Genomic DNA, 108,994 nt, shown 5'->3' on the forward strand with positions numbered 1-108,994 from the left:
CAGCCAAATGCATCACCGTCGGCTATTCCAAGGGCGCATCGAATGGCTACTGCATTTACACGGACAAGGACGGAGATAAGTTTGTCGAATCCATCGTCAAGCCGGGCCCTAGAGCGGCCGGCAAAGGAACCCTCGCGTCGGGCACCGGGAAGTACAAGGGACTAGAAGGACAGTTGGATTGGGAACTGGTCGCGTTCCTGCCCGCCGACAAAGGCAGCTATAACTACATCGGCAAGAAAACTGGCCACTATCGCATTCCGTGAATCTCGCCCTCGCAATTTATCAACTTCCGGATCGCGTGTATTCGCACGCCCGGCTCGCGAGAAGTTTGTCTCAGTCAGCATGCCTGTGACCGGCTTCTTTGGGCCCCAGAGAAAGCTCGAGCATGCGAAAGTTGCGCTAGGCTTCATGCAATTTGCACACATCGGAGCTGGGTTAAGCTGGAGGTGCGTCTGTCTGGGGTCACGCGTTGTATCAGGCATTTTTCCCCGTCAGCCAGATCGGGTTGAGTTCGCGGGGCATTATCGACGCTGCAAACATCTGCGGGTGGTCCAGTCGTTGTAGGACATACCGAGCTTGAAAGATTCATCATCTCCCCACGAGTCTCGCGGTGCGTTGAAGGCTGCACCGGCGATCATCGGTTCCGATCGGACAATCGGCCGACGAACTTCCATCCCTGATCGGCCAGCCAGACGTACGTGAAGCCCGTTGGACCATCGATGAAAACGGTTAAGGGCCGTTCGGATCCTGACACCTCCTGTTTTCCCTGCGTCGATGCGGAAGCGATTCGCGCTTCGCCCTGCTTCAATGGCGCGGCTTGATCTTCAAGCGACCAACCGTCCTCGCTAACGTACGTGAGCCGCGACGTACCGCCCGACGGGCTTCGTAGCGTGAGCGTAAGTGGCCGTCCGTCGACGTCCATTGGTCGGGTGCCACGGAAGTCCAGGTTCGCCGTCACCGATTCATCCGCAGCTGCGGCGACACGCTCCGTAGACGACGCAGCCACGCCTACGCGGCATGCCGCTTCAAGCGCGATGAACACCACGAAGGCAAACGCTCCGGGTTTGATCTGAGGCATTTTCATGTCGAGCACCTCCGCGCTGCCGAGCTGAAGGGGGCGCCGGCTCCGTTAGCGGAGCCGTTTCAGTGGCTGCTATTCGTTAAATCAGCATAGGGGCGGGGGAATCGGGTCGCACGAAGGTACGCCGAATAAACGCCGAAATTATGCCGAAATGAATGACCATGGCGACGGTACATGGCAGCAGGTCCCTGCATGACCAAGGCCGGGGCGAGTTTCGTCGCCGGTTGGAATACAAGAAGACGTGGCGCGGCGGCTTCTTCGTCGCCGTTTACCTAAGGAATACAAGTCTGACGTGTCCGTGTGGCGGCCACCAGTCGGCCGAGAGTCGCAAGACTCAAGCGTTGTTTGCCTGCGTTGAGTGCGGCCTCGCAGCGAACGCCAATCACGTCGGTGCGCTCAATGTTTGTAGCGGCGTGACACGCCGTAATTACCTGTGGAGGGATCCCGCAGTCGGGCCACCCGCCGAAGCATGAACTCACCGAAGGTGCTCGCGCACCCGTAAGAATCCTCATCCTCCAGGGCGCGAGAAGTATGTCAAACAGCAGCCGTTCGCGCCGTTCCCTTTCTTCATCGACGGAAAGCGCCTGGGCGCTTCACTGTCATCGCTGAAGAGCTGATACGCCCGCTCAATCTCTTCCCGAGCCCGTTCTTCGCGATTGAGATGCAACGCTTCCATTCGCGGCGTCCATTGTCGTAAAGGACGTCGACGACCTCGAAGCGCGCCGTATTGCGCTCACCGAAAACATCCAGCGCGACAAACTGTCTCCTGCCGAAGAAGCCGTCGATACAGCCGAGTTGCTGCTCGAACTGCACGGCGGCGACCGCGACGTGACTGCCAAGCTCCTCGGATGGTCACGCTCGACACTGGACAGCTGCGTTGCGCTGCTGAACTGTTCGAAGGCGGTGCTCGACGCGCTGAGCGAGCGGAAAATCAACATCGCTCGACGCTAAATTGCTGGCGGCACTCTCGAAAGAGAATCAGGACGAGGTCCTGCCAGTCGTTGTTTCGGAGAAGCGCTCGGTCGCCGACGTGATGAAACTGGTCGAACAGGCATCCTGCGCGCGTGGTTCTGCCATTTTCCCGCCGGGCTTGAACAGACGAAGGCCCGTCACGCTTGTGCACGCAACGGGAGAGCCGCCGAACCACAACGGCCACGATTGCACCGAAGGCGGAAAAGGCGCAAAAGGTAGAGATATCGGCATGCATCCGCGACGCCAGCAGCTATTCTTCAGACACAGCGACTAGCGCGGCTCCGGTCGGCCCCGCGGGTCGTTGGTGGCCCATTCCGCCCCCACGCGGAGAGGGGAAATGTATGTCACGTCCCAACTTGCCTCGGCCCGTGCGACCCGCACCGCATCGTTGGCCGTTGAGCAGGCGCATCTGGCTAGCTGTCGGTATCACGCTCACCGGACCGCCGTTTACCCATGCTGCGCTTGCCGCGGGTGTTCTTCCGCAAGGCGGCCAGTACGTCGCCGGGGCCGGCGCCATCTCAAGTCAGGGTAACGCGCTGCTGGTCACGCAGCCGGGTTCGACGCGCGGCGTGATCGACTGGGGCAGCTTCTCTGTCGGAGCCCAGAACCGCGTGAGCTTCGACAATGGCTCGGGCGCGACCTTGAACCGGGTCACGGGCGGCTCGCCGTCGACGATCCTCGGTAGACTCAGCGCAACGGGCAGCGTATATCTGGTCAATCCGCAGGGCATCGTCGTTGGCCCGTCGGGCGTCGTCACAACGGGTGGACGGTTCGTCGCGTCCACGCTCGATGTCTGCAACTGTGCTTTCATGAAAGGCGACCCACTCACGCTGTCGGGCGATTCAAATGCGCGCGTGATCAACCTCGGCAAAATCAGTTCCAGCGGCGCCGATGTCTTCCTGATCGCGCGAGGCGCGGTCATCAATATGGGCACGATCAAAGCGCCGAACGGCACGGTCGAACTGGCCGCCGGCGAACAGGTGCTGTTGCAGGACTCGACCAGCAGCAAACAGGTGTTCGTGCAGACGGGCAGCCAGGGGACGGTCGTCAACAGAGGGCGCGTCGTCGCCGCGCAGATCAGCCTGCAGGCCGCCGACGGCAATGTATATGCGCTCGCCGGCGCTGGCACGCGGGTCCGCGCGACGGGCACAGCGAATCGCGACGGCCATGTTTGGCTCGTCGCTGACAGCGGCCGTGTGGAGCAGTCGGGCGTGATCGCGGCCACCAACGCGGACGCCAGCGGCGGCACGGTCGACACTGACGCGGCGCAACTGGCGTTCGGCGCCAGGGCCTCCGTCCAGGCGGGCGAATGGAATCTCTCGACGCCCGCGTTCACGATCGACAAATCCGCTGCACGCGCACTGCGCCGCAGCCTGAATGCGGGCACCTCTGTCGGTGTGACCACGACAGGCGCGATGAACGCGACGGGCGACATCGACATCGCATCGAACCTGAACTGGCGCGGCCCCGCTTCGCTGACGCTCGACGCTTACCGCAACGTGTCGGTCGGGAGCAACGCGACGATCGCGAACAATGGCGCGGGCAATCTGAGCTTGCGCGCCGACGCAACCGGCATCAACAACGGCGGCGGCGTCGTCAACAACGGCACGCTCGACTGGTCGAAGAGTACCGGTGCGCTGAGCGCTTTCTACGACATGAACGGCACCTACGTTGCCGGTACCCAACTGAGCAACCCGGCATGGACGCCCGTCGCATTCAGCGGCCTTGTTACGCAGCTCACCGCGTACAGGCTGGTGAACTCGCTGACCGATCTGGCGAACGTCGCCAACGATCTCACCGGTAACTACGCGCTCGGCAGGAACATCGATGCGAGCGCGACGAGCAACAGCCCCTTCTTCTCAATTGGCAACGCCAATACGCCTTTCACTGGTCAATTTGACGGACAAGGCGATTCGATCAGCTCGCTTACGCTTGCGCCGTTGGGCGGCATGTTCGGAGAAATCGGCGCCCAGGGTGTCGTGCGCAACGTAAATATTTCTGGCACGGAGAGCGTTGCTATCGGATTCGTCGGGCCCATTGGCATCCTGGCAGGCATGAACAACGGCAGCGTAGTCGGAGTGAACACGTCCGGCACGGTGATCAGCAGCGGACCCGAGGCGGCTTCTTCGCCCGACTATTCGACAGCGGGTGGGCTTGTGGGCATCAACACGGGATCGATCCTGCGTTCTTCGAGCAGCGCCGCTGTGACCGCGGGTAATGTGCTCGGCGGTCTGGTGGGCGCGAATACGGGCCTGATCAATCAGTCGTTTGCTACGGGGCCCATCGTATCGCTGAGCTATATCAATCAAGGCGGCGGCGGCCTTGTCGGTGATAACAGCGGCACGATCAACCAGTCTTATGCAACCGGCTCGACAACGCTTCAGGGCTATTGCCGAGGCGCATCCGGTACGCCGTGCGGCGGCGCCGGACTCGTCGTCACGAACGAAGGAACGATCACCCAGTCATTCGCAACCGGCCTCGTGACGCAGCCGCTCTACGAACCCATCGGCATCGCGCGGACTAATACAGGCACGATCTCGAACGATGTGTATTGGGACGTCCACACCACGGCTGCTACGATCGGCGTCAAGTACGGCGAACAGATCCCCGCAGCAAACGGGTTGACCACGGCTCAGATGAGCACGGCCGCCTCGTTCGTGGGGTATGACTTCAGTGCGCCCGGCGTGTGGGCGATGCCTGCCGGCGCGACGCATCCGGTGCTGCGCTGGCAACTGGCGCAATGACATACGCGCAGCCAGTCAGTAGGGCTGTCAGCGAGCTTTCGACGCGGGACGATCTTGCCCACGAAGTTGCCAAGGCACGCGTCCAAAAAAGCTCGAACACGCCAACGTTTTCGCCTCACGAATGTCCGCTGTGCTTGGAAACGAGCCGCCCAGGTCGCACCCGGACCACTGGCTGAATTGGGTCGGGAAGACCGCTTCAATTTTCCAAAGGCCGACGTTGATCCGGCACCTGTTTGTGAATGTCGCCGACCAACGTTCACGGGATCGAAGTCAGATGAGAATGGGCGAAACCGCCGGGCGAGAATCGGCCTTAAGACCAGCCACCCGTCACCATGACATCCTCCGCCGTGATCATGCGGCTGTCGTCGGCCGCGAGGAAGAGCGCCATGCGCGCGAGATCGCCGGGCTCCATTTCCTCGTCGATACACTGGCCGCGCCGTATCTCTTCGCGGCCTTCGTCGGTGAGCCACAGGTTGCGTTGTTTCTCGGTCAACACCCAGCCCGGCACGAGCGTGTTCACGCGGATCCCATACGCGCCGAGGTCCTTGGCGAGCCCGCGCGTCAGGCCCTGTACGGCCGCCTTGCTCATTGCGTAAACCGGGAACTGGCTGCTCTTGAGCATCCAGCAATGCGAGCCGAGATTAATGATCGACCCCGCGCGTGCGGCCTTCATATCCTCGACCACGGCCTGCGCTGCGAACAACTGATGCCGCACATTGACTGCAACGCCTGCATCGAACGACTCGGGCGTAACGTCGGCGAGCGCGTGGCGGCGATCGTTCGCCGCGTTGTTCACGAGCACCTCGATCGGTCCGAATGCGGCCCGCACCTCGTCGATGGCCGCGTGCAACGCGGGAATGTCGGTGACGTCGCAAGCGACGAAGAGCGGTTTATGGCGCGCGTCACCGAGCGATTTGGCAAGAGCTGTTCCCGCGTTCATGTCGATGTCGAGAAAGCCCACACGTGCGCCTTGCGCAACGAAGTGCTCAACGAACGAAGCGCCAATGCCACTCGCGCCGCCCGTGATGAGCACAACCCGGTCGACCAGGCTGGGATAGCTCGCGTAACGTGCTTGTCCAGAAGATTTTTCGATAGAAGTTGCCATTCACTTTCCGTATTGATGAATCGCGTACACCGCGATTTTTTTAATCGATCGAGCAGCACCGCGAGCAGGATCACGCCGTGCACGAGGTACTGACAGAACGCCTCGATGTTAAGCAGATCAATCACGTGGTCTTCGATGCACCGCCGTGCGACGTCGCGCTCGATGGCACGGCGGCGTTCTTTTCTGCTGCCGATGATCTGGGCGACACTTCGGAGGCGCTGCCGAACGGGAAGTGGGCCACGCTTGACCAGTTCCGGGACGTGGCCGCAATGGCCTGGTGACGCTGGACTTGGTCGTCGAGGTCGCACATCCAGGGTTCTTGAGCTTCACGTTGGCATACCCATCGCCTGCCTTGCACCAATGCGTTGGGCTGAGGCGACTGCTTTTCGGCGTATTCGTCGCGCTCCATTAGCCAGTAGAACTTCTGGTTCCAGGCACCGGGTCGGCACCAGGCGGCGGCTTGGATTTTACGCCCAAATCAGGAAACGGGAAGATCGCGGTTTGGGGGAAGTACAACTCGACGGACGAATCACATGCGAACATGCTGTGCGACGACGAAACCGGCGGTGCGCCATGCAAGGTTTCTTATGGCAGCCCGGCCTACAGCTGCCTTTCGGACAGGCGCAAGTTCAATGACTGCTTCCCGGGTGCAACTGCCCGCCGTACCGTCAGGTTTGCGCGTGCATCATCACCGGTGGCCGACAGTTGAACGACTTCCCGATCAACCCAGCCGTGGGCATCGCATACGTGACCACATATCGCGAAACACGATCCGCTCTCCCGGGCCTGGAGCACGACGGTAATCGCGACGGCAGAACGGTGCTCGCGGGATAGCCTTTCACACCGGCAATTGCGGGTCCTTCAGCGAGCGCCTTGGGGCGTGCGCCGAGTGACTATGGATGCATCGCCGACATCACGGCCGATGGTGGAACTTCCGGACCGCCCGACAGCGTATTTCGTACCGCAAAGCAGCTGACGGGCCGAGTTGCTAAGGCTCGTGTAGGGTGGCAGCGGCGTCCGACTGGTTTTCATGAGAGCTGTTGCGAGACACTCGCGCACCACCGCGCCAGTCTCTCCATTGCCGCCTATTACCAAAGTGATACAGCGGCAGCGAGGCTCGGAAATCATACTGGCCCCGACCTGTCCGGTTTTTCGTCCGTAACGCCGCGCCGGGGCTTGTCCTCGTGGCACAGGTTGTTAAATTTTTTGGCATCGTCTGTCGTCTATCGCGTAGGGGCACCCGGATTGCCGCAGTGCCGGATAGACCACTATGAGGAGGTCATCATGAATTCGCCTAACCACGCAGTTGCGAAAACTGTCGCTTACCTTTTGGTCGCATGCTCAGCATCGCTGACCGCGCCTGCTTTCGCAGGGGCGTACGTACCTTGCCGCTCCGGCAGCGGAGCGACAGACGCGCAAAGCGGCCAATCGATGCCGTTGCACCACGCCAGCGTGGTTCACAAGAAGAATGGCGGCGTCAACGGCGGCGTGCCAACCCCGTCGCAGTCCGGCAAACGCGTTCCCGGCGGCGACTCCATCGATCCCATGTATCGAGGAGGTTGATGCGCCCGAGGCAGCACTCGAAGAAGGCTGGCACGCCGATCCGGTCTTTCCGAAGCACCCTGCGGCTGAGAGCGGTGATCGTGCTTTCGTGAGGAGGTCGTATGCGCAAGTTCAAACCTGTCGGTGCGGTCACATTCGTCGCGGTGATGCTGGGCGTCGGTCTGGCGAATTACATCGGTCCGGCACACGCCTGGCCGCCAGAGCCGATGTTCGTCATTAACGCCGAGCCGGGGCCTTTCGTGACAACGGACGTTCTTGATTTTCTGGACATCGTCTATGTGCACCCGTATCGCCGCGGTGCCCGATAGACAACTATGAGGAGGTGCATCATGAAGTCGCTTATCCAGGCAGTTGCACTTGCGGCCGCGATCGCTGCGCCGGGCATGTCTTTCGCACAATCGGAGCAGCCGGTCACGCGCGCGCAGGTCAAGGCGGAGATTCTGCAGCTTGAGCAGAATGGCTATAACCCGGCCAACGCGCTCGATGCCCAGTATCCCGCGGACATTCAGGCCGCCGAAGCGAAGATCGCTGCACAGGACAGCCAGCAGCCGGCCAACAGTGACATTGGCGTCGCAACGACCAACGCCGCTGCACAGGCAAGCCAGCAGGAGGGCAGCAATGACGTTGGCGGAACGACCGTTGGCACCTCAGCTTCCGGTAGCGTCCCGCAGGTGTCGAAGCCCTCGCCATCTTCGTGCGTTGGTCCCGCAAGTTATTGCAACCTTTTCTTCGGTAATTGACCGCTGACGGGCCGCCCGACACCGCGCCGACGATCCGGGTAACGTGCCTGGATCGTCGGCGCGTCATGGCTTCACGGAGTCCGACAGCGACCAGCTCGATTCGACCCTGAACGGTCCGCAAAAAGTGGACAGCCTCCGACGCGCAGATCGCCATTCAAGCGTCGGCTTCGCACTCGGCACCAGACCGTCGCGGTTGGGATCATCCCGACAACATGTCGGCATTCATGCGGATTTTTTCTCGTGTTGCTGACCCCACCGTCGACGCTATGAGCGACGCACGCCATGCCACCATCCAGCACGAGCGTCGCAAGGTGGTTACTGCCGCGCCGCTATCCGCACGCGCTCGCCCGCTTTGGTTCGCGCCGACGCGATGGACATGCCCAGGCCAAGCAACGCCAGGCAGACGACGGGCACGAGCATCGGAGCGCTTGCGTTGCCCGCGACCTTTCCTATGTAAGGCATCAGGTTCTGCGCGAAGAAGCCTCCGAGATTGCCAATCGAATTGATCGCCGCGATGCTGGCTGCAGCGCGGGCGCCCGTGAAGTATCGCGGGGGCAGCGACCAGAAGCATGGATAAAGCAGGGGAATGCATGCGCCGCCCAGCACGAGCGCGGCAAATTGCAGCGGCAGGCCCGGCAGCACGAGACTTAGCGCGAAGCCGATCACGCCGACGCCCGCAACCAACGCCATCGAGCGGAGCACCACACCCTCGCGTTTCAGCTTCGCGGGCAGCCACAGAAGAAGCAGCGCGGAGAGCATCCACGGAATCATGTTGAGCAGACCATTGAGCGACGAATGGGAGACGCCGCCGCTTTTCAGCAGCGTGGGCAACCAGTACGTCACGCCGTAGAGCGAGGTGGACATCAGCATGTAGCCGCACGCGAACATCAGCACGCGTTTGTCGACGAGCGCCCGCCACGGATGCCCGGCGGTCGCTTGCGCCGGCGCCTCGCGCCGCAGCGCCGCGATCATCAGGGCTTTTTCTTCGTTCGACAGGAACGGGGCGCGTTCGACGGACTCAGGCAGAAAGCGCAACGCAACGAGTGCGACGAGGACAGCAGGTATCCCGGTTGCCACGAACACCCACTGCCAGCCGGCGAGACCCAGGTTGCCGTCCAGCGACAACAGCAAGCCGCCCGCGAGTGAGCCGAGCATGTTGGCGAGCGCGCTGCCGAGCGTGAAGAAGCCGAGCATGCGTGTGCGATGACTCTGCGGAAACCAGAGCGTCAAATAGAAGATGACGCCCGGATAGAAGCCCGCTTCGGCGACACCCAGTGCGAACCGGAACACATAGAAGAGTCCCGTTGAATGTGTGAATGCCATCGCCACGGTAATGGCGCCCCAGGTTGCCATGATGCGTGCGAGCCAAAGGCGAGCGCCGAAACGATGCAGCGCAAGCGTGCTCGGCACCTCGAACAGCAGGTAGCCGATAAAGAAGAGCGACGCGCCCAGACCATATGACGCCTCCGACATTCCCAGTGCATGCACCATCTGCAGCTTGGCAAAGCCGACGTTCTGCCGGTCGATAAAGGCGATCAGGAACATCACGATCAACAGCGGCATGAGCCGCCAGGCGACCTTTTTCACGACAGCCTGCTCGGCAATCATGGTTTGGCTCACAATCAATCTCCGTTCAAATGATTCATATATATGTTTAGGCGAATCCGTTTTCTCGACAATGGGTAGAAACCCGTTCTGGCTAGATTTCATGGCACATTTAGGGTTATCACTGATCTGCGGTTAGCCTTGATCGTGAAATCATATAGATGAATTGAACGGAGACTACGATGCCTGCCGATGACCGGTTGCCCCGTTACCAGCGTTTGCGCGACGAAATGGTCGCTCTGATCGCGGCTCGCCATTGGCGGCCGGGTGAAGCGATCCCTACCGAGCAGGCGCTCGCCAAAAGCTACGACGTGGCGGTCGGGACGGTCCGTAAGGCTGTCGATCTGCTCGTCGCGGAAGGCCTGCTGGAACGCTTTCAGGGCAGAGGGACGTTCGTGCGCCGCGCGAGCTTCGACAGCTCCCTGTTTCGTTTCTTCCGTTTCCAGACACGGCAAGGCGAACGACGCATTCCGGAGAGCCGCATCTTGCGACGCGAGGTCGTCGATGCGCCGTCGGCTGTCGCCGCGATCTTGCAGATTTCGAGTACCGCGCGTGTGATCCAGATGACTCGCCTGCGGCTGATCGACGGCGTGCCGATGCTCGCTGAAGAAATCTGGCTGCCCTATGTCCGGTTTGCGGCGTTTGCGCAGATGGACCTGAATGAAGTCGGTGACTTGCTGTACCCCGTGTACGAGGCGCAATGCAATCAGGTCGTGGCGTCTGCCACGGAAACTCTGACAGTCGAAGCCATTGGCCCGTTGCATGCACGGCTGTTACGCATCGAGCCGGGCACGCCCGCCGTCGTCATCGAGCGTCTTGCATACGGCTACGACAGACAGCCGCTCGAATGGCGCCGCTCACGCGGGCCTGCCAGCGAATTCATCTATCAGGCCGAGATCCGCTAGCGATCGCGCGCCGTCACAAACAAGTTGTTCCCACCCAGGAACGACGACCTGGGAGACAGCAATGTTCAAGTGGTTCAGCCAGATTTCAGGCAATGAGCGTCGGACGTTCTGGGCGTGCTTCGGCGGATGGGCGCTTGATTCGCTCGATGTGCAGATGTTCAGCCTCGTGATTCCGGCGATCATCGCCGAGTGGTCGATCAGCCGCACGCAAGCGGGGCTCGTCAGCGGCGTCACGCTGGTGGCGTCGGCGCTGGGTGGCTGGATCGCGGGCATGATGTCGGACCGGCTGGGGCGCGTAAAGACGCTGCAATGGACCGTCGCGTGTTTTTCCGTGTTCACGTTCCTGTGCGCGTTCGCGCAGAACTATCCACAGTTCCTCGTGCTGAAGACACTGCAGGGGTTCGGCTTCGGCGGAGAATGGGCGGCGGGCGCCGTGCTGATGGCCGAGACCATCCGCAGTGAGCATCGCGGCAAGGCGATGGGCAGCGTGCAGAGCGCATGGGCGGTCGGCTGGGGTGCAGCGGTGCTGCTGTATGCACTGATGTTCTCGCTGCTGCCTGCGGATACCGCGTGGCGCGTGATGTTCGGGGTTGGCATCGTTCCGGCGCTTCTGATTCTGTACGTCCGACGCGGCGTGCAGGAGCCTGCCGCGCCGGCCCGCGCAACGCGCGATGCGCGCGCGCGTCAGCAGCCGACGCCTGGCCTTGTCGTCGGCATCTTTTCTCCGCAAGTGCTCCGCATGACGCTCATCGGCGCACTGCTCGGCGTTGGTGCGCATGGCGGCTACTACGCGCTGATGACCTGGCTGCCGACGTTTCTGAAAAGCGAGCGCCATCTGTCGGTCTTGAGTACGGGCGGCTACCTCGCCGTCGTGATCGTCGCGTTCTTTTGCGGGTGCCTCGTGAGTGCGCAGCTGCTGGATCGCATCGGACGCCGCAAGACCATACTCACGTTTGCGATCTGCTGCGTGATAACGGTGATCGCCTATCTGTTCCTACCGCTCGGCAATACCGCGATGCTGTTCTTCGGTTTTCCGCTAGGCTTTTTTGCAGCGGGCATTCCGGCAAGCATGGGCGCGCTGTTCAACGAGCTGTATCCGCGCGGGATGCGTGGCACTGGCGTCGGGTTTTGCTACAACTTCGGCCGCGTCGTGTCGGCGGGATTTCCGGTGCTCGTCGGGCACATGTCCGCGACCATGTCGCTTGGAACGGCGATCGGCATCGATGCGGGACTCGCATACGCACTGGTCGTTCTGTCCGTGCTGATGTTGCCCGAGACACGCGGCCGCATGCTGGACGAAGCCACGCTCGAGCCCGAACACACAGGCGCGCTTTCTCACGCGCAAAGGCATTGACGCGCGAGACACTCGCCGCAATCCAGCAAGAATGGTGATGAAGGAACGTCCATGATCGAGAAGTCGGGGATACAGGGGAGCCACCGGCAGACTGTGTATCGTCCAGCCCACATTGCATCTGTCGATACTCATGCTCACGTATTCGAGCGCGGCCTGCCGCTCGCCGAAAAGCGTCGCTACGTGCCCGACTACGACGCCACGCTCGACGCATACCTTGCCCAACTGGACACGCACGGCGTATCGCACGGCGTGCTTGTGCAGCCCAGCTTTCTCGGCACAGATTGCAGCTATATGCTCGATGCGTTGCGCCGCGCGCCGCAGCGGCTACGCGGTGTCGCCGTGATCGAGCGTGATTGTCGGATCGACACGCTGACGGAGATGGCGAATGCGGGCATTGCAGGGATTCGGCTGAACCTGATCGGACATGCCGATCAGCCGCTCGACAGATGGGTGAGCGCGCAAACGCTCGCCCATGTCCGCGATCTGAAATGGCATGTCGAAGTGCATGCGGAAGCTGCGCGGCTGCAGGGCATCGTCGAGCCGCTTCTGGACGCTGGCATGAATGTCGTTGTCGATCACTTCGGCAGGCCCGATCCGGATATCGGTGTAAGAGACGTAGGCTTTCGCCGTCTTCTTGAACTGGCTGACACGCAGCGTGTGTGGGTGAAGATCTCGGCCGCGTACCGGAATCGACGGCAGTTTCGACCGGATGACCATGATGCGCAGGAAGCATTTCATTTTCTGAAAGCGGCTTTTGGCGTGCATCGCCTTATGTGGGGCAGCGACTGGCCGCATACGCAGTTTGAAGCAGACGAGGATTTTACTCACGCGCTCGAACTTCTACGCGCGCTGCTCCCTGTTGAAGAAGAGCGCAGGGTTGTTCTGGCAGACACGCCTGCAAGACTTTACATGTTCGACATTGCGTGATTCACATGGCGCATTGCAAGGGCAGGACTGGCTAGACGGGTTGACGTCTCACCCGACAGGTTGAAACATTTTTGGCGCAAAGCACTGCGCAGACAACGCTCACTTCATACCTCGCTCGAGAGCAACCTATACCCCCCGCCCCTATATGAGGTAAGATAGCCCCCTACACTATTTTGGGGCTTGCCGTGAGCCATACGATTCGTGAAAAGCAGAAGCTGCTCAACCGGGTGCGCCGCATCAAGGGCCAGGTCGAGGCCATTGAGCGGGCACTTGAAGAAGAGCGCGGATGCATGGATGTGCTCCAACTCATTACCAGTGGCCGTGGCGCGATGAACGGGCTGCTCGCCGTCGTGCTTGAGGACCACATTCGCACCCATCTGGTCGATGCAGAACCGGCTGACGAACATGGCAGCGGGACCGAGCAATTGATCGAAGTAGTCCACAGCTACTTCAAGTGAGAGAAGCATGAGCAAGTTCGAAGACGCCGCCTTCGGGGCGGGACATGACCACATCTTCCTGGGCGCTGCCCACCAGGAAAACGAGCGCAGGACGTGGATGGTGATTGCGCTGTGCAGCGCGATGATGGTGGCTGAAATAGTCGGTGGGAGTCTGTTTGGCTCGCTGGCGCTCGTCGCCGACGGTCTGCACATGTCGACACACGCTGGCGCGATGCTCATCGCCGCTTTGGCTTATACCTACGCCCGCAAGCACGCTGGCGATAACCGCTTCGTATTTGGCACCGGCAAACTGGGAGATCTCGCGGGTTTTACCAGTGCGATTGTACTCGCGATGATCGCGCTGCTGATCGCGTACGAAGCTACTTCGCGCTTTCTCTCGCCCGTGCCGATCCAGTTTGGTCAGGCGATCCCCATCGCCGTGCTCGGACTGCTGGTCAATCTTGCGAGCGTCTGGCTGCTGAGCGGCGATCACCACGGCCACAGCCATGGGCATAGCCACGGACACCGTCATGGCCACGGTCACGAGGACGAACACAGTCACGAGGGAGAGGTGCATCGCATCTTCGGTAGCGCTGGCGTATTCGCCCTATCGGTCTTCGAAGACGGTGTTCCGCCCGTCTTCCGCATTACGCCCGAAGCGGCTTCCTCAAAACTGAACGCCAATGCTGTTTCGGTAACGACGATCCGCCCCGACGGCACGCACCAGACCTTCGCGTTTGCCGACCGCGGTGGCTATCTGGAGTCCAAGGAGGACATTCCCGAGCCGCATGCATTCAGGGCCGTTGTCCAGCTGCCCGATGGTGAACATCATGTCGAGTTCGAGGAACACGAGCACGATCATGAAGCTCAGTCAGCCGCGAACCGTGACCACAACATCCGCTCGGCCTACATTCACGTCATTGCCGACGCAGCGGTTTCCGTGCTGGCGATCATCGGCCTGCTGCTCGCGCGTGCGTTCGGCTGGGTCTGGATGGACCCGCTTGCAGGTGTAATCGGCGCACTGGTGATTGCGAACTGGTCGTGGGGCTTGATGCGCGACACGGGCGGTATCCTGCTCGACATGAATGTGGACAAGCGGATGACCGACAACGTCCGTCATGTCATCGAAGACAACGGCGACACCGTGCTTGACCTCCACGTCTGGCGCGTCGGTCCGGGGCATATGAGCGCGATCGTTTCGGTGGCCACCGATGAAGTGCGGCGCAACCCGGGCTTCTACCGCACAGCACTCAAGCGTTTCAAGGGACTGTCGCATGTGACCATCGAAGTGAACCCGACCGGCGTCGTAGTCTGAGCGATGGCAGTCAAATCGCCATGCATCGATGTCTGTGCGTTCGATGGCAAGACCGGTCTTTGCATCGGCTGCTTTCGGACGCTCGATGAAACCCGGGGCTGGAAGAAGATGACGGACCACCGGCGTCATCAGATACTCAATGAGAAGACCCGGCGACAGGAGAAGGTCGCACGCGAGGTGCAGGTCGCTAAGGTGACAAGCTGAAGGAATAGACCTGTTGCCCGGCACTGCCTGGGATGTCCGAAGTACACCGGCGGATTCAACCGGTCGATGCAATAGTTTGGTTAAACCGCTCGGCTGGCGTTTCGTAATTCAGTGTCTTCCTCGGACGTTCATTGAGCCGTCTCGCCACAGCATTGAGCCTAGTCTGTGAATACACCGACAGGTCGGTACCTTTCGGGAAGTATTGCCTCAACAGTCCATTCGTGTTCTCGTTCGACCCACGCTGCCAGGGATGTTGTGGGTCGCAGAAGTAGACGGCAATGTCCGTGGCAACAGTAAAGCGTTTGTGGCTGGCCATCTCAGTGCCGCGATCCCAGGTTAGCGATTTGTAGAGTTCCTGGGGCAATTTGCAGGCATGTTTGATGAGCGCATCGGCAACCACCTCGCTGTCCTTGCTGGCAATCTTCACCAGCATCACATAGCGTGTCTGGCGCTCGACGAGCGTCGCAATCTGGCTGCTCCCGCTGCCGCAAAGCAGATCACCCTCCCAATGTCCCGGCACTGCGCGGTCCTCGATCGTGGCTGGACGTTCGCTGATCGACACCGTGTCGCGGATCCTGCCGTGGTCGCCCGTCTTCTGCGTGTAATGGCGGGAACGCCGCATGACCCGGGTACGCCGCAAATGTTCGAGCAATTCCTTCTTCAAGACACCACGGGCCTGGATGAAGAGACTGCGGTAGATGGTCTCGTGTGACACGTGGTAATCCTCGTTGTCCGGGTACGCGCGCCTGAGCCATCCCGCGATCTGCTCGGGCGACCACTCCAGTTGAAGTTTGTCTGCCACGATGCGTGCCAACATCCGGTGTTCGACCAGCTTACAGACTTTGGGCCGCTGCGCCCGATCCCAGGCAAGCTGATCGGCGTGACTTGCCCGATAGCCATCCTGCCCACTGTTGCGTTTGATCTCGCGGCAGATGGTAGAGGGAGCCCGCGCAAGCCGACTGGCGATTGACTGGATCGAATCGCCAGCAACAAGCGCGCTCGATATCTCTTCCCGCTCGGCTAATGTTAGCGCCAGCCGCGAACGATGTCGCTTTGCCGGCGGGATTCCACCGGCTTCGCCGATGATCCGCTGCACGGACGAGTGGTGGCGATCGAAGAGCTGGGCGATATGCTCGAGAGACTCACCCTTTCGCCAGCGCTCCCACATCAGCGCTTTCTGCTTCTCGCTGTAGTAAATCCGGTGTCGCTGTTTCATTTGCAACACTCCCGCCGCTCATGCAGCGTTCATTGTGTTGCATCGACCGGTTGAATCCGCCACCAAATTCCGGCCGTTCGAGCGGGGAGTAAGTATAAAGGAAAAGAATCGCCGCCTGTATCGTGGTCCATAAGCGAACGCCTTTAGGCACATTGAGCCACGTTTCGACTCGTCTTTAGCTCGATAAGAAATACCGCAAGAACATACAAACTTCCATCCACCGGATCTCCTTAGGCGGCCAGCAAAATGTAAGCTATTGCCGATCGAGCGAACACGTGGGCGTCCTGCTCGCCACTTTCGTCAACCTCGGCATCCAGAGCTACCTCTCGAGCGCGGACGCGGCGGCCTATGGCTGGCGGATCGCGTTCCTGTTCGGCGGATTCTGTGGGCTCTTGTCCTACTGGATGCGCCGCAATCTGGACGAGTCCCCCGAGTTCAAGGAGATGCATGGCGCCGTCGCCAGGCAACCATTTCGCGAGACGCTGCGACATCATGGAAAAGCTGTCGCCGCGGGAGCGCTCACTATCGCTGTGATGGCCGGCGTCAACGGCATCCTCTACGGTCACATGCCGGCCTTTCTGGTTCAACAATTGCACTATGCGCCCCAGAAGGCGGCGATCGCCCAGAATGCCTATCTGGTCGTCAGCTCGTTCGGTCTGCTCGCTGCGGGCTGGCTGGGAGACAAGATTGCGCGCCGATACCTGCTGCGAACGTCAGCGGCGCTGCTGATTGTGCTGAGCTACCCGTTCTATTGGGCGCTTGTGAATCACACTGTCGATCCGGTCGTTTTATTCGTTCTCGCCGCGGTGGTCTTTTCACTGGCAAGCGGTACGTGGCCCTCTGTCCTCGCCGATCAGTTCCCCGTCCAGGTACGATTCAGCGGGATCGCCCTTGCGTACAACATTTCGGTGGTCGTATTCAGCGGCTTTGCACCGCTGCTCGCCACCATGCTGGTTCGCGCGACAGGATCATTGACAGCACCAGCCTACTACGTCGTAGGAACATGTGCGGTCGCTCTGCTGGCGAGCTTTGCATTGCCCCGGCACAGTCTGCGGCCCATTTCAGCGCGACATTGGCTGAGGGCGCGCGCAGCCGCCCCGGCTGTCTCGCGGGAGGACTCGCACGCGCGCACCGATTGACGTGCAACTTGTGAAGACTACTCGTGCGGCACCGTGCCGATCTGACATGGATCAATGCCTTCGTTCGTCTGGTCAACGATGAGCCGTCAACTGGACGCGCACGGCGCGCGATACCGGCACAAGGCAGTGGCTCATTCAAAGTTCCGTGAGTACGATCCGGCCGTCGACCTTGCCTTCGCGCAATGCGGTGAACACTTCGTTAATGTTCTCTAGCCGCTCATGGTGGATATGTGCGCGCACTTTTCCCTCGGCCGCGAAATCGAGCGATTCCTGCAGGTCGCGACGCGTGCCCACGATGGAACCGCGAACCGTGATGCCATTCAGTACCGTTGAAAAGATCGGCAGAGGAAAGTCGCCGGGCGGCAGGCCGTTGAGCGCGACGGTACCGCCGCGGCGCACCATGCCGAGCGCTTGCGCGAACGCGCCGCGCGAGACAGCGGTCACGAGAACGCCATGTGCGCCACCGATCTGTTTCTGGACCTCGCTCGCAGGATCGGACGTCGAGGCGTCGATGGTGATTTGCGCGCCGAGTTTGCGCGCAAGTTCCAGCTTGTCGGGCGCGACATCCACGGCAACGACATGCAGGCCCATCGCGACGGCGTACTGGACCGCGACATGACCGAGGCCGCCGATGCCCGAGATGGCGATCCACTGACCGGGCCGGGTGTCCGTGACCCGAATGCCTTTATATACGGTGACTCCGGCGCAGAGGATCGGCGCGATTTCGTCGAACGCGACCCCGTTCGGTAGATGACCTACGTAGTCCGGATCGGCGACCACGTATTCGGCGTAGCTGCCGTTCACGGAATAGCCGGTATTCTGCTGCTCGTGGCAAAGCGTCTCCCAGCCCGTCTGACAGTATTCGCAGCGACCGCATGCGGTATAGAGCCACGGCACCCCAACGCGGTCGCCTTCCTTCACGTGCGTGACTCCCGCGCCAATCGCCGCGACATGTCCGACACCCTCGTGACCAGGGATGAAAGGCAGGCGAGGCTTGACCGGCCAGTCACCATCGGCGGCATGAAGGTCGGTGTGGCAGACCCCGGAAGCCTTCACGTTGACGAGAATCTGACCCGCAGCGGGCGCAGGAACCGCCACTTCTTCTATCCGCAGCGGCTCGCCAAAGGCATGGACTACCGCAGCTTTCATGAATTGAGCCATCAGTCGCTCCTCAGTGAGTTTGTGATTCTCACGAGTATCCTCGCCAGGCCCGCTAGTGTTTTGCGATAGATCAACGTAAACGACCGTCCTAACGTATTGATCTAAGAGCGTAAGTGGAAGCGGACCGTTGCACCGACATCATCCAGCGACTCAAGTTTCTCCAGTACCGGACCTGACGAAGTGCAGGAAAACAAGGCCGCCAAAATGGCTCGAATCGAATCGTCCGTCATTCCTTCCGGATTGCACAGCCGGAAGAAACGCATGCCGTCGCAGAGGCTGAGGAGGGCCGCCGCGAGCGCTTCAGGTTGAGCAGGCCGGCCGCCGTCGCCTGGACGCACGCCTGCGCACAGACACGCGGCCAGCTTCGCCAGCTTCCTTTGCCGCAACCCGGTGACCCGCTCCCGAACCGTGCTATCGCGCGACGAGAGAAGGCCCGCTTCGACCCACAGCGGGAAGCAATCATTGTCGAATTCAGCGCAACTCAGACGCGCGAGTGCGCGACCCTTTTCCTGGTCCGGCGCGCCAGGCGATTTGATGATCGCCTGCCAGTCCGCGCACGTCTTTTCTACATCGCGTTGCAGCAATTCGAGTAGCAGTTCCTGCTGACTGCTGAAGTTTGAATAGAAGGCGCCGCGTGTGTAGCCGGCCGCCTCGGCGATGTGTTCCACACTCGTCGCGGCCAGGCCCCGCTCGATGAACGAACGGCGCGCTGCGTCGAGCAGGCGCTCTCGCGTCTGCTCTTTTTTGCATGCGCGTGTCAGGCGTACCGGCTTCATGGATGAATACAGACCGCCGGCATCAGTCCACCTCAACCGCGTTCGTCGACTGCACGAGGCCGATCTCGCCGACATACACGCTCTCGCCCAATACGCATTCGCGCAACGCATTGCCCAAGCCATGACGAATCTCGATCCGATAATGGCCGCTATCTTTGATGAGCCGCGAGAACCGGAAATCGCCGAACGCGTCGGTGACGGTTTCGGCCACCTTCCGATTGCACCAGTACAACGCAACGGCCGCATCAGCGACACACTCGACGACCTGCCCCACCTGCGCGCTGACGCTACCGCCGATAAAGCACGTCTCCCAACGATCGAGGCCGCTGTACCAGACGCGGGGACTGGTTTTTAACCTCGGTTCCAGAACTTTGAGTCCTTCCCGTCTGGCCTTCTCTGCCATCGCGGCGTCATCGAGCCTGACGGTTTCGAAAACGCCCGTTGGGCACGCCTGTTCGCATCGCGGGTGCGGCCAACCCTGATCCAGCAGATGGGCATCGAAGATCCATGTCTGCGGCAGTTGCAATGCCTCGTTCCATACGATCGCCTTGTATGGACAGGCCTTGACAAGGTCCTTTCTGCCCCGCGCCTTGTCCGGATCAATGATGACGATGCCGTCGGCGCGCTTGCGGATGGCATCGCCGCCTACACGCATGCAAGGTGCGTCGTCGCAGTGGTTGCACATCACCGGCAGGTACGTCGTCTCGACCATGTGCGAATCGCCTTGCACGCGGCGCATGATGCGAATGGCGCTTTCGGCATCCGCCGAAGCCGGTGCCGAGTAACCAGGAAACTCGTTGCCAACGTGCTCGTCGCGCGCGGCGATCACGCAGTTCTGGCAGTTCTCGCAGCGCCCGACCTTGATAACCAGATTCCACTTGCTCATGGCGTTTCTCCTCACGCTGCGCGACCGAGCAGGAACGCATCGGCGCCTTTCCATTTTTCGACCTGTACGAGGCATGAGTTCGGACTCATGCTGCTGGTGCCTGCCGTTTGCGACCGGTCGGGCGTGAGCATGTTCATGCAGCCGCCGATCTCGACACGTTCGCCGTCCACTTCGATCAACTGGAATTCCGCGCTTGCCTCATACGACTTGACGACGCCCGGGGTCAACAGAGCAGACACATCAGCCGCACAGATCACGGCGCCGCGGTCGTTGTAGACCTTGACGAGGTCGCGATGAGCAATGCCCCGCGCGGCCGCGTCTGCGAACCCAAGCCTCAGCAGCCAGAAGCGATGCCCGCCGATCAGCGCACGATGATCCTCGACGCTGTTGACTGACGAATTCTTGCCGTCGCAATGGGTATGAAAACTATAGCGGCTGTGAGTTGCTATCAGTTGCAGCGGATAGCGCCGGGCCAATTCACTGCGCAATCCCTCCCAGGACGGGATATACCGGTTCAGCGGGGGTCGCTCGGGGTTATCGGCGGTGTGCCGCTTAAGCAACTCCGGCACGAACTCGAGCTTGCCGCTCGGCGTCTGCAGGCCCATCCCGAACTTTTCGGCATACTGCGACGGCATCGGATGCGGTTCCTGCAAATCCTTACGCCGACCTTCGGCGAACCACCGCATGTCGACGGGATGGCGCAATTCGGGCTTTTCTGGCGGTACGACGAAATAGCCTTTGCGGCAGAATTCGCGCCACGTGACGTGATCCGGCAGATCCGACGACTCGAATACCCGCTTGACCCAGTCGAGTTCGCCGCAACCCTCGGTAAAGACACCGCCAAGACCAAGACGCGTCAGAATAGCGGCGAAGATATCGTAGTCCGAGCGGGATTCGCCTAGAGGCTCGATGCACTTGTGCTGCATCGTCACCATGCGATGATTGACGGTGTTGAAGCCATGATGCGCGTAGCCGCCCGAATTCGACCACTCGCCGATATCCCATCTCTCGAGCGACGTGCAAGCCGGCAGAATGATGTCGGCGAACTGCGCCTCCCCTTCCATCCAGATCGACTGGTTCACCACGAACTCGATGCTGGAATGTCGATAAGCATCCGCCCAGCATCCGGACTTCGTGACGGTGCTGAAAGCCGACCCGCCATAGCGATAGATCATGTGGATCGGTGAATAGCCCGGCATCGGGTAGCTGAACGGCGCGAACTGCGCTTCCTGAGACATACCGTCCCACAGGTATCCCGTCGCATGGCCGTTGATGATGGCATCGGGTAGCTGCTGCCGCGGGACCATCTGTTTGACGGGATTCATGGTCAGGATGTGCGGCATGCGCTGATAGTTGTTGACGGCATTGGCGGTCCACGCTAGGTCGCCGGACATCCCGCCGTCCGCGTAGCCCGGGAAATAGAAGTGGAGGTCGTGCGGAGCACCCAACTGCAGACACCCAAAATTGACGCCCGGCTTGCCCCACCCCTGCATCGCCATCATCATGATCACGCAGCGCGCCCATTGCGCCCCGGTCGCGCCGCGTCCTGCCCCGCCGAATCCCGCGCCTGTCATGCCGACAGAGAGATAGGCCTTCTTTTTCCCCCACAGGCGAGCGAGCGCCCGCACGTCCTTGGCGGGCACGCCGGTCTCGGACTGTTGCCATTCGGGCGTCTTCGGCACGCCGTCCGTATCGCCCAGCAGATAGGCGCGCCACTCGTCGAAGCCGGTCGTGCGGTTGGCAACGTAGTCCTCGTCGTATAAACCCTCCACGGCCCAAACGTACATGATCGCGGTCGCGAGAGCGGCATCGGTTTGCGGTCGCACGGGAATCCAACGCCCGCCCAGCAACTGCGCGGTCGGATTGCAGTGTGGGTCGATGTGAACGAACTCGATGCCCAGTTCTTTGGCCCACAGGCGCCGCGGCGTACCCTCGAATCCCGCATACGCGCCGTTAGTGCTTTCCGGATCGGAAGACCAGAAGACGATCATCTCGGCCTCCTTCAGGCAGTCTTCAATGCCGCCATAGCCTGACGGCACACCGACGCGCATCGAATTGCCGAAGTGATGCATCGCACCCCAGTACCAGCCTTCCCAACTGTCCGGATTCGCGGCAACCCGAGTGAAGCCAATCAGATTGGCAAAGCGGGTGAGCGCGCTGAGGTAGTAGCCGATGTTCCCCCACTGATGATGCGACGACATGGGGAACGTAATTGAGCCGGGACCGTGAACACGCTTCTGCCGGTTGATTTCTTTCGCGACGATGTCCAGCGCCTCGTCCCAGCTGATCCGCACGTAGCCCGACTTGCCGCGGTTCTGCGGATTGCGCTCGCCGTCTGCGTCGAAATCAACGCGCTTTAACGGATGAAGAATCCGTTTGTCGGAATAGACAAGCGACTTGATCGCCAATGCGTGCGGTGCAACGAGGCCTCGCCGTGGTGGGCTGAAACGTCGCCCGCGCGCCTCGATTTCCCAGCTGGCAGCGTCCTTGCCGTCCAGATCGATGGGCGTCACCCGAACGATGCGACCATCCTTCACGTACACGAACAATGGGCCACCGTTCGTGCAGGTCGTGTACCGGCGTGTGCCGTCCCGCATTGGCGTGCCCATCGGCAGTCCAATGGTTTGCATCATACTGAGCGTTTGCATGAACCACACCAGCAGTTCATCGTCGCCTTCCGTCACCACCTTGAAGTTCTTTGCCGCATGAATAATTTCAGCATGGTCCTGCCGTGGGGAAAGAAATTTCAGGGCCGTGGCGACATCCTTGAACAGGATGCTCACGTCGGCTTGCCCACGCGTGCAAGGGCGCGACCGGATGCGACCGTTCCTGATTTCGAGGACGCGGCCGACGCTCCGATCCATCAGCCCGATCCTGGCGGCAATGTCCCGCTCCTTGAGGCGCTGACGATAGGCGGGAAAACGGCGTGCCGTCAGGTCGAGTACTTTGGGCAGCGCGAACAGAATCGATTTGAGCACTTGTCGCTTCATGGTTTCACCCGAGATGAAACATTGAAGCAGGAGATAGCCAAACCGCTTGCACAACCATTACTCCCACGCGCGCGACGGAAAGCGTACGCCGTAGCGTTACGCCCATCGGGGCGTCATCAGCGTGTATCGAATGGTCGCATTTCCTCATTTTGTTGTGCATTTGAACCTCTAAACTGGTTGAACGTATTCCGCCGTGTCCGGCGCATGAAACGCTGTCCTTGTGGGCTAGAAGGTATAAGCGACATTCAGGAAGACATTTACGGGATTTATACGGATCGTCGATCTCGAAACGATTTGCGTCCCATTAGCCGTTGTCCCGTCTAGCGTAAGGTGAGTCTTTACAGGAACGTAACCGACACTCGCCCCCACGGACCAGTGATTCGTTATCGCGTAATAAGCCCCGATCTCGAATACCGGGTTCCAGGATGAACTGAGGGATCCGTGCGCCGACCCACCTGGACCGAGACTGTCAGTGACAAACTGACTGTTCGTCGTGCGCACCTGGGTGAACCAGGTATAGTTCACGCCTAGCCCAATGAAAGGACGGAACTTCGACTGGGCGGAAAGCAGGTGGTATCGAAAGACAAGCGCGGGCGGAATCGGCCGTGTCGAGCCCAGAGTGCCATACTTCGCGAGCGAGCCATCCCCGACCAGATCCACCGTGAGCGGGAGTCCGATGAGCGTCGCGATGCCGATGTGTTCGGTGACGTAATACTCGGTCGTGATCCCCATTGTGTCCGTGGACGTCGCATGCGCCCCAGTACCGGGCAGTTGCTGATTCACTGTCATCCCACCCACGCTTTCCACGGTCAGCGGCGTTGCACTGCTCTGTGGCGCGACGTGGAGCCACCCGGTCGCCACGGTGAAGCTCCCGGCCGTCTGCGCGAGCGCGTTACCAGCAAACGCGACCGCGCAGAAGCACACCGCGAAACCAGCGGCACGAACCGTTCTCCTGTCATTCATCACGTGTCTTCTCCTGTCTCATTGGCTGAATAGTTTTTTGTCGCCCTGCCGGTCACGGCGCTTCATGGGGCGCCCTTGACCGCGTGGTGTCGGCCTGACTTCGTTCGATTGCATCGAACGAAGTCAGGCGCGCTTCTTATGGAGTCGTACTAAATGAAATGACGCGCTTTCGCGCGTCTCTGATGACGCTTTTCACCGCTCTTCTTCTTCGCGCCCGCAGTAAAGGCGCCTGGCTACAGATCTATGCCTGGCGTGAGATTACGACGCGCTCTCGAGAACGGGATATGTCAGTGAGCCCGCATTGACGGGCGCGCAGCTTCCGGCGGGATCACGCGCCACGAACCATCGGAGTGCCGGAAGAAAAACAGGCCAACGCTTTCCCCTGGCAGAACCAGTTCGATGTGTACGTAGACTCCCTGATTCGACTGCGCGCGACCCCGTCGGGTAATCCGCAGCGGCGTTGCCGAAACGGAGCCGAGCCATTTTTCAACAAGCGATCGCAACGTCGCTTCCGGTGCAATACCCATCTTCGTCTCCATCCAAAAGCCACTGCTCTTGCTCGACAACCAATGCCACTGACGTTCAGGCGTGACCCGCGTTACCCCTCGAGATCGCCGGGACGGAAAGCGAAAAACCGAATGGAAAGCGCGCGAGCGTCGCGCGCGCCAGTTCTTCGAGCTCGACGCTGTTGAGCTCGACATGAGCCATCAGCCCGCGACCGGCGTCTTCGACGATGCTCACCGCTGCATCGCTGATGCCCGCCTCAACGAGCGCGGATCGCAACGCGTCCGCCATTTCTCGCCATTTCAGCGCCGGCTTGTAGATCTTGCCGACGCCTGTCAGCGGCATCGTATCGATGACGCGGATTGCCTTAGGAAGCGCAGCCCGCTCGCTAATGCAGGCGCGCAGGAATACGGCCAGTTCCGCTTCGGTTGTCGTGACGTCTGGTTTGAGCTGGACATAGGCGACCGGCAACTCCCCCGCATGCGCGTCGGGCCGGCCCACGGCGGCGGCAATCTGAACCGCGGGATGACGATGCAGGGCTTCTTCGATAGCCGCTGGGTCGATATTGTGACCGCCCCGAATGATCAGCTCCTTTTTCCGGCCCGTGAGCCAGAAGTATCCGTCGGCATCACGGCGCCCGAGATCGCCGGTATTGAGCCAACGTTCGCCGTCGCCGAGGTCCATCCAGATCCCACTGTTCTGCTCTGGCCTGGAATATCCAACGAACACATTCGGTCCGGAGATCACCAGTTGGCCGACTTCATCTGCCGCGCAATCTCGTGTATACCGGCCGGCCTCATCGGCCACTACGACCTTCATTGCCTGACCGGGAAGGCAAAGGCCAATCGAGCCCGCCCTGCGTTCACCAAGCGGCGGATTAACGCTGCTCACGCACGCTCCTTCAGTGAGTCCGTAGCCCTCGAGGATTCGAATCCCCGTGCGATGCTCGAAATTGCGAAGCAATTCGACTGGCATCGGCGCGGCGCCGCATAACCCATACTCGAGCGAACCAATATCGTGCTCGCCAATAGGAACCTCGAGCAGTGACCCATAGAGCGTTGGCACCCCGCTGAAGAAATTGATGCGGTAATGTTCAACAATTTCCCAGAAGCGCTTTACAACACCGTCGCCGCGATATCCTTGCGGTGTGCCGAGAACGACATGAGCGCCCCGCGAGAAGGCCAGCAGACCTGTCACCATCACGGCATTCACATGAAATAGCGGCAGTCCGCAAAATATCGTTTTGCCCGGACCGATGCTTTTGCCGAGAAACCGCCCCGTGTTCCACGCATTGGTAACCTCGTTGCGGTGCCGGCGCATCGCGATCTTCGGCAATCCCGTGGTGCCGCCCGTGCAAAAGCAGGACGAAATATCGTCGATCCTCGCCGAGGGCGAGTTGTCGAGCGAGATTCCGGACTCGTTCGCCATCGCGGTGCCAAAATCATGGATCCGGATCTGCGCAGGAACTGCGCTGCGCACGCCGCCTTTGCCATGCAGACTCGCGGTTTCGCCACGTTGTAGTATCCGGGCCGTCAATCCTTTTTCCCCCGGTATCCGGTCGGCCAGATTAACGAGCACGAGATCTTTTATGGCGGGGACATGATGCAACACCGCTTGCGTTTTTTGCCATAGTTCAGTGCCGGGGAACGGCGCGAGCGTTACGAGCACGCTGGCACCTGATGCCTTCAGCAATTCGCCGATGGCTTCGCTTTCAAGCAGTGGATTGATCGCGCAGACAATTCCGACCGCTTCGCCTCCCCAGATCACGAAGTGTGTCTCTGGAAGATTGGGCAGCATATAGGCGATGACAGTGTTCCTTTCCACGCCCAGCCGCGAAAACATGTTTGCGGTGCGCGTGATATCACGCAACAGGTCGCTGTATGTCCAGCACTCCGGGCTCGCATAGTCATCGGCTGTTCGAAAGAAGGAAAGCGCGGGCGCCGATGGATTGATGGCAGCGCCCCTGCAGATCATTTCGTAGGTGCTCGACGGAAGCTCCGGCACTTGTCCCAATGCTTCGATAGCGAGAACATCCTGTCCTTTTGCGGCGTCTTTCATACTGCCTCTTCAACGACGACGTTTTGCTGCACGCCCAGGTTGATTGAGCGGTCGAGGCTGACAATCCATGCCTCGACAACGTCTCCCACCTGAAGATACTGAGGCCTGTCCTCCTGCATCTTCAGGAAAAGCCGCCATTTATCCTCTTCGGACAACTGCGCCGCAGCGCGCAGCTTCTCTGGTGAAGGAATGCTCAGCGCACACCCAGATGGTGTACCGGTTGCAAGGAGGTCACCCGTGCGCAGGTCGTGCACACGGGAAAGCTCAGTCAGAGTCTCTGCCGGGCCATAGACAAGGCCAGCAGTAGTGTCGTTCTGGCGGACGGTTCCGTTGACCGTCAGCGTCAGCACGAGCTCTTTCAGCTTCGGAATGTCATGCTTCTCGAGCAGGCAAAGATAAGGGCCGACAGGGCCAAATGTCCGAAAGCTCTTGCCCTTGTAAAACTGCATCTGCGGAATCTGGATATCACGCGCTGAATAATCGTTGACGATCACAACGCCCGCGATGTACTCGTGCAGGTTTTCCTCGGTGACAGTCTCAGCCGAGGTGATATCGCGTTTGAGCACGAGACCGAGTTCGATCTCATAGTCAAGGAACCGCACCGCGCGTGGTTTCACGATGGCTGAGTCCGCCGCAACGATACAGCTCGGTGGCTTCGTGAAAATCATGTTGAACTTCTTGACGTCCGGGTCCATGCCGGACTCGATCATATGCTGGCGGTAATTCGCGCCCTGGCAGATGAACTGCTGGTCGGCGGTTATGGGCGACAGCCACTGCACCTCCGATTCGGGAATCGATGGACCGCTGAGTATCACGAGCCGCTCCACCGGATTGGCCTCGATGAACGCAGCGGTCGACTCGTACTCGCCTGGAATCGGCGTGATGGCGCCCTCCGCGACCACGCCCCACTGGGCACGGCCATGATGAAGATAATGCAGGACGTGAAGTGCCATTGTTCAATTCTCCGGATCAATAGGGATGCCTGGGTTCAGGCGAAAATCTTCGCCAGCGTTCGCAGCTTGCTCAAAGTCAGGTCAGGGCTGTAACGCAGGTTTCTGAAAAGCACCACAACGCTCGTCGGCGTGAATTTGGGCTTCGTGAAGCTGCGCGGCATGGTCGGCCCCCACTGAGCCATTGCCTCGCGACTCACGGCATGGATTCCCGTTGGCTCATCGGACGTGAACAGGTCGCCGTCGCAGTAGTGTTCGTGCTTGTCGCCCCACGGGTCTTGCCAGTAGTCGAAAATCTGGCTGCCCAGGATATGTCGGCCGATCCCCCACGCGTGCGACCAGCCACTGTCGCGCAAAACGCGCTGGCCCATACCGACCGCGTCCGCGTCGATGAGCTCGTAAGCGCTATGGCTGTAGGTCGCGGCGAATCCCTGAGCAAGCGCTAGCGTGTGATGATCGGCCGGCTTGCTGCCAAGATCGAGACGCATGAATGCGACCGCCGGCGAGCCGTCGGGAAGCACCTGTACGTCGCTCGGGATGAACCCGAAGTGCCGCGTGTACCAGGCACAGGTTTCCTGAAAGTCGGCGAGTTCGAGTACGACATGCCCTAGCCGGATGACCTCTGGAGCGCGCTCGGGCGGTCGCTGCGTATCGTTGACGCGAACGATGGCATCGACGGAATTGAATGGCAACGGCAGGCGGTGCGGCAACGCTGACGCGGGTGCCTGGCCCCATATCGCATCGATAGCGAAACCGGAAGGGTCTGTCAGCCGCACCACGTAGCCGCCGGCCGGTAGCGCGGAGTTTTCTACATCGGACGCGCCCGGCAGCTTCGCCAGCGCATCAAGCTCCTCGCGGCTGTCGACTTGCAGGCCGAACCCCACAAACCGCGCTTTCGGCGCCCTACGCACCACATGACAGAAATGCGAAGCCTCCGTGCCGCGCAGAAGAAGCAGCGCCTCGTCCCGCGATACCGTTTGAAGCCCAAAGTCGTTGAGAAAATGCTCCGCTTGTTCGAGGTCCGGTCGCTCGAATACCAGATAGGCCAATGCGGTCGCTTTTGCCGTCGGATGGGGATGACGAGCGGGCTGTGCAGTAGTCAGTTTCATGTCGGAACCTCACTCGGTCGCAACGGCCGATTCGACTTTGAAACCTGCCGCATTGGCGGCAGGATCGAACGGCAATAGATGCTTCGCCGACGCGCTATCGAAAGCGGGTACGGATGCCCGCATCGGCGCGCGGGCGGCGCAATGCCAACGCCGGGGGGCGGCACCGCTTCTGGCTGCTGTCTCCATGATCACTCCATCGGTTCTGGTCGAATCGGCTCGTCGAGGCCTTTGATGACATTAAACTCATCGCTGATGATTTTGTCAATATAGAGATTCGAATCTATACTGCGCGGTATGTGCAGATCAGGGATCACGATGACCAACACGACAAATCGCCGGGCAGGCAAGCGTTCCACCGTTGCCACGTCCGTCGCCCCCGTACCCGTTGCCGAAGAACGGGAGCCGCGCGGTGCACGTCGCAAGCGTGAGACGCGAACCCGTCTGCTCGACGCTGCTCTCAGGCTGATGGCCGAAAAAGGCATGGAGGGCGTGGCGATCAACGAAATCACGGAGGCCGCTGACGTCGGCTTCGGCTCGTTTTACAACCACTTTGAATCGAAGGAAGCGATCTATGCGACGCTTGTCGACAACGTGTTTGAAGAATTCGCGAACATGCTCGATCGCCTTACAGGCGGCGTTTCCGACCCTGCAGAAGTAGTCGCCGTCTCTGTGCGCCATACGGTCCTTCGGGCGCGGCATGATCCCGTGTGGGGACGTTTTCTGATACGTGAAGGGTTTTCTGCGCGCGCAATGAGCCGCGGACTCGGTCAGCGACTGCTGCGCGACATCGGCAACGGGATTGCGGCGAAGCGGTTCGTCGTGGCGGACCCCTTTATCGGATTTCTCGCAGTGGGCGGCACGGTGCTGTGTGCCATCGCCGCCGAGTTGAACTTCGTCGTGCCGGGCGCCAGCGCGGCGGGCGTGCTGACAGAATTGGGCTTTAGCGGCGAGCATTTTCCCGAGCGCACGGCAGCAATGTTGCTGCAAACGCTCGGACTGAAGCGCGCGGAGGCGGAAAAGATCGCTACCCGTCCATTGCCCACCGTCGAGGAAGCCGTCGATCAGGGCTGAGTTGATAGTGTCCCGGCCGTGGTTGTCGAGCGTCTCGCAGCGATACCTCGCTATTTCGCGAAGCGCTGAGCATATGAGCCGGATCGCATTCTGCGTCGACGGAAAAATCAGCGAGGCATCCTGCAGATAACGCAAAGGGATGGTTTCCCCGCCGTTCGCACCCACTCATTCCTCAAAGCACGTAACCGCCCTTTTCGCGCAGTGTGCAATTGCGGACAGGACAGTGCTGTCCTCCCCGCTCCGCGCAAGGCTTCCTCATATTTGAACCGATTGCTCGGCGCCGGTCCGGCCCGACTGTCCTCGCCACTGTCACGAACACCCGGTCATCGCGCCGCGGCTGCGCTCTGCGGGGTGGCGGGCAACTCGCCCATCGACTGAAACAGCGCCGCCGTATCGCTCATGCGCTGACCGGCTGCGCGCACGGCGGCAATCTGCGCGTTCAGGTAACGCGACTCGCTCGCCTGTCGTGCCGTCGAAGGCAGCGAGCCCATGCGGTGTCGCGACGCCGTGTCCTCGAATGCCGCGCGAGCGGCGTCCGCGGCTTCGTCCGACGAAGCGAGCATCTGCGCGTCGTTATCCAGCGCGGCCAGCGAATTCGCCACATCCTGGAAAGCGGACAGCACCGTCGCCTTATAGTGCAGCACGGCAGCGTCGTAGGCGTCGACCGACGCGCGACGCTGAGCGAACAGCGCGCCGCCATGGAAGATTGGCTGCGACAGGCCGGCGCCGATCGCCCACAGTGCGCCCGCGCCCGAGGTCACCGCCGGCCAGCTGAAGCCGCCTCGTCCCATCGAGCCCGTCAGTGACAGGCTCGGGAACATTTGCGCGGTCGCGGCGCCGACATCCGCGGCGGCGGCCTTCACGGCGGCGTCGGCTGCCTCGATGTCCGGGCGCGAGCGCAGCAGATCCGACGGCACGGCCACGGGCACGTGCTCCGGCAGCGACAGGCTATCGAGTTCCGGCACGCTCGGCGCGTTATCCGGCGTGCGCCCCATCAGCACGGCCAGCGCGTGGATAGAGGACGCGCGTTGCTGACGTAGCGACGGCAACGTCGCCGCGATGTCAGCAGCGCCCTGTTTCGACTCAAGCGCCTGTGCGCGTGAGACAGAGCCGAGCGTGTAGCGCTGCTGATCCTCATTTGCAGCATCGTTCGACACCGCAACGAGCCGTTCGGTAAGCGCGATCTGCCGATCGAGCGCCGCCAAATTGATCGCAGTACCGACGATGTTCGCGGCGAGCGCCCGACGCGACGCCTCCAGTTCGAACGCCTGCACGTTCACACGCGCCGCGCTCGCCGAATTCATGTAGCGCGTCTGGCCGAACAGGTCGAACGTGTAATGGGTGAAGATCTGCCCAGCAAAAAAGTTGTATTGCACCTGCTCGGGTCCAAGCCCCGGAACGATAGGCGTACGCGCGCGCTCGACCTGCGCGGCGCCGTCGATCGACGGCAGCGTCGATGCGCCGATCTGTGCGCGCAGTTGCTCGCGCGCTGACGCGAGCGTGCGCTGTGTCGCGGCGAGTGTCGGACTGTTGCGCAAGCCTTCGTCCACGAAGGCGTCGAGCGCATCTGAGCGGTAAAGCCGCCACCATTGCGGCATGGGAGCCGCGCCGACATCGAATGTCTGCGCAACGCCACCCGCAGCCACCGTTTTCGATGACTGCGCCTCAGCGCCATAGTGCGCGGGCGACGGCATGGCTGGCGGCTCGCCGCTCGGCCCGAACGAGCACGCGGACAGGGCGAGTGCCGCTGCCGCGGCCGCCACGGATGTCTTGCAGGTAAAGCTCATGATCAAACCTCCGTATGCTCGACGACGACTGGTTGCGCGTCGCGCTCGTCACGCCGGACCCTGAAGCAGGTCGCGTAGAGCGCCGGCAGGAAGAACACCGTCAGAACTGTGGCGATGGTGATGCCGCCCATCAGCGCGGTTGCCATCGGGCCAAAGAAGCCCGAGCGAAGCAGTGGAATCAGCGCGAGCACGGCAGCGGCGGCCGTCAGCATGATGGGCCGGAACCGCCGCACGGTCGCGCCGATGATCGCGTCGAAGCGCGGCTGCCCCGCTGCGATGTCCTGGTCGATCTGGTCCACCAGAATCACGGAGTTGCGCATGATGATGCCGAACATCGCGATCACGCCCAGCAACGCGACGAAGCCGAACGGCTTGCCGAACAGCAGCAGCGCGGCCACCACGCCGATCAAGCCAAGCGGCGCGGTCAGCACGACGATGAAGGTTCTTGCGAAGTTTTTCAGCTGGATCATCAGCAACGTCAGCACCGCGATGATCATCAACGGCATTTCCGCGTTGATCGATGTCTGGCCCTTGACGCTCTCTTCCACCGCGCCGCCTACCTCGATCCGGTAACCGACGGGTAATCTGGCGCGCGCAACGGTGAGTGCATGCTCGATGTCGCGCGTCACGTCGATGCCCTGCGCGTCGCCGCGCACGTCGGCCTGCACGGTAATGGTCGGCTGACGGTCGCGCTCCCAGATGACCCCGTATTCCAGCGTGTCGCGGACGTGTCCCAGCGAGCCGAGCGGCACTGGGCCGTTGGGCGTGGGGATCGCCAGGCTCGTGAGCTTTGCGGGATCGACCCGCTCGTTCTTCGGCGCGCGCAGGTCGACGTTGATCAGCTTGTCGCGTTCGCGGTACTGCGTGACCGTGTAGCCGGAAAGCGTCATCGCGAGGAAGCTGGAGACGTCCTGCGAGGTGACGCCAAGCTGGCGTGCCCGATTCTGATCGATCTCGAATGACATTGAACGCTCTGCTGGCTCGTCCCAGTCGAACTGGACGTTACGCGTGCGCGGGTCGGCACGGACCTGCTCCGCCACCGTATCCGCGATCGAGCGCACCGTCGCAATGTCGTCGCCGCTGACGCGGAACTTGATCGGGAAGCCCACGGGCGGACCGTTTTCGAGTCGCGCGACACGCGTACGTACGCCAGAGAAGTCTTTCTCGAGTTTCGCGTCGAGCCAGTGCATCAACTCCTCGCGCGTCTCGACGTCCTTCGCGGTGATGACGAACTGCGCGAAGTTGGGCTGTTGCAGCTGTTGATCGAGCGGCAGATAGAAGCGCGGCGCCCCCGTCCCCACGAAGTCGACGTAATGTTCGATCTCTGACTTGCTGTCCAGCACCTTTTCGAGCCGCTTCGCTTCACGCAGCGTCGCCTCGAACGAAGCGCCTTCCGGCAGCCTCAGGTCGACCAGCAGTTCGGGGCGCTCCGAGTTCGGAAAGAACTGCTGCGGCACGCGGGTGAACACCGCCATTGCGATCGCGAACAGCACGGCGGTGACGCCTAGCACCACCCAGCGCCGGTCGATACACCACGTGACCCAGCCCGACAGGCGCCGGTAGAAACCCGTGTTGTAGACATCGTGCTCGTGCGCGTGAGCCGCTCCCTCGTGACCTTTGCGTTCTGGCAGCATATGAAAGCCGAGCAGCGGCACCAGCACGACCGCCGCGAACCACGAGACGATCAGTGCGATCGCCGACACCTCGAAGATCGAGCGCGTGTACTCGCCCGTGCTCGATTTGGCGAGCGCGATTGGCAGAAAGCCAGCGACCGTCACTAGCGTTCCCGTCAACATCGGAAAGGCCGTGCTCGTATAGGCGAAGGCAGCAGCACGCATGCGGCTCCAGCCCTGTTCGAGCTTCACCGCCATCATTTCGACGGCGATGATCGCGTCGTCGACGAGCAGACCGAGCGCCAGCACGAGCGTGCCGAGCGACACCTTGTCCAGGCCAATGCCGAACAGATGCATGCACAGCGCGGTCATCGCCAGCACGATCGGAATCGTGATCACGACGACCATGCCGGTTCTCAGCCCCAGCGAAACGAGGCTGACGACAAGCACGATCGCCACCGCTTCACCGACCGAGCGCACGAACTCGTTGACCGAGTGCTTGACCGCATGGGGCATGCTCGAGACCGGCGCGAGCCTGAGACCCGCGGGAAGCGTCGCCTGCAGTTCGGCGGTCTTTGCGTCGAGCGCCTTGCCGAGGTCGATGACGTCACCGCCCTTTTGCATCGTCACGCCGATGCCGAGCACCGCCTGGCCGCCGGCACGCATTTGCGTGACAGGCGGATCATCGTAGCCACGTTTGATGGCCGCGATGTCGCCGAGGCGGAATGTGCGCTTGTTGACCGTTAGCAGCATGTCCGCGAGCGCCTGCTCGTCCTTGAACGCGCCGCTCGGGCGCACGAACACGCGGTCATCCGCCGTCGTGATGGTACCGACGGGGGCAACGGCATTCTGCGCGTCGATGGCCTGAGCCAATTGCTGCGGCGAAATCGACAGCCGCGTCAGTTGCGCGTTCGAGATCTCGACAAAGATGTGCTGATCGGGGTCGCCAAAGTAGTCGACCTTCGCGACGCCGGGTACGCGCAGCAGCACCGTGCGAAGTTTGTCCGCGTAGTCGTGCAGTTGCGCGGGAGAAAAGCCATCGCCTTCGAGCGCGTAGATGTTCGTGTAGACGTCGCCGAACTCGTCGTTGAAGAACGGGCCAATTGTTCCTTTCGGAAGCGTCGCCGCGATGTCGCCGATTTTTTTACGGACCTGATACCACGTCTCGGGCACATCCTTGACGGGCGCAGAATCTTTCATTGCGAAGAAGATCATCGACTCGCCGGGCCGCGAGTAGCTCTTGATGTTGTCGACATAGGGCGCAGCCTGCAATTGACGGCCGATGCGGTCAGTGATCTGCTCCTGCACTTCGCGCGCAGTCGCGCCCGGCCAGTAAGACTTGATGACCATGGTGCGGAACGTGAATGGCGGATCTTCCGACTGCGCGAGATGCGTATAGCCGATCACACCAAATAGCGTGGCGAGGCCGATCAGAAAGATCACGAGCTGCTGGTGCCGCAACGCCCAGGCTGAAAGATTGAAACCGGTTCCGCTCGCGCCTGTCTCGTTCGAGGCACTTACGGGCGCGCTGTCGCGCGCATTTTGCTGGTCACGCGCGTTCATGACGGAAAGTCCTCCGGATGTAGCGGAGGCACCATCTGCACGTGTTGGCCCGAACTCACCGCATGCACGCCTTGCAGTACGACGCGGTCGCCATCGTGCAGACCGGCAGCGATCGACACCGTGCGTTCGCCGTATTGCGCGATCGTTACCGGGCGCAGTTCGAGCGCGTCGCTACCGTTACGGACTACCCACACGGCAGGCTTTTCACCTTGGTGAAAAAGCGCTGTCACCGGCAGCGTAAAGGCCCTACCAGTGCCGCTCTCGCGTGCGTCCTGGAACGCAACGTTGGCCGTCATGCCCAGACGCACTTCGGCAGTGGGTGCGGTCAATGTCAGCTTGACCCGCCATGTGCGGCTTTCCGGATCTGCGGCGGCGGACACCTCGCGCACGGACGCATCGAATGACTTGCCGGGCAGCGCCGACAACGAGACGCTCGCCTTACTGCCGACTCTCAGCGCGTTCACCGTGTTTTCCGACGCGTCGCAGACGATGTCGACGTCGCCCGTCCAGGCGAGGTGGTACACGGCTTGGGTGGCCTGCACGTTCTGGCCAGTATCGGCATCTTCCGACGTGACGACCCCGTCGTGCTCGGCAGTGAGCGTTGCATAGCGGAGATGATCCGTCGCAAGTGCCATCTGTGCGAGAGCGGAATTGCGCTGTGCGAGCGCGGAAGCGTAGGCGTCCTGGGTCTGCTCCAGCTGCGCGGTTGCGATCAGGTTCGCACGGGCCTGCGCCTCGTCACGATCGAGCTGCTGCTTCGCGAACACGAGACGATGCTCGGCAGCGTCGAGTTGCGCGCGCGCGTTGACGAGATTGTTTTGCAGATCGGTCGGATCGAGGAGCGCAACGATTTGTCCCGCCTTCACGGTGTCGCCGATACGCACGCGCCGTTCAATCACTTTGCCGCCGACCCGAAACGACAGAGGCGTGGAATAGCGCGCCTGCACCTGCGCCGGCAACGATGCGTCCGCCGTTCGTCCATCGGGATGAACCACGCGCGCCACCACGGGCTTTGGCTGCGGCACGAGCGCTTCGCGCTGATGGCATGCGCTAAGGAAAAATGCGCTGCACACCATGATGACAACGGGTATCCGGTGCGTTGGCCGGAACAGGGAAGGAAACGAGGAGCGCGCCCGTTTCAGCGCGACAGGACCGGAATGTTTCACGATGTTTACAAGGCAGGTGATGAATCCAGGAAGAAAAGTGACTCGCGCCGACGGGAGCCGTGGTGTGCGTGAGAAGCACGCCTTGTCACCAGCGCAAAAGTCGGAATGCCATCCGATGCGTTACTGATCCGCTTACAACGCTACTGAACGTTGTTCCGAAGCGTTGCGGCGCGTCATCGCGACCGCCAGGCTGCACCTGGCAGCGGGACAGCAGCACCGGATAGTCGCGTCGGCTCATGCCCCCGCGCCCTATGTGCACGGGACCCTACGAATCGCGATCCCAGTGCCTGAAGCGCATCAAAGACGATTGCGCTGCGTCCCGCTGCTGCGACGCTAACCGCATGAGGTGACATTAAACCCATGTTTGATACTATTGTCAATCATGACACATAAATCTAAAATCTGATGCAACAGAGAATCGGGAGGCAACGTGCCAGATGTCCATAACAAGCGTGCAAGCGGTCGGTCGGCGGCGGTCGATGCGCAGATCGCAAGCCGTGAGCCGGTGCTTGGGCAATCGCCCCGTTTAGCCCGACGCAAGCACGAGACTCGAGTCCGGTTGCTGAACGCCACCTTCCGACTAGTGACGGAAAAAGGAATGGACAGCGTCACGATCGGCGAGATCACGAATGCCGCCGACGTGGGTTTCGGGTCTTTCTACAACTACTTCGAATCAAAGGAAGTCATCCTCGCAGCGCTCGTGGACTGGCTCTTCGAAGACTTCGCGAACAGGCTTGACGGAGTCACCACCGGATTGGCCGACCCGGCGGAAGTGATCGCCGTGTCAGTGCGCCATACGCTCCTGCGTGCCTGCCGCGAGCCGGTCTGGGGACAATTCTTGATACGCGAGGGGCTATCTACGCGTGCGTTAAGCACGGGTCTCGGTCAGCGGTTGCTGCGAGATGCGGCGATAGGAATTTCACGAAAGCGCTTCATGATCGCGGATGAGTTGATTTGCGTCGTTTCCGCAATTGGCACTGTGATCGCAGGAGTCGCTGCTGAGCTTGATATGTCAGCATCATCGATGCGGACGGTTCGCCCGCGGAAGGTGTTACGGTCCAGAGTTGACAGGTTTGCCGAACGTACAGCGGCCATCGTCCTGCAGGGGTTTGGCCTCAAACGGCTGGAGGCAGAAAAGATCGCCCGGCGTCCGCTGCCCGCGGCGCCAGAGGATGTAGCCGGCTGAAGTGGAATAGTGCTGCGCCCGGCCGCGAGCGGACAGATTGAGTACGGGCGTCGACCGCTAGGCGTTCCGTCTGCCTGCAGTGCGTATTAGATATCTCGATTCTGTCGGGAGGCGTCCATAGGGAGGCCGCTCGCGCACCCACACTCCGGTTGCCTTGCCGAAACGTGCCGTCCAAGGGCGCGTGGCCGCTACGTGGTCACGCCTGGTAAAACGCACTTGTCAGATAACGGCGACGCAGTTCCCGCAAAGCCGAAGCAAAGACGGCGCTCGCAGGTAGCGCAAGCAGAACACCGAAGAAACCGAAAAGCTTCCCAAAAGCCAATAACGAGAAAATGACCGCCAGCGGATGCAAACCGATACGCTCGCCGACGAGCCGCGGCGTAAGAATAGCGCTTTCGAGAATCTGCCCGACTCCATACACGATAATCACCGCACCGAGGCCATACAAGTCGTGAAATTGCAGCAATGCAGCCAGCAGCGCCATCGTCAGCGCCGTCGCGAATCCGACGTAGGGGATAAAAACGGCAAACGCCGTCAAAAGACCGATCGGCAGCGCGATGGCCAGTCCGGCGAGCGCCAGTGCAACGGGGTAAAACGCTGCGAGTATCGCGACGACAAGCAGTTGCCCCCGCAGATATTGCGACATCATGTGATCGATCTCTGCGACGAAGACGCGCGTCCTTCCTAGCCAGCGCCGCGGCACGAAGCTTTCCAGGCGGGCGAAAGCCTCATGCCTGTCGTAGAGCAAATAAAAGAGCACGAGTGGCACCAGCACTGCATTCCCCACGACAGTGATCATTACATTGCCGCTTGTACCAAGGTACCGCCAAAGGGTGAGAGCAGCGCCCTGCTCGCTTGCGATCAGATGTGCCGCAACCCAATCACGGACACTCGCCAGATCGAGCGAGTAGGTGATTCCCAACCATGCGAGCCGCGGTTTGAGAATGACCTCCAGCTTCGCCGCAAGCGATGGAACCTGTCTTGCGAATTCAGGCACTTCCTCCTGGATGACCAGGAATGCAAGCAAAGCGACCGACGTGATCACCAACGCGAATAGAGAAATCATCAGAAGCGCAGCAAGTCCTCTTGGCGTGCGATGACGTGCAAGCCATTCGACGCCTGGCTGCAGGATGTACGCGATCATTGCTCCGAGAAGAAACGGCGTCAGCACGGCGCGCAGGCTCCAGAGAAGAATGCCGGCCGATAAGGCGACGGCTCCCCAAATGAGCGATTGGCGATGGTAGTTGGTCATGGGTGCACCTTCGGCTGTTCATCACATGGTTGTTCCGATCGCAAGCAGCGGCCTCGGGGATGATGTCCGCGCATCATGGTGCACGGTACACGGCGGTGTGAACGATGCGCTCAATTGTCGGGAACAGTGAGACGGCAAGACGACAGGATGCCTGATCGAACCTAATTGATTCACGCTCGGGACGTCGCGTGATTCGCTTCGAACGACCACTTAACCGATGGTGCGGGCGTTGGACACCCGTAGTTGCGCAGCAACAGCGGCGATCCCCGCTGTTGCGAACGCGATCGTCGCTTCGATTGCGCCATCGATAACTTACCGTTTGCCGTTGTATCGGGCACATGGAGTGCCGGCTGGGCACTTCCAACGCAAAACAACCCGCATAGTTGATATTATGATCATTTATGGTAACTAAGTCAACTTCGAATCGCTTGCTGGCCGGTGACCCTATTAAGTCTGCGCTCCCAATCCGCAACTGTCATCCTGGCAGCAATTGTTTTTGGCTGGCGCGCCGGAACGACGAAGCTCAAGGAATATCGCCGACCGCGGCGCTGCTGATCCCTCGCATCATGGTCGACGAATGAACCGGCCCGGTCGGGCCGTGGCGACACGCTGACCATACTTGCGGAGCGATCGTCGCGTCGAACCTGCAATGCGCGAACGTGCGAGTCACCTTCAATGTCCTCAGAAAATGTTTCGCCGATGAGGGACCACCTGCCGCCCGGCACCACACGCGTCGGCCCGACGACATGGACGTCGAAATTTCCACGTCAGTCACCAGTTCGCGGTAAAGGAGGGGGGCGGCCGGGTCGCAATCGCGGGCGATGCCGCCCATATCCATTCGCCCGTCCGCGCGGGGGATGAACCTCGGCATCGAGGACACCAGGGGCTTCGCGCACTGCGCAGCCGACTTTCTGGCGAACCAGCCGGGGCGCCTCGAGGACCACGGGCGGCTTCGCCACGCCGTACATGAAAAGGTCGTGAGCCACATCAGGCTCCTGATGGAACTCGCGCGCGACCGGCCGAAGCTCGTCGGCCTCCTGCGCGACAACCTGATACCGGGGCTCACGAAGTTTGGTCCGTCGGCGCACGCCGTGGTGGCGTTGCTGACCGGGCTCGATCCCGACGTGCGCCTGCACTGAGCGGCGTGGAAATGGGAGAACTGGATGGCGAACCATAAGCGGACGCCTCTGTTCTCTCTCGAACAAGTCGCAGCCATGATCGAACGAGCCTTGCACGTGGCTGAGTTTGAATCACGGCAAACGAGGTATGACGGTGTCGGAAAACTCGCCCTGGTCACACAGGATTGCTGCCCGCGCTGAACGCAGCCCGAACTTCGTTCACCGTCTGTTCAGGCGCTTGCAGATGCGGAAAGTGGCCGAGTTCAGGGAGGACCGAAAGCTTCAGACCGCTACGGTCGGCGTACTCAACGCCCATTTCCTTCTTGATGTAGATATCCTGCTCGCCCCACACCACCTTAACGCGGACCTTCAGCTTGGCCATATTGGCTTCGAAGTAGTCCTGGTCGCGGGTGAAGCAGGAGTAGTAATGGAAGAAGGCGTCTGCCGACGTGACATCACCGTCCCACCCTTTCGCCATATCGTCCCTGAACTCCTCGGGCAACGCGTAGCGCTCCTCCGCTGACATGCCGCGGAAGAATGTGTTTGCCAGGATTTCGTCACGGTTCCTGTTCATCGCGGCACGCACGGCGTCGGACGAAGGCTTTGACTTCAGGCCCTGCAGGCTTTCGTACATGTACTGGGGGCGGTTGAACGGGGCAAAGTCGCCCACAATGATCTCCCTGGCGATATCGGGTTGCTCCAATGCCGCCAGCAGCGCAGGCAGGGCCCCGATATCGGTTGCATAGATCACCAGCTTCGAACTGTCGATGCCGGACGCCCGGATATAGTCAGCCAGCACACGCGCATAATCCTTCGGCGCGTAGCCGAAGCGATCAGCGCCGGGACGCGAAGACTGCCCGTAGCCAGGCCAGTCGAACGCATGCACCTCGTAGTCGCTGGACAGGGATTCGGCAATCGGTTTCCACGCATACATCGTCTCCGGGAAGCCGTGCAGGAACAGCACCGTACCTTTTGGATGCGCAGGCCGATAGACCATATGACGCAGCCTGATGTCGGGATTGATCTGCAACTCGCCGACTTCAACTTTCGGCGCCGACGAGGGTGATGCCGGCACAACCTGGCATGCGGAAACGCCGACAGCTACTGCGGGGAAGACCGTCGCCTTCGTTACTAGTTTGAACATGATCGTCACTCTCGTTTAGTGCGAAATTGCGCCAGCCAAAGGCGCTTCGTTGCTTCGGAATTCCTCGGGGCGCCCCAAGGCGGCGGCGCAGCAGCCCTGTACGCTCCAGCGCTTTCTACTGGGGCGAAGGCGGATTCAAAAGCTTGCCCAATGGCTTTAATGGGCCTATTGGGAACAGCGAGAATGTCATCAAGTGCGCTTTCCCCAATGGAAGTGCCTCGAGCATTTCATCCGCTTGACTCACGTCGGTAACGTTCAAAATGAACGCCACCCCAGCCCGGTCTTGCAGTGAATACCACTGATCAATCCTGCCCTCCAGGTAGAGTTGCGCCGTCTCGCGAGCTTCGGACGGAAGAATGTGTTGGACAAGCTGCATGTCCGTGCCCGGCGGAAAGGTGCCAATCGCCAGTATCTTCGTGGTCGGCGTGGATGGCATCGGAGTGGTGTGCGCCATGGAAACTCCAGCGGAAGCGATCAGCACAGTGGCTGTCGTCGAATTAAGAAGAAGCCGTTTCATCGCACGGCAGCGAACACCGTCTATGAATGCGGTTTTCAGCCGCTCGATCAGACCGGTCGTGCGATAGCGTTCGCGTACGTCATCATGAGCATCTGTCATCGAGAAGTGGCTCCAGTGCAACCGTCCTCGTGTGAGGCCGGGCTCGATACCGTATTCAGTGCCGCCGCTTCAGGTCCGCTCAGATAGCGATCCCGGAAGCGCTCGTCGACCCGCTCCCACATCAGTTTCGAAAACAGCAGCACCGCATTGAGCGGGCGATGACTAATGACCACGGACTCCGTCTCGCCTTGCTCGTTCATGTGGGCGACGACCACCGTCTCGATCGGCACGCCCTGGATCTGCGAGCGATAGGACTCCATATACAAACCATCGCCAATCGCGCCCTTGTAGCTGTGTTGCTGGAATTCGTAGAGCGAGACCGCGTGTTTGATCACGGAGAGAATATCGGCCCGTCCTTCGATCGGACGCTTCAGCACGGAGGCCTCAAGCGTCGCGTTTTCAGCGAGGTTCGTCAGCCAGAGCGGCGGACCGCCTGCGGGTGCCATAACGGGGGCTGTGTCGTTGAATTTCATGCTGGGCGCTCCAGGGATGATTTGCTCGCGATGCCTGCGCTGGCGGCATCGAGCGCGGCTTCGAGCGTGATGCGCGCTTTTTCGAGGCGGCGTCGCGCAAGCCGTGCAACGCCTGCGCCGCGCTCCGACTCGCCCGCCAGCAGCGCATGAATATCGGGCAGCATCCAGATCGCACCGCGCGTGCCCCAGGCGCCATCGGGTATCTCGGTTGGGAAGACCCAGACGCGCGGCGCGACGTCGTCGAACGGCCGGTTCTCCGCGCGCGCCACCGCTTCCGTGACCTGCCTGACGAGGAAGCGCCGCGATTCGTCGGTGTATTGCCCCTCGGGTGCGGACGGGATGATCCGGTAGCGGATCGTGTTCGTGCGTTCACCTCCGACGTAGATCGCAGCAGGCCGATGAAGATGGAATACAGTGACACGCTGTGCGATCTCACTGGCGGGATCGTACCCTTCGGCCCTGATGAGGATATCGGTCAGTTCCTTGACGAGGCGGGCTTCGGCCTCGGGCGTCAAGGCGTCCTCGGGCCACAGTGCGTCGATCATCGGCATGGTGCTGCTCCTGCGTTCAGTTAATTGGATGTGGCCATGATCAGGGTTTACTCGCGTGGCCAGAAGTGGCAGGATCGCCATTATTCGTGGAGTTTCGGACACGTTTATGGCTATCATCCGCATCTGGGTCTATGACGGAATCCTCGCGTCCGGCGTCGCGGGGCCTGTTGACGTCTTCAGCGCCGCTAATCAGTTCCATGCACGCGGGGCTGCAGCGGGCACAACGTCCACACCCATGTTCGTGTGGCGCGTGGAATCGCTCGACGGGCGTCCCGTTACGGCTGCATCGGGTCAAACCATTCAGGTCGACGGAAAGATCGACCCGCGCAAACGGGCAGACGCCGTCTTGCTGACGGCACCGTTTTTCTCGAACATCGACGAGTTCATCGGGCGCCGCGAGCAGTTGAACGAACTGTCTGCCGCGCTGCGGCGCCAACGCAAGGCAGGCGCTGTTCTGGCGGCTTATTGCACGGCGAATTACCTGCTCGCCGAGGCCGGCCTGCTGGATGGCCGCGCCGCAACGACGCACTGGGCGAGAGCGTCGGACTTCGCGCGCCACTATCCGCGCGTCGAAGTTCGCGCAAACGAACTGCTGATCGCGCAAGACGGCATCATCTCGGGGGGCTCCGTGACCTCGTATCTGAATCTCGCTGTGCGCCTCGTCGAAACATTCGCCGGCGAAGAACTCGCTTCGATGACCGCGAAGGCGCTATTGATCGACATGAACCGGACGTCGCAGGCTTCCTTCGCAACGCTTCTCGACGAACATGGACATACCGACACGCTCGTCGCGCGCGCCCAGCAGCAGATGGAAGCTACACTGCAGCAAGGATTCCGGTTGAGCGATCTGGCGGCATCGCTTGCTGTCAGCGAACGCACGCTCAATCGCCGTTTCAAGGAAGCCGTCGGGCTGGCTCCGTTGACGTATTTGCAAAACCTGCGTATCGAGGTCGCGAAACGCCTACTGGAAACGCGCCCAATTGGACTCGAGGCGGTAAGCCAACGTGTCGGCTATGGCGATATCAGCACATTTCGACAACTGTTCAAGCGCAAGACCGGATTGTCTCCAGGCGAATATCGAATGCGGTCTTCGCGTGGCGCGAAGAATAGGGAAGCCGATCCGGATAGCAAAGGCGGCTGACCCGTCATCACGTCACGCCACCCAGGTGGTCACTCCCCCTCTCGCCCCCATCCCGTTTGGTATCCGAATGTATCTGCAAACAGACTGGATACGCGCCCTTACACGCATCTAACTTTCAGACACAAACGGGATACCTTCATCCGGTCAAATACGCGATCGCGAACCGGACGCCGGGTCGCAAGCCTACGAGCACGCATCACTTCGTGAAGCTGCACGTCGAACACTTCACGCGCAGCGCGACACTCAATTCAAGGCAGGAGATCGATTCCATGTCACAAGACACCCCCCAATCCTCATCGCGTCGACAGTTCGTGGGCATGGCCGCCGCGGCGCTCGCCGCGGGCTCGCTGAGCCGCCTCGCCTTCGCAGATAGGAACCCGGAAGTCGGCAAAATCGTGGAACCCGCGAACGGCGACAAGACCGCGATTCGCCCGTTCCATGTTCATGTCCCCGACTCGCAGCTCGCCGACATGCGGCGTCGCATCAAGGCCACGCGCTGGCCGGATCGTGAGACGGTATCCGACGAATCGCAGGGTATTCAGCTCGCCACCATTCAGGGGCTCGCGCAATACTGGGCGACCGGGTATGACTGGCGCAAATGCGAAGCGCGCCTGAATTCGTATCCGCAGTTTGTCACCGAGATCGACGGACTCGATATCCATTTCATCCATGTGCGCTCGAAGCACGACAACGCGATGCCGTTGATCGTGACGCACGGCTGGCCCGGCTCGGTGATCGAACAGTTCAAGATCATCGATCCGCTCGTCAATCCGACTGCGTATGGCGCGCCGGCTTCGGATGCGTTTCATCTCGTGATTCCATCATTGCCCGGTTATGGTTTTTCAGCGAGACCTACCACAACGGGCTGGGGTCCGGAGCGCACCGCCCGTGCGTGGGTCACGTTGATGAAGCGGCTGGGCTATCAGCGTTTTGCATCGCAGGGAGGCGATCTCGGCGGCATCGTGACGAACATCATGGCCAAACAGGCGCCGCCTGAATTGATGGGCATTCACGTGAACTTCCCTGCTTCGGTTCCCGCAGAGGTTCTGAAGTCGCTTGCCGCGGGCGACGCCATGCCTGCCGGCTTATCGGACGAAGAGCAGCACGCGTATGAACAGTTGAGCGCGAACTTCAAGAAGAAGCGCGGCTACGCGTTCGAAATGGGCACACGCCCGCAGACGCTGTACGGCCTCGCCGACTCGCCGGTCGCGCTGGCGTCCTGGCTGCTCGATCACGGCGATGGTTACGGCCAGCCTGCCGCGGCGTTGAGCGCTGCCGTGCTCGGTCATCCCGTCAACGGTCATTCCGCAGGCGCGCTCACTCGCGATGACGTGCTCGACGACATCACACTCTATTGGCTCACCAATACCGGGGTTTCGGCGGCGCGCTTCTATTGGGAATCGCACGCGAACTTCTTTCTCGCGGCCGACGTCAGTGTGCCTGCCGCTGTGAGCGCGTTTCCCGGAGAAAATTACCAGGCGCCGAAGAGCTGGACAGAAAAGGCGTATCACAACCTGATTTACTTCAACAAGCCCGAAACGGGCGGGCACTTCGCGGCGTGGGAAGAACCGATGATCTTCGCGCATGAAGTGCGCGCCGGGTTAAGGCCTTTGCGCGCGTAAAGTGCGAAACGCTCTGACGCATGCGCCGGAGGCACAGCGGTCGCCAGCAGCATCGCTGCCAATAGCCGGCTGGCCCTGCGGATGAAACCGTCGCGCCGGCAGTGCGCGGCGATTCCAGATTGTGGTACCCAGCGTACCGCAAGCAGAACACCGTCAGAAAGGCCACCATCCGATACCGCCGCTGCGATCGTCATCGCTGTCCGGCCTGCCATGCTCATGAGCGTGATCGCGGGATTCCCGCTTGAAGTCGAACAGATCGAACAGGTCACCGATCGCAGGCGCGTTCACCGGCACGTATGGGTTATTGCTGCGTTGGATCGGATTTGGCAGGTTGTCACGACTACGACCGGTGATCGGCGGCAACCCCCAGTTGCGCTCAATGAATTTGACCACTGATGCGTGATCGGAGTAGCTGTGGGAAATGCGTCCTCCGGTCGAGTACTTCGATACTGCGATCATCGGGATGCGCGAACCATCGCCAAAATAGTCAATGGGTTGAACATAGCCTGAATCGTAGTAGCCGCCGCCCTCGTCCGTGGTGATCAGGATCGCCGTCGTGGCCCATAGCTTCGGGTCACTCTTCACCGCATCGACCAGTTTCCTCACGAACGCCTCGTAAAGTCCAAACTTCGACGATGTCGGATGTCCATCAAGCAAGCCGCCCGGCTTTACAAACGATACAGCTGGCAGATTGCCCGCGCCGATGTCCGCATACAGGTCCGGCAAATCTGCAAGATGCGTGTCCCGCACCTGCTGGTTCGTCATGATCGACGTCTCGTACAGGAACGGATTGCAGATATTGCAGTAAACGCTTTTGGTCGGATCCTTGATGAAGCTCTGCCAGCCTTCCCCGTAATACTTCCAGGGGATGTTGCGATCGAGCAACGTGTCCCCGATGGTGCGCACCGGTGACGGCGGGATCGTGAAAGGCGACTTTGCCCTGTCGAGTACCGTGCCGTCGCCGTTATAACCAGGGTTGTAGTTGTTCAGCAGGTAATAGTGCTTTGGCGCGCAGTTCGCCTTGGGGTCATAGGGCAACGATTCGAGGTATTGAAGGATCGGCCCGACACCCGGCTGGCTCGGGTCCGAACAGTTGCTATAGCTGCCGCCCGAGTAGCCATCCTGGGTGTACCAGTTGTTGGTGCCGGCCAACGGATCGGGATTTTCAATCTGATCCGAAGGTGGCGTTGCCGCGTTGCCGTTGCCGTCGGTGTAGTAGTACGCATCAGCGGCGCCGATCATGATGCTGTTGGCGCCCGTACCGCCCATCACCGGTTGGTGATAGTTGTCGCTCATCGCGTATTGCCGCGCCAGTTGCGTGAAGTACGGCATGTCGCCATTGTTCACGTTGTAAAAGCCGAGCGCATTCGAGCCTTCACCGGTGGTCTGATCGCTAAAAGGCGTCGGTTGCGGCTTACCGTTGCTGCCCGCGCCGATGGTGGTCTCGACCCACGCAAACAGGTCGCCCAGACAGCCACTTGGATTCTCGCGGCTCGCATGCTCGACGGCACAGTCCGCCTGCTGCCAGGCCTGATAGAAGCGGTGCACCGGACCGCCCATGTACGCATCATAGAGCGGAGGCTGCAACAGATACGGACCGCTCAGCAACGCATTGTAGTTGGCCACCCGAGAATCCTCTGCATCCGCCGGCAGCCCTGTCGCGCCGGTCAATAGTTGATCGATGTCGGACGCTTCGAGCGCCGCCCCTTCGGCCTGCGCGGCCGCATCGTGAGTCGCGAATGGTGGCGGGCTCGCATCGCTCGCGGCAGTCGGTGCCCCGCCTGTGTTGGGCGCCGGCAGCGACCCGTACGGCGTTTTATTCGACGGGGCCAGCGCGAATTTGGCCGGTCCAATCAGTTGCGCCTGATATTGCTGCGCCTTGACGAAGTTTGGCCCAGGGGAGCCATCCGCATTGACGATGCCGCGCGACAGCAGGTTCCACACTGATTGGCCTTGCGCGGGTTGATAGGTGCCGAAAACGTGGTCAAACGTTCGGTTTTCGCCGACAACAATGATCACATGCTTGATCGGCGTCAGTGTTCGGGTCGTTCGATCGTTGCCTGCCGCAGACACGCCGGCGGGCAACGTAGCGAACGCTAAAGCGGCCACTCCCGCGAAAGCTGCGATCGAAAGTCGTACGCATGCGTTGTTGCATCGTTGTGACAGTTGGGACCTCACCATTTGCCGTCTCCTTACCGTTGACTACAACGGTAAGACCTTAGAGCCGTTCCATGAAGCTGGAGAGTCGCTGGCATTACAGAGGGCTGTCGTCGGGTGCGCCAACCCGTTGGACAAAGGTTCAGACGCCGGCTCCGTATTGCAACCGTTCCTTGGCTTTTCGACACGGACGCCGCTATCGTCTATCTCAATCAGCTGTCCACGATATGTGTCGAGGGGGACGGGGACAACCCAGTCGCGTCCCGTAGCAGTTTCACGATGCCCAGATTCGCCGGCTACCCGTGTCAGACCAGCAAAAGCATGTCGTAGGCCTCAGCCTGATCGCGCTCGGGGACCTTGCAACATCCGCGGAGGGCGGAGTCTCTTCGACGCTTTCCGCCGTTTCCACGCCTTCGACGCGCGCCCCCTGACGCGTCACTGAAAGACGGCGAGCAATCCGGCGATGATCGACATCGCCGCAATCATTTGACCTTCCTCTCCTGCAATACTCGCGACTTCGAATTGCTACTCGCTAGCCTGGAACATTCCCGCTCGCGATCCTGGCTAACCCTTTCATGCCGGAGCTCAGTTTCGCCCTCCCTGGACTTCCAATGCGCGACATCCGTGCGCATCCACGGAAGACGACACGGCGTCGCGCGTGCCGGGGCATCGCAGACTGAGCAATGATCCTCTTACTGCCTTCTGCGGGCGGCTCGTGCTCTCAGTTGATGCAACTACTCTTCAGGTTCCGACCAAGCTATGAAACAACATCGCCTTTACGGCCAAGGCCGTGAGAATGTTGGGACGAGCGCGTCGATCAAAGCGCGATGAGACACGCAAATTCCGGGGCGACTGCGCCCCTGAAGAAGTCGCTCATTCGCTGGAATGGACAAGCGTTGTTAGTCTGTTCTCATTGACTCGAGCTCGCCCTGCCAGCGGAGCTTGCCGAGAAACTGAACGATCTCTCTCTGGCACTTGAGTTGGAGAATGATCTTCACCAGTTCCACCGCTTCACGCCTGGTTTTCAAGCCAGTTGCAGCGAGCGGGTCGGCCATGAGGCGATCGTCAATACCGTTCCTGACGATTGACCGGCCGGCGCGGCAGGCGGCGTACCGCTTTACGGCTGCAACTGCCCCGCATGTACACGAGCGCGAGCTTTGCCCGCTTGCGTTCGTCGTCCCTGCAGCACGCTGATCGAAACGGACACGACCTGGGTTCTGCTCGATGCAGGGCTGGTGAACCTATCCGAGCGTTTTCCGGCTGGAAGTCTCGATGCGATCGTACTCACGCACTTCCATCCTGATCATGTGCAGGGATTGTTCCATCTGCGCTGGGGCGTCGGGAAATCCATCCCGACCTGGGCCCCGCCAGACAGCAACGGTTGCGCCGATCTGTATCGCAACCCGGGCCTGCTCGCATTTAATCAGGCCGAGAAATCCGGCACGTTCTATGTCGGTGACCTGCGTTTCACGGCGCTGCCGCTGATCTATTCCAAACCAACGTTCGGCTATGCGATCGAAGGGCCTGGCGGAGAACGCTTCGCCTATCTGACCGACACGATCGGCTTGCCGCCTTCCACGCCGGAGTGGCTGCAGGGATGGGGGGCGTTTTCGCTGGCTCTCGACTGTTCGTTCCCGCCAAAGGCCCAGCCGGCCCACAACGACTGGAATACCGCTTGTGCGCTGGTCAAGCAGCTTCGGCCAGTGCGTGCATGGATGACTCATGCATCCCATACGCTCGACGCGTGGTTATTGGAGCAATCAGAGAACGTCATGCCAGAAGGCGTTTTGATCGCGCAGGACTGGCCCAGCACGACGGGCACACCTTCCGCACCGTTGCTCGTGCTGCTGGCGCTCGCACTGCCCGGTCCGGTTGCCGCCGCGCTCTGGTGGGTCAAGGGACGCGAAACGCGGAATATTTCGCTGGAGGAAGGTAGCGATGATGCGTTGACGGAAGCCACACCGCAGCAAAATTTCCGAACGCGCGAAGCGTAGACGCCTGAAAGTCAAAGGGCTGCAGAGAAATCTCTGCAGTCTTTTTTTCATTTTGGTTTCGGAGTGGCCGCTGTCGCTTCGCGCAACAACGTTGTGGTTCTGGTGTACGGATTGATACGTCCACGGAACGCTGCATTGCAAAGGCCCCGCAATCGTGCACTGTGAGATCGGAGGCTCAATTCGACTCCACGGTCGCCGGTCGCGCGGTCGTATCCTCTAATCCACGTTTTCGCGGAGACAGCAGTTCGGCCAAAGCCGACGCTCGCCAGTCACACGCTGTGTGGCTGCTGCATGTCCCTTTGCTGTCGTTGACGATCAGGTGCAGGTGCATGTCGGCCTCGGCGAAATGCAAATGGGTCTTCACGACCCCGGAGCCGCCGTTGGGCGTACTCAAAGTCACATGACCGCTTGGGAGCGCCCAGCCGCCATCGAGCGCGCGCGGTGTGGCCTGTGTTCACCCATGGCCGCCATGGATGATGTTGCACCGAGCTCTAAAACGCCAGGCGTAACGAGTCTTAGGAAGCCATCAGGCGCAACGGGTCTAAATGCGTTGCCACATCCGGTCCATTCTGCGCCGCTGAAACTGGAACTGAAGGCTCTGTGCGTATTTCATCAATAAGGGCAAACGGTGTGCCGCTCCGGTGACGGATGCGCTGCGGACATTTGCTGCTCCACCAGCGATGCGGTTCGCTGCTTCGGGACCGTAACGCGCTAGCGTAGATCGGTAGTCATGCTTTCCCACTATCCCCGGCTCCGGAGCCATGCTTCGCAGGCATGCGGGTAAGCCTGGAAAGTCTTTTTCCGTTGCGAGCTGAAACGTTACTCTGCATGCACGAGTTAGAGCATTTCACACACGCCGCACGACGTCACCGTCGCGTAACTCACGTCCAGTGACGGGAGCTGCATATTAAGCAATAGGTATTGCGCGCTCCCCTGGAATCGAAGCTCTCTCTGCGTTGCGTTTGACATCAACTTACCTAACTGGAGCCGCAAAATGAACCAACCCGTCGTTCTGATCACCGGCGCCCTCACGGGCATCGGCCGCGCAACCGCTTTTGCATTCGCCCGCGTGGGCGCACGCCTCGTCGTGTCGGGCCGCCGCGCCACGGAAGGTTCGGCGCTTGAAGCCGAATTGCGCGAAGCAGGCGCACAAGCTTTCTTCGTGCAGGCTGACGTACGCCGCGACGAAGACGTCCGTCACCTCGTCGACGAAACCGTTGCTCGCTTCGGCCGGCTCGACGTTGCAGTCAACAATGCGGGCACGGAAGGCAAACCGGGACCTGTGGTCGATCAGACTGCCGAGAGCTACGCTGATACCTTCGACACCAACGTGCTCGGCACGTTGCTGAGTCTCAAGCACGAACTGCGCGTGATGACCGCACAGCAAGCTGGCAGCATCATCAACATATCCTCGACTTATGGTCATGAGGGTGCGGCCTTCGCTTCGGTGTATGCGGGCAGCAAGCAAGCGGTTTCATTGTGCAATTTTGGCTGAAGTCAGCCAAAGCCCCGTTCCACAAGGCTTTGTGCGATCTGGCGCGATGCCATTCTAGTCCATCCGGCAGCTAGTGACGTCAAAACGCGCTCTTTCGGTCGCTCACCGTCGACCTTCCAAGCTTACAACCCAATCACCGCTGCGCGCCGTCGCGCGCCTACACTCTCAACAGCGCACAGCCCGATCTCGTCGGGAACCCGTCGTGCTCGACCACTGTGCGAACCCTGGTGGGAGGACGCCATGTGCTATCAGAAACCCGTTGAACTGCTGGACAATCTCCTCGAAGCGGTGCCGCTGGCGCCGAACGATCGCGGCTTTACTGCGATGGACGACTCTCTCGTACTGCGTGCGGAACGCGTCTGGCCAATGCCTCATGCCGACCCGTTTCTGCTGTTCGAATCGCTAGGGGGCAGCGGCTGGTATCAGAAGTTGAACAGTCGCTCGGCACGGCTACTCACGGGTAACAACTCAGCCACTGTCGCCATTCGGTCCTCGACGCTCTATAGTGTTGTCCACAACCAAGCAAAGGCGAGCACGGGGATCAAAATGAGAAAGCTAGTTGTATGCTGCGCGGCAGTGCTGGCCTTGCAGGGGTGTGCCACCTACGACCTATCGTTGATGCCGCGCGGAGCGGGGCCGATGGCACATGGCACGGCCAAGCAGATAGACAAGTCTGTTTCAGTCACCTTGGACGGCGAAACCTACTTCGGCCACTATGTTTATGTGCAGGGCGGCGCTTTCTCCCTCGGGACGGCCTTTGGAAGCGGGCAGGTGGCGACCGGTAGTGCCATCGGCGTGAGCGTTGTTGGTAACGGCAACGTCCTCGCACAGTCCGCTGACGGCCAGCACAACCTGCGATGCGTATTTAATTTCAGCGGGTGGACGCAACAGGGCACAGGCGCGTGCCTAACCGATAACGGCAGTACGTACGATTTGCAAATAACGCGGTAGGCGACGTCTTCGGGGGCGGCCATGCGGTTCATGGAAATCGTTTCGCGCATCACCGGGTTCAGCGTGCCGGTGTTTGGCATCCAGTGGAATCCCAGCGAGGCCGAGCGAGCGGTAGCTCGCCGCGTCCTGACATTCCTGGAAGATCGGCGCGTGTTGTACTCGCCATCGCAAATGGAAGTGCCATCGCACTGTGTGGAATCGGTGCTGCGTATTCGAGAGTCTCTGACTTCCGAACTGGGTAAGCTCGACGCCGCCTCGGACATTGCCGCTAGTCTCCGGGCGATGCGCGCCGCGTGCCGGAAGTTCCTAACGACAGTTGATGCCGACGATCGCGCACCTATCATCTATGGCGCGCAACGCGGACACTACGCCAGTTGGATATTTAATGGCGCGGTGGGCGAGCTACGCGGGGTTTTCGGCGTCCACATTGCGCTGCTTGCCACCAAGCACGGTCTGGACGTTGAGGACGAACTGGCGACGATCATTCCTTCCGCCGCAGAGGATGACTGACGGGCGAGCGACCAGGACGACCATATTGGGCGAAAGCATGCGCAAGGCGACTCCGGTTGGCCGAGTCCTGTCCAATGCGTTTGTCACAAGTCGACCCTCAAGGGACAGTCGAGTCGCTCGAAAGCGGACGCTCAGTGAAATTTCTTCTTCGGTTCTCCGCCATAGCTAGCTGTAGCTGCTTGCATTTGAATCAAGCCGTGCTTGCAATCGACGCGGGGCGTGCGCCAAACGTAAAAGCCCCGCAATCAGTGGGCCGGCCCGGTTCATTCTGCAACGGCAATCGGCGGCCGAACGATTTCAACCGCTTGTCCCCCAAGTAATCAAAGAGAATCTGAACCGATGCTTCGAGCGGCAACTTATCTCCCTTGTGTTCAACGGCCGGATCAATGGCACGCAGCCGCTTCATGACGTCCGCTCGCTGCTTCGGAGAAAGGACGATCCCATCGACACGGTCAGAACTATCGTAGTGCGGTGAGGCTTGGCTCGATGACACCACGCCAACCATTAGCATCTGCCACGCATTGTCGACTTGCACATTGATATCCGACAACGCCTGAGCTTGCTCGCCTTCCTTCATCTGCTGACCATTCAGGGACGCCTCTAGCATTTTTGCCATTCGATCTTGCTCTCCCTGCAATACCGAAACGCTGTTTATTACTCCGGTCGCCGAGAGTGTTATGGCCTTGTTGGACGACTTATCGTAGCCATTGAGGTACAGACGAGCGCATTCATAGTCGCCCTCTGCATACTTCATCCCTGTCAGCAGCTCGGTCGCATTGAAATGCTGTTGAACCTTCAAGCCCGCGGCCTTTGCTTCGTCGCGCGCGGATTTCACCGACTGCAGCGCGTTCGCGAGCGCGACGTAGTACCCGTATACATCGTCCACGTCTGCCGGCGTCGTTGCCAAACACATTGCTGAAGCGTGGGCAGTCGCTGCCGCGAACACACCCATCACCATCACTTTTGCGAGCATTTCAACCCCCGAGGTCGTCGATTTTTGGAGGACACTACCACGTTTCCCTCGCACATGGGCCATCAATGCTGATGGACGACTCAGCCAGAGGACAACATCGGACTCATTGCGACGCGCCGCTCGTGTGCCTCTCGCGCGTCGTCAGTGCGCTTGATTATGTCGTTCAATTCCTGATCACGATGCCATTCGCCAGGCTTCGGTTCTGCGACCGGCGGTAGCTTCGCGTACGCACGCAGGCGTTTCGCAAGGGCTGTCACATGGAGCGAAAGTTCGGCATAGTCGCGTTGCCGGACCCAGAAGAATTCGGTATGGAAGGGGAAGTCCTCGTTGTACTCATCGATGCCCCACAGCCTGCTCTCGATCTGCGCCTGCTCGTCTGGCAATCGCAATATCGCATACATGAGATCTTGCGGGAGCACCCTCCGGACCGGTTACGCCTGTTGCATCGCGCCCGCGCCCGACACGATCGTCGCGCCCGGTCGTCGGGCGCTGGTCGGCCAGAAGCGGTCGCTAGATCCCGGTGCGCAGTCTCTGAGAAGAATTCCCTTCGCAGATATTGAAATCATGTTAGCGCGACAATTTTGTCAGTTACGTAACCAGTCGGAGATTGTCGACGATGCACGGTGCCGTGTCGACTGGCCGTTCCTGGCCGGGTCCGGAAGTTGAGGTTTGCGGTGTCCCTTCGCGCAGTCGCCATTGAAAGGCAACACCGCAGAAGGTGCCTATTTAAGTATGATGGCTACCGGTGCCTGGTGAAAAAGAGCGGCGAGACGGTCGAACTCGTCAGCCGCAACGGAAAGGCACTGAACGACTCGTTCCCGGACGTCGCGGATGCAGTACGGCAGGTGCCCGGCGACTTCGTTTGGGATTCCGAGTTGACCGTCGACGATCGCGCAGGGCATTCCGACTTCGAACGATTGCAACAGCGCGCCCGCACCCGTATCCCTTTGAGAGTGCACGCCGCGGCGCGCGAGAGTCCTGCCCGCCTGTACGTGTTCGACATGCTCGCGCGCGCTGAGCGCGATATGCGGGCGCCTCCCCTCGAAGTCCGCAAACAGCGGCTGCGCGACTCTTTCGAAAATTCCGCCGTGCTCGTGTACGCCAGTGGCATCGTCGGCGCGGGCGAGTGGGTCTGGGAGCAGGTTATCTCGCACGCGTTCGAGGGAATGGTGGCCAAGCGCCTCGCTTCACCATATGAAGGACGTCGCTCCCCTGACTGGCTGAAGATCAAGAACCCGGATTACGGACGCCCTGCGGCCCTGAGCTGGGCTCGTCGATATGCACGCCTCGATCGATCTCCTGCATGCCAGCAATGCTCCCTTGGGAGCATTCCATACCCCGTACAGATCGTTACACACTCTTTATTGCGTTGAACGCGTGACCGTGCGCAGTCGTTTTGCGCCTCCAGATTGTGGGAAAGAGGCGGCATTTTCTATGCGCTACGAATTGGGTGTTAAACGTTTGCCGTGCTTGGTGTAAACACCTATTAATTCCCGTAAACCCCTGATCAATAGGCTTTTTAAGACTCACTTAATATCGACAAAGTACATTCCGGCGCGAAATGAACCTTGCGTTATGGCTCCGCAAAACTTACCTTACCTTTCGCGCGACACAAAAGAAGATCTGATGCTCTTACAAGAGTATAGAAGGCACCGAAAAGAGCACGGAACGCGACAAGGTTGAAGGACCGGGGGTCTTATGAACGTAATGGAGCAACACAGATGCCCTATGGACTTGATTACACCGACGTGCGGTACGAGACAGACCACGACGGCAACCGTCTGAAGGCGACCATCCCCTACACGATGTTTTCGGCTCTCACTGAGTTCTGGATCGCAGCGCGACGCGCACAGACTGCGAAGATCGAAGCGGGAGCGCGCCCCGGTCAGTACAAGGGTTCATTGCAGGCGGCGCAGTTGCCCGACGAACAGCCTGCGGAGACGGCCGAAACCAAATCTGCTGCAAGCCGCCACTTCCCGCATGACCAGCACTGGCAGAACCTTGTCGCGCGTCTGCCTGTCGACGTCGAGCCCGCTGCGCCATCCACACCGGAAGCAGTGGCCGCGCCGATACCTGAACCGGCAGACGAGCCCGCACCCCAGCGGCCAGTCGTCGAGCCATCCAAAAAGCAGAAAGTCGGCCGCGTGTTCTATCGCGAGTTCATGGCGAAGCCGCCCGCTGAGGTCATTGCACTCATCAACAAGGGCACGTACTTCATTCGCGCATGGCGCATGTATCGCGGGCTGACTCTCGCGGATGCCGCCGAACTCTGCGGCGTCGACCTGACCACCATCATCTGGCACGAGAACGGACGCGGCGCGCCGAAAATCAGGACGCTGGAAAAGTTCGCCCAGGCGTACGACGTGCCCATTCTCCAGATCACCCCGAAGCCCGGCGCTGACGATTCGCCATTCGAGAGCAAACAGAAACAGAAACGCGCCGGCGCGACGACCGCGCACACACGGGCAAAGTCTGATGATCGGCCTGCGGACCCCGCGCCGAAGAAACACGCGATCGCTGCGCCGCTGGCTCCTGCGGGCACGACTTACCCCGATGGCGTACTCGACAGCCTGCTGGCGGGCAAATCACCGCTTCTGGCGTGGCGTCTGTATCGCGGTCTCTCACTCAATCAGCTTGCCGAGCAGTACGGCGGTCGACCGGGCAACCTGAAGGCGATGGAAGAAAAAAACTCCCTGCGCGCAGCGACGATCGAGAAGCTGTGCAAGGTCTTTCACTGCAAGCCCGAACAGTTGCTGCGACCAGTTGACCTGGAGGCCCGTCGCGAAGGCGCCAGCGCATCCAGTACCGCATCCGTAGCTTCCACTGCGCCGGCAGTCGTCCCTGCGGCACCATCTGGCGCCTCGTCGACGCGGCGAGCCGCCCCCGTCGCTCAGCCGCAATCGGTCATCGCCGCGGCGTTCGAGCACGCACAAACGATCGATCCACAAGCCCGCGAAGCCCGGCAGCATGGCCGGGGCAAGGTCGACCGGCTCGCGAGAATGCAGAGGGAACTCTCTCGCCTCTGATCCCTTTTTCAACTAGAAACAAGTACCGTAAAGGCGGCTTTTATTTCTCTATAGCGCCTGAAATGCGTACGACATCCCCACAATGGAGTATTCCATGACGCTTATGATTCAAAGCGACCCGGGACATTGGTATAGTTCCGAGTCGTCAACAGATCGAGGTTTAGATGACCACAAAGAAAGCTGCCGACGAGTCGAAGGCGCGGGAGAACGGCAATCCGCACATCGAGGAGGAGGAAGGTCCACGCGTGAAGATCAGCATCACGGTACCAGCGGACTTTCTGGAACGTCTCGACGCGTATCGCAAACGGCGCGGTGGTCTCAACCGGTCCGCGTTGCTCGCGCTCGCGACGGACTGGTTTATGGACGAGCATCCGCTGAAGAATCACTGAGCGTTACGCTATGCGCGACGCATCGCGAGGCGTCCCTGCCGCCAGGCACGGGGGTACGCCATGGCTAAGGCCACACCACCCGACGTCGAACTGATCGTTCACATCGACGCGGGACTGAACGCGCGCCTGCTGAAGTACGCGCACGAGCACGGTGTAACACCCGAATCGGTCATGATTGAAGGCGTCTGCGCTTTCATGAGCACTTTTCCGCTGCGCGAAAACCGCGTGCCTCGCAAACGGCGCGGCGGCAGCGAGCAGTAAGCGCGCGGCCATGAAAGCCATCAGGATGCCCGATCCGCACGCCGCCAGGATCGGGACGGCTATCGAGTATTCCCCGCCTGCCGTAGGCGATCTCCGCGACTTCTTTCCGCACGGCAAAACCTGAAATAAGGGGCAACCGATGAAAGCAAAAAAGACTGCTGCGAAAAAGGCGGCGGCCACGCGCTCGCCTGCGCTCGCACCATCGGCACGCAAAACGGCAAGTAACACGAGGACAACGTATATGAAGCTGCTGAACGAACTGAAGGCGCAACTCGCTGAGCTGAACGCGGAGATCGAAACCGCGCGCGCCGCCGAAGTCGAGCAGGCCATTGCGGATTGTCGCGCGCTGATCGACCTGTACCAACTGACCGCATCCGACCTCGGATTCGTGAAAACGCAGACCGTGCCTGTGAATCGTGGTACGCGTACGTTCCGCGCGAAGGCTCCTCGCGCTGCGATTCCCCCTAAATACCGCGACCCGAAAACCGGCGCAACGTGGAGTGGACGCGGGCGCGTTCCGCGCTGGATGGACGGACAGGACCGCGCAGATTTCCTCATCAACGGATAGCACACCGAGGAGGTCGCATGAACGACGAATTCGGGAAAAACGGGCTCGAAGCAATCGCCCTGAATTCCGAAACGCTGCTGCGCATCATGCAGATCGTGCGCGAGCGCGGAGAACTCGAAGGCAGGCGCGAGGCGTACCTCGATATTTGCGCGGAGATCGACAAGTCGCTCGCTGAAGCCCAAGAGAAGCTTACGCGCCCGTCCGAGCAGCAGATCGTTAGGGGGCTACGTGGCAAACGCAAAATAAATAGTGCGCGAACGTGCGGAATCCCGGGAATTTTCCCGATGGCAGACTCGAGGGCGGGCAGTGGTAAGGGTTGATGCGACCCGCATCAGCGCGTCAGAGTGCGGCGCGGTTACACTGTTGCCTTTCGCCGGACAAGCCTTTGTATCCCGTTAACGAGGGAGAGAACGATACCATGCGCTCTGTTTACAAAGTCAAGTGGAGGATGGTGCGCTCGGGCAGTGTGCCCGTGCGCTTCGTGTGCGTGACGGATCTCAATCTCGGCCGGAGTGTCACGAACAACATCGAAGGCGTGATCGACGACCTGATCCGGGCCGGCTGGCTCGACTATGGCGACCGGATGATCTATTCCGATGCACATGGCATTTGGGACGAGGTAGTGCTGGGCGAGGACTGCCGCTTCCTCGGCTTCCGGTCGCTGAACATGCGTACGTGCGACGAGGCGATCACGCTCGGGCTCCTGTCGTCGCGCTACCCGGAGGGCATCTAGTATGCTGTTGCCATTAGAAATACTCCGGCGATTCCTCACGCCCGCCTTCAAGGGCGAGCCCGATGATGCCGCGCTCGCGCGCATGGGCTACTCGCGGCCCTTACGCTATCTGCCCGATGGCCGCGTGGTCGCGCTGATGGAGATCAACACGTGGGAGTGGGCACTCGTGACGGGCGTTCGTCCGTGCGGGCGCACCGACACGTTCTACTTTCACTCATTAGAGGCGGCGCGCACCGCGCTCGATGCGTGGGACGGCTCGAGCGAGCCGCAGGGCTGGCTCCGGCATCCGCAGTCCGGGTCGCCCTCGACCTGATGGCGACGCATCGCGCGAGTACGTCCAGCCATGACCAGGACCGCCTACCTGATCGATCCCTGGACGCGCACCGTGGAAGCGGTAGAGCGCACGGCAGTCGACGCCCCCACTGTCCTGCGGGAAATCCGTTCCTTCATGCACTGCGACTATATCCAGGCTGTGCGTCTGCATGATGCGGGCCCGGACGTCATGTATCTGGACGAGGACGGCTACCAGAAGGACCCGCAGGCGTTCTTTCACTGTCGACTGTGGCCGAATCAAACGGTCGCGGGTCGTGCGCTGTGGGTCGGAAAGACAGTGGACGGCGACGACGCCAGTCCCACGATGCCGCTCGATTATGTGCGAGGACATATCGCGTGGGCTTATTGATGAGTTGCGGAGGTTTGCGAAAAATGAAAGCCCGATGCCGCATTGCACTCGTGCTGTCGTCGCTGCTCGTGACAGCGTGCCAGACGATGCCGGACAGCTACACCGCGCAGTTCCAGAGGGAAGGCGAGCCGCCCGCCTACATCGACGGGCACGCTGATGGATGCCGTAGTGGACTGAGCGCAGCAGGCAACCCGTACGTCCAGGCGACCAAAGACCCGACCCGCTTCGCGCGAGACTCGATGTACGCGCAGGGCTGGAATGACGGATTCTCGACATGCAAGGAATGGTACAAGCCCTTCTGACTACATCGCTGATGTGAGGACATACAGATCGCACGGGCGTGCGTCCGCCGATCAGCACGCCGCTGGAGAGCAGCTATGCAAATCGATGCGTTTATGCGAGGCGCAGCATCGAGATTCACCGAACCGTCGACCTTTCGTGGCGCCATCTCGAAGATAACATTTGATCATGGAGCGGCCCTTCGAGCGGCAGAGTGGTAGTGACCTCTTTTAACGTTGTGGGCTTGATCCGGCAGACGAAGTCTGGCTGGCTCAGTTCGGCCATGAGCAGGCCCCTCGATTCCACCGCCCGGTTGGGGCGCAGCAGCCCCGTCCCAAGTTGGAAGGAGCCAAAACGTGCAAGTCAAACGGGTAGTTGCCAACTTCAAGGCGCTCGATCTTGATCGGGCTCGGGCGTTCTATCGAGATATCCTCGGCCTCGAGCTTTTAATGGACCACGGGTGGGTCCAGACCTATGGTTCTCAGACCGAGATGACCATTCAGGTGAGCTTCGCCGCAGAGGGAGGTTCCGGCACGCCAGTACCGGACCTATCGATTGAAGTAGACGATGTGGACGCAGCACTTGAGCGCATGAAGGCTGCGGGCTTTGCCATCGAATATGGTCCGGTCGACGAACCTTGGGGCGTCCGTCGGTTCTTCGTTCGCGACCCATTCGAGAAACTGGTCAATATCCTTGCGCACACCTGAGCGCCGTCCACGGGTTGTGCGGAATCGAAGAGGAATTGAACGTCCGCTTCGGAGCGCCGCGAATTTCCGCTTCGGGTCGCTCTATGCCGCTTGCATGAAAAGCCGCGCCCGCGGCGATCGCCAGGCTTGGTCGTCGGGCGCTAGCCGGCCAGAAGCCGCCGGCAGTTCCATCTTCGAAGCTGACGCTCAAACGACTGCTCCCCTCAGAAATCTGACGGCAGGTCTCTTTTCGGACCTCGGCCTTAGCAGTCAATGGCCCATTAAAAAGAAATGGCCGGTTCTGCATCCAGACCGGCCATTTGCTATTTGACTCTGAGAACGCCTGGCAGGGGGCACGTCAGCACGACCATACCGTCGTGATGCTCATGGACCTGCGACGGGCAGGTGTTGGCGCTGTGGCGAATTGTCCTATAGCCCGCCGGTCTACATTTGTGATCACAACATCAATATTTTTCGCCGTTATGATGCCTCAATTCCTATTTTTGTGATCATATCGAAAGTGATTATGAATGACGCTTTGAGCAACTTCCTGACCCAGCACCGCATCCGTGAGGTGGAGTGTGTCATCCCCGACATGACGGGCATCGCGCGCGGCAAGATCCTTCCGCGCGATCTGTTCACGGCGTCGGGCGAGATGCGCATCCCCAAGAGCGTGCTGCTCAACACCGTGAACGGGCAACAGCCCGACAACGGCCCCTTCGTGGGCGATACCGACCCCGACATGGTCTGCAAGCCCGACGCCGCCACCGTGCGCATCGTGCCCTGGGCAGCCGAACCGGTGGCCGTGGTCATCCACGACTGCCTGGAGTGGGACGACCAGCCGGTGCAAATCTCGCCCCGCGCGGTACTACGCCGCGTGCTGGCGCTGTACGAAGCACGCGGCTGGCAGCCCATCGTGGCGCCCGAAATGGAGTTCTATCTGGTGGCGCGCAATCAGAACCCGCACGAGCCTCTGCAGCCGCCGCTGGGGCGCACTGGAAAGCCCGAAGTGGGGCGGCAGAGCTACTCCATCGACGCGGTGAACGACTTCGATCCCTTCTTCATGGAACTCTCCGCCTTCTGCGACCAGCACCAGCTAGGCGTGGAAACGCTGATCCACGAGGCTGGCCCGGGGCAGATGGAGATCAATTTCAGCCACGGCGAACCGCTTGACCTGGCTGACCGCGTTTTCCTGTTCAAGCGCACTGTGCGCGAGACGGCGCTGCGCCACGGCGTATTTGCCACTTTCATGGCCAAACCCATGGAGGGCGAACCCGGCAGCGCCATGCACATCCATCAGAGCATCAACGACGGCGAAGGCCGCAACATCTTCAGCCACACCGACGGCACAGCCAGCGAACACTTCCACCACTTCATCGGCGGACTGCAAACCTATATCCCGCAGGTGATGCCCATGCTGGCGCCCTACGTCAATTCATACCGGCGGCTGGCGCCATACATGTCGGCACCCATCAATGTGCGCTGGGGCCAGGACAACCGCACCTGCGGTATCCGCGTCCCCAAGTCCGGCCCCGGCGCCCGCCGGGTTGAAAACCGGGTGCCCGGCGTTGACGCCAATCCCTATCTGGCAATGGCCGCCACGCTGGCCTGCGGCTACATCGGCATGCGCGACCGACTGCATCCCAGCGAGCCCACCGACGGCAGCGCCTGGAACGTCGCTCACGAACTGCCGCGCCATCTCGAAATCGCTATCGAGGCCATGCGCGCCTGCGATGCCATGAAGGAGGTACTGGGCGAAACCTTCGTCGACGCCTTCTGCGCCGTGAAGGAACTGGAATTTTCCACCTACAACCGGGTAATCAGCTCGTGGGAACGAGAGCACCTGTTACTGCTGGTATGAGAAGCCCGCAATGAACCACACCATTCAACATACCGGCATTGAGCGCGACCGCGTACAGGCCTTGCTCGCACGCGAACGCGCCGAGTACGCGCAACGCAACCCGAAGTCGCAAGTGATGTCCACACGCGCCGCGCCGCAGCTGATGTTCGGCGTGCCGCTGCACTGGATGAACGACTGGTCCACGCCTTTCGCGCTGCACGTGGCCCAGGCCCAAGGGGCACAGCTCACCGACGTGGACGGCCACACGCTGGCCGATTTCTGCCTGGGTGACACCGGCGCCATGTTCGGCCATTCGCCCGCCGTCGTTGCCGAGGCATTGGCGACCCAGGCACGTCACGGCCTGACCACCATGCTGCCCAACGAAGACGCATCCGTCGTGGGTGAATTGCTGGCTGAGCATTTCGGACTGCCGAAATGGCAGTTCGCCATGACCGCCAGTGACGCCAACCGTTTCTTGCTGCGCTGGGTACGGGCCGCCACTGGGCGGCGTACCTTGCTGGTGTTCAACGGCTGCTACCACGGCACGGTCGATGACGTCTTCGTCGATCTGGTGGACGGCCAACCCACGCAACGCGCCAGCCTGCTGGGCCAGGTGCACGATCTCACCGCCACCACGCGCGTAGTGGAATTCAACGACCTGGCCGCGCTGGAAGCCGCGCTGGCCCTGGGTGACGTGGCCTGCGTTCTGGCCGAGCCGGTGATGACCAACATCGGCATGGTACTGCCCGAACCGGGCTACTGGGCACAGGCGCAAGACATCATCCGCCGCCACGGCAGCCTGCTGGTACTGGACGAGACCCATACGCTCAGCAGCGGCCCCGGCGGCTATGCGCGCGCTCACGGCCTGCAGCCCGATGCCGTGGTAGTGGGCAAGGCACTGGGCGGCGGCATGCCGTGCGCGGCCTATGGCTTCAGCGCCGCGCTGGCCGAGCGCGCCGAGGCCGCCAAGCGCGCGGCACCGTCGGGCCACTCGGGCATCGGCACCACGCTTACCGCCAACTCGCTGGCCACGGTGGCGATGCGCGCCACCCTCACCCACCTGATGACGCCTCAGGTCTTCGCCCCCATGCACGCCCTCGCCGAGCAACTGGCCGCCGGGCTGCGCACGATCATCGCCCGCCACAGCCTGCCCTGGTGCGTCACCCAGGTGGGCGCCCGGGTGGAGTTCCAGTTCTGTCCGCAGCCGCCGCGCAACGGCAGCCAGGCCGAGGCGGTCATGGATGCCGAGCTGGAGCACGCCCTGCATCTGGCCTTGCTGAACCGCGGCGTGCTGATCACTCCTTTTCACAATATGATGCTCGTTTGCCCTGACACTACCCAGATGCACGTGCAGCGCCTGCTCACAGCATTCGACGCTGTGCTGACTGCGCTCACCGCCACTACCGATTCATGAGTAACGACATCGAATCCACCACCACTCAGCAAGACACTACCTACGCCGCGTTGCGGCAATGGGTGACCGTAGGCCGCTTCCTTCCCGGCGAGCGATTGAAGATCCGCAACGTGGCAGCCGAGATGGGGGTAGGTCAGATGCCGGTGCGCGCCGCGCTGCAGCGTCTGGCTGCTGAAGGTGGGCTGGTGAACGTGCCCAACGCCGGAATGATCGTCCCCAAGCTTACGCTGCCCGAGTTCGACGATCTGTTGCAAATGCGCATGCTGCTCGAAGGCGAGGCCGCCGAGCGCGGCTGCCTGAGGTTGGAGCCGGCCGAACTCGCCACGCTGCGCAAGCTTTGCCAGCGCATGGCGAAGGCGTTGAAAACCCCAACGGATCACCCGCCTCGCGCCAGGACGCCCGAGGGAGGCAAACAAACGCTGAAGCAGCCCGCCGTTTCTTTGAAGGCCGACCAAGCCACCGATTACCTGGCCGCCAACGAAGACTTCCATGTCCTGCTCTACAAGGCGGCCGGCTCGCCCTTGCTGTTCGACCTGATCGATACGCTGTGGCTGAAGGCCGGCCCAATCTCGAACCGCCTCTTCGACACGTCCGAAGCATCGGCCGTGTTGAACGACGCCCACGAAGACCTGATGGATGCGCTGGACAGGCGGGATGCCGCCGCGGCGCGGCGAGCAGTGGAGCGCGACATCTTCGTGGCGGGACAGTTTCTGAGGGCAACCCTAAAACGCGATTGACCGCGGACGCGACGGCCGGCATGGTCGGCGCAAATGTCGTCTTACGGGGGAGACCGCTATACGCTGCTCAGCGGTCGTTCGCGGGTATGCGGTTCACCGACGCGTTGTCTGTGGACCATCGCTTCGAGGGACAGCTCAACTCTGGAAGCTGCCATTGGAATTCCTGATCCCCCTCCGGCTGCATTGGGTCGAGGGACTGATATGACTTTCCGTGTCAATCGCGATCGGTTCTCGGTCTGGGTACATCTGAATTTCCTGAGGGCGACGTAGCAGTACGTCTCGACGGTGGGTCACACTGATATCCGCGGGTTGGTTACCGCATTACTGTGGTCCGCCCTATGAGCCTGCCGCTACCTAAAGTCGCAAGTCGCATAAGATGTGTTGCATAGTCCAATCGCGGGTTGCTCGGGTGCCGGGCTACGCCGCCTTCAGGAAACTCTCCGTGTCCTCGTTAAGATGAGATAGTGTCAGACCGGCCTGGCATCTTTCGGTATGGCGAGAGACATCGCCAGTCTGCCGATGTCCCAGATAAACCCTGAGAGCTCTCGCGCAACGGCAACCACGCCGGTGTTCACATTCTTGCCGCGCGCTGCGAGCTTGCGATATCGCCGGCATAGCCGCAGCTGGGCATCCCATGCGCGGTCAATGATCGGTTTCGGAATTCCTTCATGGCGGCGTTGGATGTCGGGGCTCACCCGAGCGGGGTATCTGTAACTCCACGCAGCCTCCACGAGCAGCTTTCTTGCATAACTGTTCCCGTTTTTTGTAATGCTGCCTTGACGGCGCCGCTCGCCTGACGAGTGTTCGGAGGGCGTCACCCCGAGCCAGGCCATCAGCTGTCGCGGATGCTCGAATCGCGACAGGTCACCCAGTTCGGCGAGCATGCCAACGGCCGTGGTGAACTGGATACCGCGCATGGTCTGCAGTCCCAGTACGGCCGGATAGAAGCGCCAGTTGACGACAGCCTCGCGTAGTGCCGCCTCGAGGCGGTCGCATTGGGCGAGTCTGTCTTCAATGGTGCGGCGGCACTCGTCAAAGGCCAGTTGTTGCCAGTGGTTGGGGAATACGAAGGTGCTGATCCACCGTCGATGTGCCGGCCCCCAGTTCGCGCTGCCGGTGTAACGAATACCATGAGAGAGCAGAAACGACTTGAGGCGCTGACGCGCGTGCTTGAGATCCGCTTTGGCGGCGGCCCACGCGCGGGCCAGGTCCCGGAATGCCTCATCTTCGACGCCTGGCACGTAGACTGACGAGAGATCACCTGCACGCAACGAGCGCACGAGTTTGAGTGCGTCGCGGCGGTCAGTCTTGACCCGCTCGCCTGGTTTCTTCGGAATCAGCGACGGGGCACATACCACGCAGTCGAATCCCTTCTGCACCAGTTGCCGGTAGAGGCCATAGCCGCATGGCCCTGCTTCGTAGACGATGCGAACGTGCGTCGCCTTGGACTGCATGCGCTGGCACAGGCGATCGATGTCTGTCTTCGAAGTGCCGATCTTGCCCAGCAATTCCACCTCGCCTATCCCGACGGCGTAGGCTGCCGTGATGGATTCCTTGTGGACATCCAGACCGACGTACACAGTGCTATCGTGTCCCATGCTGGCCTCCGTGCTGGAAATCGCCGGGTGTCGCCCTCGTGCACACCATGCGGCTCTGGCAGCAATGCTAACCCGCGTCTGGTTTCTCACGGCGGGCCAGCCACCACATCACGGAAAGTCATACTGCCTAAACCGCTCGCGCGGTAAGGGGCTGCGGCCGGCGGTAGTAGCAATGGAGAGGAAACCGACTCTGTTCTCATGTTGATGGGCGAGGTAATTCGCCTCGCCGTTCAACGGGAGCAGAGTCATGACTGATACCCTCCAGACTGTCAGCCCACTGCGCCAGCGCATGATCGACGACATGCGTATGCGCCATCTGGCGCCGAAGACGCAGGCCGGTTATCTGCGCATCGTACGCGAGTTCACCCGGTTTCTGGGGCGCCCGCCCGACACCGCCACCGTCGAGGATCTACGGCGTTACCAGCTGCATCTGGTCGACCACGGCACGTCGCCCGTGTCGCTCAATGCGGCGATCACCGGACTGAAGTTCTTCTTCGAGATCACGCTTCACGAACCCGAACGGATGGCCCGGATGCAGCCGGTGCGCGTGCCCCGCACGCTCCCGGTCGTGCTCAGTCCGGACGAAGTGGGACGCCTGATCGCTGCGACCGGCAACCTGAAGCACCAGACCGCACTGTCAGTCGCCTACGGCGCCGGCCTGCGTGCCAGTGAAGTGGTGGCGCTGAAGGTCGGCGACGTGGACGGCCAGCGCATGACGCTGCGCATCGAGCAGGGCAAGGGCCGCAAGGACCGTTACGCCATGCTCTCGCCGGTACTGCTTGAACGCCTGCGTGTCTGGTGGCGCGTGGCGCACGCGCAGGGCCGGATGCTGGAGGGCGGCTGGCTGTTTCCAGGCCTCGACCCGGTCGATCCGCTCAGCACACGGCAGCTCAACCGCGCCATCCACGCCGCCGCCGTCGCTGCAGACATCAACAAACGTGTCTCGATGCACACATTGCGACACAGCTTTGCGACCCACCTGCTGGAGCAGAAGGTTGATATCCGTGTCATCCAGGTCCTGCTGGGCCACAAGAAGCTGGAGACGACCGCGCTCTATGCCCAGGTCGCGACGGACCTGCTGCGCGAAGTGATCAGTCCGCTGGAGAAGCTGCACAACAACAGCTGAAACACGGCGCACTGCCGTGCCCGAAGTCGCGGACGTCTTCCGCGCGCATGGGCCCGCGTGGCGACAGACCGTACAGCTGAGCCTGGGACAGCTGAAGGTCATGTCGGCGATCGAACAGTGCCGCAGCGCGGCGCTGGGTGGGCACGTGTTGCGCTGTTGTGGCTGCGAACAGATCGAGGTGGCCTACAACTCCTGCCGTAACCGCCATTGTCCGAAGTGCCAAGGGAGCGCCGCGCACCGGTGGCTCGAGGCACGTCAGGCCGATCTGCTACCGGTCGGGTATTACCACGTGGTCTTCACGCTGCCTGCGGCGATCAGCGCGATCGCCTGGTACAACAAGTCGATCATCTACGGGCTGCTGTTCGACGTTGCCGCCGAAACCCTGCGTACCATCGCCGCCGATCCGAAGCATCTGGGCGCGCGGATTGGCGCCACGCTGGTGCTGCATACGTGGGGTTCGGCGCTGACGCACCATCCTCACGTACATGGCATCGTTCCCGGAGGAGGCCTCGCGCCTGACGGTGAACGGTGGGTCGCATGCCGGCCCGGCTTCTTCCTGCCAGTACGTGTGCTCTCGAGGCTGTTCCGGCGGCGCTTCCTGGAAGAACTCACCCATGCCTGTCGCCGGGGCCAGCTACGCTTCTTTGGCGAGTACGCTGCACTTGCCGATCCCGCGGTCTTTACCCGGTGGCTTGCGCCACTGCGCGCCTGCGAATGGGTGGTGTATGCGAAGCGCCCGTTCGCTGGTCCTGAGGCAGTACTCGCGTATCTGTCGCGCTATACGCATCGCGTGGCCATCTCCAACCAGCGCCTCGTCACGTTCGACGAGCGCGGCGTGACCTTCCGCTGGAAGGACTATCGGGCCAGCGGCCGCACACGCCACAAGACGATGACGCTTGCGCCCCAGGAATTCATGCGACGCTTCCTGCTGCATGTGCTGCCCGGGGGCTTCCACCGCATCCGCCATTACGGTCTGCTCGCCAACCCGGTGCGCCGGCAGAACCTGGCGACGATACGCGCGCTGTTGCACGCTCCGGCAACCATTGCCGCCAGTAAAGACGCGTCAGCCCAGACAACGGCACCGACATTTGTCTGCCGGCATTGCGGCGCACCGATGGTCATCGTCGATATCCTGCCGCGTAGCCACCCGATTCGCGCGCCACCTGGTTGCAGAGGTGATGCGTGAACCAGAATGACCAGGTATCTTCAGTCCGACTGTCGGCTCCTCGGCAACGAGCGCCAGCAGGAGACGTTTGTGTGCATCTCGCCAGGCAGAAGTTGCCGCCTGTCGGCAGTCGCGACCAATGCGCTGTGCGACGGCATCGCAACTTCATCGGCATCAGGCCAGCCTCGGCTTCGTCCGATCAACGCGTGATCAGCCGGGCCACGCGATCACTTCAATCCCCATAACCGCCTCGGTACACCCCGCGGTTTCCTCCCTCGAGCGTTGTCCAACGCCTGCCCGCATACGCCGTCGCTTACTCACGCGGCAGCAGACATGGGCAGGCGTCGAACAACGCTTAACGATATGAGGCGTCGGCTCGACGTCCCGAGCATAAGGTCCGATGCTTCGATCGGACGAATCATGCTCACCCTACCGAGGCGGTCGTTTTTGCATCGATATCGGCGAGCTTGACGATGCGAATGGCTGTGGCCCGAGCATTCCTCAGAGCAGCCCGTATAGGCGCAGAAGTGGCCGAAGTCGACCATCGCAGCAAAGCCACGATCATTCGGTACGAGCGGCGTGGCTTCGAGCAGGTTCTGCAAAAGCTGGACGGGTTTCTGATAGCACATGATGACCTCCGGGCGAAGAATCTGCCAGAGCAAGGCAGATTCCCGATCGCACTTGTCGTCGGCTTCCGTCTCCATCCGTAACCGCCAAACTCTAGCGTCTGGCTGGCGCAGTGTCCCTGGTCAGCCATAGAATTGATTTGTCCGCATCCACGAGTGGACAGTTAGATCGGCCCGTCGTTCGCGGCGGGCTTTTTTTCGCGCTGAGCTTCTACGGTCTTGCCGATAGCGGCTCCGCGTAGTCCCGCAGTAACGGGCGTGCCTCTCGTGGCTGCGGGACCATGCTGGTGTCGCCGCCGATGTCGGTCAGCGTGTTGCCGTTGCCCGCGATGCGCACGCACGTACAGCCGAGCGCGCAGACGATCGCCACGACGCCGGCGAACACGATCACGCACAGCAGCGCGGAGCGCAGCGCGCGCACGAGATCGGGTTTCATGACTGAGGCAACTGCGGCCAGTCGATGTCGAGCGGGAACCCGGCCTGCTGCGGTATGTCGCGCAATGCCTGACGATACGCGAGGATGGCTTGATATTCCGTCTCAGGGATCGGTGGCGGCTTTACTTCGCTCTGACGCGTCGTGATCCAGTCCGTCTCGTGCAGCAGCACGTCACGTTGCGCCCGCACGGATATCGCGAGTTGTTCATCAGTCGGCCGAAGCTGATCGAGCAGTACTGCGCCGCCGCTTTCGTCGACGCTCATACGCTTGCCGTTGCTCTGTCCATCGAGCAACATCGTGTACGTGTCGTCGGTGATCGCGACGGCATCACCGGGAACGTTCTCGCCGTGAATGTCCTCGTCGTAGAAGCCGATTACGATGCGGTCGGCGTCGAGGTGCGCGTGCTTTTGGCCCATGTTCAATTCCCCATTGCGATATAGTTGGTGCCGGTGCCGGCGATGCTTGTCCCGGAAAGGTTGAACAGCGCAAACGGAAAGCTGGAGGTGTTCTGATTTGTGGTGGGAATGACGGGAATAATTGCTGCACCGATTGTCGGCGCGGCAAGCGCGACCATAAATAGACTGTGCGGAAACGTCGTGGGAAAAGTCACATTGCTGCCGCCCACTACTGACGCGCCGGTATATCCCCATTGCACCATCAAGCCGCTTGCCAATGTTTGATACCCACTGGAAACCAGAGATTTCTTTCCGACGCCTTCAATCGCAACGAACCATTGGGTCGAGCTGATCGCGACGAGACGGAATGAGATGCCCGGCGGCGGCGTATAGGTCGACGCGTTTGGAGTGCTGTCATTGAAATAAAAGTTGTCACTCCCGGAACAGTTGAAAACTGCCGTGCCCGTACCGACCGAGAAAGATAGGGCAGAGCCCAGCGGGACGGAATTAGCGGGTGGCACGGTTACGGTCGCATTCGAATAGATATCCCAGAATCCGCCCACCTGTGCGGAAGTGATATTGATCGTTCCGCCTGCCGTCACCACGCCTGACTGATAGTTCCCGAGCGCGCGTTGCACGAATTGCGTGGTGGCCGTTTTCGTCGTGTTATCGAATTGCGGTGGCGTCACTCCCGGATTTTTCGCGATGGTCTGCATCGCGGTCCAGAGCTGATTGAACGCGGCCTTATTCAAGGTCTGCCCCGAGCCCGTCACCGCGTTGACGAGTTCCATCATCACGGAGTTCAGCCACTCGGCGGGGACAATAGTCGCCGCGAGATTCGAGGCTGGATTGCCATCGGTAAAGAACCCCGCCGCGCCTGCCGGTGTCGAAGGTGGCTGCGCACTGACAGCAGTCGAATTGTCGATCTGGAACATACGCCAGTCCCCTATGAATAATGGACTTGCAGAATCGTGTGTGCAGGCTTGAGCGCGTTCATCTCGCACTCAAGGACCGCGTTACCCCACGTCGCGAGCGGATCGCCCGCTGCTGATTGACCCGCCGCGAAGTGAGTAACTGAGTTCTGCGGCGCGTTGATCGACCACGTAAAGAACCAGTCCTGAGTGCCTAGCTGCTGCCCACAGCGGCTCTGTCCCGCACGAAACGGTGCGTAGTTGCTCGTCGTGATCTGATAGCCGAGCGCCGCGGCGTACTCGATGTAGAAAGCGGCGTTCTGTCCGCCCTCATTGGTGAGGCGCGCGACGACCTGCGCGCGGCGCTGCTGCGTCGAAGGGTTCGCGCCCGTGCATGGGTCCGGTAGTCCTAACGTCGCTTCCCATTCGGGCAGGAAGTCCGTTACGGTCCCCGCGAATGCGGCGGCTATCAGCGTTAGCGCTGCGCCGTCCAGTGCCTCTGCGGTAAAGCCGAGCGCGTCGAGTACTGCGGCCTGCGTGCCATCGCCCTCACGAGTCCATACGCGCCCGCGAGGCTGGAGCTTGCGCAGCACGTCGCCATAGTCGGCGGCGCTATTACGCGGAGCGGTCATCTCGTCCTAGCTCCACGTGATCGCGCCGAGCGTCGGCAGAGCGCCAGTTGACAGTTGAATGTCCTGCGTCGGCGAGAGAATCACGAAGTCGTTCACGCCCGGGACGGACGAGACCGCGCTCCAGAGATGCGAGACGAGCACCTTGCCGCCTGGCTGACCGTCTGCGAGTAGCTGAGCCTGTAGCGCGGCAATAACCGCAGCCTGATACTGCACGGCGACGCCCTTGATGCTCATGGGAATAGCCTGCGCAGTCGGCGCGACGCCATACACGAGCGCCGTTACCGGTTGCTGCGGATAGATCGCATTCGCGACCGTCAACTGATCGCCGGTCGCAGTCGTCCCGCGTGTCTCCGCCGTCGCACAGCCATTGGTGCCTTGCGGAAAGCCGCCTTCTGCGGCATTCGCGTTATCGAGCATGACGTACACGACGACCGTGCCGGCGCCGTAGCCGTTCGGCGTGCACCAGGCGCGCGTGACACCTGGAACGGCGAGCGCCCATTCGATGTAGTCGGATGCCGAACCACCCTGCGGCGGGTTCTGATACTGGTAAAGGACGCGCTCGCGGTAGTCGTCATCGCTCTCGATATCCGCGCCGCCCGTGAAAGCCGTTGCCGCTGTCCCGGTCGAGTCGATGCCTGCGATCGCATTGGCGAGCGTGAACTGCGTACCGTCTGCGCAGTCGCCATTCGCACCTGTCAATCCCTGCGGGTCCGGGTTCGCGCTCGCGGTGACTGTCACCGAGCCGTTAGTGACCTGAGCAGCAGAGGTCGTCGTGTACGGGACGTTATCGCTGCGCGTGACGATCGAGCCAATCGGCAACATCACGCCATTCGTGCCCGTGAACGTCAGTTGGCCGAACGCCTGTGCGCATGGCTTGCGCGTCACGCCTTTAAGTGCGCCCCACGCTTCGAGGTATTCGTCCGTCGCCGTGAATGGCGTGGCCTGTAGTGCAATCCAGTCGAGATAGCCGTAGAGCATGCAGGCGAGGCCTGCATCGATATCGGCAATCACGCGCAGATTCGAGAAGCGCAGCAGCGCGTCTGCCCCTGGCAGTTCCGCATTCAGTTGCTGCGCGCTCGCGTTGCGCAACTGCGTAAGCGTTGGGCGCGAGAAAGGCATGATGGGGAGGACCGCTTTAGCGCGTCCAGACCTGCGGGAAGTTCATCGCGACGGTCCTGCCGTCTGCGCGATTCGCGATAACGGTGAGGTCAAGACGATTGGGGCTGATCCACTGCGCCGAGATATCGAAGGTGGCGACCACGCCGTCATCGATCATCCATTGCAGGGCTTCCTGCGCGTAGTCCTGCGCACGCTGCGGTACGTCGAGCGGGCCCTTAACGCGATCGAGCAGCCAGAGGCGCGAGCCGATCGGATAGAGCGGATCGTCGCCCCACCAGCCGCGCCGGTCGCCGTCCGGTGTCTCGTCGGACGGCAGCGCGAGGCGATCGGAAAAAAGCGAGATCAGCACCGCCGTCTTGAGGTCGTCGCCCGATTGCAGGGACGCGCCAGCCATCACCCAATCGCCGCGCATGTCGGGAATGACCCAGACTGTCGAGACGTCGGCCATGTATTTGCTCAGGCGTCCGGATCGTTGATGTTCGGGTCGTTCGCCGCATCGAGTTGCGGCTGGTTCGGAGGATTGCTTGTAACGGTGCTGCCACCGCTCTGTACGTTTGCGACCGGGTGCGTATGGCTGTTGTAGGTCGAGCGCATACCCGACATGGACTTGTTGCCGTGATCGGATATCTCTTTCTGGCCGGTGATATTCCCATCCACATTCAGATTGCCGGTGCAATGCACGGTCGGCGAGTCGAGCGTGATCGTTGGCGTATCGGTGACGAGTACCGGATTGCCGCCACCGTTGACCACGATGCCCGACGCCGTGAGATAGACCGACTGCCCGATGTTGTCGCTGAGCGCGACTTCGCCCGACTTCAGGCCGCGCATACGGTATTGCTGGCTACCGCACGCGATGACAATTCCGTTGGAGCGCTTACCCGCGAGAAAGACCGCGACCGCATCGCTACCTGCGGGCGGATTCGACTGGAAACCGTATTCAGCGAGGCGCGGTGTTGAGTCCCGTGTCTCGTTCTCCGATAGCTGCATCTGCACGAGCTGCACCACGCCGCTATCGTCGATGCGCGTCAGCCGTCCGCGCGAGAGCGAGCGCACGATGCTCCAGAAAAGCGAGTCCATCCCTATTGGCCGATCGCTGCGCCTACGTCCTGCGCGAGTGGCAGATAATTGATCGGTTCGGGCTGGAATGCCTGAGGCGGCATCAGAATGAGGTCGCACGAGGTCCCGCCCATATCTCGCCTGTACGTCACCTCACTAATGGTGAACTTCTGCCCCTCGATGAGCTTTAGCTGCGGCATCGAGAGCGCGGCGAGCGTGTTCGGCGCGTAGAGCGTGCCCGCGCTATCGCGCCATGACGAAGTAGTCACGGTGACGATATTGCCGCGCCCGATACGCCGATTGCACTCCCAAAGCGCGTGCTGGTTCGATACTGTTGCGCCCGCGTCGTTCGTCTCCGCAATAAATGCCTTCGGCCGATAGCGCGGCATCATCGTGTCGCGCACCGTGTATTCAATGAACGACTGGTTGCCCGCGTCGACCGTCGACGAGACACCGACGAGGTACACGCGGTACTCGCTGAAGCGCTGCGAGAGATCGCGCAGATAGCCCGCGCGCTTGCAGTTCACGCCGAGCGCGAAGCCGCCCGCCGCTTCGTCAGTCGAGAGCGGCGCTATCACGAGATCGCCGTCCGTGTTTTCGTAGCACAGCAACTGCGAGAGCTTGCAGACGGTATCGATGACGCTATACGGCGTATCGCCTACATTCATGATGTACTGCCTGATTTGCAGGCCGCCCGCTGCTGCCTTCACGCTGATACCGAACGGCTTCGCGAGTACGGTCGCAATTTCGGCGGCGGTCGCATTCATGAACTGGAACGAGTCGAACTGCGCCGAGCAGTCGATCAGGTCCTCGCACTTGCCGCGCCCCGATATCGCGAGCAGATGATTGTGCGCGTCGTACTGGTCATTCACGCGATCGACATAGCCCGTAATGACGGAATCGCCACCGATCGAGAGCACGCACGGATCGCCCTCATTCACGACCACATCGGCCTCGCCCGGGTAACGCTCCGTGAGTGCAATATCGAAGTCGGCCGGAATGCGCTCCATACCGCGCGTCACACGCACGGCGGTCCATCCGGATATCGTCGAGCCGCCCATCGTGAGTGAAACATCGTCAGCCATCGTTGACGCGTCTCAGGCAGTGCGCGAGCCAGACGTCGACGAAAGGAGCGCGGCGCGGAACGAGACCGGCGAAAACGCCGGATTGACCGGATCGACCTGTTGCACGAGCGCGTCATACTCCGCGACGTCCTGATAGAGGCGGTACGCGAGGACGAGCATCGGCATCGATTGCGCGAGATCGACTTCCTGCGTGGTCGCGAGCGAGTTACCGCGCGTCGTGAGGTCTTGCACGACCGCTGTCTGTAGCGCCTGGAGTGCCTGATACGTCGCATCGCAACCGCTGTCCGACGCGGCCACGATCTCCGTATCGAGCGCGTCGCAGACCGTCTCGCGCAGTGCCTGCGCATCGTCGTAAGAGGCGAGCCCATAGTCGGCGGTGCTGTCCGCGAGCGCGATCACCGCGCTGCGCCGGTGAAGATCGGTGCTCGATCCACTTGCGGTGGCGAGGACCGCATTCGCGCGCGGCTCCGCTATCGTGGCCTGCTGCAGGGCGAGCAGCGATTGCACCGCCCGGTGCGGATCAGGGTTCGCGCTCTGTACCGCGCCGACAAGCGACTGCGCGGCGCTGCTCATTCCGCCGTAGTTGGCGACTGCTGCGGCACTCGTCAGCGCGTGGCCGGACTCGACCACGGACTCATGCGCCTTTGCGACCTGTCCGGAGAGCTGCGCCATCGTCGTGTAAGGATTCTTTATGCTCGCGGTGAACTGCCCGACATAGCGCCCGAAGTTGCCCGGCAGCGTCGCGACCATCGAGACGAGATTGGTCGCGCGCGCCGTGATCGAGAGCGCGTTATTGACGAAGGCCTGCGCAGTGCGTTCGAGTTCGCCGATGACTGGCGGCGTCGTGAGTAGCGCTGACATCTGATTGGCGAAGTCCTGCGCAGCAGCAGCGAATGCGGCAAGCGCCGAGAGGCCGGTCTGCGCCTGCGTCGCAATGAGGAGCGTCGGAAACTGCTGCCTGCCCGCTGTAATGAAGGTAAAGCGGACCTCGAACGCGCGGCCCTGATCGGCGCTTTCCTCGCATTCGAAGTCGAGCAGCGAAACGGTCAGCCGCCCCAGCGACGGATGCACGAGTTCGCCGTCGCCCTCGTCGGGCATCTCGCACGCGGCGATCATCGACGCGCGCTGCGCGATTACGTCGCCGCCACCATACGCGGCGTCCTGCACGAGAAACCCCGTGATCGAGATACGCCGCCCGGCGCGGCCCAGATCCTCGACCCAGACGTCATCGCGGAACGGGTATTCGTGCACCGCGACGCGCCGCCCGACCTTCAGCGTTCCGCGTCGCGTGGCGAACGGCACGCCTCGCCACGACGCGCGCTGCAATTCGCCAAAGTATGGCGAGGAGGCAATCAGCGTGCTCATGTTCTTACGCCGCCTCAGGCTGCATCGAGCGCTCGATCTTCAGACCCGATGGGGTCTGCGTACGGATCGTCGCCTGGCCGTTGGTCGCAACGTGGAATGAATTCGTGACGTTCACGACCGGAGCGGGGACGATGACGTTCTGCGGCGGCGCGACGTTGAGCGACGGCAGCGCGGGCGCCTGCTGTTCGCCGCCCATGCGCGCGAGTATCTGAGGCGCGTAGTTCTTCGACTCGGCGGGCGCATTCGCAGCGCCCTTGCGGTCGACGTTACCCTCGCCCCAGTTGTACGCCATGAGCGCCGTAGTTATGTTGCCGTGATAGTGCTGGAGCAGTCCCGAGAGCTTTTTCGCCGCGGCGCTTGCCGATTGCGCCGGATCGAGCGCGTTGATACCGTATTCGCGCGCCGTCGCCGGCATGAACTGAAAGAGCCCCTGAGCGCCCCGGGGCGAGACTGCCGCTGCGTTCCCCTGCGACTCCTGCTGCGCGACCGATGCAAGCAGTCCTGCGGGCAGGCCGTACTGTTTTTCGAGCCCGGCGAAGTTGAGTTTCTTCGACCACTCCGCAACGGTCGCGGTCAGCGCGCCGGCCGGTGGCGCAGCGGCGGCGACCGGCGCGCCCGCTGCCATCGGCGCAGCGGCAGCGATCGCGGGCGCGCCTGCACCCGCAGGCGCACCCGGCGCAGGAGCCGCCTGGGGCGCGACAGGCTCACCCATACCGAGCCAGCCCCGTACGCGCGCGGGCAGACCGGTGAAGAAGGCCGGAATCTCCTTGAAAATGCGCTTGAGATCATCGAAGTGCGTGACGATCTCATAGATGGCGAGCAAGATCGCGCCGAGCGCGGCGAGGACCGGATTCGCCCACATCAGCGCGCCGAGCGCGCGCAGTACGGTGCTGATCGTCCTGATGCTCGACACGACGCTCGTCAGGAACGAGCCCGCCATATAGACGGCGACGGCCGTCGCGATGGTCTTGAATCCGCCTAGCGCGTTGACGGCCTTAACGACCTCGGTCGCGAATACCGCCATGCCCTTGATCGACTCGCCAAGCTGTTTGAGAAAGGTCGGCCAGTCGATACCCTGCACGAGCTTGGCGACGGCGTCCGCGACGTTCGAGATCATCGCGCCGATGTTCTGCGCGATCATGTCGCGGTTCGCCGCGATCCACTCGGTGATGCGCGCAATCACGGGTCCGAGTACTGGCGCGAGCCGATCGCTGATCGAGGCCTTCAGGCCGTCGAGCGCGAGGCCCATGCTGGAGATCGATTGCGTGAACGCGAGCGCGCGATCGGCCATATCGGGCGTGAAGTCGCCGCGCAGACGTCGCGCTTCGGCTTCGTAGCGCTGGATTGCCTGTCGGCCCTGCACGAGCATGGGCAGAAGCTGCTCGACGCCGAGATTGCGCGCGAGGTTGCGCGCCGCTGCCGGGTCGCGCTTCTGGATGCGCTGAAATACGTCCGCGAGGTCGTACATTGCGGCCTGCGTGTCGATCGTTCCGGCCTTCGTCTGTTTGAGCTTCACACCCAACGCGGTCAGCGTCGCGAACGCGGCCTGATTGCGACCCCAGCGCGCGTCCTGCAAGGTGTCCTGCAATGACTGGAAGCCCGCCGTTACCGACTCCGACGAGACGCCCATCAGGTTCGCGGCTCCGCGCATCTGCGTAAGATCTCCCGCAGTAATGCCGAGCAGACGCGCAGTGCGTTCCGTCTGCGCGCCCATGCGCTCCCACTGCGTGACCATCTCCGAGAGACCGGCGATTGTCCCGCCGCCGACGATCGCGAGCAGCGGCGCGCCCATTTTCATGATGCTGCCCGCCGCCTTTTCCGCATTCTTTGCAACATTCGCGAGGTCTTTCGAAACGCGATCGAGGCCCGACGCCTTGGAGAAACGCTGCGCACTGCGCGCGAGGTTCTCATACGGGCGCGTCATCTTCGCGATGGTGCGATTCACGCGATCAACGGTCGCCGTCGCCTTGTCGACTGCCGTAATGGTGAACGAGATGGATTTAGCGGCCACGGTCTAGCCCCGCTGCGTCTGCATGTTTGCGATGCGTTGCGCCTGCTCGAACCACTCGCGCAGCTCGGTCCACGTCAGCGCGCCCGCGTCGCGCGGTCCCCAGTGATAGAACCATGTCACTTCGGCTACCACGTCGCGAAGGTTCGGCGGGACTACTCGAAAAAAGCAGAAAGATACTTGTTGCACGCATTGAAGTCGCGCGCGCCCATACGACCGACGACCGAGACGTCAACGCCTGCCATGACCGCGATCAGGTTTTTCATGGCGCGGACTGCGCCGAACTTTTTTTCGTCGTCGGTGACTTTGGCGATCTCGTCGACGGTCGGCTCGCGCAAGGCAATTTCAGTAATGCCGTCGACGGGCGCGAGGAGCGTGATTTTTTCAGTCATGCGTGCCCCCTTACTGCTCAGTGACCGAACCACTGAAGCCCTCGAACTTCACTTCGAAGGTCGCTTCAGGGGTCTTGACTTCCTGCGCCTCGACGGTCCACATATTTCGACCAATCACGGTTTTGCCGTTCGCGAGTTCGCACGTGACTGTTACATTGGTCATCGCATTAAAGTCCGCGACTGTCAGCGTGCCCGCATCGCGGAAGCTTCCCGAAATGAATGGCGCGCGCGGCTTTTCCGCGTAACCGTGTACCGTGTCCTGTCCGATCAGTGACTCTCGCTCGACGACACCCGGCGAGTAGGACAGTTCGGCCGCGAGCATGTAGCTCTGGCCGTTCACGGCGATATACGCGATCCCGGCAAGGCGGTTCGTGTTGTCTGCCATCGCACACCTCCAATTAGGATGCGGTCAGGCGGAACTGAGCGAGCAGCGCGAAAATCCGCAACTGATCGATCAGGATGCCGGGCCAGAGAACATCGAGACGGTTCGGGCTGGTCGCATTGCGCTCGACGATCAGCGACTTCGCGAATACAGAGCTGTCCTGCACGAGCCCGTTGTATTCGTCCTCCTGATACGCCGCGATCAGGTCAGCACGGACGATGTTTGGCGTGACGATGTTCGAGCCGGCCGCGAAGCGTGTCCCGTCGTCCGCGAGCTTTACGCGCCCGTAACGGCTCGTGACGATGATTCGCAGGTGCCGCAGCAGCGCTGCGAGCGTGAACAGCGTTTCGACTTCGAGGTAGCTGTCGTCGGGCTGGCCGTATGCGTTTTCCTGATAGGTGGTAATCAGGTTTTCAATCGCGACCGTTCCGTCATCGGCCACCATGAAAGTGGCGATACCGTCATAGAGGAGCGAATTGCGCTCCGAGAGCGTGAAGCGGGACTCCACGGGCGGCGGTAGCACGCCGATAAGTGGCAGCGTCTGTAGGGGCGTCGCCGGATCAGCGCGCAGGCTGACCGCTGACGATGCTGCGAGCGCCGTCGCCCAGAGCCATGACGGTGTAGGGCTATCGTTAAAGCCCATGATCGACGCGTGCGGATCGTTGCGCGCGGTACCGATCGCGACGAGTCCGCCGAGCGTGCCGCGCGCTGACGCGAACACGTGCCCGTAGAGCATCTGTTGCCACGACCAGCGCCCGTTCACGTCATCCATGAAGGTCTTGAGCGCATCGAGCGAGATCGGATCGCTGTACGGGCTGATGATGAAGTCGTACGGTTCATCGCCGAGCGCGTCGAGTGCCGTGCTCAGGTCGGGCGCGGTCGCGCCGCCCGACATCGGCATGATCGAGACCGTCAGGCCGGTCGGCAGGACTTCACCGGCCGGCGTGCCCCGGTAGTTCACGCGCAGGTCGATATCGTTCCCGCACGGTCCCTTGTTGATCGCAGTCAGCGAGACGATGCCGCCCGTTCCAGCCGCCGCCTTGGCCGGTAGCCCCGGCGTGACGCCGATCGTCGCGACGAGCGCCGCCGCGATATCCGCAACGGTCTGGGTCGGCTGTACCGGCTGCGCGATGCGGACCCCGGCGATGTAGAGATAGAGCGTGCCGGCAGCAGTGGGAGCCGCCGTGATATCGACCTGGCCGGTTGCGGCGAGTGCGCCCGGAGCGTCCTTGAGCGGGAGATACCAGACCTCGCCGAAGGCATCGTTGAGGCGATACATCGCGAGCATCATCGCGAGCATCGAGCCCTGTCCGCCTGCGGCGATGGCGTCGTCGCTGCCCTGGCTGATGGCCGGCACGTTCGGCGTCGCAGTACCTTGCGCCGTAATTTGCGCAATCACGAGCGCGCGCTGCGTCGTCTGCGCCGTATTCGCATAGCTATTATCGACCTCCGCGTAAAAGAGCGGGACGCGGATATTCGCGGGAAGGTGCTTGAACGGGATCATTGCGGGTCTCCCTCAGTCGTGCGCTTCGTACTCGCGGCGGCTTTCGCGGCACTGCCTGCGTGCGCGGGTGCCCCTGCGGCCTGCGAGGCGGCTACAGGTGCCGATGGCGGGGACTCGTCGAGCGAGACGTCGCCGTCACGGATGCGGCGACGCCAGAAACTCGTCGCGACGACCTTGCGAGGCTCGGTAATGAGGTCGTGCAACGCGGGATCGCGCACGACGCGGCCCGCAACCGGGCGGATGCGTAGCGTTTGCATGGCGGGAGTCCTTCCGGCTATCGACGGGCCGGGTCTTGCGGGTTGATGACGAGCGTTCCCTCGTCGCGTCCGTCCGGTCCCTGCGTGCGTGGCGCGGGCGTAACGGCGTCGGGAAATGGCGGATTTGGATACGTGCCCGTCTTGTCGGCGGGCGCGATCGTGTCGACGTGAGTGGCGACCTGATCGAGTGGTGCTGGCGGCGGCGGGTCGACCGGCCACGCCCCAGGCGCGGGCACGGCCTCAGTCGGATCGAACGATTCGAAGCACTCGCAGCGGAATGACGCGGCAATCCCCGCGAGGTGCCGCGCACCGTCCGCGCGAATCTCCAGAGCGCTTTCGACGGCCTCGAACTGCTGGAGCATTCCGACGAGCGAATAGTCGGTGAATAGCGCCTGCTCGACGCTGAACCACAGCGCCTCGATCGCGTCCTGTGCCTCCTGCGCGGTCGACGCCTCAACGGTCGCTTTCACTTCGAGCGTGCAAGTCGTCGTGAAGCGGGGCATGCCGCGCCCCTCCGACTCCTTGCCCTCGTGCGAGGTCCGCACGATAACGACCGGCAGCACAGCCGCGGGCACCGCCCAATCGCCCGGCGACTGCACCGTGACGGGCGTACCGCGATCGATGAGCGCTGCGCCGTTGAGCGCGCCGAGAGCTGCGAGACGCAGCCGCCTGCGCACGAGCATGGGCAGCACGACGATCGCCGTGCGCTTCGCTTTCATGACGGGGAGACAGACAGAACGCGTCGAACGTCAGGGCGCGAGATTGAGCAGGAGCAGACACCAGCCGTGCCCGTCGACGCGTACCTCGCGCACGACATAGGTGGTATCAGCGAGCGGCGCGCCGGGTGCTGCGGGAATCAACAGGGTGTCGCCCTGCTGCGCGGTTACGGGGAGTTGCGAGACGCGAAAGCCGTAGCAGGGGCGCTTCGTTGTTACGGGTACGCCGTCCATCACGTCGACGTCTGTTACTGCCTCGTCGAATACGCCATTAAGCAAGGCCGCATAGTGACCGTCAGCGCTGTAGTAATTCGCGCTCTGCCCGAAAACGCTCTCGACCGGCGCGAGCAGCAGCGAGTCCCAATCGATCACGGTTATGCCTTGCCGTGAGTGGACTCGCCGCCCTTGTCGGCCTTATCGTCGCCCCTGTCGGCGCTGCCTTTCTCGATATTCGCGAGATTGGCGTCTCGCGCCTCCTCACCCGCAGCAGCGGACGCGAGCGCGGTCCCCTGAAACAGGACCTCAGGCCGTGTGCAGATAAAGAGCGGATAGGCGTACGTCTCCATCTTCCACCACATGCGGCGCAGAAGATCGAAGATCGGCAGCACGTACACGGGACGTCCCGGCGTATTGACCCAATCGACCGTTTCGCCCGGTGCCATTGCTTCGCGGAAAACGCCAGGCGCGCCGACCGGGAAGAACTGCACATTGTTGTCCGGAACCTTGATCGTCGTGTTGTCGTCCGAGCCGCGATAGTTGAACCACGTGATACCCGCAAAATCGAACGCCTCGAACGCCGCGCCCTGCGAGTTATCGCGCAGCGCGCGCGCATCGGACCAGTTGACGAAGGTGCGGATGACGTCAGGGTGGTTGACGAACGCGTCATAGAACGCATCGCCGCACAGCCCGTACACGCGCGTCGTCGCCGTGAATGCGCCTTGCGCCTTGCGCGCCATCGAGCGCACCAGTCCGTTACAGATCGGACGTAGCGTGTTGGCGGTCCCTGCCGCGAGATTGAACGGAATCACGGCAGGCTGCGCGATGCCGAACTGCGTGAACCAGTTGTAATACACACTCCCATCTTTCGGATTGAGCACGAGCCCCTGCAGTGCCGCGAGGCGCAAGTACTCTTTCGTGTACTCGACACTCGCGAGTAGCCCGGTGGGACCGGACAGACGCCGCGCGACTTCGGTCTCTACCTGCATGAGCACACTTTCGGTACCGAACTCGCGGATACCTTCGACTTCCTCCGCATATACGGTGTCGTCGTGCATGAGGCGAGGTACGTCGAAGTAGCGCATCTGGCGCTTTTCGGTAGTGCGCTGCGTGCCTTCTGCGCCGCGCTCAGAGAACGGGATCAGCACGAGCTTGCCCTGACGTTGCTCGACAGCGAGCGCCTTCGTGCGGATCGGGTTCGGTTCGAAAACATTGAGGGCACCAAGTCCGACCGGCTGGAACGGATTGCGCTGCACGGCATCCGTGAGCGCGATGGCCGTAAACGGGTCCTGGTGGAATACGTCGAGAATTTCGCCAGCCATGATCGGGCTCCCCGAAAAAAGAAAGGCCGCGCCGGAATGAACCGGAGCGGCCTTCGTGAAGTGGCAAGCAGTGAATAAAGCGCTCGTTGCGCGAGCAACTAGCGGAGGATGATGCCGACTGCCAGAAGCTGTTGCGTAGCGGTCGTAATCTGCGCGGGCGTGGCACCCGATGGCCAGATCAGTTCCGAAGCGTTGACTTCCGCGTTGCGGTCAATCACCGTCGCCTGCCGGTCGCCTTGCGTCGCGTCGCGCGTGCCGTGGAGGATCGCCGCCGCAGTCTGCGAGCCATCAGAGCCGGCCGGATTGAGCGGCGCGAGCGAGCCCGACGTCGTGACCTTGCCGAGTACCGTACCGGCGAGCACGAGCACGCCGCCGGTCAGCGTCACCTGATCGCGTGACTGGTGGCCGTTCGCTTCGGAAACGATAAAGCCGCCGTCGTGCCATTGCTCATTGAGCGGCGGTACAGTTGGAGCGCCCATGTTCGTATCTCCTTGAGGGGGTGAGGGAATCAGGCTTGACGGGCACGCATCGGATTCGCCTTCGCAAAGGCGCGGTCCCAGCTCGTCGCGATTGCCTGGTGGTGCGTCAGTTCGGCACTACCCCCAGGGCCAATACTCGGATTGCGCGCGACGCGATTTGGCGCGCCCGACGCGGCCGGCGCGGGCGCGGCTTCGAGCATCGCGATTGCCTCGCCACGCGGCAGACGCGTTTTGAAAGCGAGTTGCGCTGCGAGGACCGGGTTACGCGCCGCGGCGCGCGTCGCGAAGATCGCAGCGCAGCGCGCCTGTTCGCGTCGACGGGCCAGCGCGAGCGCCGACTGCCCGCGCATCTCCTTGTCGTCGTCCTCCTCCTCGTCGTCGGCTTCCTCGTCCTCGCCGGTATCCTGAGCGCGGGCACTCTTTGCCTTGCGGCCACGCTTGCCCTTGCCGCTATCGTCGTCGGGGTCCGCGTCGTCGTCGCCGTCGTCGCTTTCCTCGTCGTCCTCGTCGCCCTGAGCGCGCGCGCCTTCGTCGTCCTCATCCTGCGCGCGCGACTTCGCCTTGCGACTCTTGCGGGTACCCGTGTTGTTGTCCTCGCGGTCGCGCTCGCCTGGGTCCTTTTCGTCGTCCTCGGCTCGCGCGTCCTCGTCCCTGATTTCCTCTTTCTCGTCATCCTGCGCACTGGCGCGAGCACCAATGCCCGACAGATGCGCGAACGAGAGCGCCTTTTGCATGCCCATCTGCACGCCTTTCATTGCGATACCCATTTCGAACCTCCCGACTTTTGCTGCAACGTTGACCAGAGCGCCAAGAGCGCTTCATCCGGGGCTTGCACTGCGTCGGCAAAGCCGATATCGACACCCGCCGAACCGAGAAACGTCCCGGCCTGCGTCGCGCCGACCTTCGCGACGGAGAGGCCGCGATTGCGCGCGACTGTCGAGATGAACAGGTCCGCGACGCTATCGACGTCCGCCTGAATGCGCGCGCGAACCTTATCCGCAAGCGGTTCGAACTCGTTTCCGTCTGCCTTGCGCGCGCCTGAGGTAATGAGCGTGACGGTGATGCCCGCGTCCGCGAGCGCCCGTGAAAAATCGACGTGCGCGACGACGACGCCGACGCTGCCGGTCCCGCCAGTGCGCGGAACGGTAATCACGTCGCACGCTGAGGCGAGCGCGTAGGCAGCAGAGAAAGCGCACTCACTCAGAATTGCCCAGATGGGCTTCGTCCCGCGCGCGGCGTGGATCGCGTCGGCAAGATCGAAACATCCGGCCACCTCGCCGCCGGGGCTGTCGATATCGAGCGCGATAGCGCGCACCTCGTCATCGGCGAGCGCCATCGAGAAGTTCGCGCGGATACCGTCATAACCGGTCATTCCGGAATATGGGTGCAACGTGCCGAGCTTCGCGACGAGCGTGCCCTGCACGGGGATAACTGCGATACCTTCGACGATTGCGTACGGGCGCGCTTCGGCGGGCTCTCCTGCGGCGAACTCGTCATCGCCCAGCATGACGAGCGAGCCATCGGCGCGGAACAGGCGCGCGAGGCCGAAGCGGTCCGCGATCGCCGCCATCACAATCTCGATCTTGCTCGGCGTGATGGCGAGCGGGACATTAAAAAGCCGCTGCGCCAGATGCGGATAATCGGGTTTCATGGCGCACCCCCTCATTGCGGTTGCGGCGCTTCAGGAACCCGGGCCGCCTCGGCGGCGGCGACGTCTCCAGCCCAGTCGGGCAGCGTCAGCCCCAGTTCATTCATGAGGCGGATTTCCGTCGCGCGCTGATGCAGTACTTCCTCGTAATCCAGACCCTGTTCGGCGCATTCCCGTTTGAGCGTCGAGAGTGCCGCGTCCATACCCATGACTGCGCCGGCTTTTTCCTTGGTCGGATCGATCCACCCGCGCGCGACACCCATCCACGAGCAGCGCGAATAGGCCGATCGCGCCTCGATGAATGGCGGCGCGCCATCAGGTAATGGAAGTTCGCCCCGGTCCATTGCTTCCCACAACCACGATGTGTAAAACGGCGTGGCAAAGTTCAGGCAGAACTCGTCGCGTCGCCGCTGCAATGTTTTCCACGCTTCGAGGAGCGCTGCGCGCGCGCTGCTGTAATTCGTCTTGCTCCAGTCCTGCGTAACCTGTTCAGCAGAGAGGCCGAGCGTTGCAGCGAATACGCGCTGCATCTCGTGCGTGAACATCTCGAAATTGCTATGCGGATGCGTGGCCGAGACGTTTTCGAGTGATTCACCCGGCGCGAGCGTCGGAATACGCGCGCCGTTCAGATACGCGGGCCGCTCGTTTGCCCACTGCGCACGCAGCGACTGGTAAAGCGGAAGCTCCTCGCCTTCGCCTGCGCCGAGCGCGTCCTGCACGAGCGCCGGATCGTACGGGCTCGTGACGTAGGTACCGAAGATCGAGCCGATGGCAGCGGCCTGCAATTCGACCTCGTAGTAACGCGCGAGCATCTTCGCGTGCGCGAGCACCGGCATGAATACGCCGAGGCCGCGATGCTGTCCCGCGCGATCGCGGTCGAAGTCATGAATGACGCGTTGCCAGCCGTCCTCGTCGTACCGCTCGATGCGCTCCCACGTGTTAGCGTCGATCGCGAGATACCAGTCGTTCGGCTCGGCGCGGCGGATGTGATACGCAACGGGCGCGCCGTTGTCGTCGATCTCGACGCCGCCGCGCAGGTTGCTCGAATCGATCATCTGGTACGGATTGCACAGACGATCGGGGTCGACGAGCAGAAGCGCGGTCGCGTAGTCGGCTGCGCCATATCCGACCTGATCGGGGAGCCAGTAGGTGAGGCCGAGTCCTTCGCCGTCGATCAGCTTGTGACGCATCGCGAGGCGGAACTGCTGCCCGATCGTCAGTTGTCGCGCTACGTCATTGAAGCGCCCCGCGTTCTCCGCGTAGCCACGCCAGAGTGCTTCTGCAGTGCGGCGGAAGTCGTCGGCCCAATTCGCATCGAATGCGGCGATGCCGAACCGGAGCGCGAGCGCGCGGTAATCGGGATTGGCGGAGAGTTGGAGATTCGTGCCGATCGTATTGTCGAGAATCCGGTTGACCGCACCGTTGATCCATCCGTCATTGCGCGAGAGGTCGCGCGCTCGCGCGACCATGCGGTCGCGAAAAAGGTTGATCTCTGAATCGGGCGAACGTATCCACGGCAGCCAGTTTCCGAACGCCTGGCTCATCCAGTCCGCAGCCTGATACGGGAACTGGTACTGCGTGCCGACCGAGAGCGCTGAATAGGACGGCCAGCCGGGACCACCTTCCTGCGCGCGTGCGCGTCCACCGTTACCGCGCGCCGGCACGAGCGCGCCCGTATCGAGCGGCTTGCCGCTCTCGTCGACGATCAGACCCATGACAGGAACTCAGAAGAATGGCGCGATCGGTGGGCGACGGTTGCAGCAGTAGCCGCTCAGCGCGGCGATCTGCTTTTGCACGGCGAGAATGCCCTGCACGAGATCGGGAATCGACGCGCGCGTGAAGGTAATCGAGCGGCTTCCATCGGCCTGCGTATAGGAGGCGCCTTCGGGTTTCGTTCCCGTAATCAGCGCGAGATACGCCGCCAGCATCGAGGCGAGTTGCGCTTGCAACGCGGCGAGCGGCACACCGTCGAGAATGCTCGTGCAATCACAGGTAGCCATGAGTTACGCCAGTCGGTTGATGAACGATCGGGGCGGCGCGGGTCGCGCTGCCGGTACGTTTGCAATAGCGGGTAGTTCTGCGAGTTCAACGGGCGCGATCGGCGCGCTTACCGCGTCAGCACGACGGTTCAGTTGCAGGCCAAAGTGCAGCAGCCCGCACAGCGCGCCATAGGCATAGACGCGACAGTCAAGCGCTTCATTCGCGCGGCCGCGTGGCAACTCCCAGACGCGGTAGCGCTTGCCACTCATCTCTTTCACGACGATCCGCTCGGCGGTCAGTTGCGCGTAATAACCGATGTCGCGATCAGCGGGAAAGTGCATGTAACCCGGCCCCGGTGCTTCGAGCAGCAGCCGGAGTCGAATCGTGTCCTTCGCGGCATTCACGCCGAGAATCACGGGTCGATACGTCTTTTTCGAGCGCGAGGTCGGGCGCTTCGCGGGCCAGACGGGGTTACGCTCGCCACCGCGCGCGCTCTCGCCCTTGATCGCCCAGATGCGCCGGCCAATGCGGGCCTTCGAGAACTCATAGACGCTTTGTGTGTGGTGCCCGCCTGAGTCGATACACGCGGCCATGATCTCGAATGGTCGACCATCAGCGCGCGACCACGTGCGCCGCAAGTACTCGTCGACTGTCGCCTGGGTCGTCGCGTCAGAGAACTCGCCTTCGATGACCTGATACTCGATCGACCACGATTCCTCATTCCGCCCCCAGCCGACGACTTCGAGCTCAACGCGGTAGTCCTGCACGTCAACGCCAACCGTGAGCACGGCGACGCCATCGGGGACTTCTGCGGCCCATACCTCGCCACGCGCGGCCAGTAATTCGTTCTGCACGCGCCGGCCGGTATGCGCCCGATAGGGGAGCCCCATCTGCGTATTCCACCAGGCTTGCAGCTTTTCCTCGTCGCCCTGCGCGGCGATCCACTTCTCAGCGATCGCGGGCGGACGGTCGCGCGTCCACGGGCTGAAAAGCTTCGACGCCTGAAAGCCGGCGTGACGGTTATCGACGCGCCACTCGCCGCACTTCGGGCACTTCGCGCGCCATACCGCATAGCGCCGGTTTGCGACGTCCTCCCACCAGTCCCACACCGTCTCGACTGCGCCCGCGCCGTCGTGCTCGCGCCACGCGCGTTCGTAGTCGTCGAGCGGGACATGCCGCCCGCCGCAGCAGACGAACGGCCTTGTCTGGTGCCAGCGTACGGATTGGAGCGCTTTCAACCGGTCCGCTTCGGACCACGCCGCGCCGCACGCTTCGCAGTACAGGCGCGCGGTATCGGTCTCGTGCGCCGAGATCGCGCCCGTCTCGCTGCGCGTCTTGTCCCACTCGACATGTTTAAAAAAGTCCGGAAACATGCGGTGCCCGCAGTGCGGACACTCGACCGACGCGCGCCGCTGATCGGACGCGAGGTAGCTGTCCTCGATGCGGCTTTCCTCCGAGATCGTCGGCGAGCACGCGCGCACGCTCAGCCACTCGGCAAACGTCGCCGTGCGCTCCTCCGCGAGCGTGATCGGATCGCCCTCGCGCGTGACCGGGTATTTGTCGATCTCGTCCGAGAGCACGACGCGGATCGGTCGCCGCGCGAGGTTATCGGGACTACCCGCACCCGCGAGCGCGAGAAACCCGCCCGGGAATGCCTTGTAGAGCAGCGTGTCGCTCGCGATGCGGGTGCGCATCGGTCCGATCAGTTCGCGCAGTACCGGCGTCGCCCGAATGAGCGGCGAGAGTCTTTCCTTGCTGAACTGCTCGGCCGCTTCGTCCTTCGGCTGGAGGAGCAGGATCGGGCACGGGTCAAGCTGCGCGAGATAGCCGAAGATGTTTTCGAGCAGCGCGGTTTTCAGAAGCTGCGTGCAGACCATCACCGTGATCGTATGGACCCCGGGCTCGGTAACGGCCAGCATCGGCCCGCGCGCGATCTCGACGGTGGTCGTACGCCACTGTCCCGTCAGACTGCCAGCGGCCCGCGCGAGCTTTCGATAACGATCGGCCCAATCGGGCAGCGACAGACGCGGCGGCGGCGTCCAGCCGCGGCGACCGGCCTGCGCGATCTGTTCATAGCTGTTCGCCGTCGAAGTGCGCGTGGGGCTCTCCGAGATCGGCAAGCTGATTGTGGACATGGGCAGCCAGGGAAGCGGTCAGCCGTTCGAGGTCTGCGATACCGAACTCAACCGCGAGGAACGGCGCAACCTTCGGCGGGAATGCGAGCCACGCGTCGCGCTGCTCGCGGCACAGATCGAACACGACGCGCTGCGCGGTCGCGACCTCGACGAGTGAGCCCGCCTTGTGCTCGTATTCGAGTCGGCGCAGCAGCGCGAGCCAGTTCTCTTTCAGGCGCAGCGCCTCGCCATAGGGCACGCCACGCACCACGCCACCGTCCGCCGCGAGCTGACCGTCATTCTTTGCAGACTCTGCAAAGCGCTTTGCGCCCGAATCCTCCTTGTGCCAGCCGGAGCCGACGAGCGCGGGATTCATCCGCCCGTCTGGCGCGCGCGAAAGTTTTCCCTTCCTGAGCGCCTGGTGTACGAGCGTGTCCGACACTCCCTCACGTCGCGCGAACTCGCGGATCGATATCGTGTCGTCGGGCATGACGTCTCCACAGCAGGAACTGCACAGACCTTTCAGACGTTGGAGCTAGAGAAAAAACGCGACGCGCAATTGCCCACGTTTTTTCGAAGGTTACCTAGGACCCAAAGCTGCAAGCCCAGCGAAGGCACAGATTGCGGACACGCAAGGGGGACCTTGGTCAACATCGACAATCCCGTTACCATAAATAGAGCGCGGATTGACTGGCGCAGTTTGCGTGGGTGGGACTTGGCAGGTTGCCGCGGTGGCACTAGCCTAGGGGTGGACGCTTAGCGGTATCGCACCGTAGGCCATGCCTCGCTAGGTCGTCCCCCTAACAGATGTCCATCAATGTATTATGCAAACAGTGAACGTTTCTATTTACAGCTTACACGACCTTTCCGACTAAAAACATGATAGAAGAAGGTGTCCTCATTCCTGCCACTCTGCGGCCCATCGGTCAGGGCATTTCGGGCGCCCAGCGGGGTCAGGTGAAGATCGCAGGGGTGTCGCAGAAGTGCGTGGTGAAACCCGAGACGTTGTCGGGCATAGCCGCTGAATGTTTTGCGGCGGCAGTCGGTAACCATCTAGGTCTACCGACACTTCAACCGGTGATTGTCCGCCATCCTGGTCAGCAGAGTTTGTGGTTCGGTGCAAGAGATAAAGCACATCCAAGCCTGTTGACTGCGTTAAACATCAATGCCCAGAACCAAGCTCATAGCGTCCGAAGCGCGGTGATGCTGTTAGCAACGTGGGCACAGTTCGGATCTACTATTGCGTTCGATGAGCTAATCGGCAATCCCGATCGCAATCTTGGCAATCTGCTCTGGGACGGGGCAGACTTTTGGCTGATCGACCATGCCGCATCGATGGATAACAAGCCATTCGCGCAGAACAAATTGGCAGATATCGTAACCGGCATGTTGGACCCTAAGTCGATTGACAGTGTAAAAGCGTCCTCGATCGCGCAAGCGGTGGTTCACCAAATCAAGTGTGAGGGTAAGGCGCGAATGTGGACCGACTTGCAGTCCGCATTTCAAGCACTAACAGTGATCCAGAAAAATCAGCCGACTTGGATTCAAGCCGCAACAGCGTGTCAGCAATTCATACTTGGCCGGCTTCCTGCGCTCGCTAACGACACGGCGAATCGTTTTAGCCCTTTACTAAATCATCATGCGCCCGCAAAAAACAATCCTTGATCCCGAAGATTCAGACTACCTCACAACGAATGCGAGGTGGTCGATACTGAAATGGGAACCCATGGCCGATTCGGGTGAGGTGCTGAACGTCGGTGCAATCCTCGAGTTGGACAGTAACGTCTCGGGCCACGTATTGATTCGTCAAGACGTTTTGCGATGCATGTACGGGGCTGCAGCAGACTCGGCGTTTCGGTTGATTAACTACGCTCTCAATACGGCAACCGAACTGGCAAAAATTGAGGGATTGGATTTCGCAAGCCGGCATCCCGCGATAGGAAACTGCCGCTTTGGTGTGGTCAATGCGACCAGTGCAGATGATGCGCAAGACGCGATAAGGCAAATCATTTCCGAGTGCTGCAGCCTAGGTGTTCTTTCGAGCGAACCGGATGAAGAGGCAGACACCGAACCGTCGGAAGACAGGGACGTGCAGCGCCAATGGACGACAAAGATACGAAATGTCATTCAAGTGGAGCGTCCTGATCTAATCCGGTATTTCGGTGGTCAAGCGATGATCGTCGATCACGGCGAGCCAGTGAAGTTCGGTTTTCTTACTCCGCAATTTGCGGCTCACTTCGGGTTGCTAAAGCCGAACGAACAGCGACGAGGAATGAAAGACGCCCGGTCGAAAATGTGGGAGCTCGCGTTGGCGAAGGAGCGGAATCCTTCACTAGCGACAGCGCTAGTTCTTGGCGCACCTCGACCCGATGATATTCTTCTTACGGACCGTACGCTTGCTCAAATCCAGACGAATCTTAGGGAACTGCTCTCCGAGGCGCAGCAGCGGGATCTAGCCCTAATGCCGGTCCACTCCGAGCACGAAGGTGCAGAAGCCATCATTAATTTCGCGTAAGGTACGTTTCGCCCGAAATGGAAGGACGTGAGGGACAAACCCTGGCTTTTGATTCGTCGTTTACCGTGCTGCCGCGATCGCTTTCGCCAGTTCGCGGCCAAACACGTGGTTAACATTCGCCAGTACGAGCGCCTCGGCACGCTCGCCGAACCTGAGCCGGTTCTTCGTCTCGACCGGCGCATGGAAGGCGATCAGCAGCTTGAGCCTGCCTGTCGTGTTCGGCGCGAGTCCGTTCGGCGCGCGGCGTCCCTTTTTCGGCTGCGCCGTCGCGGCACGTTGCCACACGCCGTACAGGTCGCCGCTTTTCGTGCGCACCGTGCCAATAAAAACGTCGGGGCGGTTGAGGTACCGCCGGATCAGTCCACGCGGCAGATTGCCGTACTGGTTGACCGCTGCGCCGACAGGCACCAGGTCAGCCGGTTTCTTGCCGAGAAACTGGACACCGCCGTACTCATACGGCGCGAGATATTCCGCCGTCTTGTCGCGCACATAAACACGCGCGATCGGCAGACCCTTCCTCGCTGCCTGCACAGCCACCGAATTGACGGTGAACGGCGTAGGGTTCGGGAACACTTCGGGAATCGCCTTGCGTTCCGCCTGCGCGGCGAGCTTCGCGAGTTCCGTCACGGTGCGCGACTCCGCGAAGGGAAGTTGCCGATAGGCGAGATCGTCCAACTGGCGCGCGACCGCATCGACGTTCGAGCGTAGCGAGATATCGAGCAGCGCGTCGCTCATTCCGGCACCCAGGCATGGCCGAATGCGTTACCCGCCGCGCGCTCGCCGATGCGTCGCGGCATGCCGGAGCGATCAGTCAGGCGGTCGATCTCTTCAGGCTCCATACCGAGCCTGCGCCCGGCTTCGTCGGTGCTCACACCGGCCTCGATGATCGTTCGCACGATATCGGCCATCGGAATGACGGCGTGCGTGCCACGCGCGCGGTTATGGCGGATCGTCGACATCATTCGATGGACCGGATCGGCTTCGATCGTCACCACGGGCACGAACCCACCATAACGCGCGACAAGGCGCGGCTCGTTCGAGACATGCCAGCGATGAAAGCCGTCGACGACCACGAATTCACCCGGCTCGTCATCGACGCTCGCGCGAACCACGAGCGGTTGCGTAAAACCGTCCTCGAGGATCGAGAGAATCAGCAGTTCGAGTTCGGGCGGTGCAACGCGATTCGGGTTGTACGTGTTCGCGGTGATGCGGTCGCGATGAATCCACTGCACCCGCGAGACTGGCGCGCGATCGATCGCTGCCTGTATCTCGTCGGGTGTCGGTACCGTCGCTTTCGCCTTAGTAGCGCGTGCCGTCATTGTCCTGCTCCAGTGCGATGACTTCATCGAGCGTGAGGCCTAACCGATCCTGCGTTTTGTGCGCCTGCTGCACGAGCGAGCCAATCTTGCGGTTCTTGAAGTCGCCCTTGAGCGCCATCTGCGCGAGTACGCGCCAGCAGACGCCGCTCAACGGGTCCGGTTCAGATTCCGAGATCGGGCGCATCGTCTTGCGCTGGTGCTCGCCTATGGCGGTGCGCAGCGACAGCGCGACGCGCGAGCGCCACGGCTCGCCATAGAGATCGAGCACGCGCCATGTCCACGCGCGCCACGTGAGCCCATCGGGCGGCGCTTTCAGATGGTGGCCGTAGAGGTCCGTCAGTGCATAGCGCGCAGCGGTTGCCGCGCCGGGTACGCGCGCGATCATGCGGTGCCAGAGTTCGGGGTAGCAGATCGCCCACGTGTGGAGCAGTCCCAGCGGCTCCTCGCCAAAGGGCGGGCAGACGCGCTGCTGCATGTGGTTAAGCCCCATTGCTTCGAAGCGGTCATATTGCCGGTTGTAGTCCCAGCCAAAGCGCGACGGCGCGACCCATACATCCTCGAAAGTCCAGTCATAGATCGGATCGCACAGCCAGAGGTTGCGCGAGTTCGGACTTTGATGAATGTAGTTATCGACCTGCGTCATGGTCGTCATGCGCAGACGTCGCAGCGATTCCTGCGTACGGATACCGCGCAGCATGGCGACGGTCTGCGCGCTACCGAGAAACGGCAGTTGCGAGCAGTCGGGAATCATCATTCCCTTTACGAAACCAGGCATCGAGACGACGCCGGCAGCGGGCAGCGGACGGACCCACATTTCGCGCTCGTCGGGATTCCAGCAGTACCAGTAAGGCTGCTGACGCGAGCACGCATTGCGATGCTTGATCGGCACGCACCACCACGTGAGCGCGATATCGGGCCACGCGCAAACGCGCTCGGCATAGGCCTCGGTGTCGGGCGAAATGCACTCCTCGTCGTAGAAATGCGCTTCGAGTGGCAGACGGCCAAGCTCGCGCGCAACGTCGAGCGCGAGCTGAAGGACAACGGTCGAATCCTTCCCGCCAGAAAACGAAACCACCACGCGATCAAAACGCGCGTACAGGTGGCGCATACGTTCGAGCGCCGCGTCATAAACGCTCTCGTCGACAAAGCGGCGGTCGCGTGTCTTGCGGGGCTTCGCTTTCATGAGCTTTCCAGCGTTGCATCGTCGCGCGTGCGGATTGAGGCGAGGTTGCGCGCTGATACGCCGTCGACGATGGTCCGGTTAATCATCGCGTGGTCGTCGTCGGTCGGTCCGCAGTCCGAGTCCGGGTGATACGCGAGTACACGCAGTTCATCGCCGCGATCGGTCGAGAAGTAATGCCGGCCTTCGGCGTGAATGCAGAAGATCATCCCGGGTTCGAGCGCGATGCGCTCGTCGTCGTCGCCATTGCGGGCGATGCACGTCCCGTGTCCCGAGAGCACCAGGCCGAGGCGATCCGATGGATGCGTGTGCGCGGTCTGTACGACGCCGGGCGGAAAGTACAGCAGGTTCAGACAGGGATCGCCACGCCGTACCGGCTGGATCAGCGTCGTATCGCTGCACCGGTCGATATAACGGAGTCGCCCCTTCTGCTCGACCGGGCCGCCGATCATGAACAGTCCACGCCAGCCTGCGTGCTCCATGAGTACGCCGCGGCTGTTACGCGCGCGCAGTGCGAAGCGGCCAGGCACGCAGAAGTACTGCCCTGCGTGAACGGTCCACGCGCGTCCATCGCTTTCGAGACGTACTGCACCGTCATGCACATAGCCGAAATGCGTTGTACCGGGTGCGCCTGCCGACACGTCATCGGTCCACGCGCTGAACGCATCCGAGAGTGCGCCATGCTGCCATGCGTAGGCGGAGAACGCATTCACGGGCGCGTGCGATTCGCCGGATTCACTCATTTTTCTGGTCCTCACAACAGGGAATGAAACTCGGGACGAGTTACCGCCGTCCAGTGTTCGTCGGGGCGGACACTGCACCAGTACACGCCCGAAACGTCCTCCAGCATGTAGAGGCTTTGCCCGCGCGCGGCGAGTAACACACCGCTTGCGGCCTGATATGCCGCGAGCGCGTAGTGCTCGCCGAGATCGACGCGCGAGAGTGCGCGCGCGAGACGATCGGGGAGCGCGCCAGACTCAGCGGCGAGACACGCGGCGAGCAGTTCGCTATCGCATCCGGTCGTGACGTTCGCCGCTTCGGGCAGTTCCCGCGAGTTCCAGACGCTGCCGTTATGCGCGAGCACGATATCGGCGCATTGAATCGGCTGACCGTGTTCGGGCCGCTTCGTGCCGAGTACGGTCGCGAGTCGTGCGTGGCCGAGCATTACGGCCGCGCCAAGGTCGACCATCTCGAACGAGGCGCGGCCCGCGCCACGCCAGAGCGCGCCATCGCACCAGACACCGAATGCGTCGGGACCGCGCCGGCTCGCGAGCTTCAGAATCTCGCGAATCACGTCTGCGCGCGCTTCGTTCCTGCGCCCGACGTAGCCCCACAGACCGCACATCAGAGACTCGCCATAAACCGGCGCGCGCCCGTCAGGCGCTGCGCTGCCCACGGCGCGATGTCGGGATCGATCGCGTGAACCTCGCGCCAGCCGTGCGCTTCGTTCTCGCACCACTGGCGCGCCGGCCAGCAATGCGTACCGGTCCGAAAGCCGCGCGGCCAGCCATAGAACGGCGGCAACGGGAGGCTGTAGCGGTCGATAACGGCGAATACGTCCTCGTGCGACCAGCCCGCCAGCGGCGCGATGTACGTCACGCCGCGCTTTTCGTAGGTGATGCCGCCCGCGCGTCCCGTGAAATTCCCATCCTCGCGGCGACGGCCGAGCAGTAGCGCGTCGACGTCGCGCTCGCGGCAGAAGTCCTGCTGCGCACGGTGCTGGATGCGGTGAAACCAGCCTGAGGCTGTTGTCGCGTCCTGCGGAAACAGCATCGATTCGTGCGCCGCGAGCCAGTCGAGATCGAGCCCGGTGTTGATGACGTGAAGGCGTTCCGGCATGTGGTCCGTCACCCAGCGCAGGAACGCCGGGAATTCGAGATCGCAGATACCGAGCACGCAGTCGACCACACCCGCGCGCTCCGCGACGAAGCGCAGCGCCTGCGAGTCCTTCCCGCCCGACCACGCGTAAGCCGCCTGGTGGCCCCGGCACGCGTCGCGAATCACGTCGATTGCCTGGGCGATCTTCAGTTCGAGCGCGGCCTGCGGGATCGACTGCGCGGCGGCGCGAAGCTTCAGAAAATCTTCGTGGCTCAGGCTCTGCTTGCGCATCTCAGTCCGCCTGCAACCACTCGCGAGCGATCAGCACGAGCGCCGCGCCAGTGTCGGTCGCTCCGCGCGATTTGGCGCGGTTGATGGCGTCGAGCAGCGCCGGGCGATCCGCGATCGTCACCATGCACGAAAACACCGCCAGCAATGCGCCGGGCGAGGCCGTCGCGTTCACCGCTTCGGCCTGCGCCTCTGCAGCGGCATGCACCGTCGCGCCTTCGGGATACACGGGCGATATGCCGTTAGCTGCTACCGGTGCGCTCGCACCGTTCATGGGCGACGAGTTCCGCCAGTCGGTCGGATCGGACTGGCTCGCGGACTGCGCCGCATGTTCGAGCGCGAGGCGGTCCGTATCGTCGAGCAGACGCGCCATGTCCGTATCGGAAAAGCCGAGTACCTCGATCGGGAACGAGTCGTTGGCGAGCGCTGCGAGTTCCTCGCTCAGTAGCGCGGAGTCCCAGCCACCGTTGAGCGCGAGCTTGTTGTCGAGAATGCGATAGGCGCGAATCTTCGCCTCGCTCCAGCCACGCGCGACCATCACGCGCGTGTCAGTGAAGCCGAGCAGCAGCGCGGCGCGATAGCGGCCGTGCCCGGCGATCAGCTCGCCCGACTCGTCGACGAGTACGGGGAACGTCCAGCCGAAGCGGCGCATCGACTCCGCGATCTGCTCGATCTGCTCGTCGGAGTGCGTGCGCGGATTGCGCGACGATTCGCGGATGCGTCCGATCGGCCAGGCGGCGTCGTCAGGCCAGGCTATCTCGCCGCTCGCGGCGCGTTCGATGGTCGTGGACATGGCGGGTACCGGTAGAGCGTCAGGCGACGCGGGCAGCGGCTTCGTTTTCGGGCTCGATGACGATTCCAGCCTCGCGCAGCAGCGCGTCGATGCGCCCAAACGCTGCGTCGAGTTCTCCGGCGCGCTGCCGGTTGCCCATGAGTGCCGCTTCGAGGATCGCGGCGTGCTCCGCGACCGTCTGGCGATGAACGCCGCAGCGCTGCGCGACGCTGACGGCCGTCTCGTGCGTACGCGTTAGCAGGTTCGCCACCAGCACGGTACGCAGGCGGATGTTCGACGCGTGGCCGGCGAGGAGTGGCGCGCTATGCGCGAGTACCACGTCGAGCGCTTCGCGCCATTCGGGATTCGGATAGCGCCCCGCGCAGCACGGCGCGCGGCAGTTGCAGGCGAGATCGCGGGGCGCATGGGCGACGACGATCAGGGCGCGGGGAACGGGAGGCAGGCGGTCAAGCTGGCGGCGGATACGGCCGGCCTGCGCTGTCGCTTCGTCGCCCGTCAGGATGGCGGCACCGGGTACACCCTGATGCAGCACGCCAAGCGAGCACACTCCGCCACGATCGACAGCATGGCGCAGCGCATCCCGCAGGGCCGCAGCGGTGCCCGCGTAGAAGTCGCGCATGGTGAGGAAATCCGGGAGAGGTCGGGAATGAAAAAGCCCGCGTTGCGCGGGCCTCGGAATCTCAGGGACAGCAAGCGAGCGTCCTGATTAACGGGGATAGTAGGCAACATTTGTCGAATGTCAAAATTTCTTTCAATGGGTGCCGTTAGTCCTGTCGGTCGTTGGCGAATTCGTGCGCCCAACGCAGCGCCGCGCGGTGCGCGCGCAGGTAACTCGCAGAGGGGTGAATGTCGCAATCCATGCCTTGCCGGTATGCGCGACCGATCCACGCGCGGAGGTTCGGCGGTAGCGTGCGCCAGTGCGGTTTGCATCCCCAGAGATCGTCGCCGACGATGCACGTGCATCCGGGCCAGCGGCAACGGTGGCTCATGTGCGCGCGTCCTCCACGTGCCGGGCCGGCGCGTCCCCGCTGTGCTCGCCAGTCGCGAGCGACGGATTCGGCGGGACGTGCGTCGTGACGAGCGCAAGGCGTGCGATGCGGGCGATATCGCCGAGCGACATCGCGCTCGTCGTGTTCTCGCTCATCTCGACGATAAGGCGCAGCGCTTCACGCAGGCGATCGTTCTCGTGCTGGAGGTGATGACGCATGGCCATGCTCTGGCGGTTAAGCTGTTGCGCGTTCATGCACATTCCGAAAGTGGGTCATAGTCCGGTTCGAGCGCGAGCGCAATCTGTTGCGCCTGCAACGTCTCGACGATGATCTCTGCGCGAGGATTCGCGCGGTCGATGCCGTGAAAAATGAATTTCTGCCGTACCTGCCGGTCGTTCGCGAATACGCCTTTGCGCACGCACTCGCGAACGTCGCGCCCTTTGCGCCGCACGGTCCGATAGCGCGATTGCAGAGCGTCGAGGATTACGCTTTCGTCGAGGTCGGGCCGTTCGGTCGCGTAGAAAATCCGCATCGTCACGCGCACGGGTCCGGTGAGTTCGACGCGCGCGGCGGGCGGCACCTGTAGCAGCGCGACGCGCTCGTAGGCGCGCGCCTTGTCGGACTTGATCGACATCGGGCGGGTCTTGATACCGCCCCACGCATCCCGCATCTTGCGCGAGACGATCTCGCGCGAGTTGGCCTTGCTCGCTGGCTCGCCATGAATCACGAATTCGATGCGCATGTCATGCCTCACTGGTTATCGGATTCCGCGCTCGCGTAGTGGTGCGCCGGCTCAGTCGTGGGACCGATGACTCCACCCCGTGCGCCGCGAGTGGGTTTGAGCGCGTACTGCTGGCCGACTTCATGCGTACGCTCGATAAGCGCGTCCTCAGTCGAGCGGACCGCGAGGTAGTCCGCATACGAGCGGCGCGCGAGCAGCGCTGCGTCGACGAGCAGCTTCTGCCGGTGAAGCACGGCGGTAATCGCATCGAAGGCAGCGGCGGGCTCGTGCCAGTGGCAGCAGCACCAGTACCGCCCCGCGACGCCGATCGCCGCGAGCATCGGACAGCCGTGCGCGGCGCATAGCTCGCCTTGCGCCGGTTCGCTCATTGCGGCTCTCCCTGCATGGGCTCGTCGTCGTCTCCCGGTTCGCGCGCCCGATGCGTAGCGGCGTAACGTTCGGCCTGCTGCGCGATCTCGCGCTTGCGCTCGTTCGTCGCATCGGTCGCGCGCGCGGCGGCATCTTCGCGCTCCTGCGCGCGCATCTCGTGCGCGGCGGCGATATTGCCGATCAGGTCGCGCAGTTGCGCGCGGTGGCGTAGCGTCTCAGCACTCGGCGCAGAGTCGGCCGCATCGGGTGCAGGCAGCGCGGGTACTGCGACGCGGGCATCAGCGAGCGAGAGACGGCCCGCGCGCACGGCCGCGTCGACGACCTCGACGCGTCGCTCGTGATCGTGCCCGAGCGATACTCGCCAACGCGCCGGAACGCTGCGCGCCTCGGCATCGTCAACGAGGCGCGTGTACGCAGCCCGAAACGCCAGGCGTGCGCCGATTTCGTCGGAGACAACGAGATCGCGTACGGCGTGCCATGCCCGCGCGATTTCGTCCGTCCAGACGACCGTTTCGCTCTCGTCGCGCGCTTCCAGTGCTATCGCCCACGCTTCATCGGCGAGCGGTCTGCCGTCCTTCTCGCGCGGCAGGCGGCGAAGGATCGAAGCCGGAGCCGGTGCGTGCTCGCTTTCGTCCAGGTGCCTCGAAAACGCGTTTGCTACGGCGTCGAGCGGGAACGGCGCGAGCTTCGTCCACCAGACGTCGAGCACTTCTGCATCTGGCATGGGAGTACGGGTCGTACGGAGGGCGCGCGCGAGGATCGCGGCGAATTGCGGACGGTCGGCAGGCGTCATCGCTTACGGCTCCATGTCGATGGCATTCGGGTCGCCGGTAGCGTCGCTCTCAGCGGCCTGGCCGTGCATTGCGAGCCATGCCTTACCGTTCGCCTCGCTAAGCTCGCGCCTGCGGTCCTCGGCGCTTAACGTGCGCGACCCGTGCTGCGGCGGGTTCGCATCGTTCGCGATAAAGCGGTCGACATGGGCCGCGTCGCGCAGTATCAGCGTGAGGTCGTTGAACTTCTCGCCCCGGTCGTTATCGCCCATGTTGTGCGGCGTCAGGCTGCACCCACGGATAGCCGTGCACACTTCGCGCGCGGTATAGCCATTCGTGAGCGCGATCGAGATCGCCTTCGTACGCTTCGCGTCGAGCTTTGAACGTGGCGAGTTCATCGTCTTTTGCCAGTACGCGAAGATTTCCGCGATCACTTTCGCGTCGACGTTCGTCGTCTTTTCGGACGAACTCGACAAGCGCCGAAGGCGCAACCGGCCGGGGCCGGAAATCCCGGAAGTACCAGAAGTACCAGAAGGAATAGAAGTACCAGAGGTATTAGAAGGCTTAGAAGAAACAGAAGTATTAGAAGTACGTGCCCGGTCGGTTCGCATCTGGGTAAGAACGGGGTCATTACCGGGTACGAACTCGCCCGCGCCCATAAGTTGCGCCCTTGACTGGCGGGCCTTTGCGGGCGACTCGGGCGGCGCGGGCAGCTTGCTTTCCGTTTCCTTCGGGTGCGGGTGCTGATGTGTGCGCCACTTCGTGATGAAGATCAGCGGTTGCTCATCGACAACGTAGCGGCGGATCAGGTCGCGCAGATTGAGCATATCCAGCATCTCGTCGACGTCCTGTTCGGTGATGTCCTGATCGTAAGGAAACGCCTCGTCCCGAATTTTCCACGGCAAATCTTCGAGGCGTCCTTCACGATCGGCCTGCGTCCAGAGCGAGATAAAAAGCAGGCGGCACGCGACCGGCGTGTGCTGGATATCGGGCGAGCGAAAGAACCCGCCTTTAACGGTCCGTGAGCGTGGCATTGCGTTCACCTTCGTGCGTTAATCGCTGTAGTCGCACGGCAGCGCGCGAACCGTCATCAGGTTGCGCGAGCGCATTTCGTGCTCGTCGTCGTACGCGTCACACGCAGCGGTTACGAGCTGCGCAGTCTCGCCGCGTGCGCCGACATGGACATGACTCGCAAACGTCTCCATCGCTTTCCTGAGCGCTTGCGTGTCGAGCGTCACGCACAGGGTCATCGGTTCATTCATGGTCGCCTCCATCGGAGCGGAACCAGCGGGACCAGCGGACGCGCGCCTTTTTCTCCTCCGTGTCGTCAACCGGGAAGTCAAGCGGGCCACTGATGCAAACAATGTTGTCGAGCGGCAACTGCTGCTGCCTGTGCTCCTGCTCTGCAAGCGCAGCGGCGATCTCGACCTTGTGCACGTCGCGCGGCTTCCGCACGATCCGCTCGCGCGTCGCACGGTCCTCGACCTTCGCGAGATCGAAGGCGTTTTTTGCAGAGATGCGGTCGTCGAATACCGCGTGCTGCAAGCGCTCGTAGCGGATGCCCGCGGCGCGCTGGAAGGTGCGCAGCTTGACCCCGAGCGCGGCGAGGATGCGGTCGCGCGCGCCCGGCTCCTGGAGGAAAAGGCGGTCGTAGTGTTCGAGCCAGGCGGGTTTGCGCTCGGCGAGACCGGCGAGCCACGCGGCGACGATCGGAGCTTGCGCGATGCTCAGCCGGTGCCGGTTCTGACGCGCGACAAACAGCGTCAGCGGTCCGTCCGTGTGCGGGTCGAAGTGGCGCGCGGGACACGCCTTGCCCAGGCGCACGGCCTCGTCCCTGCGAGCGCGTCCGTCGATGATGCGCCAGTGATCGTCCACGACGATCGGGGTCAGGATCTCGTCGCGAACCGAGACGGTCTGCGTAGAGGGGCAGAATGCGCCGATCGGATGCGGCTGAAGCGCAGACAATTCGGGCTCCTCGACGACGAAAATTCTCTTGGTCACTTCTCGTCCTCTTTAACCGTAGTGGGAATACTGAGGAGAAAACCCCTCTATTTCCCTGTTTGAGAAACTCGTGATACCTTTTGCTCGTCCTCTTTACCCGATTCAACACTTCGGGAAAGACTGAGGCGCTGGAGTTAGCTCCTCCGGCGCCTTTTTTTCGGGACGAAAGAATGCAAAAGGGCCCCGAGCGTCCAAACGCTAGGCCCAAAATGACTTCAACTGACTCCTATCGGTGTCTCTATACACGTCCTAATGCGACGGTGAGGCCGATACTGTGGCAGAGCTTAGGCCGTCTCGCGTATTGGCTCCTCCGAGTTCAGCAATTCTTTAAGCATCCTCCAGCCTTTGCTGTACTCAGGACAAAGCTCAAATACTGAGACTGCCCCGTCAACCGCTGCCGAAATGAACGGTGCGATCTCCACCGGGACGGGGCTTTTTCTGTGGAACCACATATCGAGGCGACCCGCCGTACAAGGCACGTGGCGGGCGATCCGGCGCGCCAGTTCCCGCCGCGATCCAGCAAGCTCGATCGCGGTCTGGAGCGCCGCCAGTTGCGGCGGCACCGGGTTAGTCATCTGGATGCGGCGATCCATATTGCCTCTCAGGTCGCCATGCAAACGTTGGCGACTCCAGCAAATCATAGACCCGCCATTCTCGTTTTGCCAACGGTGATTTCGCATTAAAGCACGAATGCCCAGGTGATTTCCCGCTTAGGGTTTGCACCGGTTTTGGCGCGTACGGGGCGCGAGTGGGGCGCGCGCGGGGCGCGTAAAGGGTAGTTTTCGTTGTTTCCAAAGACTTTTCCATTTTGCCGATTATGTTGTCGTATCTCTTGTTAATACGATCCTTAAAACGCTCGTGAAGTGCCGCCCCTCACTTGCGAAAGAAAATGAATTGGCTACGCTGAAGTTCCATCAGCCATTCAATCGGTAACTTCAAAAGAAAATGGAATCTCAATTGAATAAATCGATTTATACCGGCGTGGCCGTCGAATTCGATCACGACGAGCACGGCGCGCGTCGCGCGACAGTGACGGGCGTGCAATTCGACGCGGTGAACGACTGGGCGCTCGACCTGAAAAACTCGTTGCCGGTCGAGGTCTGTCCCGAAGTCGAAGGGCCGTTCCTCGATATCGAGACAGGCAGTTACCGGGCGACAGTACGTGTGCGCAAGGAGCAGTCATGACCGACCTGCATGAACTCGCGAACATCAGTCAGAATCTGCGCGTGGCGAATCGCCTCGGCGCGTCCGGCATCTGTCGGCTCGAGAAATTGTGCGCGCGCAGCGCAAAGGACTTGTTGCAGCTTCCCGGCTTCGGTCCCCGCTCGCTCGTCGAAGTGCGTGACGCGCTCGCGCAGGCTGGCCGCACGCTGCGCGCAGACGGGCCGGAGGTCGCATGAAACCGCATTCATGTCTGATGCCCGGCGCGTTTGTTGGCGTGCGGGTGATCGTCCGCCATAGCGTCGACGGACGCATGCTGCGCGAGGTACGCGGCTTTGATCCCGTTCAGGTACTGGCACGCGCACTTGACGTATCGGACAGCATCAGCCTCGACGCGCATCCGCTCGTCTCCAGGCTGGAGCGTCTCCGCTTGAACGAGCACGGCTATGTGATCGCCTCCGGCGAAGGTGGGCGCTTCAAATGACCTGCTATCGATTCACGAGTCGCGCGCCGATGAGCTATCGCCGCGTACTGCGCACGGTCCCGAAGGCGCTGCGTCGCGCGTGGTGGCGACAGCGTTACCAGTACGACGAGCCGCGCACGGCCATTGGCAACGGTCCGCTCTGTTACCTCTCGCGTGCCTCGCACCGCGAGCCGGTGCAGCAGGTATAGCAGGCGAGGTAAGGCAGGCAAATTTATCAGGAGTCCAACAATGAACGGTCCACGGGATGCGTGGCTGCTGGAGCGGCGAAAAGGCCTTGGCGGCAGCGATTGCGCCGCAGCGCTCGGCGAGTCGCGATATAAGACGGCACACCAGCTATTTTTGGAAAAGCTCGATCTCATCCCGGGAGACGCGCTTGTCTCCCCGGATGCGGCAGAGCGTATGCGCTTCGGTCAACTGATCGAGGACGTCATCGCGACCGCTTACGCTGAGCGCTACTCGGTCAAATTGCGTCGGCATAACAAGCTCGCGAAGCATCCGCGTTACCCGTGGATGATCGGCTCTTACGATCGCACGATCGATGGCCAGCGCGTCGGCTTCGAAGCAAAAAACGTTGATGCACTCACCTACCGTAATGACGAATGGGGCGAGGAGTTCAGCGAACAAGTACCGCGCGAATACTGGCTGCAATGCACGCACTATTTGGCCGTTAGCGGCTACGACGCATGGGTGCTCGCGGCATGTATCGGCGGCAACGCGTTGCGGACTTACCGCATCGAGCGCGACGAGGAAATGATCGGCATCCTCGAACAGAGCGAAGCAGAGTTCTGGGAACACGTCAGAAACGAGGACCCGCCACCGCTCGACTATCGCCACAAAAGCGCTATTACGCTGCTCAAGCGGCTGTATCCCGGCACGAGTGGCGAGACGATCTCCCTTCCTGCTGAAGCTGAGGCGCTTCATTACTGCCGTCTCGATTTCGAGGAACAGGCCGAGTTGATGGAGCAAGGCGCGAAGGCCGCTAAAGCCCGCATTCTGCATCTGATGGGCGAGGCTTCGGTCGGCCTGCTGCCGAACGGCGGCGGCTATACGCGCAAGATCGTCAAGCGCAACGGGTACGCCGTCGAGCCTACCAGCTATGTTGACTTTCGGTTCAGTGCACGCAAAGGAGCCGGTCAATGAATGAGCTTGTGGAATCGCCATTCGCGGGACGCTCGAACGCGCCTGCGGAGACTGCGGGCGCGCGCCAGAATCAGGCGCGCGAACTCGCGGACCTTCAGGTTGCGTACACGATGGCGCGGCACTTTCCGCGCGACCCCGTGCGCGCAATGGATTCGATCCTCCTCGCCTTTACGAGTGCACGACTCGCTGAGGTCGCGCAGTACCAGTTTGCGCGCGGTGGTACTGACATTCGCGGTCCAAGTATTCACGCGCTCGAAGCAATCGCCACAGCGTGGGGAAACATTGATATGGCGTGGCGCGTGGTCTCGCGAGGCTTCGATGCTCGCGGCGTCGGCTACTCCGAGGTCGAATCGCGCGCGATCGATATGCAGACCGGCGCACGCAAGACGATCTGCTTTCCGGTTTCGCACTGGCGCGATACGCGTCAGGGCGGGTACGAACTGAAGGACGAGCGCGACATTTACGAGCTGACCGCGAACATGGCACAGCGCCGGCTTCGCAAATGTCTGGAGGGCGTGATCCCGCGCGATGTCGTCGACTCCGCGATGGATCAGGCAGACGTCACGCTCAAGGCGAAAGCGGACACCAGTCCCGAAGCAATGGCGAAGATGGTCGACGCTTTCGCCGCGTTCGGCGTGACGAAAGAGCAGATCGAGCAGCGCATTCAGCGGCGGCTCGGTGCCATTACGCCGGCGCAGGTCGTCAGCCTGAAGCGCATCTATGCGTCATTGCGCGACGGTATGAGCGAGCCCGGCGAATGGTTCGATAAGGGCGACGCAAACGCCGATGACGCGAGCGGCGAGCACGGCGAGAGCGCGCCAAAAGGTTCGGGCACCGCTGCGCTCAAGTCGCGCATGAAAGCGGGCGCGAAAAAGAAAGCCACCGCCACGCGTGCGGGCGCGACCGGCAATCCGCCCGTCGTGTCCTACGCCGAGATCGCGGACGCACTTCAGGCCGCGAAAACGATCGAAGCTCTGAACGATGCGGCGGACCTCATCAAGAATCTCGACGCGCAGGAGCAGCGCGCGGAACTGGAGGCGCTTTATCGCGAGCGCGCTGCCGAGTTCGAAGTCGACTCCGGAGAGCCGTCGTGAAAGCGGCAATGAGAAGGCTCTGCGAAAAACTGCTTCTGGGGCGCCGTGCTGGTCGCGGTGCTGGTCGTGTTGTTCAGCATGGGGAGTTATCAATGATTGCGCTGGCGAAACACAAGGTAAAGATTCTGCACCTGAACGTGCGCAGCGAGCAGCACGGCGACGAGGAAAAAACAGCGGTCGATATCAAGATTGGATTCGACCTGCCGAACTCGTCACTGGATTCGCTCGCTGTCGGTCTGCGCGATGCACTGTACGAAGCGCCGAACGATCCCGACCTTCTCGGTGCTGATGCCCAGCCTTTTACGCGCGTGCGCTTCCCGCAACTCGGCACGCTGAAATGGCTTGGCGAATGGACATCGGTCGGTCTGCATCTGCACTCTGGAAATGGACGCGGCAAAGGCGATCTTATCTTTCCCGAGTCGGTATTCAGCAAGCTCACCGTGTCGCGCAAGGAAGGCGGCACGTGTGCCTGTGTCGCGCGCATACAGGTTCTGCCTACGCCTGACGAAACGGCGAAGCTCGTCGCCCTGCTAAAGCACCAGGTGCCCGCCACGACCGATCTGACGAACGCCATCGATAGTGCCGCTGAAGACAAGGAGAAATGAGTCATGAGACTGACGACCGCTTACCTGTTGACGCTCGACGCTCAGGACGTTTTCGATATCGTCGCCTGGCATCTGCTCCGGCAGAACGCGCAGGCGACGTTGCCGGGCACCGCGAAGTGCATGTACCGCGCGCCCGATGGCAAGCGCTGCGCGATCGGCTGGCTGCTGCCCGATGAGGTCTATTCTCCGAGCCTCGAATTCTTTGGCGTGCGCGATCTCGTCGCTATGCTTTACGAGACGCCACATGGCGGGCAGTTCGCGCAGTTCCTGTTCGAGCACATGCCGCTGCTGCGCGACCTGCAGGGTACGCACGACGCGCGCGCGCCGCACGAATGGCCCGGCGCGCTGCGGATGATCGCGCAGCAGCACAGCCTGCGGGAAACCGTCATCGACAAGGCATTCTGCGACGACCGGGTTTCCACGCCGCCCGTGCCATACAGCCAGCGTCGCGCGCCGTCGCCCGCGTATCTGCTCGATCTCTCGCAAGTGCTCGCGTTCAAACCTGCGAGCGCTATCGTGGTCCCGCTCGAACCTGAGGAACTGGCATGGTAACGCGCTATCCGACCGTCGACGAGCTTGCGCGCATGGATACGCAGGCCGTGTTCGATCATATCGCGCAGCATCTGCTCGCGCAGGGCGCGCGCAGCACGCACAGGCTCACGGGCGACTGCCTCTACCGTAGCGCGAAGGGCCGCGCGTGCGCCGTTGGCAGCATCATCCCCGATGCCGTCTATAGCGCGGCGTTCGAACATAATCGCATCACCCGTCTGTTCTGGCTGCTCGGCAGACCGGAATTCCGGACCGCGCACCACGAGTTCTTTTGCGACTTCCTGCTCGCCAATTCCACGTTGCTGACGCAGCTGATGGTGATCCACGACTGCGGCTCGCCGGGGCTCTGGTCTCTCGCGTTGCGCGATTGCGCCGATATGTTCGGGCTGAGCGCCGCTGTCATCGATCGGTACGAGGGGATCGTCGAGCCCGAAGCACGAGACGGTCAAGGAGTGTTTGAGCCGTCCGCAGGTATCGTCGAGCACGAGGCGAGCGATGTCCTCGCGTAGTCGCAAGGCGCGCGAGAAGCTGCGCCCGGTCGAGCCCGCGCCCGTCGACAATTCGTTGCTGGTCGATGCCTGGGTGCCCGACTACGGGCGACAGTGCGAAGTCTGCGGACAGTCGCCGTGCGTCACTGGCGTGCGCGCCGGCAAGGTCGTCTATCACGGTTCAATGTGCGGCGTTTGCACGTGGGGCGATTCCGCGTGCATCGATCCGGCGAACTGGTAGGACAGGGAGACGAGCGATGAGAGAAGATCAGATTAAACACGACCCGGAAAGCGGGCCGATACTGAAGCACTCGATTGTCAGCGCGCGCGCGTGGGACCGCTACGCGTTTCTGACTGAGCGCGGCGAGCCTGCGACGCTCGCGATCATCGATAAGGACGGGAACATACTGGACAGCGGTCCGGAGGTCGCGCGCGAGATTTGGGACATTGCCATACTCGCGTACCGCCGCTATCTGAAGGGGGAGCCGTTCCGGACGATCATCTCGTCGCCCGACGGGCTGTATCAGAAGACTGGCCGATAAGGGTTCGAAGTCGAAACTCAATATGACAGTCATAGGCAGACGTTCAGAGTTGACCGTTGATCGCGCTTTGCGCATACAATTTTCGGATGATCAATCAAAATCACTCGAATATATGCTCAAACGTCGCCTCCCTCGGACACTTAAAAAAATTGGGTTCACGATAGTAAGCGCCGATCGGCGGACGTTTTTCGAGCGAGCGGACCCCATCGTCAGGCATCCGATTCTCTTGACGTTCATTGCTTTTATATTGACTGGAGTGGTTGGAACATGGCTTTCTGACCGTTATCAACGAGAGCAACATGAACAGGAAGCGATGCGGAAAACCATGGATGAGGTTCGTCTGTCAATCGATACCACGAATCAGGCATTCGACGATTATCTAAATGCAGCGGCCGTAGTGGATGGTGACCTTACTTCGAACGCAGACAGTAAGCGGCTAGATGAGGACAGAGAGATTTTTTGGAAGGCCAGGCGCGATCTTGACAGCAAGCTCGCGATAGAGACCCCTCGCATACGACAGGCCATGCCTTTTGGTCTAGGTGGCGCGTTTCAGGTCAGTGCGAGTCTTATGCGCGTCGGCGCGTGGAGAATTTCTGACTGCCTTGATTCGGGCAAAGTGGTCGATGCTCCGAATGCAGGATTGCAGCGGAAAAAAATTGAATGCCCGAACAATCAAACATTTTCCATCAAATACGCGGATGAGCAGATCTCTAAGGTTCAGATCTGCGTTGCGGAGTTTTTTTTTGCTATTCGGCCAAGTCCTTTCGATGATCTCGATCCAAAGAAAATCGCTTCTAATGTTGGTCATGCTATAAATAATTTCACCGCGGTTTGTAATGGCGTGACAATGTTAGGTTTGTCTTATGATGCAACATACGGGAAATACAAAGCACCCAATAATGGGCCAGCTAATTGACGGAGCAGGCGGTAAGTTATGAAATCACTTTCGGAGGCGACAGTCGGGCCTTGGCCGAACTGAGCCGGACGAACAGACATCATCTGCCGACTATGTCCGGTCTTTTAGAGTTAAGGGCCGCCGCAGCTCACTGTCCGGCGCGGGTACGAGGCGCACGCGCCGGTTTCTGCTTCGCTTCGATCTCCGTGATTGCAAAGCGCTGTTCGTCGATACGTTCGCCCGTAACGTGGTCGATCTCGATCTCCTGCGTCTGTCCGCTTTTCGAGAGCAGATGCAGGCGCACGATCCTCGGCTGGTCAAAGTTCAGGCCCTTCATATAGACTTCGATCCGCTCGAACGTATCCGCGACCAGTTGGCGGGCCTTCATGCGCGCGTCAGGGTCGAGCAGTCTTACATCCTCCATCAACGCCGCCCAGGCATCTGCAGTGGATTGCTTGGTGCGCTGCACCACCGATAGCTCACGTTCAAGCGCTGAAACCTTGTCGCGCTGCTCGCGCTGCTCGTTCTCCAGTTTCTCCGCCGCCTTTGAAAGCGTGGCGATGCTGCCCGTGCCGCTCTCCATCGCCTCCTGAATCTCAGCGAGCCGCGCGTCGATTTTCTCCAGTTGTGCGCGCTGCTTCGCGAGCGTGGCGGTGCGTGGATCAGGCTTGCCCGTAGTGGCGAGCAGACGGTCGAGGTTCATCTGGTCCGAGCAGTACGTCATAAGCGCGTGCTCGACCGGTTGCACCGAGCAGGATTCGCCACCGCTGCACCGCTGCCCGAGTCTGTAATAGCTGCCGCAGCGAAGCCGGCGCGCGCCGAGCCGATAGGTGCCGTCAGGCAGCTTGTTTGATTCCTTGAGTTGACTGTGCGAAACCATCAGCGAACCGCAATGGCCGCAGTACGTGAGGTTCAAACCAGTGAGTAGTCCGGGCACCTGGCTTTTTACCCGACGCTTCCCGCGAAGCGAAACGACGTGCCGTAGCTGTTCGAATTTTTCCGCTGTAATCAGCGCAGC

General features: G+C 61.7%; 123 protein-coding genes and 4 pseudogenes (2 of these 127 cut by a window edge). 56 read left to right on the plus strand and 71 right to left on the minus strand.

The genetic code is table 11. From position 1 onward, the window contains the following. On the plus strand, positions 1–263 hold the 3' portion of the coding sequence (locus QFZ94_RS36360) for a hypothetical protein (RefSeq protein WP_429462861.1). Its footprint begins 247 nt before the window's first position; 263 of the gene's 510 nt are visible here — the last part of the coding sequence; its start codon lies off the left edge, out of view; the stop codon is at positions 261–263. A 371-nt stretch (positions 264–634) separates the two neighbouring features. Here QFZ94_RS36360 and QFZ94_RS36365 read toward each other — a convergent pair whose 3' ends face one another. Beyond that, entirely contained in the window at positions 635–1,084 is a 450-nt protein-coding gene (locus QFZ94_RS36365) for a hypothetical protein (protein WP_429462862.1), read from the minus strand. Between the two features lie 158 nt (positions 1,085–1,242). Between QFZ94_RS36365 and QFZ94_RS36370 the strand changes: the two genes are divergently transcribed. After that, positions 1,243–1,554, plus strand: coding sequence for a zinc ribbon domain-containing protein (locus QFZ94_RS36370; RefSeq protein WP_429462863.1), 312 nt, complete (start codon positions 1,243–1,245; stop codon positions 1,552–1,554). A gap of 94 nt (positions 1,555–1,648) precedes the next feature. Here QFZ94_RS36370 and QFZ94_RS36375 read toward each other — a convergent pair whose 3' ends face one another. After that, positions 1,649–1,894, minus strand: a complete 246-nt coding sequence (locus QFZ94_RS36375; protein ID WP_429462864.1) for a hypothetical protein — start codon at positions 1,892–1,894, stop codon at positions 1,649–1,651. On the opposite strand from QFZ94_RS36375, the gene QFZ94_RS36380 reads away from it, so the two are divergent. From QFZ94_RS36380 to QFZ94_RS36390, 3 genes are all read left to right on the plus strand, one after another. After that, complete coding sequence (locus QFZ94_RS36380) at positions 1,877–2,032, plus strand: helix-turn-helix domain-containing protein (protein ID WP_368585022.1); 156 nt, start codon at positions 1,877–1,879, stop codon at positions 2,030–2,032. The two genes, QFZ94_RS36375 and QFZ94_RS36380, sit on opposite strands and share 18 nt — an antisense overlap. A 1-nt stretch (position 2,033) precedes the next feature. Further along, on the plus strand, positions 2,034–2,327 hold the full coding sequence (locus QFZ94_RS36385; protein WP_429462865.1) for a hypothetical protein: 294 nt from the start codon (positions 2,034–2,036) through the stop codon (positions 2,325–2,327). Positions 2,328–2,394: 67 nt separating this feature from the next. After that, positions 2,395–4,797 carry a filamentous hemagglutinin N-terminal domain-containing protein gene (locus QFZ94_RS36390; protein ID WP_429462866.1) on the plus strand — a complete coding sequence of 801 codons (2,403 nt, stop codon included), beginning with the start codon at positions 2,395–2,397 and terminating at the stop codon, positions 4,795–4,797. Between the two features lie 310 nt (positions 4,798–5,107). Here QFZ94_RS36390 and QFZ94_RS36395 read toward each other — a convergent pair whose 3' ends face one another. Further along, positions 5,108–5,902: an SDR family NAD(P)-dependent oxidoreductase gene (locus QFZ94_RS36395; protein ID WP_368585025.1), complete on the minus strand. Its 795-nt coding sequence runs from the start codon at positions 5,900–5,902 to the stop codon at positions 5,108–5,110. A gap of 77 nt (positions 5,903–5,979) precedes the next feature. Between QFZ94_RS36395 and QFZ94_RS36400 the strand changes: the two genes are divergently transcribed. The 4 genes from QFZ94_RS36400 to QFZ94_RS36415 all read left to right on the plus strand — a co-directional run bounded on the left by QFZ94_RS36400 (position 5,980) and on the right by QFZ94_RS36415 (position 8,205). Further along, positions 5,980–6,183 (plus strand): hypothetical protein, encoded by a 204-nt coding sequence (locus tag QFZ94_RS36400; protein WP_410842530.1) that lies wholly within the window; start codon positions 5,980–5,982, stop codon positions 6,181–6,183. A 1,003-nt stretch (positions 6,184–7,186) separates the two neighbouring features. Continuing rightward, complete coding sequence (locus tag QFZ94_RS36405; protein WP_429462867.1) at positions 7,187–7,465, plus strand: hypothetical protein; 279 nt, start codon at positions 7,187–7,189, stop codon at positions 7,463–7,465. A 101-nt stretch (positions 7,466–7,566) separates the two neighbouring features. After that, the gene (locus QFZ94_RS36410; protein ID WP_368585026.1) at positions 7,567–7,773 is read left to right on the plus strand and encodes a hypothetical protein; all 207 of its coding nucleotides are present in this window, start codon (positions 7,567–7,569) and stop codon (positions 7,771–7,773) included. Positions 7,774–7,794: 21 nt separating this feature from the next. Further along, the gene (locus tag QFZ94_RS36415) at positions 7,795–8,205 is read left to right on the plus strand and encodes a DUF4148 domain-containing protein (RefSeq protein ID WP_368585027.1); all 411 of its coding nucleotides are present in this window, start codon (positions 7,795–7,797) and stop codon (positions 8,203–8,205) included. A 315-nt stretch (positions 8,206–8,520) separates the two neighbouring features. On the opposite strand, the gene QFZ94_RS36420 is transcribed toward QFZ94_RS36415, so the two are convergent. Continuing rightward, positions 8,521–9,813: an MFS transporter gene (locus QFZ94_RS36420; RefSeq protein ID WP_410842533.1), complete on the minus strand. Its 1,293-nt coding sequence runs from the start codon at positions 9,811–9,813 to the stop codon at positions 8,521–8,523. Positions 9,814–9,992: 179 nt separating this feature from the next. Between QFZ94_RS36420 and QFZ94_RS36425 the strand changes: the two genes are divergently transcribed. From QFZ94_RS36425 to QFZ94_RS36450, 6 genes are all read left to right on the plus strand, one after another. Next, entirely contained in the window at positions 9,993–10,715 is a 723-nt protein-coding gene (locus QFZ94_RS36425; protein ID WP_429462868.1) for a GntR family transcriptional regulator, read from the plus strand. A gap of 61 nt (positions 10,716–10,776) precedes the next feature. Beyond that, positions 10,777–12,069 carry an MFS transporter gene (locus QFZ94_RS36430; protein WP_368585030.1) on the plus strand — a complete coding sequence of 431 codons (1,293 nt, stop codon included), beginning with the start codon at positions 10,777–10,779 and terminating at the stop codon, positions 12,067–12,069. A gap of 51 nt (positions 12,070–12,120) precedes the next feature. Then, positions 12,121–12,996, plus strand: coding sequence for an amidohydrolase family protein (locus QFZ94_RS36435; protein ID WP_429462869.1), 876 nt, complete (start codon positions 12,121–12,123; stop codon positions 12,994–12,996). Between the two features lie 185 nt (positions 12,997–13,181). Beyond that, positions 13,182–13,454 carry a metal/formaldehyde-sensitive transcriptional repressor gene (locus QFZ94_RS36440; protein ID WP_368585032.1) on the plus strand — a complete coding sequence of 91 codons (273 nt, stop codon included), beginning with the start codon at positions 13,182–13,184 and terminating at the stop codon, positions 13,452–13,454. 7 nt (positions 13,455–13,461) lie between these two features. Next, the gene (gene dmeF / locus QFZ94_RS36445; RefSeq protein ID WP_429462870.1) at positions 13,462–14,748 is read left to right on the plus strand and encodes a CDF family Co(II)/Ni(II) efflux transporter DmeF; all 1,287 of its coding nucleotides are present in this window, start codon (positions 13,462–13,464) and stop codon (positions 14,746–14,748) included. A 3-nt stretch (positions 14,749–14,751) separates the two neighbouring features. Further along, positions 14,752–14,952, plus strand: a complete 201-nt coding sequence (locus QFZ94_RS36450) for a DUF1289 domain-containing protein (RefSeq protein WP_429462871.1) — start codon at positions 14,752–14,754, stop codon at positions 14,950–14,952. Between the two features lie 55 nt (positions 14,953–15,007). On the opposite strand, the gene QFZ94_RS36455 is transcribed toward QFZ94_RS36450, so the two are convergent. Further along, positions 15,008–16,168, minus strand: coding sequence for an IS30 family transposase (locus QFZ94_RS36455; RefSeq protein ID WP_429455971.1), 1,161 nt, complete (start codon positions 16,166–16,168; stop codon positions 15,008–15,010). A gap of 272 nt (positions 16,169–16,440) precedes the next feature. Between QFZ94_RS36455 and QFZ94_RS36460 the strand changes: the two are divergent. Further along, positions 16,441–17,307, plus strand: a pseudogene (locus tag QFZ94_RS36460) (MFS transporter); the annotation flags it as partial. Positions 17,308–17,442: 135 nt separating this feature from the next. Here the strand turns inward: QFZ94_RS36460 and adhP are convergent. From adhP to QFZ94_RS36510, 10 genes are all read right to left on the minus strand, one after another. Then, positions 17,443–18,468 (minus strand): alcohol dehydrogenase AdhP, encoded by a 1,026-nt coding sequence (gene adhP, locus QFZ94_RS36465; protein ID WP_429462872.1) that lies wholly within the window; start codon positions 18,466–18,468, stop codon positions 17,443–17,445. A gap of 101 nt (positions 18,469–18,569) precedes the next feature. Further along, positions 18,570–19,244: a TetR/AcrR family transcriptional regulator gene (locus QFZ94_RS36470; RefSeq protein WP_368585044.1), complete on the minus strand. Its 675-nt coding sequence runs from the start codon at positions 19,242–19,244 to the stop codon at positions 18,570–18,572. Positions 19,245–19,266: 22 nt separating this feature from the next. After that, the gene (locus QFZ94_RS36475) at positions 19,267–20,130 is read right to left on the minus strand and encodes a 4Fe-4S dicluster domain-containing protein (protein WP_368585045.1); all 864 of its coding nucleotides are present in this window, start codon (positions 20,128–20,130) and stop codon (positions 19,267–19,269) included. A gap of 11 nt (positions 20,131–20,141) precedes the next feature. Then, positions 20,142–23,120: a molybdopterin-dependent oxidoreductase gene (locus QFZ94_RS36480; RefSeq protein ID WP_429462873.1), complete on the minus strand. Its 2,979-nt coding sequence runs from the start codon at positions 23,118–23,120 to the stop codon at positions 20,142–20,144. A gap of 225 nt (positions 23,121–23,345) precedes the next feature. Then, positions 23,346–24,083, minus strand: a complete 738-nt coding sequence (locus tag QFZ94_RS36485) for an OmpW/AlkL family protein (RefSeq protein ID WP_368585091.1) — start codon at positions 24,081–24,083, stop codon at positions 23,346–23,348. Positions 24,084–24,370: 287 nt separating this feature from the next. Beyond that, positions 24,371–24,610 (minus strand): hypothetical protein, encoded by a 240-nt coding sequence (locus QFZ94_RS36490; RefSeq protein ID WP_429462874.1) that lies wholly within the window; start codon positions 24,608–24,610, stop codon positions 24,371–24,373. Positions 24,611–24,665: 55 nt separating this feature from the next. Then, positions 24,666–26,645 (minus strand): acyl-CoA synthetase, encoded by a 1,980-nt coding sequence (locus QFZ94_RS36495; RefSeq protein WP_429462875.1) that lies wholly within the window; start codon positions 26,643–26,645, stop codon positions 24,666–24,668. Next, on the minus strand, positions 26,642–27,598 hold the full coding sequence (locus QFZ94_RS36500; RefSeq protein WP_429462876.1) for a fumarylacetoacetate hydrolase family protein: 957 nt from the start codon (positions 27,596–27,598) through the stop codon (positions 26,642–26,644). The genes QFZ94_RS36495 and QFZ94_RS36500 overlap by 4 nt, the downstream gene beginning before the upstream one ends. Positions 27,599–27,633: 35 nt before the next feature. Further along, positions 27,634–28,704 (minus strand): VOC family protein, encoded by a 1,071-nt coding sequence (locus QFZ94_RS36505; RefSeq protein ID WP_429462877.1) that lies wholly within the window; start codon positions 28,702–28,704, stop codon positions 27,634–27,636. A 188-nt stretch (positions 28,705–28,892) separates the two neighbouring features. Next, the gene (locus QFZ94_RS36510; protein WP_429463702.1) at positions 28,893–29,069 is read right to left on the minus strand and encodes a hypothetical protein; all 177 of its coding nucleotides are present in this window, start codon (positions 29,067–29,069) and stop codon (positions 28,893–28,895) included. Here QFZ94_RS36510 and QFZ94_RS36515 point away from each other — a divergent pair. Beyond that, positions 29,020–29,775 (plus strand): TetR/AcrR family transcriptional regulator, encoded by a 756-nt coding sequence (locus tag QFZ94_RS36515; RefSeq protein ID WP_368585051.1) that lies wholly within the window; start codon positions 29,020–29,022, stop codon positions 29,773–29,775. The genes QFZ94_RS36510 and QFZ94_RS36515 overlap by 50 nt on opposite strands. Positions 29,776–30,098: 323 nt before the next feature. On the opposite strand, the gene QFZ94_RS36520 is transcribed toward QFZ94_RS36515, so the two are convergent. Genes QFZ94_RS36520 through QFZ94_RS36530 form a run of 3 tightly spaced genes read right to left on the minus strand, consistent with a single transcriptional unit; the run spans position 30,099 to position 35,814 of the window. Beyond that, positions 30,099–31,562 (minus strand): efflux transporter outer membrane subunit, encoded by a 1,464-nt coding sequence (locus QFZ94_RS36520; RefSeq protein ID WP_429462878.1) that lies wholly within the window; start codon positions 31,560–31,562, stop codon positions 30,099–30,101. A gap of 2 nt (positions 31,563–31,564) precedes the next feature. After that, positions 31,565–34,738 carry an efflux RND transporter permease subunit gene (locus tag QFZ94_RS36525; protein WP_429462879.1) on the minus strand — a complete coding sequence of 1,058 codons (3,174 nt, stop codon included), beginning with the start codon at positions 34,736–34,738 and terminating at the stop codon, positions 31,565–31,567. Continuing rightward, positions 34,735–35,814, minus strand: coding sequence for an efflux RND transporter periplasmic adaptor subunit (locus tag QFZ94_RS36530; protein ID WP_368585055.1), 1,080 nt, complete (start codon positions 35,812–35,814; stop codon positions 34,735–34,737). The genes QFZ94_RS36525 and QFZ94_RS36530 overlap by 4 nt, the downstream gene beginning before the upstream one ends. Positions 35,815–36,334: 520 nt before the next feature. On the opposite strand from QFZ94_RS36530, the gene QFZ94_RS36535 reads away from it, so the two are divergent. Continuing rightward, complete coding sequence (locus QFZ94_RS36535; protein WP_429462880.1) at positions 36,335–37,090, plus strand: TetR/AcrR family transcriptional regulator; 756 nt, start codon at positions 36,335–36,337, stop codon at positions 37,088–37,090. A 196-nt stretch (positions 37,091–37,286) separates the two neighbouring features. Here QFZ94_RS36535 and QFZ94_RS36540 read toward each other — a convergent pair whose 3' ends face one another. After that, on the minus strand, positions 37,287–38,342 hold the full coding sequence (locus QFZ94_RS36540; protein WP_429462881.1) for an AI-2E family transporter: 1,056 nt from the start codon (positions 38,340–38,342) through the stop codon (positions 37,287–37,289). 754 nt (positions 38,343–39,096) lie between these two features. Here QFZ94_RS36540 and QFZ94_RS36545 point away from each other — a divergent pair. Together QFZ94_RS36545 and QFZ94_RS36550 are read left to right on the plus strand one after the other, a co-directional pair. After that, positions 39,097–39,183 (plus strand): annotated as a pseudogene (locus QFZ94_RS36545) (hypothetical protein); the annotation flags it as partial. 16 nt (positions 39,184–39,199) lie between these two features. After that, the gene (locus QFZ94_RS36550; protein ID WP_410852019.1) at positions 39,200–39,481 is read left to right on the plus strand and encodes a hypothetical protein; all 282 of its coding nucleotides are present in this window, start codon (positions 39,200–39,202) and stop codon (positions 39,479–39,481) included. Between the two features lie 154 nt (positions 39,482–39,635). Here QFZ94_RS36550 and QFZ94_RS36555 read toward each other — a convergent pair whose 3' ends face one another. The 4 genes from QFZ94_RS36555 to QFZ94_RS36570 all read right to left on the minus strand — a co-directional run bounded on the left by QFZ94_RS36555 (position 39,636) and on the right by QFZ94_RS36570 (position 42,244). Next, the gene (locus QFZ94_RS36555) at positions 39,636–40,604 is read right to left on the minus strand and encodes an alpha/beta fold hydrolase (protein ID WP_429462882.1); all 969 of its coding nucleotides are present in this window, start codon (positions 40,602–40,604) and stop codon (positions 39,636–39,638) included. Positions 40,605–40,719: 115 nt separating this feature from the next. After that, a complete protein-coding gene (locus tag QFZ94_RS36560; RefSeq protein WP_368585060.1) occupies positions 40,720–41,220 on the minus strand; it encodes a hypothetical protein in 501 nt (166 codons plus the stop codon). Then, positions 41,217–41,693, minus strand: coding sequence for a hypothetical protein (locus tag QFZ94_RS36565; RefSeq protein WP_429462883.1), 477 nt, complete (start codon positions 41,691–41,693; stop codon positions 41,217–41,219). The genes QFZ94_RS36560 and QFZ94_RS36565 overlap by 4 nt, the downstream gene beginning before the upstream one ends. Further along, complete coding sequence (locus QFZ94_RS36570; protein WP_368585062.1) at positions 41,690–42,244, minus strand: Tautomerase enzyme; 555 nt, start codon at positions 42,242–42,244, stop codon at positions 41,690–41,692. Before QFZ94_RS36570 ends, QFZ94_RS36565 begins: the two co-directional genes overlap by 4 nt. A 106-nt stretch (positions 42,245–42,350) precedes the next feature. Here QFZ94_RS36570 and QFZ94_RS36575 point away from each other — a divergent pair, with 106 nt between their 5' ends. After that, on the plus strand, positions 42,351–43,385 hold the full coding sequence (locus QFZ94_RS36575) for a GlxA family transcriptional regulator (protein WP_429463648.1): 1,035 nt from the start codon (positions 42,351–42,353) through the stop codon (positions 43,383–43,385). A gap of 269 nt (positions 43,386–43,654) precedes the next feature. Beyond that, on the plus strand, positions 43,655–45,007 hold the full coding sequence (locus QFZ94_RS36580; RefSeq protein ID WP_429462884.1) for an alpha/beta fold hydrolase: 1,353 nt from the start codon (positions 43,655–43,657) through the stop codon (positions 45,005–45,007). A 153-nt stretch (positions 45,008–45,160) separates the two neighbouring features. Here the strand turns inward: QFZ94_RS36580 and QFZ94_RS36585 are convergent, their stop codons facing one another. Further along, positions 45,161–47,188 (minus strand): alkaline phosphatase family protein, encoded by a 2,028-nt coding sequence (locus QFZ94_RS36585; RefSeq protein ID WP_429462885.1) that lies wholly within the window; start codon positions 47,186–47,188, stop codon positions 45,161–45,163. Positions 47,189–48,063: 875 nt separating this feature from the next. After that, on the minus strand, positions 48,064–48,219 hold the full coding sequence (locus tag QFZ94_RS36590) for a type II toxin-antitoxin system VapB family antitoxin (protein WP_429462886.1): 156 nt from the start codon (positions 48,217–48,219) through the stop codon (positions 48,064–48,066). 48 nt (positions 48,220–48,267) lie between these two features. Here QFZ94_RS36590 and phnP point away from each other — a divergent pair. The 4 genes and pseudogenes from phnP to QFZ94_RS36610 all read left to right on the plus strand — a co-directional run. Further along, positions 48,268–49,158, plus strand: a pseudogene (gene phnP / locus QFZ94_RS36595) (phosphonate metabolism protein PhnP); the annotation flags it as partial. A gap of 994 nt (positions 49,159–50,152) precedes the next feature. Next, positions 50,153–50,632, plus strand: a pseudogene (locus QFZ94_RS36600) (SDR family NAD(P)-dependent oxidoreductase); the annotation flags it as partial. A 261-nt stretch (positions 50,633–50,893) separates the two neighbouring features. Then, complete coding sequence (locus QFZ94_RS36605) at positions 50,894–51,604, plus strand: hypothetical protein (RefSeq protein WP_429462887.1); 711 nt, start codon at positions 50,894–50,896, stop codon at positions 51,602–51,604. A gap of 30 nt (positions 51,605–51,634) precedes the next feature. Then, positions 51,635–52,114 carry a DUF6650 family protein gene (locus QFZ94_RS36610; RefSeq protein WP_429462888.1) on the plus strand — a complete coding sequence of 160 codons (480 nt, stop codon included), beginning with the start codon at positions 51,635–51,637 and terminating at the stop codon, positions 52,112–52,114. A 190-nt stretch (positions 52,115–52,304) separates the two neighbouring features. Here QFZ94_RS36610 and QFZ94_RS36615 read toward each other — a convergent pair whose 3' ends face one another. After that, positions 52,305–53,087 (minus strand): hypothetical protein, encoded by a 783-nt coding sequence (locus QFZ94_RS36615; RefSeq protein WP_429462889.1) that lies wholly within the window; start codon positions 53,085–53,087, stop codon positions 52,305–52,307. An 80-nt stretch (positions 53,088–53,167) separates the two neighbouring features. Beyond that, the gene (locus QFZ94_RS36620; protein WP_429462890.1) at positions 53,168–53,506 is read right to left on the minus strand and encodes a hypothetical protein; all 339 of its coding nucleotides are present in this window, start codon (positions 53,504–53,506) and stop codon (positions 53,168–53,170) included. A gap of 255 nt (positions 53,507–53,761) precedes the next feature. Between QFZ94_RS36620 and QFZ94_RS36625 the strand changes: the two genes are divergently transcribed. The 14 genes from QFZ94_RS36625 (at position 53,762) to QFZ94_RS36690 (ending at position 63,702) form a co-directional block, all read left to right on the plus strand. Beyond that, a complete protein-coding gene (locus QFZ94_RS36625; RefSeq protein WP_429462891.1) occupies positions 53,762–54,460 on the plus strand; it encodes a DNA ligase in 699 nt (232 codons plus the stop codon). Positions 54,461–55,003: 543 nt separating this feature from the next. Next, positions 55,004–56,113, plus strand: coding sequence for a helix-turn-helix transcriptional regulator (locus QFZ94_RS36630; protein ID WP_429462892.1), 1,110 nt, complete (start codon positions 55,004–55,006; stop codon positions 56,111–56,113). 164 nt (positions 56,114–56,277) lie between these two features. After that, positions 56,278–56,502, plus strand: coding sequence for a ribbon-helix-helix protein, CopG family (locus QFZ94_RS36635; protein ID WP_429462893.1), 225 nt, complete (start codon positions 56,278–56,280; stop codon positions 56,500–56,502). Between the two features lie 60 nt (positions 56,503–56,562). Then, positions 56,563–56,763 carry a hypothetical protein gene (locus QFZ94_RS36640; protein WP_429462894.1) on the plus strand — a complete coding sequence of 67 codons (201 nt, stop codon included), beginning with the start codon at positions 56,563–56,565 and terminating at the stop codon, positions 56,761–56,763. A 241-nt stretch (positions 56,764–57,004) separates the two neighbouring features. Further along, on the plus strand, positions 57,005–57,331 hold the full coding sequence (locus QFZ94_RS36645; protein ID WP_429462895.1) for an H-NS family nucleoid-associated regulatory protein: 327 nt from the start codon (positions 57,005–57,007) through the stop codon (positions 57,329–57,331). Between the two features lie 17 nt (positions 57,332–57,348). Further along, entirely contained in the window at positions 57,349–57,651 is a 303-nt protein-coding gene (locus QFZ94_RS36650; RefSeq protein WP_429462896.1) for a hypothetical protein, read from the plus strand. A 98-nt stretch (positions 57,652–57,749) separates the two neighbouring features. Further along, positions 57,750–58,064, plus strand: coding sequence for a hypothetical protein (locus QFZ94_RS36655; RefSeq protein WP_152854939.1), 315 nt, complete (start codon positions 57,750–57,752; stop codon positions 58,062–58,064). 1 nt (position 58,065) lies between these two features. Further along, complete coding sequence (locus tag QFZ94_RS36660) at positions 58,066–58,377, plus strand: hypothetical protein (RefSeq protein WP_429462897.1); 312 nt, start codon at positions 58,066–58,068, stop codon at positions 58,375–58,377. Positions 58,378–58,407: 30 nt separating this feature from the next. Continuing rightward, positions 58,408–58,746, plus strand: a complete 339-nt coding sequence (locus QFZ94_RS36665; protein WP_018437024.1) for a hypothetical protein — start codon at positions 58,408–58,410, stop codon at positions 58,744–58,746. Between the two features lie 23 nt (positions 58,747–58,769). After that, positions 58,770–59,048 (plus strand): hypothetical protein, encoded by a 279-nt coding sequence (locus QFZ94_RS36670; RefSeq protein WP_429462898.1) that lies wholly within the window; start codon positions 58,770–58,772, stop codon positions 59,046–59,048. A gap of 333 nt (positions 59,049–59,381) precedes the next feature. Further along, the gene (locus QFZ94_RS36675) at positions 59,382–59,732 is read left to right on the plus strand and encodes a VOC family protein (RefSeq protein ID WP_018437021.1); all 351 of its coding nucleotides are present in this window, start codon (positions 59,382–59,384) and stop codon (positions 59,730–59,732) included. Positions 59,733–60,237: 505 nt separating this feature from the next. After that, on the plus strand, positions 60,238–61,572 hold the full coding sequence (locus QFZ94_RS36680) for a glutamine synthetase family protein (RefSeq protein ID WP_429463650.1): 1,335 nt from the start codon (positions 60,238–60,240) through the stop codon (positions 61,570–61,572). A 10-nt stretch (positions 61,573–61,582) separates the two neighbouring features. Continuing rightward, positions 61,583–62,965 carry an aspartate aminotransferase family protein gene (locus QFZ94_RS36685; protein ID WP_429462899.1) on the plus strand — a complete coding sequence of 461 codons (1,383 nt, stop codon included), beginning with the start codon at positions 61,583–61,585 and terminating at the stop codon, positions 62,963–62,965. Beyond that, positions 62,962–63,702: a GntR family transcriptional regulator gene (locus QFZ94_RS36690; RefSeq protein WP_429462900.1), complete on the plus strand. Its 741-nt coding sequence runs from the start codon at positions 62,962–62,964 to the stop codon at positions 63,700–63,702. Before QFZ94_RS36685 ends, QFZ94_RS36690 begins: the two co-directional genes overlap by 4 nt. Before the next feature lie 467 nt (positions 63,703–64,169). Here QFZ94_RS36690 and QFZ94_RS36695 read toward each other — a convergent pair whose 3' ends face one another. Further along, positions 64,170–65,300: an IS110 family transposase gene (locus QFZ94_RS36695; protein WP_184229108.1), complete on the minus strand. Its 1,131-nt coding sequence runs from the start codon at positions 65,298–65,300 to the stop codon at positions 64,170–64,172. Between the two features lie 247 nt (positions 65,301–65,547). Between QFZ94_RS36695 and QFZ94_RS36700 the strand changes: the two genes are divergently transcribed. Together QFZ94_RS36700 and QFZ94_RS36705 are read left to right on the plus strand one after the other, a co-directional pair. Then, positions 65,548–66,426 (plus strand): tyrosine-type recombinase/integrase, encoded by an 879-nt coding sequence (locus QFZ94_RS36700; RefSeq protein ID WP_429455595.1) that lies wholly within the window; start codon positions 65,548–65,550, stop codon positions 66,424–66,426. Between the two features lie 16 nt (positions 66,427–66,442). Next, positions 66,443–67,612: an IS91 family transposase gene (locus tag QFZ94_RS36705; protein ID WP_429455915.1), complete on the plus strand. Its 1,170-nt coding sequence runs from the start codon at positions 66,443–66,445 to the stop codon at positions 67,610–67,612. A gap of 296 nt (positions 67,613–67,908) precedes the next feature. On the opposite strand, the gene QFZ94_RS36710 is transcribed toward QFZ94_RS36705, so the two are convergent. From QFZ94_RS36710 to QFZ94_RS36835, 26 genes are all read right to left on the minus strand, one after another. Next, complete coding sequence (locus QFZ94_RS36710; protein ID WP_429462901.1) at positions 67,909–68,295, minus strand: hypothetical protein; 387 nt, start codon at positions 68,293–68,295, stop codon at positions 67,909–67,911. A 133-nt stretch (positions 68,296–68,428) separates the two neighbouring features. Then, the gene (locus QFZ94_RS36715; RefSeq protein ID WP_410852125.1) at positions 68,429–68,653 is read right to left on the minus strand and encodes a hypothetical protein; all 225 of its coding nucleotides are present in this window, start codon (positions 68,651–68,653) and stop codon (positions 68,429–68,431) included. Next, positions 68,650–69,069, minus strand: a complete 420-nt coding sequence (locus QFZ94_RS36720) for a tail fiber assembly protein (RefSeq protein WP_410852124.1) — start codon at positions 69,067–69,069, stop codon at positions 68,650–68,652. The genes QFZ94_RS36715 and QFZ94_RS36720 overlap by 4 nt, the downstream gene beginning before the upstream one ends. Before the next feature lie 2 nt (positions 69,070–69,071). Continuing rightward, a complete protein-coding gene (locus QFZ94_RS36725) occupies positions 69,072–69,983 on the minus strand; it encodes a gp53-like domain-containing protein (protein ID WP_429462902.1) in 912 nt (303 codons plus the stop codon). An 11-nt stretch (positions 69,984–69,994) separates the two neighbouring features. Then, positions 69,995–70,591, minus strand: coding sequence for a YmfQ family protein (locus QFZ94_RS36730; protein ID WP_429462903.1), 597 nt, complete (start codon positions 70,589–70,591; stop codon positions 69,995–69,997). 6 nt (positions 70,592–70,597) lie between these two features. Continuing rightward, positions 70,598–71,710, minus strand: coding sequence for a baseplate J/gp47 family protein (locus tag QFZ94_RS36735; protein WP_429462904.1), 1,113 nt, complete (start codon positions 71,708–71,710; stop codon positions 70,598–70,600). 16 nt (positions 71,711–71,726) lie between these two features. After that, on the minus strand, positions 71,727–72,158 hold the full coding sequence (locus tag QFZ94_RS36740; protein ID WP_429462905.1) for a phage GP46 family protein: 432 nt from the start codon (positions 72,156–72,158) through the stop codon (positions 71,727–71,729). Between the two features lie 8 nt (positions 72,159–72,166). Further along, a complete protein-coding gene (locus QFZ94_RS36745) occupies positions 72,167–72,787 on the minus strand; it encodes a phage baseplate assembly protein V (protein WP_429462906.1) in 621 nt (206 codons plus the stop codon). A gap of 2 nt (positions 72,788–72,789) precedes the next feature. Beyond that, a complete protein-coding gene (locus QFZ94_RS36750) occupies positions 72,790–73,851 on the minus strand; it encodes a phage baseplate assembly protein (protein ID WP_429462907.1) in 1,062 nt (353 codons plus the stop codon). 12 nt (positions 73,852–73,863) lie between these two features. Beyond that, positions 73,864–75,216, minus strand: a complete 1,353-nt coding sequence (locus QFZ94_RS36755; RefSeq protein WP_429462908.1) for a DNA circularization protein — start codon at positions 75,214–75,216, stop codon at positions 73,864–73,866. Between the two features lie 4 nt (positions 75,217–75,220). Then, a complete protein-coding gene (locus QFZ94_RS36760; protein ID WP_429462909.1) occupies positions 75,221–77,227 on the minus strand; it encodes a transglycosylase SLT domain-containing protein in 2,007 nt (668 codons plus the stop codon). A gap of 3 nt (positions 77,228–77,230) precedes the next feature. After that, positions 77,231–77,359: a GpE family phage tail protein gene (locus tag QFZ94_RS36765; protein ID WP_429462910.1), complete on the minus strand. Its 129-nt coding sequence runs from the start codon at positions 77,357–77,359 to the stop codon at positions 77,231–77,233. A gap of 20 nt (positions 77,360–77,379) precedes the next feature. Further along, the gene (locus QFZ94_RS36770) at positions 77,380–77,616 is read right to left on the minus strand and encodes a phage tail assembly protein (RefSeq protein WP_429462911.1); all 237 of its coding nucleotides are present in this window, start codon (positions 77,614–77,616) and stop codon (positions 77,380–77,382) included. Positions 77,617–77,626: 10 nt separating this feature from the next. Next, on the minus strand, positions 77,627–78,001 hold the full coding sequence (locus QFZ94_RS36775; protein ID WP_410852113.1) for a phage tail tube protein: 375 nt from the start codon (positions 77,999–78,001) through the stop codon (positions 77,627–77,629). A 13-nt stretch (positions 78,002–78,014) separates the two neighbouring features. Next, a complete protein-coding gene (locus QFZ94_RS36780) occupies positions 78,015–79,502 on the minus strand; it encodes a phage tail sheath subtilisin-like domain-containing protein (protein WP_429462912.1) in 1,488 nt (495 codons plus the stop codon). After that, the gene (locus QFZ94_RS36785; RefSeq protein ID WP_429462913.1) at positions 79,499–79,759 is read right to left on the minus strand and encodes a DUF2635 domain-containing protein; all 261 of its coding nucleotides are present in this window, start codon (positions 79,757–79,759) and stop codon (positions 79,499–79,501) included. Before QFZ94_RS36785 ends, QFZ94_RS36780 begins: the two co-directional genes overlap by 4 nt. A gap of 17 nt (positions 79,760–79,776) precedes the next feature. After that, positions 79,777–80,478 carry a hypothetical protein gene (locus tag QFZ94_RS36790; RefSeq protein WP_429462914.1) on the minus strand — a complete coding sequence of 234 codons (702 nt, stop codon included), beginning with the start codon at positions 80,476–80,478 and terminating at the stop codon, positions 79,777–79,779. Between the two features lie 30 nt (positions 80,479–80,508). Further along, complete coding sequence (locus QFZ94_RS36795; protein ID WP_429462915.1) at positions 80,509–80,847, minus strand: head-tail joining protein; 339 nt, start codon at positions 80,845–80,847, stop codon at positions 80,509–80,511. A 2-nt stretch (positions 80,848–80,849) separates the two neighbouring features. Then, the gene (locus tag QFZ94_RS36800) at positions 80,850–82,013 is read right to left on the minus strand and encodes a major capsid protein (RefSeq protein ID WP_429462916.1); all 1,164 of its coding nucleotides are present in this window, start codon (positions 82,011–82,013) and stop codon (positions 80,850–80,852) included. Positions 82,014–82,111: 98 nt separating this feature from the next. Then, positions 82,112–82,492 carry a head decoration protein gene (locus QFZ94_RS36805; protein WP_429462917.1) on the minus strand — a complete coding sequence of 127 codons (381 nt, stop codon included), beginning with the start codon at positions 82,490–82,492 and terminating at the stop codon, positions 82,112–82,114. 29 nt (positions 82,493–82,521) lie between these two features. Continuing rightward, a complete protein-coding gene (locus QFZ94_RS36810; RefSeq protein WP_429462918.1) occupies positions 82,522–83,259 on the minus strand; it encodes a hypothetical protein in 738 nt (245 codons plus the stop codon). Continuing rightward, positions 83,244–84,143, minus strand: a complete 900-nt coding sequence (locus QFZ94_RS36815) for a S49 family peptidase (RefSeq protein ID WP_429462919.1) — start codon at positions 84,141–84,143, stop codon at positions 83,244–83,246. Before QFZ94_RS36815 ends, QFZ94_RS36810 begins: the two co-directional genes overlap by 16 nt. An 11-nt stretch (positions 84,144–84,154) precedes the next feature. Further along, positions 84,155–85,855 carry a phage portal protein gene (locus QFZ94_RS36820; protein WP_429462920.1) on the minus strand — a complete coding sequence of 567 codons (1,701 nt, stop codon included), beginning with the start codon at positions 85,853–85,855 and terminating at the stop codon, positions 84,155–84,157. A gap of 9 nt (positions 85,856–85,864) precedes the next feature. Then, on the minus strand, positions 85,865–86,140 hold the full coding sequence (gpW, locus tag QFZ94_RS36825) for a gpW family head-tail joining protein (RefSeq protein WP_429462921.1): 276 nt from the start codon (positions 86,138–86,140) through the stop codon (positions 85,865–85,867). 3 nt (positions 86,141–86,143) lie between these two features. Continuing rightward, a complete protein-coding gene (locus QFZ94_RS36830) occupies positions 86,144–88,255 on the minus strand; it encodes a phage terminase large subunit family protein (protein ID WP_429462922.1) in 2,112 nt (703 codons plus the stop codon). After that, complete coding sequence (locus tag QFZ94_RS36835; RefSeq protein ID WP_429462923.1) at positions 88,191–88,724, minus strand: hypothetical protein; 534 nt, start codon at positions 88,722–88,724, stop codon at positions 88,191–88,193. Before QFZ94_RS36835 ends, QFZ94_RS36830 begins: the two co-directional genes overlap by 65 nt. Before the next feature lie 389 nt (positions 88,725–89,113). Between QFZ94_RS36835 and QFZ94_RS36840 the strand changes: the two genes are divergently transcribed. Both QFZ94_RS36840 and QFZ94_RS36845 read left to right on the plus strand, forming a co-directional pair. Next, on the plus strand, positions 89,114–89,899 hold the full coding sequence (locus QFZ94_RS36840) for a hypothetical protein (protein WP_429462924.1): 786 nt from the start codon (positions 89,114–89,116) through the stop codon (positions 89,897–89,899). Beyond that, positions 89,874–90,749, plus strand: a complete 876-nt coding sequence (locus QFZ94_RS36845) for a hypothetical protein (RefSeq protein ID WP_429462925.1) — start codon at positions 89,874–89,876, stop codon at positions 90,747–90,749. Before QFZ94_RS36840 ends, QFZ94_RS36845 begins: the two co-directional genes overlap by 26 nt. Positions 90,750–90,809: 60 nt before the next feature. Here the strand turns inward: QFZ94_RS36845 and QFZ94_RS36850 are convergent, their stop codons facing one another. The 16 genes from QFZ94_RS36850 to QFZ94_RS36925 form a co-directional block, all read right to left on the minus strand. Beyond that, the gene (locus tag QFZ94_RS36850; RefSeq protein WP_429462926.1) at positions 90,810–91,484 is read right to left on the minus strand and encodes a hypothetical protein; all 675 of its coding nucleotides are present in this window, start codon (positions 91,482–91,484) and stop codon (positions 90,810–90,812) included. Beyond that, positions 91,481–92,068, minus strand: a complete 588-nt coding sequence (locus tag QFZ94_RS36855; protein ID WP_429462927.1) for a ParB N-terminal domain-containing protein — start codon at positions 92,066–92,068, stop codon at positions 91,481–91,483. The genes QFZ94_RS36850 and QFZ94_RS36855 overlap by 4 nt, the downstream gene beginning before the upstream one ends. Beyond that, positions 92,049–93,251: a phosphoadenosine phosphosulfate reductase family protein gene (locus QFZ94_RS36860; protein ID WP_429462928.1), complete on the minus strand. Its 1,203-nt coding sequence runs from the start codon at positions 93,249–93,251 to the stop codon at positions 92,049–92,051. The genes QFZ94_RS36855 and QFZ94_RS36860 overlap by 20 nt, the downstream gene beginning before the upstream one ends. Continuing rightward, positions 93,248–93,991, minus strand: a complete 744-nt coding sequence (locus QFZ94_RS36865) for a cupin domain-containing protein (RefSeq protein ID WP_429462929.1) — start codon at positions 93,989–93,991, stop codon at positions 93,248–93,250. Before QFZ94_RS36865 ends, QFZ94_RS36860 begins: the two co-directional genes overlap by 4 nt. 11 nt (positions 93,992–94,002) lie before the next feature. Continuing rightward, positions 94,003–94,593 (minus strand): class II glutamine amidotransferase, encoded by a 591-nt coding sequence (locus QFZ94_RS36870; protein WP_429462930.1) that lies wholly within the window; start codon positions 94,591–94,593, stop codon positions 94,003–94,005. Further along, positions 94,593–95,357, minus strand: coding sequence for a phosphoadenosine phosphosulfate reductase family protein (locus QFZ94_RS36875; protein WP_429462931.1), 765 nt, complete (start codon positions 95,355–95,357; stop codon positions 94,593–94,595). Before QFZ94_RS36875 ends, QFZ94_RS36870 begins: the two co-directional genes overlap by 1 nt. A gap of 1 nt (position 95,358) precedes the next feature. Then, the gene (locus QFZ94_RS36880) at positions 95,359–96,147 is read right to left on the minus strand and encodes a ParB/Srx family N-terminal domain-containing protein (RefSeq protein ID WP_429462932.1); all 789 of its coding nucleotides are present in this window, start codon (positions 96,145–96,147) and stop codon (positions 95,359–95,361) included. Positions 96,148–96,166: 19 nt separating this feature from the next. Then, positions 96,167–96,766, minus strand: a complete 600-nt coding sequence (locus QFZ94_RS36885) for a hypothetical protein (protein ID WP_429462933.1) — start codon at positions 96,764–96,766, stop codon at positions 96,167–96,169. A gap of 366 nt (positions 96,767–97,132) precedes the next feature. After that, positions 97,133–97,390, minus strand: coding sequence for a hypothetical protein (locus QFZ94_RS36890; RefSeq protein ID WP_429462934.1), 258 nt, complete (start codon positions 97,388–97,390; stop codon positions 97,133–97,135). Further along, a complete protein-coding gene (locus QFZ94_RS36895; protein ID WP_429462935.1) occupies positions 97,387–97,878 on the minus strand; it encodes a hypothetical protein in 492 nt (163 codons plus the stop codon). Before QFZ94_RS36895 ends, QFZ94_RS36890 begins: the two co-directional genes overlap by 4 nt. An 8-nt stretch (positions 97,879–97,886) precedes the next feature. Next, positions 97,887–98,246 carry a hypothetical protein gene (locus QFZ94_RS36900; RefSeq protein ID WP_429462936.1) on the minus strand — a complete coding sequence of 120 codons (360 nt, stop codon included), beginning with the start codon at positions 98,244–98,246 and terminating at the stop codon, positions 97,887–97,889. Continuing rightward, the gene (locus tag QFZ94_RS36905; RefSeq protein WP_429462937.1) at positions 98,243–98,971 is read right to left on the minus strand and encodes a hypothetical protein; all 729 of its coding nucleotides are present in this window, start codon (positions 98,969–98,971) and stop codon (positions 98,243–98,245) included. The genes QFZ94_RS36900 and QFZ94_RS36905 overlap by 4 nt, the downstream gene beginning before the upstream one ends. Positions 98,972–99,043: 72 nt before the next feature. Then, entirely contained in the window at positions 99,044–100,051 is a 1,008-nt protein-coding gene (locus tag QFZ94_RS36910) for a hypothetical protein (RefSeq protein WP_429462938.1), read from the minus strand. A gap of 18 nt (positions 100,052–100,069) precedes the next feature. Next, the gene (locus QFZ94_RS36915; RefSeq protein ID WP_429462939.1) at positions 100,070–100,279 is read right to left on the minus strand and encodes a hypothetical protein; all 210 of its coding nucleotides are present in this window, start codon (positions 100,277–100,279) and stop codon (positions 100,070–100,072) included. After that, on the minus strand, positions 100,272–100,892 hold the full coding sequence (locus QFZ94_RS36920) for a hypothetical protein (protein ID WP_429462940.1): 621 nt from the start codon (positions 100,890–100,892) through the stop codon (positions 100,272–100,274). The genes QFZ94_RS36915 and QFZ94_RS36920 overlap by 8 nt, the downstream gene beginning before the upstream one ends. A gap of 410 nt (positions 100,893–101,302) precedes the next feature. Then, a complete protein-coding gene (locus QFZ94_RS36925; RefSeq protein WP_410852077.1) occupies positions 101,303–101,611 on the minus strand; it encodes a hypothetical protein in 309 nt (102 codons plus the stop codon). Positions 101,612–101,975: 364 nt separating this feature from the next. Here QFZ94_RS36925 and QFZ94_RS36930 point away from each other — a divergent pair, with 364 nt between their 5' ends. From QFZ94_RS36930 to QFZ94_RS36985, 12 genes are read left to right on the plus strand one after another with little or no spacing between them, the layout of a single operon-like run. After that, positions 101,976–102,203 carry a hypothetical protein gene (locus QFZ94_RS36930; RefSeq protein ID WP_429462941.1) on the plus strand — a complete coding sequence of 76 codons (228 nt, stop codon included), beginning with the start codon at positions 101,976–101,978 and terminating at the stop codon, positions 102,201–102,203. Further along, a complete protein-coding gene (locus tag QFZ94_RS36935; protein WP_429462942.1) occupies positions 102,200–102,418 on the plus strand; it encodes a DNA-directed RNA polymerase subunit alpha C-terminal domain-containing protein in 219 nt (72 codons plus the stop codon). Before QFZ94_RS36930 ends, QFZ94_RS36935 begins: the two co-directional genes overlap by 4 nt. Beyond that, on the plus strand, positions 102,415–102,663 hold the full coding sequence (locus QFZ94_RS36940; RefSeq protein WP_429462943.1) for a hypothetical protein: 249 nt from the start codon (positions 102,415–102,417) through the stop codon (positions 102,661–102,663). The genes QFZ94_RS36935 and QFZ94_RS36940 overlap by 4 nt, the downstream gene beginning before the upstream one ends. Before the next feature lie 29 nt (positions 102,664–102,692). Next, positions 102,693–102,851: a hypothetical protein gene (locus QFZ94_RS36945; RefSeq protein ID WP_429462944.1), complete on the plus strand. Its 159-nt coding sequence runs from the start codon at positions 102,693–102,695 to the stop codon at positions 102,849–102,851. A 40-nt stretch (positions 102,852–102,891) separates the two neighbouring features. Beyond that, entirely contained in the window at positions 102,892–103,803 is a 912-nt protein-coding gene (locus QFZ94_RS36950; RefSeq protein WP_429462945.1) for a YqaJ viral recombinase family protein, read from the plus strand. Beyond that, a complete protein-coding gene (locus QFZ94_RS36955) occupies positions 103,800–104,897 on the plus strand; it encodes a hypothetical protein (protein WP_429462946.1) in 1,098 nt (365 codons plus the stop codon). The genes QFZ94_RS36950 and QFZ94_RS36955 overlap by 4 nt, the downstream gene beginning before the upstream one ends. Next, positions 104,894–105,502 carry a hypothetical protein gene (locus QFZ94_RS36960; RefSeq protein WP_429462947.1) on the plus strand — a complete coding sequence of 203 codons (609 nt, stop codon included), beginning with the start codon at positions 104,894–104,896 and terminating at the stop codon, positions 105,500–105,502. The genes QFZ94_RS36955 and QFZ94_RS36960 overlap by 4 nt, the downstream gene beginning before the upstream one ends. 3 nt (positions 105,503–105,505) lie before the next feature. Next, positions 105,506–106,054, plus strand: a complete 549-nt coding sequence (locus QFZ94_RS36965) for a hypothetical protein (RefSeq protein WP_429462948.1) — start codon at positions 105,506–105,508, stop codon at positions 106,052–106,054. Then, positions 106,048–106,560 (plus strand): hypothetical protein, encoded by a 513-nt coding sequence (locus QFZ94_RS36970; RefSeq protein WP_429462949.1) that lies wholly within the window; start codon positions 106,048–106,050, stop codon positions 106,558–106,560. The genes QFZ94_RS36965 and QFZ94_RS36970 overlap by 7 nt, the downstream gene beginning before the upstream one ends. Then, complete coding sequence (locus QFZ94_RS36975; RefSeq protein ID WP_429462950.1) at positions 106,547–106,780, plus strand: hypothetical protein; 234 nt, start codon at positions 106,547–106,549, stop codon at positions 106,778–106,780. Before QFZ94_RS36970 ends, QFZ94_RS36975 begins: the two co-directional genes overlap by 14 nt. 16 nt (positions 106,781–106,796) lie before the next feature. Then, a complete protein-coding gene (locus tag QFZ94_RS36980) occupies positions 106,797–107,081 on the plus strand; it encodes a hypothetical protein (RefSeq protein ID WP_429462951.1) in 285 nt (94 codons plus the stop codon). A 22-nt stretch (positions 107,082–107,103) separates the two neighbouring features. After that, a complete protein-coding gene (locus tag QFZ94_RS36985) occupies positions 107,104–107,997 on the plus strand; it encodes a hypothetical protein (protein ID WP_429462952.1) in 894 nt (297 codons plus the stop codon). A gap of 127 nt (positions 107,998–108,124) precedes the next feature. Here QFZ94_RS36985 and QFZ94_RS36990 read toward each other — a convergent pair whose 3' ends face one another. Then, positions 108,125–108,994, minus strand: the end of a protein-coding gene (locus QFZ94_RS36990; protein ID WP_429462953.1) for a recombinase family protein. The gene runs 870 nt beyond the window's last position; 870 of the gene's 1,740 nt are visible here — the last part of the coding sequence; its start codon lies beyond the right edge, outside the window; the stop codon is at positions 108,125–108,127.

It is taken from the genome of Paraburkholderia sp. JPY465 (genome assembly GCF_050436725.1).
GTDB lineage: Bacteria > Pseudomonadota > Gammaproteobacteria > Burkholderiales > Burkholderiaceae > Paraburkholderia > Paraburkholderia youngii.

Excerpts from the sequence above, each read along its gene's own strand:
- QFZ94_RS36695 (WP_184229108.1), bottom strand. The coding sequence starts at position 65,300 with ATGGGACACGATAGCACTGTGTACGTCGGTCTGGATGTCCACAAGGAA.
- QFZ94_RS36520 (WP_429462878.1), bottom strand. The coding sequence starts at position 31,562 with ATGAGCTTTACCTGCAAGACATCCGTGGCGGCCGCGGCAGCGGCACTC.
- QFZ94_RS36905 (WP_429462937.1), bottom strand. The coding sequence starts at position 98,971 with ATGCCAGATGCAGAAGTGCTCGACGTCTGGTGGACGAAGCTCGCGCCG.
- QFZ94_RS36715 (WP_410852125.1), bottom strand. The coding sequence starts at position 68,653 with ATGAAACCCGATCTCGTGCGCGCGCTGCGCTCCGCGCTGCTGTGCGTG.
- QFZ94_RS36525 (WP_429462879.1), bottom strand. The coding sequence starts at position 34,738 with ATGAACGCGCGTGACCAGCAAAATGCGCGCGACAGCGCGCCCGTAAGT.
- QFZ94_RS36890 (WP_429462934.1), bottom strand. The coding sequence starts at position 97,390 with ATGAACGCGCAACAGCTTAACCGCCAGAGCATGGCCATGCGTCATCAC.
- QFZ94_RS36975 (WP_429462950.1), top strand. The coding sequence starts at position 106,547 with ATGTCCTCGCGTAGTCGCAAGGCGCGCGAGAAGCTGCGCCCGGTCGAG.
- QFZ94_RS36790 (WP_429462914.1), bottom strand. The coding sequence starts at position 80,478 with ATGAAAGCGAAGCGCACGGCGATCGTCGTGCTGCCCATGCTCGTGCGC.
- QFZ94_RS36840 (WP_429462924.1), top strand. The coding sequence starts at position 89,114 with ATGATAGAAGAAGGTGTCCTCATTCCTGCCACTCTGCGGCCCATCGGT.
- QFZ94_RS36835 (WP_429462923.1), bottom strand. The coding sequence starts at position 88,724 with ATGCCCGACGACACGATATCGATCCGCGAGTTCGCGCGACGTGAGGGA.
- dmeF (WP_429462870.1), top strand. The coding sequence starts at position 13,462 with ATGAGCAAGTTCGAAGACGCCGCCTTCGGGGCGGGACATGACCACATC.
- QFZ94_RS36730 (WP_429462903.1), bottom strand. The coding sequence starts at position 70,591 with ATGACCGCTCCGCGTAATAGCGCCGCCGACTATGGCGACGTGCTGCGC.
- QFZ94_RS36820 (WP_429462920.1), bottom strand. The coding sequence starts at position 85,855 with ATGGGTCTGATCGTCGACGAGAGCGGCAAGCCGCTCGATACGGGCGCG.
- QFZ94_RS36910 (WP_429462938.1), bottom strand. The coding sequence starts at position 100,051 with ATGCCACGCTCACGGACCGTTAAAGGCGGGTTCTTTCGCTCGCCCGAT.
- QFZ94_RS36475 (WP_368585045.1), bottom strand. The coding sequence starts at position 20,130 with ATGAGCAAGTGGAATCTGGTTATCAAGGTCGGGCGCTGCGAGAACTGC.
- QFZ94_RS36405 (WP_429462867.1), top strand. The coding sequence starts at position 7,187 with ATGAATTCGCCTAACCACGCAGTTGCGAAAACTGTCGCTTACCTTTTG.
- QFZ94_RS36935 (WP_429462942.1), top strand. The coding sequence starts at position 102,200 with ATGACCGACCTGCATGAACTCGCGAACATCAGTCAGAATCTGCGCGTG.
- QFZ94_RS36640 (WP_429462894.1), top strand. The coding sequence starts at position 56,563 with ATGGCTAAGGCCACACCACCCGACGTCGAACTGATCGTTCACATCGAC.
- QFZ94_RS36895 (WP_429462935.1), bottom strand. The coding sequence starts at position 97,878 with ATGCGCATCGAATTCGTGATTCATGGCGAGCCAGCGAGCAAGGCCAAC.
- QFZ94_RS36540 (WP_429462881.1), bottom strand. The coding sequence starts at position 38,342 with ATGACCAACTACCATCGCCAATCGCTCATTTGGGGAGCCGTCGCCTTA.
- QFZ94_RS36575 (WP_429463648.1), top strand. The coding sequence starts at position 42,351 with ATGGCTATCATCCGCATCTGGGTCTATGACGGAATCCTCGCGTCCGGC.
- QFZ94_RS36950 (WP_429462945.1), top strand. The coding sequence starts at position 102,892 with ATGAACGGTCCACGGGATGCGTGGCTGCTGGAGCGGCGAAAAGGCCTT.
- QFZ94_RS36700 (WP_429455595.1), top strand. The coding sequence starts at position 65,548 with ATGACTGATACCCTCCAGACTGTCAGCCCACTGCGCCAGCGCATGATC.
- QFZ94_RS36635 (WP_429462893.1), top strand. The coding sequence starts at position 56,278 with ATGACCACAAAGAAAGCTGCCGACGAGTCGAAGGCGCGGGAGAACGGC.
- QFZ94_RS36560 (WP_368585060.1), bottom strand. The coding sequence starts at position 41,220 with ATGACAGATGCTCATGATGACGTACGCGAACGCTATCGCACGACCGGT.
- QFZ94_RS36435 (WP_429462869.1), top strand. The coding sequence starts at position 12,121 with ATGATCGAGAAGTCGGGGATACAGGGGAGCCACCGGCAGACTGTGTAT.
- QFZ94_RS36370 (WP_429462863.1), top strand. The coding sequence starts at position 1,243 with ATGGCGACGGTACATGGCAGCAGGTCCCTGCATGACCAAGGCCGGGGC.
- QFZ94_RS36655 (WP_152854939.1), top strand. The coding sequence starts at position 57,750 with ATGCGCTCTGTTTACAAAGTCAAGTGGAGGATGGTGCGCTCGGGCAGT.
- gpW (WP_429462921.1), bottom strand. The coding sequence starts at position 86,140 with ATGGCTACCTGTGATTGCACGAGCATTCTCGACGGTGTGCCGCTCGCC.
- QFZ94_RS36710 (WP_429462901.1), bottom strand. The coding sequence starts at position 68,295 with ATGGAGACGGAAGCCGACGACAAGTGCGATCGGGAATCTGCCTTGCTC.
- QFZ94_RS36940 (WP_429462943.1), top strand. The coding sequence starts at position 102,415 with ATGAAACCGCATTCATGTCTGATGCCCGGCGCGTTTGTTGGCGTGCGG.
- QFZ94_RS36955 (WP_429462946.1), top strand. The coding sequence starts at position 103,800 with ATGAATGAGCTTGTGGAATCGCCATTCGCGGGACGCTCGAACGCGCCT.
- QFZ94_RS36450 (WP_429462871.1), top strand. The coding sequence starts at position 14,752 with ATGGCAGTCAAATCGCCATGCATCGATGTCTGTGCGTTCGATGGCAAG.
- QFZ94_RS36985 (WP_429462952.1), top strand. The coding sequence starts at position 107,104 with ATGACAGTCATAGGCAGACGTTCAGAGTTGACCGTTGATCGCGCTTTG.
- QFZ94_RS36815 (WP_429462919.1), bottom strand. The coding sequence starts at position 84,143 with ATGAAACCCGATTATCCGCATCTGGCGCAGCGGCTTTTTAATGTCCCG.
- QFZ94_RS36555 (WP_429462882.1), bottom strand. The coding sequence starts at position 40,604 with ATGTTCAAACTAGTAACGAAGGCGACGGTCTTCCCCGCAGTAGCTGTC.
- QFZ94_RS36430 (WP_368585030.1), top strand. The coding sequence starts at position 10,777 with ATGTTCAAGTGGTTCAGCCAGATTTCAGGCAATGAGCGTCGGACGTTC.
- QFZ94_RS36885 (WP_429462933.1), bottom strand. The coding sequence starts at position 96,766 with ATGCGCGACTTCTACGCGGGCACCGCTGCGGCCCTGCGGGATGCGCTG.
- QFZ94_RS36455 (WP_429455971.1), bottom strand. The coding sequence starts at position 16,168 with ATGAAACAGCGACACCGGATTTACTACAGCGAGAAGCAGAAAGCGCTG.
- QFZ94_RS36585 (WP_429462885.1), bottom strand. The coding sequence starts at position 47,188 with ATGGTGAGGTCCCAACTGTCACAACGATGCAACAACGCATGCGTACGA.
- QFZ94_RS36810 (WP_429462918.1), bottom strand. The coding sequence starts at position 83,259 with ATGGGTATCGCAATGAAAGGCGTGCAGATGGGCATGCAAAAGGCGCTC.
- QFZ94_RS36855 (WP_429462927.1), bottom strand. The coding sequence starts at position 92,068 with ATGACGGCACGCGCTACTAAGGCGAAAGCGACGGTACCGACACCCGAC.
- QFZ94_RS36725 (WP_429462902.1), bottom strand. The coding sequence starts at position 69,983 with ATGTTCCAGATCGACAATTCGACTGCTGTCAGTGCGCAGCCACCTTCG.
- QFZ94_RS36805 (WP_429462917.1), bottom strand. The coding sequence starts at position 82,492 with ATGGGCGCTCCAACTGTACCGCCGCTCAATGAGCAATGGCACGACGGC.
- QFZ94_RS36680 (WP_429463650.1), top strand. The coding sequence starts at position 60,238 with ATGAATGACGCTTTGAGCAACTTCCTGACCCAGCACCGCATCCGTGAG.
- QFZ94_RS36750 (WP_429462907.1), bottom strand. The coding sequence starts at position 73,851 with ATGGCTGACGATGTTTCACTCACGATGGGCGGCTCGACGATATCCGGA.
- QFZ94_RS36735 (WP_429462904.1), bottom strand. The coding sequence starts at position 71,710 with ATGCCTTTCTCGCGCCCAACGCTTACGCAGTTGCGCAACGCGAGCGCG.
- QFZ94_RS36395 (WP_368585025.1), bottom strand. The coding sequence starts at position 5,902 with ATGGCAACTTCTATCGAAAAATCTTCTGGACAAGCACGTTACGCGAGC.
- QFZ94_RS36365 (WP_429462862.1), bottom strand. The coding sequence starts at position 1,084 with ATGAAAATGCCTCAGATCAAACCCGGAGCGTTTGCCTTCGTGGTGTTC.
- QFZ94_RS36900 (WP_429462936.1), bottom strand. The coding sequence starts at position 98,246 with ATGAGCGAACCGGCGCAAGGCGAGCTATGCGCCGCGCACGGCTGTCCG.
- QFZ94_RS36485 (WP_368585091.1), bottom strand. The coding sequence starts at position 24,083 with ATGAATGACAGGAGAACGGTTCGTGCCGCTGGTTTCGCGGTGTGCTTC.
- QFZ94_RS36665 (WP_018437024.1), top strand. The coding sequence starts at position 58,408 with ATGACCAGGACCGCCTACCTGATCGATCCCTGGACGCGCACCGTGGAA.
- QFZ94_RS36470 (WP_368585044.1), bottom strand. The coding sequence starts at position 19,244 with ATGAAGCCGGTACGCCTGACACGCGCATGCAAAAAAGAGCAGACGCGA.
- QFZ94_RS36850 (WP_429462926.1), bottom strand. The coding sequence starts at position 91,484 with ATGAGCGACGCGCTGCTCGATATCTCGCTACGCTCGAACGTCGATGCG.
- QFZ94_RS36880 (WP_429462932.1), bottom strand. The coding sequence starts at position 96,147 with ATGTCCACGACCATCGAACGCGCCGCGAGCGGCGAGATAGCCTGGCCT.
- QFZ94_RS36685 (WP_429462899.1), top strand. The coding sequence starts at position 61,583 with ATGAACCACACCATTCAACATACCGGCATTGAGCGCGACCGCGTACAG.
- QFZ94_RS36610 (WP_429462888.1), top strand. The coding sequence starts at position 51,635 with ATGGAAATCGTTTCGCGCATCACCGGGTTCAGCGTGCCGGTGTTTGGC.
- QFZ94_RS36580 (WP_429462884.1), top strand. The coding sequence starts at position 43,655 with ATGTCACAAGACACCCCCCAATCCTCATCGCGTCGACAGTTCGTGGGC.
- QFZ94_RS36800 (WP_429462916.1), bottom strand. The coding sequence starts at position 82,013 with ATGGCTGGCGAAATTCTCGACGTATTCCACCAGGACCCGTTTACGGCC.
- QFZ94_RS36865 (WP_429462929.1), bottom strand. The coding sequence starts at position 93,991 with ATGAGTGAATCCGGCGAATCGCACGCGCCCGTGAATGCGTTCTCCGCC.
- QFZ94_RS36480 (WP_429462873.1), bottom strand. The coding sequence starts at position 23,120 with ATGAAGCGACAAGTGCTCAAATCGATTCTGTTCGCGCTGCCCAAAGTA.
- QFZ94_RS36915 (WP_429462939.1), bottom strand. The coding sequence starts at position 100,279 with ATGAATGAACCGATGACCCTGTGCGTGACGCTCGACACGCAAGCGCTC.
- QFZ94_RS36490 (WP_429462874.1), bottom strand. The coding sequence starts at position 24,610 with ATGGGTATTGCACCGGAAGCGACGTTGCGATCGCTTGTTGAAAAATGG.
- QFZ94_RS36775 (WP_410852113.1), bottom strand. The coding sequence starts at position 78,001 with ATGGCAGACAACACGAACCGCCTTGCCGGGATCGCGTATATCGCCGTG.
- QFZ94_RS36650 (WP_429462896.1), top strand. The coding sequence starts at position 57,349 with ATGAACGACGAATTCGGGAAAAACGGGCTCGAAGCAATCGCCCTGAAT.
- QFZ94_RS36740 (WP_429462905.1), bottom strand. The coding sequence starts at position 72,158 with ATGGCCGACGTCTCGACAGTCTGGGTCATTCCCGACATGCGCGGCGAT.
- QFZ94_RS36970 (WP_429462949.1), top strand. The coding sequence starts at position 106,048 with ATGGTAACGCGCTATCCGACCGTCGACGAGCTTGCGCGCATGGATACG.
- QFZ94_RS36670 (WP_429462898.1), top strand. The coding sequence starts at position 58,770 with ATGAAAGCCCGATGCCGCATTGCACTCGTGCTGTCGTCGCTGCTCGTG.
- QFZ94_RS36515 (WP_368585051.1), top strand. The coding sequence starts at position 29,020 with ATGACCAACACGACAAATCGCCGGGCAGGCAAGCGTTCCACCGTTGCC.
- QFZ94_RS36420 (WP_410842533.1), bottom strand. The coding sequence starts at position 9,813 with ATGATTGCCGAGCAGGCTGTCGTGAAAAAGGTCGCCTGGCGGCTCATG.
- QFZ94_RS36425 (WP_429462868.1), top strand. The coding sequence starts at position 9,993 with ATGCCTGCCGATGACCGGTTGCCCCGTTACCAGCGTTTGCGCGACGAA.
- QFZ94_RS36770 (WP_429462911.1), bottom strand. The coding sequence starts at position 77,616 with ATGACTGAAAAAATCACGCTCCTCGCGCCCGTCGACGGCATTACTGAA.
- QFZ94_RS36755 (WP_429462908.1), bottom strand. The coding sequence starts at position 75,216 with ATGAGCACGCTGATTGCCTCCTCGCCATACTTTGGCGAATTGCAGCGC.
- QFZ94_RS36530 (WP_368585055.1), bottom strand. The coding sequence starts at position 35,814 with ATGGTGTGCAGCGCATTTTTCCTTAGCGCATGCCATCAGCGCGAAGCG.
- QFZ94_RS36830 (WP_429462922.1), bottom strand. The coding sequence starts at position 88,255 with ATGTCCACAATCAGCTTGCCGATCTCGGAGAGCCCCACGCGCACTTCG.
- QFZ94_RS36590 (WP_429462886.1), bottom strand. The coding sequence starts at position 48,219 with ATGGCCGACCCGCTCGCTGCAACTGGCTTGAAAACCAGGCGTGAAGCG.
- QFZ94_RS36870 (WP_429462930.1), bottom strand. The coding sequence starts at position 94,593 with ATGTGCGGTCTGTGGGGCTACGTCGGGCGCAGGAACGAAGCGCGCGCA.
- QFZ94_RS36500 (WP_429462876.1), bottom strand. The coding sequence starts at position 27,598 with ATGGCACTTCACGTCCTGCATTATCTTCATCATGGCCGTGCCCAGTGG.
- QFZ94_RS36845 (WP_429462925.1), top strand. The coding sequence starts at position 89,874 with ATGCGCCCGCAAAAAACAATCCTTGATCCCGAAGATTCAGACTACCTC.
- QFZ94_RS36720 (WP_410852124.1), bottom strand. The coding sequence starts at position 69,069 with ATGGGCCAAAAGCACGCGCACCTCGACGCCGACCGCATCGTAATCGGC.
- QFZ94_RS36415 (WP_368585027.1), top strand. The coding sequence starts at position 7,795 with ATGAAGTCGCTTATCCAGGCAGTTGCACTTGCGGCCGCGATCGCTGCG.
- QFZ94_RS36660 (WP_429462897.1), top strand. The coding sequence starts at position 58,066 with ATGCTGTTGCCATTAGAAATACTCCGGCGATTCCTCACGCCCGCCTTC.
- QFZ94_RS36570 (WP_368585062.1), bottom strand. The coding sequence starts at position 42,244 with ATGCCGATGATCGACGCACTGTGGCCCGAGGACGCCTTGACGCCCGAG.
- QFZ94_RS36965 (WP_429462948.1), top strand. The coding sequence starts at position 105,506 with ATGAGACTGACGACCGCTTACCTGTTGACGCTCGACGCTCAGGACGTT.
- QFZ94_RS36495 (WP_429462875.1), bottom strand. The coding sequence starts at position 26,645 with ATGAAAGACGCCGCAAAAGGACAGGATGTTCTCGCTATCGAAGCATTG.
- QFZ94_RS36605 (WP_429462887.1), top strand. The coding sequence starts at position 50,894 with ATGTGCTATCAGAAACCCGTTGAACTGCTGGACAATCTCCTCGAAGCG.
- QFZ94_RS36745 (WP_429462906.1), bottom strand. The coding sequence starts at position 72,787 with ATGGACTCGCTTTTCTGGAGCATCGTGCGCTCGCTCTCGCGCGGACGG.
- QFZ94_RS36565 (WP_429462883.1), bottom strand. The coding sequence starts at position 41,693 with ATGAAATTCAACGACACAGCCCCCGTTATGGCACCCGCAGGCGGTCCG.
- QFZ94_RS36980 (WP_429462951.1), top strand. The coding sequence starts at position 106,797 with ATGAGAGAAGATCAGATTAAACACGACCCGGAAAGCGGGCCGATACTG.
- QFZ94_RS36780 (WP_429462912.1), bottom strand. The coding sequence starts at position 79,502 with ATGATCCCGTTCAAGCACCTTCCCGCGAATATCCGCGTCCCGCTCTTT.
- QFZ94_RS36615 (WP_429462889.1), bottom strand. The coding sequence starts at position 53,087 with ATGCTCGCAAAAGTGATGGTGATGGGTGTGTTCGCGGCAGCGACTGCC.
- adhP (WP_429462872.1), bottom strand. The coding sequence starts at position 18,468 with ATGGCTCAATTCATGAAAGCTGCGGTAGTCCATGCCTTTGGCGAGCCG.
- QFZ94_RS36860 (WP_429462928.1), bottom strand. The coding sequence starts at position 93,251 with ATGAAAGCGAAGCCCCGCAAGACACGCGACCGCCGCTTTGTCGACGAG.
- QFZ94_RS36645 (WP_429462895.1), top strand. The coding sequence starts at position 57,005 with ATGAAGCTGCTGAACGAACTGAAGGCGCAACTCGCTGAGCTGAACGCG.
- QFZ94_RS36875 (WP_429462931.1), bottom strand. The coding sequence starts at position 95,357 with ATGCGCAAGCAGAGCCTGAGCCACGAAGATTTTCTGAAGCTTCGCGCC.
- QFZ94_RS36785 (WP_429462913.1), bottom strand. The coding sequence starts at position 79,759 with ATGCAAACGCTACGCATCCGCCCGGTTGCGGGCCGCGTCGTGCGCGAT.
- QFZ94_RS36550 (WP_410852019.1), top strand. The coding sequence starts at position 39,200 with ATGAACCTCGGCATCGAGGACACCAGGGGCTTCGCGCACTGCGCAGCC.
- QFZ94_RS36925 (WP_410852077.1), bottom strand. The coding sequence starts at position 101,611 with ATGGATCGCCGCATCCAGATGACTAACCCGGTGCCGCCGCAACTGGCG.
- QFZ94_RS36390 (WP_429462866.1), top strand. The coding sequence starts at position 2,395 with ATGTCACGTCCCAACTTGCCTCGGCCCGTGCGACCCGCACCGCATCGT.
- QFZ94_RS36410 (WP_368585026.1), top strand. The coding sequence starts at position 7,567 with ATGCGCAAGTTCAAACCTGTCGGTGCGGTCACATTCGTCGCGGTGATG.
- QFZ94_RS36505 (WP_429462877.1), bottom strand. The coding sequence starts at position 28,704 with ATGAAACTGACTACTGCACAGCCCGCTCGTCATCCCCATCCGACGGCA.
- QFZ94_RS36690 (WP_429462900.1), top strand. The coding sequence starts at position 62,962 with ATGAGTAACGACATCGAATCCACCACCACTCAGCAAGACACTACCTAC.
- QFZ94_RS36945 (WP_429462944.1), top strand. The coding sequence starts at position 102,693 with ATGAGCTATCGCCGCGTACTGCGCACGGTCCCGAAGGCGCTGCGTCGC.